Raw genomic sequence first — 114,737 nt, 5'->3', positions numbered from 1 at the left:
CCATAATTCTGTTCTCTTCCGCTTTGAATAAGATTAATATTTCTCGCCTTGGCGCTGACGATACCTGCGGTTACCGTATTGTTTAAGTCAAATGGGTTTCCTACTGCAAGCACCCATTCACCAATGTTTACCTGATCTGAGTCGCCAAACTCCACATAGGGTAGGTCAGCCGCTTTAATTTTTACCAATGCTAAATCTGTATCTTCATCGACTCCAATCAGCTCGGCTTCATATCTGCGATTATCGTCAAGTCGAACCTCTAATTCATCGGCACCTTCAACCACGTGGTAGTTGGTAGCTACATATCCATCTTTTGAAATGATAACTCCGGAACCTGTAGACTGACGGGTTCTTGTATCTCTTCCAAACCATCTGGATCTTTTGTAGCGAGCGGTATTTGTAATGTGCACAACGGCAGGTACGGCTGCACTTGAGGCCTTGATAAAATTAATGCCTTCAGGAACGATATAATCTTTGGAGGTTTTATCTATTTCACCAAAAGAGGTGGTTAGGGCAGATGGCTGTCCATAGCCATTAATCGGATTACCTCCAGATGAATCCAAAAGACTCATACCAATCAACACAATCAGGCCACCCAATAATGAAGAGGCCAATAAACCCAGGAAAAACTGTCTTTTTGAAATCATATGCTTGCAGTCTGATTTGACTAGTAAAACGGCTTAAGAAACCGCAAGTTTTAATTTATTCAAATTTCAGGAGTTATTAACCCGATTTAACAAAATTGAAATGAAAAAGGCCGCCAGAAATGGCGGCCCCTCATCAACCTCAACAACTCAAACCTACTTCACATTTATCTTACTCACTAACTTCTTGCTTTCGTCTTTTGGAATAGCCAGAGATAGTATTCCGTTTTCATAGCTGGCCTCAATTTTTTCGCTATTGATATTGTCTGGCAGCTGGAATGATTTTTTGAAAGACCCATACTCTGTTTGAATGGAGTAGAAGTTTTTCTCACTTCTTTCCTTTTCGAATTTTCTTTCACCACTGATGGTCAACAAACCGTCATTCAAGTCGATATTGAAATCCTTTTTGTTGAAGCCTGGAACGGCAATTTCAATTTCGAAGGCCTTATCTGTTTCAGCTATATCCGTTCTTGGGTTAAAGCTGTTAGCACCATTTTTCAATGAATCATTGAAAAAATTGTCGAAAAACCTGTCCATTGTGTTAGGGACAAACCAATCTGAATTTCTCTTAATCATGTTCATATCTTTTGTGTTTTTAGTTTTTTCAATCATTTGTCATCCCTATATGTGAAAATCATACCAGAGCATTTTCAATTCATTTTTGCGCCATTATGGCTTGATTTTTAAAGAAAGTTTAAAAAATGTAGACACAATGACAGTTTCCGCTTGAAAAACAGCTATATGAGATGCGATTTTGATTCTATATTTTAGGCAATCAATCATACCTGAATGTCTCTCGATAGAAAACACCTGCTCAAGGCCATGGGGCCTGGAATTCTCTTTGCCAGTACATGTATTGGAGTCTCACATTTGGTTCAGTCCACCAGGGCTGGGGCCGATTATGGTTTTCAGCTGATACTCTTTATCATTCTGGCGAATCTTTTTAAGTATCCGTTTTTTGAATTTGGAAGCAGGTATGCTGGAGCAACCAGGAAGAGTATTTTAGAAGGATACCAGAAAGAGGGGCGTTGGGTCCTTTGGGTATACTTTCTCTTGAGTCTGGCCTCTATGTTTACGGTAACTGCTGCAGTCACCTTTGTAACAGCCGGAATGCTCAATAATCTAATGGGCTGGGATTTTGATCCGACCTGGGTTTCCGCTTGTCTTTTGGCCATGTGTACACTGATATTGGCTCTTGGCAAGTATAGTTTGCTGGATGGGTTACTGAAGATTATTGGGTCTGTGCTTCTGATTTCTACGCTGGTGGCTTTTTTTGGTGTGCTAGGAAAAGGGCCTATAGAGCCGGTGGAAAACTTTATTCCGAAAGAGTTGATGGAGAGAGAGGGTATCATCTTTTTGATTGCTTTAATGGGCTGGATGCCAACGGCTGTTGATCTTTCTACCTGGAACAGCCTTTGGGCAGTTGAAAGAATGAAACAAACCGGGTACCAGCCCAGGCTGAAAGAGATACTCTTCGACTTCAACTTTGGCTACATTATTACGGCAATACTGGCGCTTTGCTTTTTGACACTAGGCACCTATGTTATGTATGGTTCTGGAGTTGAGCTATCCAGCAACAGTGCTGTCTTTTCAGATCAAGTGGTGAAACTTTACACCAGTGCCATTGGTAGCTGGGCCTATGTGATCATCGCGATAGCCGCTTTCTCTGCTATGTTCAGTACTACAATTACGGTGGTTGATGGGTTTGGTCGAGCTATGGGAGAAACCATCAGGCTACTGTTTTTTAAGACTACGGGTATTCGAACACTATACACTGCGATGATGGTTTTGGTAGCGGGTGTTTCATTCGTGTTCATTCTTTTGCTGTCTTCTAACCTGAAGGATTTGGTTGACCTGGCTACTACGCTTTCATTCGTTATTGCTCCAGTGTTTGCTTACATCAATTATAAGGTGATTATGTCTGACCAGATCAGTGAGGACTATAAGCCTAAACCATGGTTGAAGAATCTGGCTAAAGCAGGACTGATTTTTCTGACAGTGTTTGCCTTGATTTACATTGTGGTGTACTTCGATATAATTTCTATCTGATAGCGAGAAAATCTCCGAAAAGATTTTGGTTTATATTTTAGCAACTGCTAATATTGCACACCCATTCGGAAAACGATCCGGATGAAGATTAAAATTCCTCCTTAGCTCAGTTGGTTAGAGCATCTGACTGTTAATCAGAGGGTCCTTGGTTCGAGCCCAAGAGGAGGAGCAAAAGCTGACTGAAAAGTCAGCTTTTTTTGTTTGTTAGAAATTCTGATTAACAAAAAAGCCGGATCAATCCGGCTTTCTTCTTTAGGTATAATGAGGGTGAGGAATATTATTGTTATTTATCTCTTGATGGTCTCAGTGTTTTTGGATGAGTTTCTGGCATATAGCACCAGGGAATAAATAAGGTAGACCCAGGGGCTGCCATGAAGTATTATATCGAAATAATCCATTGGTCCCATACCTACGGCACCACCCCAAATCCACCTGATTTTACCCACAATATGAGGTTCGGGTACAAAAGGAGCCAGGCCTAGGGTGAGGCTCAGCATAATCGGAAATCGCAGGCTGGGTTTTTTATTTTTCATCCATTAATGATTAACTGCTTTGAGCTGATTCCAGGCATAGATACCACCTCTCAAATTGTATAGATGTTCAAAACCCATACTTGACATCATGGAGCAAACCGTTTTGCTTCTGTTGCCACTTCTGCAGTAAATCAGGTAGGTTTTACTTTTATCCAGTTTTTCAATTTTCTGTTTAAATGAAGGGTCGAATAGGTTGATTAATATGTTGCCAGGAATGGCTCCCTCCAACTGCTCTTGCGGGGATCTTACATCTAACACCACATGGTCTTCTTCCTTCATTAAGTTGGCAAATTCTGCAGCATCTATATTACTGTAATGCTTTGCGTCTGATTTAAACAATCCAAACATCTGTTTCTCCTTTATAATTACACATAGAAATAGAAAAGGATGAGGCTCAGCCTCATCCTTCATAGTTCACCAAAAACCAATCAGGCCAGGTCTTTCTTAGCCAGATAAAAATCAATTTTCTCAATAGAATCGTCTTCCAGACGAGCTTCCATTTCTTCCAATGTTTTTGGTGGGGGAACAATCACTTTATCTCCTTTTTTCCAGTCTAGCGGCATCGCCACTTTGTATTGATCGGAGGTTTGAAGAGCCTCAAGAGCTCTCAATATCTCATCCATGTTTCTTCCAACATTAAGTGGATAGTACATAATAAGTCGTACTTTCTTTTCAGGATCAATAAAGAATACGGCTCTTACTGCAGCTGTTTCGCTTTCATTAGGCTGTAGCATACCATATAGCTTCGAAACCTTCATATCAAGGTCTGCTATGATTGGAAAGTTGAAGTAAACCCCGGTGTTCTTTCTCACATTATCTACCCATCCCAGGTGCGCATGGATACTGTCGATACTCAAACCGATTAACTCTGTGTTGAGAGCATCGAACTCTCCTTTTCTTGTGGCAAAGCCACTCATCTCAGTAGTGCAAACAGGGGTGAAGTCAGCAGGGTGAGAAAACATCACTATCCACTTACCTTGAGCAAATTCTGAGAATTTGATTTTTCCTGTAGTTGTCAAAGCCTCAAAGTCTGGAGCTTGATCTCCAATTCTTGGCATTTGAGTCACGCCATTTTCTATTGCTGTTTCCATTGTCTTTGCTTTTAATTGCTACTGCAAGTAAGAGCCAATAATGTTGAGCTGTGGTAACAATTGTTACTTAAGGTTTTAGATGACGGCTACTGAAATACACTTCCGATTGATTCGTTATCTTCACGCATGCAAAAACGGTTTTTGTTGTTTGGTTTGATCTGGCTAATGACCGCCTGTGCTGGCGTAGATCAGATCTTTGCTCCTGTCGAAGAGGAGAAAGATCCAGATAAGCCGGATATTACGCTTGAAGACGAACAAGAGCCGGAAACCGATACCATTCCCGATGCTGAACTAAGAGTAAAAAGAAATGTCTTCTATGGTGAGAAGACCAAGAAGGCCTTTACCTCCTTTACCAATCGGAATACAGAAGACTATAAATTATTCTATGTTCTGCCTGAGCCAATTCAGGTTGACAGTTATGTTAGGCAGATATTCTACCATGACACAGAAAACAATGCTATAAGAGCCGTTGAAGGAAAGGGCCAGACATTGGATAGGGTACTTCACGGGCCTTATGAGCGGATTATCAATGATATAGTGGTAGAAAAGGGTGACTTCTATTATGGTACTAAACATAGTACCTGGCTCTATCAGCGTATGGACTCTACCCTTTATGAAAAAGAGCACTACAACAAGGGCTGGCTGGCCGACTCAAAGATTACCTATTATGACGAAGGTCAGAAAACCAGAATCAAGGAAGTGATTCCTTACAGATATGGTAAAAAGGAAGGTCCTTACTATCTCTTCTATCCCAGTGGAAATGTAGCTGTTGCTGGTCAATATATCTTTGATCAGAAAGTGGGTGTATGGACAGAATACCATGATATACCTGGAATTGTAGCCAGAAAAAGACAACTGCAATACCCTAAGAACTTCTATGATTGGGACTTTGAGCCATTTATAATGCGTGAGTGGGACCGAAACTCAAGCACTGTTTATGTTTCACCTAAGGCAGGTCAATAGAAAGCATCTTTGAGGTGCTCTATCTGAATAGTGGTCTGTTTTACTACTACTGCTACAATATCAAAACGAATATCTCCTTTCCACCCCGATTCCTCAACGTAATAGTTAGCCGCTCTAATGATAGCCTCCTGTTGATTCTTACCGACAAAGTCTTCGGGAAAACCAAAGCTGTTTGAGCTTCTGGTCTTTACCTCGACAAAAATGAGTAAGCCTTCTCCCTGTACAATCAGGTCGATCTCTGATTTTCCGTAGCGAAAGTTCCTTTGCAGTATCTTATAACCTTTTTGGCGAAGTTCAATCTCTGCCATGGCCTCTCCTCTTTTGCCAAACGTTTGCATGGATATCAATTGGGTTGAACTTAATTTAGGCAATAATTTGAAGTAACTTCAAAATCCATAATTGAATCCAACATGCTAAAAAATACGAATCCAACCGAGACCACTGCCTGGAAATTACTGACAGAACATGCTGAGAGCATTAAGAAAAAGCACATGAAGACGCTTTTTCAGGAAGATACTAGTCGATTTCAAAAGTTTTCCAGACGCTTCAACGACATTCATGTAGACTTCTCGAAGAATATTATTGAAGAAGAAACCTTGAGTCTGCTTATGCAACTTGCTGAAGAGTGTCAGGTGAAATCAGCAGCTGAAGCTATGTTCAGCGGAGCGTCCATCAACCAAACTGAGGGAAGAGCCGTTTTGCATGTGGCTCTGAGAAATCGAGGCAATCAGCCAATTTTGGTGGATGGAAAAGACGTTATGCCCGAGGTAAATGAGGCATTGGTTAAGATGAAGTCTTTTGCAGATAAAGTTACTTCAGGTCAATGGTTGGGATATTCCGGAAAGCCTGTCAAGAATATTGTCAATATTGGAATCGGAGGTTCAGACCTGGGTCCGGTCATGATAACAGAAGCTTTGAAGCCTTATGCTACTTTTGGCATTCGACCTTACTTTGTATCAAACGTTGATGGCACTCATATTTCTGAAATACTGAAAGAGGTAAATGCTGAGGAGACATTATTCATGATTGCTTCTAAAACATTTACTACTCAGGAAACCATGACCAATGCTCACACAGCTAAAGACTGGTTTTTGGAAAATGGTGGAAACGCTTCAGGTGTGGCCAAGCATTTCGTGGCTCTTTCCACCAATGCCGGAGCTGTTGCTGAATTTGGAATTGATACGGCTAACATGTTTGAGTTCTGGGACTGGGTTGGTGGAAGATACTCTCTGTGGTCCTCAATCGGGCTCTCTATAGCATGTACCATTGGTTACGACAACTTTGAAGAACTACTGACCGGAGCTTATGAAATGGATCAGCATTTTATAAATACACCTTTGGAAGATAACATTCCTGTTATTCTGGCTCTGATTGGTTTATGGTACGGTAACTTCTTTGGTAGTGAATCCGAAGCTATACTTCCTTATGATCAATACATGCATCGCTTTGCAGCCTATTTCCAACAAGGAAATATGGAGAGTAACGGTAAATATGTGGACCGCGGTGGTGAAAAAGTAAGCTATCAAACAGGCCCAATAGTTTGGGGAGAACCAGGGACTAACGGACAACACGCCTTTTATCAGCTGATCCATCAGGGTACTAAGCTCATTCCTTGTGATTTTCTGGCACCAGCTATCAGCCAAAATCCCATTGGAGATCATCACCCTAAGTTGTTATCCAACTTTTTTGCCCAGACAGAGGCCCTCATGAATGGTAAAACGCTTGAAGAAGTAACTGCCGAACTGAAGGCTCAGGGTAAGTCGGCCAATGAAATTGCTGAACTGGCCCCTTTTAAAGTTTTTGAGGGGAACAGGCCAACAAATAGCATCTTGTTCAGGAAACTTACTCCAAAAGTGTTGGGGAGCCTTGTAGCCATGTATGAGCATAAAATATTTGTACAGGGAGTAATCTGGAATATATTCAGTTTCGATCAATGGGGAGTTGAGCTTGGTAAAGTTCTGGCTAAAAAGATTCTTCCTGAACTGGACGGAGATAGTGAAGTAAGCAGCCATGATGCTTCTACCAATGGACTGATCAACACCTATAAAGAAATGAGAAAAGCATGACGAAGAAATACCTTTACCCACTGAAGTTCGATACAATCTTTAAAGAGAAAATCTGGGGAGGCACCAAGATCAAAGATATCCTGGGTAAAGACTTCTCGCCACTAAAGAATTGTGGTGAAACCTGGGAGATATCGGGAGTACCTGGCAATCTTTCGAAGGTTTCAGATGGAGTTTTAAAAGGAAGTACGCTGCCTGAACTCATTGAAGTGTTCAAAGGAGACCTGGTAGGTGATAAGGTTTATGAGCAGTATGGTACTGACTTTCCTTTGCTCGTCAAGTTCATTGATGCCGCTCAGGACCTGTCCATACAGGTTCATCCGGATGATAAATTGGCCAGAAAGCGACATAACTCTCTGGGTAAATCCGAAATGTGGTATGTCTTTCAGGCTGATCAGGGAGCAAAACTGATTTCTGGTTTCAACAGAGAAACGAATAGAGAAGAATACCTTCAATATCTTAATAGTGGAAAGCTTACCGAGCTACTGAATGAAGAAGAGGTTCATGATGGCGACTGTTTTTACCTTCCTGCAGGTAGAGTGCACACTATAGGGAAGGGACTTTTGTTAGCAGAAATACAACAATCGTCAGATGTGACCTATCGCATTTATGATTTCAACAGAGTAGATGATGAAGGGAATAAGCGAGAGTTACATACCGAACAAGCTTTAGACGCACTAGACTATCATGCCTATTCGGAGTACAAGACTAAGTATAAGAAGTGTCTGAATGAGGCCGTCCCACTGGTCAAATCTCAGTACTTTCAAACCAATCTTTTAGAGTATACCACAGGGATAATTCGTGAGCATTTTGACAAAGATTCCTTTGTTATTTACACCTGCTTCGATGGTTCTGCTGTTTTGGAAACAGAGGGACAAACAACAAAAATTCGTATGGGAGAAGCGGTTTTATTGCCACGAAAATTCAAAACTGTTCATATAAAAGCCAAATCTGGGTTCAAAATGTTGGAAACTTTCATGCCTTAGTCTATTTTTGGAACATGGCTGGTAAGAAGAATATGAAGAAATTCTCAGCCACGTTCCTTAATATGAAAGACGATAGCGTGGTTAAGAAAGAGTTTCTTGCGCGAAATCAAACTTCTGCCCAACGGAAAGCCAACAGACAAGTAACGAAGTATGTTCGTGTATTATCTGTTGAACTTATTGGAGACGGACAGAATGAGGCCTAATTTAGCGTGCATGTGGCCGATTGATGCAAGAGCATGAGTATTCTTCAGAATAAGAGAGTTGAGGTAATCGATCTAGGTGAGAAAGATTACCAACAAGTTTGGGATTATCAGGAATCGATCTTCAAGGAAACTGTTGATCGCAAGATCGCTAATAGAAAATTGGCGGACGATTCCACTATAATGTCTACTGACAATTATCTCATATTCTGTGAGCATCCTCATGTCTATACTCTAGGGAAAAGTGGTTCTATTGAAAACCTGCTTCTTGATGAGGCGGGGTTAGAGAGAAATCATGCCCAATTTTACAAAATCAATAGAGGCGGTGATATAACATATCATGGGCCCGGGCAAATTGTTGCCTATCCGATCCTGGATTTGGAGAACTTTTTCACTGATATCCATAAGTACCTTCGGTTACTGGAAGAAGCGGTTATTCTCACAATGGCCGACTATGGCATCAGTGCAGGACGCATTTCAGGGCTAACTGGTGTATGGGTAGATTTTGAAGAGGGAGCTAAAGATCCAAGGAAAATATGTGCAATGGGAGTCAAGTCCAGTAGATGGGTTACCATGCATGGACTTGCTTTAAATGTGAATACTGACCTGTCTTATTTCGGGCACATCGTGCCGTGCGGCATAGATGACAAGGCAGTGACTTCAATGGAAAAGGAGCTGGGACATGAGGTTGACTTCGAAGAAGTCAAGGCTAAGCTAACTCAGCACCTCGCTACAGTTTTTGAGATGGAACTGACCACATGAAATCCAGGAAACTTTCGGTACTTATCGCTCCCATACTCATCGTTCTTGTAGGGTATTTATTGTTGAATTCATCTGAAGAGAAACATCCCGTTTCTATCAATGCTATACATAAACACCGCGGAGTCTGTTGGGTAGCCTCACCATATCAAGTCGACTCTACCAGCATATTAGATTTAAAGGAGAAGAACATTAACTGGATATCTCAAACGCCTTTTGGGTGGCAAAGGGAGTTCAATTCACCCAAAATTGGTAATCAAATTGGGCGTGAAGATGGCTGGTGGGGAGAAAGTGATAAAGGTATTCGTCAAACGACACGAGTCGCCAGGCAATATGGAATTCATACCATTCTTAAACCACACATCTGGCTTAGAGATAGCCAGGGGAAATGGAGAGGAGAAATAAGAATGGAGAGTGAGGAAGATTGGAAAGCCTGGTTTCAGAGTTATGAGGAGTTTATCCTTCATTACGCTCAACTGGCGGAAGAAGAGTCGATCGAGATGCTTTGCATTGGTACAGAGCTGCACCGTACCTGCGTGGAACGTGAACAAGACTGGAGAAACTTAATCAGAAAAATCCGCGAAGTATATTCCGGGGGATTAACCTATGCAGCCAATTTTGCTGATGAATATGAAGAAGTAGCTTTCTGGGATGAGCTGGATTATATTGGAATACAAGGCTATTTTCCGGTTGTCGAAACAGAAGAGCCGACAATTCAGGAAGTAAAAGAAGGCTGGTCAAAACACCTCAAGACATTGGAGAAGTTTTCAGCCAGATACAAAAAGCCTATTCTTTTTACAGAGATCGGATACAAGAGCACCAGTGATGCTGGTATTGAGCCCTGGCAGTGGCCACAACGATTAGGCAGGGAAGAGCGTGCAGAAATTTACAGTGAGGAAACGCAGGCTGTGTTGTACAGAGGAATGTTCGAAAGTCTGGCTGACCAACCTTTTATTGCCGGATTTCACCTGTGGAAATGGTACCCGCCTGTTCCTGAGTCTGCTGAAATTCAGAGAAGGAGGAGAGATGATGGTGCCTACAATGTCGATTTTACCCCTCAGGGTAAAGCTGCCGAACAAGTAATGAAGGAGTGGTTCGGAAGGATGTCGCAGTAATTATTCAATCCTTAATTTTGCATCATGAGAAAAGATATTGATATGCCTGAAGTGACGGGCGTTAAAGTCTGCATTGGGAAAGTGATTAACAACCTGGGTGAAAGCGAATGGCATGTTTACCTGATTAACAAGAACCTGATCGAGTTGACTAATGTCATGATTGTCTCTAAAGGCTATGAAGATCAATCTGCAGACGCACGTAAGACATCTACTTTGAGGCATATGATTGAGAAGGTAGATGAACAATCTGTAGCTAAGGTGGAAAATATAACTCCAGAGGTGTTTGGCTTCTATAATGAGTTCTGGGTTAGCTACTACATTATGAATGAGTTGTTCGATAAGAAGTTTGTCATAGAACCCTTCAGTGAATTTGATCTGGAAGACATTCAAGAACTGGAAATAAAGGGTAAGTACGCTCGATAAAAAAGAAGAATTATTCATATCTTATCTTTTCTTATGAATAATGATTTTCTCAAAAACATACTTTTCCTGGATATTGAGACTGTCCCTGAGGCAAAGTCATTTCATGAGCTGCCTGAGAGAAAACAGGCATTATGGAAGAAAAAGGCATTGTTCTTTAGAGAAGCAGAAGATAAGACTCCCGAAGAGCTTTATGAACGGGCAGGTATTTACTCAGAGTTCGGTAAAATTGTTGTCATAGCCGTTGGTTACTTTTCTCAAATCGAGCCGGAACCTAAGTTGCGTATCACAGCTATTGCAAATCATGATGAGAAGCTGCTTCTTAAAGAGTTTGCTGACTTACTCAATAGCCATTTCGATAAAAAGGAAACCAGGTTTTGTGCGCATAATGGGAAAGAGTTCGATTTTCCGTATATCGGGCGAAGAATGCTGATTCAGGGTATTCCGTTACCAAAGACTTTACAGCTATCTGGAAAAAAACCCTGGGAAGTTCCTCACCTGGATACTTTGGAACTATGGAAATTTGGTGATTATAAGCACTATACTTCTCTCGATTTGTTAGCTTCAATATTTGAGATAGAAAGCAGTAAGGATGATATTGATGGGAGTCAGGTGAATGGAATTTACTATCAGATGAATGATCTTGACCGTATAGTGAAGTACTGTAAAAAAGATGTAGCTGTCTTAGTACAGGTGTTCCTTAAGATGAATCAGCTTTCAGTCCTTCGTCCCGAAAATATCACCATCGTTTAACTGGCTATTCAGTCAGAAATCCTTTTATTATATCTAATTTTAAATCACTCTATTAAATACTGTTCATGGGCAGAAAAAGAAAAGGTATTCCTCCACAAGACACATCAGTAACAAAAAAAGCAGCCAAGCAGATTGAGCCACTGGTGATGGAGTTTCTGAATAGAACTCCAGGCAGAGGATATCAGATCAAACAAATATTGAAAGGCCTGGGGGTAAGAGATGCACAGTCAAAAGGAATAGTATCCGAAGTGATTTACCGGATGGGAGATCGGGGAGTATTGAAAAAGCTTCGCAATGGCTCCTATTTGGTAGAGGCAGAACAGAAAACTATTATTGGAACTGTTGACTTCGTCAATTCCAGGTTTGCCTATGTGGTACCTGATGGTGCCGAGGAACAGGATGATATTTGGGTGGCCAGGGAAGATCTTTCAGGAGCCATGGATGACGACCGTGTAAAAGTGGTTCTGAAGTCTACCAAGCATGGTAAAAGTGTGGAGGGAAAAGTGGTAGAGGTACTTGATCGACATCGCGATGAGTTTGTCGGTCGTGTGGAAATGTCAACCCGCTATGCCTTTGTTGTTCCGGATTTCAAGAAAATGCATCACGACATTTATGTGAGGTATGAAGACCTGAATGGAGCGCAACACAATGATAAAGTCATTGTCAAAATTACTGATTGGCCGGAGCGTGACAAGAAACCCGAGGGGGTAGTACAGAGAGTGCTGGGTAAAGCAGGAGAGCATAATGCAGAAATACATTCTATCATTGCTGAATTCGGCCTGCCTCTTGAGTTTCCGGAGGTGGTGAATGATGAGGCAGAAGCTATTCCTGATAAGATAACTACAAAAGAAATTAATAAGCGTAAGGACTTCAGGGAAGTAACCACCTTTACGATTGATCCGGAAGATGCAAAGGATTTCGATGATGCTCTTTCGCTTAGAACCCTGAGTAATGGAAATTTTGAAGTAGGAATACATATAGCCGATGTGACCCATTATGTAGAGCCCAAGTCACAATTGGAAGAAGAGGCAGTAGATAGAGCCACATCTGTTTACCTGGTAGACAGAACTATTCCAATGTTACCAGAGCGTCTGTCCAATGGGTTATGCTCACTTCGTCCTCAGGAAGAAAAGCTGACTTTTAGTGCTGTCTTTGAGTTGGATCAGGAAGCGAATATTAAAAAGGAATGGTTCGGCAGAACCATCATATATTCAGATAGGAGATTCACTTATGAGGAAGCTCAGGAACGTATTGAAAATGCTGAGGGAGACTTCCATGAAGAAATTAATCAGCTCAATCAGTTAGCCGGCATACTTAGAAAGAAGAGATTCCAGCATGGAGCCGTTAACTTCGAAACAGTAGAGGTTAAGTTTAAGCTCGATGAAAAGGGAACGCCACTAGGGATTATTCCTAAGGAACGCAAAGCGGCTCATATGCTCATTGAAGAGTTTATGCTTTTGGCCAATAAGAAAGTAGCAGAGTTTGTCTACAACAAACACAAGGCTGCCAATCCACTTACCTTTGTATACAGGACTCACGATTCTCCGGACCCTGAAAAGCTGGACACTTTTGCCAAGTTTGCAAGCCGCTTTGGTCATAAAATGGATTTTGACAAAGGAGGTGTTTCTCGCACTCTCAATGGTCTCATGGATGAGATTACGGGCAAACCTGAGCAGAATGTATTAGAGCAATTGGCTATTAGAAGCATGGCAAAAGCTAAATACACAACCAGCGAAAAAGGACACTTCGGTTTAGCCTTTGCCCATTATACCCATTTCACCTCTCCTATCAGAAGATACCCTGATATGATGGTTCATCGGCTTTTGCAGCACTATCTGGATGGCGGTAAGTCGGCTGACCGTGAAGAATACGAAGAGCTATGTCTTCACTCCTCTGAAAGGGAGAAAAGAGCGGCCGATGCAGAAAGAGCCTCTATAAAATACAAGCAGGTTGAATACATGTCACTGGTAGAGAAAAAGGATTTCCCTGGTATTGTAAGTGGTGTAACCGAGTGGGGAGTATTTGTGGAGATTTCAGAGACCAAATGCGAAGGAATGGTTCGTATTTCCGATTTGAATGATGATTTTTACGAGTTCGATGAACAAAACTACCGCATCGTGGGTAGAAGAAACAAGCGAATGATCAGTCTCGGGGACAAAGTGACGGTGAGAGTAAAGGCAACCGACATCGACCGAAGAACGATCGACCTAATTTTTGTTGACAATGACGAATGATTTGAAGGCCCAGATTGGCCTGATCAATAATCGCCTGAGCGAACTTTCATACGGAGAAAATCCCAACGAATTATACGAGCCTATCAGGTACATAATGTCCCTGGGAGGAAAAAGACTGAGGCCGGTTTTGGTCCTTTTAGCTTATCGCTTGTTTAAGGACGACCCTGAATCAATTCTGGACCAGGCACTGGCAGTAGAAGTATTTCACAACTTCACACTAATGCATGATGATATCATGGATGAGGCCCCTCTAAGAAGAGGTAAACCCACGGTCCATGAGAAGTGGAATAGCAGCACGGCTATCCTATCAGGTGATGTTATGCTGGTAAAGGCTTATGACTTATTGCTAGATGCTCCAACTGATCTAAAGGCAATCATCACTGCCTTTAATGCATGTGCTGCTGGAGTTTGCGAAGGACAGCAGTTCGATATGAATTTCGAGACACTCAATACGGTTTCTGAAGCCGATTATATTCATATGATCAAACTGAAGACAGCAGTGCTGTTGGGTTTTAGTTTGAAATTAGGGGCAATGCTCGCTGGTGCAGATGAGCAGGCCTGTGAAAAGCTATATGACTTTGGAGTACACATTGGAATTGGCTTTCAGCTCAAAGATGATTTGCTCGATGTTTATGCCGACCAGGAGAAGTTTGGAAAGCAGGTAGGTGGCGATATTATTGCCAATAAAAAGACATTCCTTTTGTTGAAGGCTCTGGAGTTGTCTAATGATGAGCAAAAGAGTGAACTTGAGAACTGGATCTCAGCCACTGAATTCAACAGTGATGAAAAGGTGAGAGAGGTAACCAGGGTTTATGATGAAATGGGAATCAGACAGCTTACTCTTGATAAAATGAATGAGTATTTCAACAAGGGATTTGAGGCACTGAATGATATTCCTGTGGAAGAAGGTAAGAAACGACCGCTTATTTCCTTTGCCGAGTATTTAATAGACAGAGATAAATAATGGACATTACTTACGGACTAATGATAGTCATCGGCCTGGTGACTTATATAGCCTGGAAGCAACCTGAGCTCCACAGTAAGCTTATGTTAAATCCTTATCAGACCGTAAGAAGGAAAGAGTACTGGCGGCTGCTTACATCAGGGTTTGTTCACAATGGCCCTTTACATTTATTTCTCAACCTGTTTACACTATACTTTTTTGGAGCAGCAATTGAAAGAATCTTTAAGGTGTACTTCCATGAATCAGGAGTACTGCTCTATATCATACTTTTTGTTTCAGCCATTATAGTGGCAAATCTGCCTACGATGTTTAAGCACCGCAACAACCCCAATTATAACTCTTTAGGAGCTTCTGGGGGCGTTTCTGCATTGGTACTGGCCTTTATTCTATTCGACCCTCTGAGGGATCTTTGTCTCTATGCTATTCTCTGTTTACCCGGTTATATTTTGGGGGCTATCTTTATTGTCTACTCGATTGTAATGGGTAAAAGAGGAAGAGATAATATCAATCACGATGCCCACCTATGGGGAGCCCTTTATGGAGTGGCATTTGTGCTCTTTCTAAGGCCTTCTACTTTACAGACTTTCTTGGACGCTATATTATAACCAAGGGGTTACGTCAAGCTGGAGTGACTGGGTGTCTATTCTCAGAAAACAAAAAACCCTGACTTCTTACGAAATCAGGGTTTAGAATATCTATAGGCTTCAATTATGCTTCTCCGCCTTCTCCTTCGAAAGGAAGAACAGAAACATAAGATCTGTCTTTTCTGCCTTTTTTGAATTCAACAACACCGTCAGTCAGTGCGAATAAGGTGTGGTCTTTACCAATACCTACATTCTTACCCGGGTGATGCTGAGTACCTCTTTGTCTTACAATGATGTTTCCGGCAATCGCTGCCTGACCACCATAAATTTTAACGCCAAGTCGTTTACTTTCCGACTCTCTACCGTTTTTCGAACTACCAACTCCTTTTTTATGTGCCATGGTACTTTCTTATTTAGAGATTTTTTCGATCAATACTTTAGTGAACTGTTGACGGTGACCGTTCTTTACTTTGTAACCTTTTCTTCTTTTCTTCTTGAAGACAATTACTTTGTCACCTTTTACATGTCCGATAATTTTACCGGCTACCTTAGCACCCTTTACCATAGGGGCACCAACTTCAACTTTACCTTCGTTGTCGAGCAATAATACTTTCTCGAACTCTACGGAAGCGCCTTCTTCGCCCTCCATCAGTGGAGCGTAGACGAATTGGTCTTGCGTTACTTTGAACTGCTTTCCTGCTATATCTACAATTGCGTACATTATAAATGTATTTTTCAAAAATGGACTGCAAAGGTAACAGAATAATCGCTAATAACAAACCAAATCGCTGCGATAAATGCAAGCGATTTTCCAATATTAAATTTTCAATTTTTTTCACCTTTCCATACGCTGAAAATTGAAGGAAGTTTTCCTGTAATAAGTGGCTGTAAATGGTCTATGAAACAGCTAGTTATAAGAACACATGAAATCGTTTTCATGCATAAAAAGACTTCAGTTTTCACATTGATTTTTCAGACCCTTTTTGTAATATTTGTTTCAGGTTACGACCCCAATGAACAACCTATTAATCTGGCTAGGCTCCTACTCCGAAGAGTATCAAGGATTTAGCCAGAGACCCTGAAAAAATACATAGGAAATTGCTGTTTACACTTGTGTAAATGGCACTTGTTTTTTGAAAAGCTTTTGTTTTTCAACGTGACCTTTTTTTATCAACCCCAATAAAACAAGTAACATGAGCGAACGAACTACCGCAGTAGAGGAACCATTATTGAAGGAGAACAAAGACCGCTTTGTACTGTTTCCAATCAAACATGATGACATCTGGCAGTTCTATAAGAAAGCTGAGGCAAGCTTCTGGACTGCAGAGGAGATCGATCTTCATCAAGACTTATCAGACTGGAATAATAAACTGAATGACGAGGAGCGCTATTTCATTAAGCATGTACTGGCATTCTTCGCGGCTTCAGACGGTATCGTGAACGAAAACCTGGCAGAGAACTTCGTGAATGAAGTACAGTATACCGAAGCCAAGTTTTTCTACGGTTTCCAGATTATGATGGAAAACATTCACTCAGAAACTTATTCGTTATTAATTGATACTTATATAAAAGATCCTGTTGAAGCAGATCAGCTTTTCCATGCCATTGAAACATTCGATGCCATTAAGAAGAAAGCTGAGTGGGCTTTAAAGTGGATCGAATCACCTTCTTTTGCCGAAAGACTTATTGCCTTTGCAGCAGTTGAAGGAATCTTCTTCTCTGGCAGCTTCTGCTCTATTTTCTGGCTGAAGAAAAGAGGATTAATGCCAGGCCTCACCTTCTCTAATGAGTTGATCTCAAGAGATGAAGGATTGCACTGTGACTTTGCCTGTCATTTGCACAATAACCACCTGATTAACCAGGTGCCTGAAGAGAGAATCAAAGAGATCATTATAGATGCTTTAGATATAGAAAGAGAGTTTATTACCGAGTCACTCCCTGTTAGACTAATTGGTATGAATGCCGATCTTATGGCACAGTACCTGGAGTTTGTGGCCGACAGATTGTTGGTAGAGCTAGGTTGTAGCAAAGAATATAACTCAACTAATCCATTCGACTTTATGGAGATGATTTCCCTGCAAGGAAAGACAAACTTTTTCGAGAAGAGAGTGGGTGAATATCAGAAAGCCGGAGTCATGAAAGACAAAGACGATAAGAGCAATTCACGAACTCTGTCGTTCGATGATGACTTCTAATAATTGATTTTTAAAACAACCAAATACCCCCAAACCCCATATAAATATGTTAGTAGTAAAAAGAGATGGCAGACGAGAGTCTGTCAAATTCGACAAAATCACCGCGAGGATAGAGAAATTATCCTACGGCCTCGACCCCAACTTTGTTGAACCCATCGATGTAGCTAAAAAGGTTATTGAAGGCCTTTATGATGGAGTTAGCACTCAGGATCTAGATAACCTGGCTGCTGAAATTGCTGCAACGATGACGGTAAAACACCCTGACTATGCTAAACTGGCGGCCAGGATTGCCATTTCCAACCTGCACAAAACTACAAGTAAGTCTTTCACTAATACCATGAAGAGGCTTTACACCTATGTAGATCCAAAGACAGGTGAAAATGCTCCTTTGGTTTCAAAAGAAACCTATGGTATTATTAAGAAGAATGCGGCATTGCTTGACTCTACTATCATCTATGATAGAGACTTCAGCTATGACTACTTCGGGTTTAAGACATTAGAGCGTTCTTACCTCATGAAACTTGATGGTAAGATCGTTGAGCGTCCACAGCACATGCTTATGAGAGTTTCTGTGGGTATCCATGGTGAAGACATGGAGAAAGCTATTGAGACTTACCACTTGCTTTCTGAAAAGTGGTTTACTCATGCTACACCAACCCTGTTCAATGCAGGAACACCTAAGCCACAACTTTCATCTTGCTTCTTGTTGACCATGAAGGATGACAGTATCGATGGTATTTATGACACCCTGAAGCAGTGTGCTAAAATTTCACAGTCTGCAGGAGGTATTGGTTTATCTATCCACAATGTGAGAGCTAAAGGGTCTTACATTAAAGGAACCGGTGGAGTTTCTAATGGTATTGTACCTATGTTGAGAAACTTCGACATGACTGCCAGATATGTTGATCAGGGTGGAGGAAAGAGAAAAGGATCTTTCGCCATGTACCTTGAGCCGTGGCATGCCGATATCTTTGACTTTCTTGATCTGAAAAAGAACCATGGTAAGGAAGAGCTGAGAGCAAGAGATTTGTTCTATGCCCTATGGATTCCAGACTTGTTTATGAAGAGAGTAGAAGCTAACGAGGAGTGGACGCTGATGTGTCCTAATGAATGTCCTGGTTTGGCTGATGCCTATGGCGATGACTTCGAGAAGCTGTATGAAAAGTATGAAAAGGAAGGTAAAGGTCGTCAGACTGTAAAGGCACAAGACCTTTGGTTTGAAGTGCTGGAAGCTCAGATTGAGACAGGTACTCCTTACATGCTCTTCAAAGATGCTGCTAACAAAAAATCTAACCAGAAAAACCTGGGTACCATCAAGTCTTCAAACTTGTGTACTGAGATTATAGAATATACTGCTCCTGATGAAGTAGCTGTTTGTAACCTGGCTTCAATTGCTCTACCGAAATATGTAGATGAAGAGACCAAGACGTACGACTTCCAGAAGCTTTACGATGTCACTTACGTAGCGACTAAAAACCTGAACAAAGTAATTGATGTCAATTACTATCCGGTTGAAGAGGCCAAGAACTCTAACATGCGTCACAGACCAATTGGTTTGGGGGTTCAGGGTTTGGCCGATGCCTTCCTGATGATGGGCTTCCCATTCGAGTCAGAAGAGGCCAGAAAGCTGAACAGAGATATCTTCGAGACCATCTACTTTGCAGCCATGACTGCTTCGAAAGATGAGGCAATCGTTGATGGTCCTTATGAAACATTCAAAGGCTCTCCTGTTTCTAAAGGAATCTTCCAATTCGATATGTGGGGTGTAACTCCTGATTCAGGGCTTTGGGATTGGGATAGCCTGAAGAAGGAAGTGAAGAAACATGGTGTGAGAAACTCTTTGCTGGTTGCTCCAATGCCAACGGCTTCTACTTCTCAAATCTTGGGTAACAACGAGTGTTTTGAGCCATATACCTCAAACATCTATACCCGTAGAACGCTATCAGGTGAATTCGTTATTGTGAATAAGCATTTAATGAAAGATCTGATTGACCTGGGGCTTTGGAGCTCAGATATGAAGAACAAGCTTATTGCGGCTAAAGGCTCTGTTCAGGGTATCAAAGAGATTCCGGATAACATCAAGGAGCTTTATAAAACTGTTTGGGAAATTTCTCAGAAAGCAATTATCGATATGTCGGCCGACAGAGGAGCTTATATCTGTCAGTCGCAAAGTCTCAACATACATATTCAGGATCCGAACTTCGGTAAGATGACTTCTATGCATTTCTATGCCTGGAAGAAAGGATTGAAAACGGGTATGTATTATCTAAGATCCAGAGCAGCAGCTGATGCTATTCAGTTCACCGTAGACAAGGCCGCAGCTTCTGCGCCTACTGCAGCAGAGCTGGAGCAGAAGGCAGCCGATATGGCTTGCTCGCTAGATAACCCGGATGCCTGTGAAGCATGCGGTAGTTAGTATGTATGGGGTTGATTACTACTAACCTAGAACCCTGACGGAAACGTCAGGGTTTTTTTATTCCATACTAGTATGTCCTTTGAGAAATAGAAGTAATTCTTAATGAAGAGGAGCTGAATTCAATGTATATGAACTCATCTATTGGTACTTCCTCCGTACTATTAGCGATATCCTTTAGGTTTATAACCATAGTTGGCGGGAAGTCAGGGTTATCCAGATTCATATGCCTCTGATTGTAGCTTATGGGAAATGCAGGTTTGAAAACAGAGATTAAGTCGTTAACTCGAAATTTATAACTGCCATACTGGATGTAAAGTGTAGGGTCGTAAAACTCAAAGGAAACTAGTTTTTCCTCTTCAATAAAGAGTTTGCATCCTCTATACCACATAATCAGGACATCAATTTCGTCCATTTCATTGTAACCGTTCTGTTCCCTTGTAGGGCGGCCTAAAGTACTGATAATCTCTGATTTCGTTGCTCCGAAACTGATAACTCCATTCACTTTGAACTGGCTTTTTGATCCATATTCTTGTGAATAGGTCAGAGAGTTGATAATAATAAATAGGGTCGTTGCAAATAATATGGTTCTCATGTTCTACAAGGTTTTTTAGTTACCGAACCATCACTGTGAATGGTGCTTGAAATATAAAGTGCAGGGTTATTTCTGACATCATCTCTATTAAGCGGAACCCCTTTGACGATTACTCTCGCTTTCACATGTAAATGACCGTTGGTATTTTCGCTAGAGGCATTTCCAGTCAGACCAGTGGTACCCAATGTTGTTTGAGAGTTAACAGTGTCTCCCAAGCTTACAAAAGTGTTGTTTAAGTGATTATAGCTGATGTCTATAATTGTGCCATCGGATAGAGTAGACCTGACTACAATATAATTCCCATAACTGTTGCGCTGATAGGTATTTCTTTTGAATGTATTCTCAATGTAAATAACCTTACCTGGTAATATAGAATTAAACACCGTTCCTGGTGATGCCATTAAATCTACTCCATCATGAAACTGAGTTCCTTTTGATCTAGTATAGCCAAACGTACCACCTTTCTTGCCTGAGGCACCGGAAGAGGCAATCTCCATGTTAGGTAATGGATCTCCGGGGCATGGCTTGTTAGGATCAATTACTGCTACTTCTCCACTATTGTCACATGGATCACTATCACTGCTGGAATAGCTGACATCAAAACATTCGGTAATGAGAATAGACCTCGATGCGGTTACGCACCCCATACCGCAAGATTCATCATCGTCAAAATCTACCCAGTAAGAAATGCAATAGGTAAATGTAGTGTCATCAGTGTTCACTGTGGGTAAACCTTCTCCACCACCTCCGCTTGGGGAATCACCACTGATGCCTGTTTCTGTGTCACAGGGGTCTGAATCAATGCTCGATTTTAATTGGAAAGGGCTGGAAGAATAACCATCGGTATTTCCGGTATTAATAGTTAAATGTCGTTTTTTGACTGTTCCTTGGAAGCCTTTGATTGACTGTGAATTATCGTATTGAGCTCTGAATTCATCACTCATAATGTATGTCATCAGATAAGGTCTTTTCAAAAAACCTTCAGGTGTTTTGCCTACCACAAGGTTGTGAAATATGTAAGGGCCATTCTGTTCATCTTTTATGGCAATGGAGTAGTTTGTATTACCCAGGGTATCAATTAGCTCAACAATTTTCGACCAGTCAATCTCGAGGCTTAACAACTCATTTCCATCGTTTAACTCAAACCTGTTCTCTTTCATACCTTCATTCAAACCAAGGCTTTCTGCTAAAAGAGATTCAATTTCAGGCACCTGATTCAGGCCAATATCTCTTATTGATCTTTCTTTTTGAAATTCAGGAATTGGCTCTTGTCTATTACAAGATAGGTTCAGCAGAGTTAAGATAACGAAGGGAATAAAAATGCATAGTCTCTTCATTTTCAAAGTATAAAGAATATGGAAAAAATAAGTAATCATTATTCTTTAGTGATTTAAAAAATGAAATGTCACCCATATAAGACAATTATATTTTGATATAAATGAATTAATAAATAACTGAGTATAAAACTGAGATTGTTAAGAATGAATATCCATTATGGATAAACGGCTTGAATACAGGGCTGTAGATAGGGAGGAAGTTCTTAGAAGGACTCCTTTCAATAGACAATTAGCCTGCCTGACTTAATCAGTTCTTTTTCAATATTGAATATTCTATACAGGTACATTCCAGAGCTGAGACCATTGACCTCAAATGAATCTGCTTCCAACTTGATTTCCACCTGTTGTAAGACAGCTCCCTGATGATTGATGATCTGCATGTAGGCTGCATTCAGATTATCATTCAATATGTTCAGGTCTTCTCCATTCTGTATGGGGTTGGGGAAAACGGTTATATTGTCTTTTAAAATCACGGGGAGTTCTAATGTGTCTGTTAGTACAGTGGTTTCTCCATTGATGGCATCTAACAGATTGATTTTTGCCCTGTAACTGTAGTAACCAGATCTAGTATTTGAGTCAGTAGACTCAAGTAGGTTGGAGGTGGGGTTATCAAGTGATAAAATAGATTCAAACTGTTCAGCATTGAGCTTTTCAAAGCTGACAGAAGCAATGTTGTAAAGGCCTGAGAGATCCAGATTGAGCTTAACAATTTCCTCGTCTACCGAAGAGGTGAAGGTAGTGTAGAAACATCCTATCCCATCCGTAGTAAAATCATAAACCTGTGCCTGTAGTGTTTTTAGGTCTCCCAAACGACCCCGAATGCTAATCTTGTCGAAGAGAAACTCTTCGTTGGATCGGTTAAGAATAGCAAAGGTGTCACTTGTTACAAGAAAGGGTTCCAGATATCCGCTGTTTCCTGGTTTGGAAAGTTCATAAAATGCTCCTTCCAGGTTCAGGCTGTTCCAGCTGAGTAGAAATTCATCCTCACATAGATAGATTTTACTTACTTCAATTCTGGGACTAATGAGCAAATCATCCGAAGTATAGATGTCAGTTCCAAACCGGGCTCTTAACCTGAGTTTGCCAGAAAAGGATGGCCAGCTAATCTCGAACTGATTCTCCCCTTCGACAAAGCCCATTTCCTGCCAGGAACCATCTCCCAACTGCATTTCCAAGATGCCTGTGGTCTGATAACTGTTCAGAAACCTCAGCCTGGTACTTGTTTCGGCTTCTTGTGGATCATTAAAGCTGGGATATAGCCACTCAAATTGATGGTCAGACTGAACACTATAGGCTATGTGAAAGGCCTGGCTCGAAGTGAGCATGCTTTCACCGCTGACTTGTATGGTCAGTCTGTCTCCATTCAAGGGAAGAGTGACTAGCTCAATATTATTCAGTGTATCTATACCCCTTTGGGGAGTTTGGTCGAGTAAGTTTGTACGTGGTGATGGGTCTAGCGTCCATGGTAACCATTCCTGACCGTCATGGGCTACTTTGAGATTCAGGTTATTTTTCAATGACTTCAGGTCTCCCGCGGTGGCAGCAGGATCATTCCATACTAAGGCAATTCTAACCTTTCCACTATTAACAGGTAAGGTAATTTCCCGTGTGAATTGACCGGTGTTGTCGATCTGACCATGAATGATTTGTTCCCTTTCAATTAGTTCCAGGCTCTTTTTGGCATTGAGATTTCCAAAACCAGTGGAGTAGCTGACGACAGACTGACCAATAGAATCAGCTCCTGCAATCAGAATAGCCTTAAGAGCTGCTGAACTTACTTCTTCACCAAATTGATTAAAATAGGCTTCACGAAGCAAGATACTGGTGCCTGAAACCAAGGCTGCGGCCTCAGAAGTCCCTCCCTCGCCATAGGCCACAATTTCCGGCTTGATCCTACCATCAGATGTCGGGCCTTTTGAACTTCGTACATCCAGATTCAATTCCTGGTCTATTGCCCCTACAGTGAGTATGTTCTTTGCCATTTTGAAGCCACCTGTCAGGTTGGAGAAGGGTCCAAGTTGAGCATATCGGCCTGATTCAGGCGTGATAAAGCCTGAATTACCTGATGAGAAGACATGCAGAATTTGTGGTTGATCATTAACCTGCTCGTCATATGCTTCAGCCAGAAGGTCATAGATATTGGTGATTTCTAAACCATAGGAGTGATTCTGAACCTTCACTCCGGTTTGGTCGAAGAACGAACCGGCATCTGGTAGAATGCTGGTAAATGTACTGGAGGTGAGGGTAACTCCTGAAGCGGCTCCCAGGCTCAACTCAGAAGTATTACCTGCTCCAGCAGCGATACTGGCCATACTGGTAGCATGGGAATTGATGATTGGGTCGATAAGCTCAGATGGAAGGTACCTGGCGTATAGGTCAATGTCTAGTGTATCAAACAGCTGCTCTTTAATGGCGAGTGTTCTGCCTTCACCTTTGAGGTTTTGTCTGTAGGCATGTATCCAGCTGACTCCGTTAACCGACAGATCGTGAGAAAGTGTGTTGGCTTCTGTTTTGGCGGTTTGGGAGAAGGGTTGAGCAATATTAACAATTCCTTCTTGCAGAAGACCGGCAACCTCAGCTGCATCTGCTTCGATTTCCTCATAAACGAAGTGCTTGAGTTTCTTATCCCACCGCTTGATGATCCAATGAGTACCTGGCTGAGATTCATGAATAAAGGCTGAATCTTGTAGAAGCAAATGACTAGTAAATGGAATACGAGACTTGTTTGGCGAGTGATCTTGTAGTACCGCCAGCGTGGGAGAAAGCCAGTCAATAATCTCTGCCGAATGCTCAGCAAGAAAGTCTTCTCTTTGTTCTGGGCTGACCTGCCAAAGTTGGATGCAAGTGTTCTTAAACAGTAACCCATTCTGTATAGTGTTACCGCGAGTTTGAGCTACAGCCAAAGACTTTAAACACAATAGTAAAATGGGGATGACAATATATAGTAGTCTGCTTTTCAAATGGATTGGTGATGAAGCATATAATTATAGCTTGAATTAAATAAAATTTGAGTAGAAGCACATGTATTCAGAACCTTTCGTGTGACGAAAAGGATTAATGTGAATGTGAATGACAATTTTTGAAATAATACTATTTGATGATAGATAAATCTTACTTTTTGTTTTTGATATGAACGGTAAAATACGTTTTTTAGAAGGTCTTTCACTATGTGAATGGCAATAATTAAACAAATACTAAACTCTAATTATTAACTTTATGAAGAAAATGAAATCGCTAATCGCATGCCTCGTTTTGGCCGCTTTTGCGCTCTATGCCTGCGACAATGTCAATGATGAAACACCTGACTTTCAGGATGACGTTTCACAAGCCGTTTTAGACAAAATTCAGGCAGCAGGTTACAGCCCAAACGATGTGATTAAAGGTGAATGGAATGGCCAGTCTGGCTACATCGTGGAATATGATTTATTCTTTGCTGAAGATGAGATCGATGGCCTTCTCAAAAACCCTAAAGTTCCTGGTACGGAGCACTATCACACCACTAACCTGGTGACTAATCTTCCGAGAGTGATTAAAGTGGGTATTGACCCATCATTTAGTCAGTCAGCTATTGATGCTCTGAATCAGACTATTGCCATGTACAATGCAGAAAATCTGGCGCTTCAATTCCAGCTGACATCAGTTACTGTATCTGGTAAAGGTAAAAATCAGACTATCACTACAGATGCTGATATCTTTATCTCCGCATTTAGTGAAAGACCAAGAAGAGGCTTTATTACTTTGGGTAGAGCAGCAGGCTTCCCGACTGCCTCCGGTGATCCGGCTGATGGTTTCGGCTTAAACACTTACTGGATTGATAATTTTGGTCCAACTGTACAGGAATTGAAGGGTGTTATGGCTCATGAAATCGGTCACTGTATTGGTTTCCGTCATACGGATTATCAAACCAGAGAAAGCTGCGGATCTAATACCAACGAAGGAAGTGCCGGAGTAGGAGCAATCTATATCCCAGGAACTCCAACAGGTTCAGATGCCACTTCTTTGATGCAGGCATGTGGCCCGGCTGATGATTTTAATGCCAATGACGTAACAGCTCTGAATTATCTTTATAATTAAGAAGTATCAAACAACAAAACCTAAAAAGCCACCCCTTGGGGTGGCTTTTTTACTAGCAGCTATCACAATCCTCATCCTGTAACTCAAATTCAAGTGTAGAGTGTTCAATCCCCATCTCATGCAGTAAATGTTTGGCTCTCTTTTTTATAGAAGACTGTAGTTTCAGCTCATAAGATTTATCGAGAACCAGGTGGGCGGAGAAAACATGGTATTCTCCATCCATAGACCAGATGTGGCAATCATGGATTTCAACTACTTCTGGTATAGTTCTCAGCTTTTCATGTACCTTATCTACATTAATGTTTTGAGGGGTAGCCTGAAGGATAATTTGAAAGCTCTTTTTCAGGTTGTTGAACACATTGTAAATAATGAACAGTGCAATCAACACAGAAAGGAGTGGATCTATAAAGTACCAGTCGAAATACATGATGAGCAAACTACCGATCAGTACTGCTATCCAACCCAGTACATCTTCCAGTAAATGAAGGCTAATTACTTTCTCATTGATGGAACTCCCCTTTCTCAGTCTTAACACAGCTGCACCGTTAACAATGACTCCGAAAATGGCAATGTACAGCATGCCTTGTTCATCTACTTCACCTGGGTTAAGCACAGCAGGTACCGCTTCACTAATAATGATCACAGAGCCGATGAGCAGCACCACGGCATTGATAATGGCTCCTAACAGGGAAAACCTCTTATAACCGTAGGAGAAGTGGTTGTCTCGCTTTTTTTCCGATAGATTCTGGAAGTACCAGCTCAATCCAATGCTGAGACTGTCGCCAAGATCGTGTAAGGCATCAGATAAAATGGCCAAACTACCCGTAATTAATCCTCCTACCAGTTCAACAACTGTAAAGAAAAGGTTAAGAAAGAAAGCAATCTTTAGGTTTTTGGTACTTTGACCATGCCCGTGATGATGGTGATGATGATGGCCCATGCTCAAATGTATTAAGAAAAGCTACGCAACAGGGTTTCAGATAAACAGCTGTGCCAGAACGGCACAAAGAGCTCCGAAAAGCGAAATGCTAAATCGCTGCCAGTTCAATTTATGGCTAGGGTCTGTTTCAATGAAAATGGTAGTGGAAATTTGAAGGAAACTTCCGGCTACAATGGCAAAAAAGATGATCAGGTAATTTTCAGGTAGTAGTTCACTGTGACTTAGGAACTCACCGGTAAACAGTCCTAGTGGAGAAGCCAGTGCAAAAATGAGTAAGACCGAATAAGCTCGAACCTTATTGGAAAACTTATGCAGCAACAATGCCATAAGGGCTACTGCTGCGGGAATCTTATGCATGACTATGCCCAGTAAGATTTTAGGAGAACTACCATGGGCATAAACTGATTCAGGACTGTGATTCGAATGAATAGAATCCGTCATAATACTTCCTTCCAGAAACGAGTGTAAGCTCAATGCTAATAGTAGATAGGTCACAGAGTAATTACCATGGTGATGTACATGACCATGTTCAACCCCACTGGTGAAATTTTCAATGACCTTCTGAAGAAAGAAACCAATAAGGATATAAAGACCTATGGCAAAAGGGTTCTCATTAGAGAGGAATAAATCGGGGATCAGGTGAATCACAGTCACCGAGAAGAGATAAGCCCCTGCAAAGACCAGGAAAAGCTGCAGTTTTCTGGCAGAAAAACCTGAAGCCTTTAGCATGAAGAAACCGGGCAGTGCTGCGGCTAGAAATAATATGATTGCGTTGATGAACAATATTCAGTCCTGTTTTTGCAACAAGATTGCAAAGATGAGAATAAAATCGAAAACGGGACGAATTAGTTCAGTTATTCCTCACTTTCTGACTTGATTGTTTTGCCTTCCAGCCCGGAGGAAAGGTAGGTGGCCATATTGCCTGATTCGTCAGTGTAGATCAGGTAACATTCTAAGCTAGGATCAGCTTCAACCAAGGCAATGCTTTTTTCTTTACCCATCACCATACAGGCTGTTGCGTAAGCATCCGCTAACATACAGTTGGGAGCCAGTATTGTGGCACTCAGCAAGGTCTGCATTTTAGGGTATCCGGTTTTGGGATCAATAGTATGTACTACCTTTCTACCATCATCAAGGACTCTGAAGTTTCTGTAATTACCTGATGTAGCCATTCCCTGGTTTTCTAAATGCAAGGCATCGAAAAGACGACCAACGCGCTTTTCATCAGGCACTTCTATGCCGATGGTCCAGAATTCACCATCCAGATTTTTGCCATGGGCACGCACTTCGCCACCAATCTCTACCATAAAATTTTCCATACCCTGATCTTTTAGCCAATCGGCAACCACATCAATCGCTTGTCCTTTGGCAATAGCCGAGAAATTGAGCTTCAGGCCATCAATCGCTTTGGAAGCGTAATTCGTATCGAACTTGATTTTGTCGAAACCGATATAATCCATGAGAGAATCTACCTGGCTGCTATCAGGGGCAATGAGCTTACCATCCCCAAAACCCCAGGCATCAATTAACTGCCCCACGGTTGGGTCAAAAGCACCGTCAGTAGCCTCGTTGACCTCGCGACTGGCTGCGAGGACATCATAGAAATAGGGATAGTAAAACTTTACCTTACCATTTTTATTGAAGGTTGATATCTCCGAGTCGGGAATGTAAGTGGATAGGGATTGATTGAAGTCTTGAAGGAGCGAGTCTATCTGAGGCTTAAAATTACGCTGATCTTTGTCCAGATACTTAATGTTATAGGCTATGGTGCCCATGGTAGTACCCTGAACCAAAACTTCTTTGGGCTGATTTTGGCGATAGGTGTAAACCAAAAAAACTGCCAGCATCAACACAATTAAATATATCCTCGAGCGCTTATTCCTGTCCATTCCCTTATTTTTGGCAAAGATAATTGAATTGAGAGCCTGGGCCTTGAATTTTAATTTCTATTCTTGATTATGCCAGGGGTTGATTATCTTTTGAATGAATTACGATTGAATGAGGGAAGATTACCTGGATCCGAACGGTGATGATTTAAATTCATCTGAGAAAGATATTGAGAGAGCCTTACGGCCGCTCTCATTTGATGACTTTTCCGGTCAGGATAAGATTGTCGGTAACATCAAGATATTTGTCCAGGCAGCGAAGCAGAGGTCAGAGCCATTAGACCACGTGTTACTACATGGACCTCCGGGCCTTGGCAAGACTACCTTGTCTCACATTATTGCCAATGAACTAGGAGCCGATATCAAGTCTACCTCGGGCCCAGTTTTGGATAAACCCAGCGATCTGGCGGGTCTCCTCACGAACTTGGAAGATGGAGACGTTCTTTTCATTGATGAAATTCACCGATTGAATCCTATTGTGGAGGAATATCTGTATTCAGCTATGGAAGACTATAAGATCGACATTATGCTCGATTCAGGCCCCAATGCCAGAACTGTTCAGATTGGTCTCAATCCATTTACCTTAGTTGGAGCCACTACCCGTTCTGGCTTATTGACTTCACCACTCAGAGCACGTTTTGGTATCAATGCCAGGTTGGAATACTATGATTCGAAACTACTGACCAGAATTGTTGGTCGTTCTTCAGAGATATTGAATACTCCTATCGATGAAGATGCTGCCTATGAAATTGCCAGAAGAAGCCGAGGCACCCCACGTATTGCCAATAACCTGTTGAGGCGCACGAGGGACTTTGCCCAGATTAAGGGAACAGGAAGAATTACCAAAGACATTAGTGAGATGGCACTGAATGCACTCGATGTGGATTCACATGGATTAGATGATATGGATAACCGCATTCTGACCACCATTATTGAGAAGTTCAAAGGAGGGCCCGTTGGTATTTCTACTATTGCCACTGCGGTTGGAGAAGAGGCAGAGACCATTGAGGAGGTTTATGAGCCATTCCTGATTCAGGAAGGGTTTCTTAAAAGAACTTCAAGAGGCAGAGAGGCGACTCACCTGGCTTATGAGCACCTGAAGATTAAAAGGCCAGGTCAGACTGGTACTTTATTCGGATAAAAGTAGAGGCTGCTGTTTTGAAACTACCAATAGTCGCGCGTCATTCTGAATTTATTTCAGAATCTCGGAATTGGTTTCGAGAGACCCTGAAACAAGTTCAGGGTGACGTAAAGCTAAGTTTCAAAACAGCAGCCTCTTTTCAATCAAACTGCACTCAAGCAGATTACTGTATAGTCACAGTAAAACTTACTCGAACATCTTCTTCACCACCTGCATTAGTGGCATCACCAGATGAAACTCCGCTGGCTGATTTATTAGGCTCGTGAATCAATACTACCGCCATGGTACCTGAGCTGGCATCGCCTGTAGTTACATTGCCCGATAAACCGATTGGATTACCGTCACCATCAGTATCATTGTAGCTGTAAGTGAAGTTAAGTGCTGAAGCTACTTCAAAGAAAACCTGATGCTCTTTCGCCTCTTCAGAAACTTCTTCAGTAATATCTTCTGCCGGAGTTTCTGTCTCATTCAGGAATTCAACCGAAACACTGTAAGTATTATTGGCAGAAAGAGTTGGGTTGGTAATTTCTGGGGCATTTCCACCTGGGCCATCCAGATCTTTAAACGTAGCCACAATCACCTCATCAGTGGCACCTGTACTAGTGAATGTAACACGCACTGTAGTGATTAATTCTTCCTCATTAACTGGTTCGGGATCGTCATTATCGCAGGCAGAGATGCTCAGCACAACTGCCAATACCAGTAACCATTTTAGTTTTAGTATGTCCTTCATATCTGATAGTTTCAATTTAAATGCAACGTTATTGCAAATACAATAATGTTGCAAATATTAAATATGAATTCTTGGTTAATCTTTTACAGGCGGTCATAGTGTAGGTAGAAATCCGCACAATGGTTCTTCGAAAAGGGTAGAGTTCTCATCAATGGATACAGATAACATCTACAAATGTTGTAGAAATGGTTCAGTCTTGCTTTATTTGTTCTACAATAGTTGTAGAAATATGAATCAAAGCTTAGGGAATCTGGAAGAATCTGTTTTGCTCATTGTGGCTGTCTTGCCTGAAGAAGCTTATGGCTATACTGTCTCAGAGGCCTACTTCGAACATATGAAGAGCCGAATTTCAATTTCTGCCATACATACTGTACTCAAGCGATTGGAGAAAAAGAGACTCATCAAGTCTAAGATGGGTGGTGCTACAGCAGAGAGAGGTGGACGGAGAAAACGAATCTTCGAGGTTACTAAACTCGGGCTGTCGACCCTGCAGGAGCTGCAGGAGAACCGTCAGAAGCTGTGGCAAATGATGCCGAAACTCAATTTCTCTTATTGATGCCAAGCGAATTTTCTAAGGATCATCATCAACTTCCTGTATGGGCCAATCGCTTTTTAGAGTGGTATTGTGCCGATGAGCTGCTGGATGAAATTCAGGGAGATTTGCTGGAGGCATTTTATTACAGAAAACAATCTATTGGGTTGAAGAAGGCCAGATGGTGGTTCATCTGGGATGTGATCAAATTCTTCAGACCCTCATCATTTAGTAAAAGGTCATTTAACTCAAACTATATCGCCATGTATAAGAACTATCTACTGGTTAGTCTACGGAATTTTAGAAAGCAGAAAGGCTACAGTTTTATTAATCTCTCGGGTCTGATAGCCGGAATAACAGCATGTTTGCTGATTAGTCTGCATGTTATCAGAGAGCTTTCATATGACAACTTCCATCCGGAATCAGAAAATACCTATCGGGTGGTTATGGATATGTATGGCAATGGTCAGCTTAAGGTCAAGAGTGCACCGGTTTATCCTGCCGTTGCTCCCAATGTCTTGGAGGAATTCCCGGAAGTGAACATGGCCACCAGAATTCTGCCTTTTGGCACCGGAGTTTATAGTGTGAAAAAGGAGGACGGAGTGCCTATTCGATACAATGAGGAGAATGCAGTACTGGCGGACGAGAATTTTTTCCGCATGTTTGGATTCTCTCTGGTGGATGGTAATGCAGATGAGGTACTCGCTCAACCCAATCAGGTAGTGGTTTCTGAAAGTACTGCACAAAGATACTTTGGTAATGAAAACCCTATTGGTCAATCCATTTTCTGGAGAGGGACTACAGAACTCACGGTAACGGGTGTATTTCAGGATTTTCCTGAAAACTCTCATATGAAATTCGACCTGATCTCTTCGCTCAAAAGCTGGAGCGGTTTTGAAGAATGGCCCAACAACTGGGGATGGTATGACTTTTACACCTTCATTAAAGTGAATGAAGGAACCAGTCAGGCAGATTTGGATGCTAAGCTTGGGGTTTATCTCGATGAAAAGAAGGCTGAACCTTATGAGAAGTACAATATAAGAGAGGTGCTCTGGACTCAGAATATTCAGGATATTCACCTTTATTCCGAAGGTCTGGGATGGGATATGGGCAAAAATGGCGGTGCCGATCAGATTTACTTTCTTTCTGCCATTGCCATGTTGGTCTTAATAATTGCCTGGGTGAACTACGTGAACCTGGCCACAGCAAGGGCCATTAAGAGGGCTAAGGAAGTTGGCATCAGAAAAGTAGTGGGTGCGCTGAGGTCTAACTTACTTGCTCAGTTCATGGTAGAGTCTTTTCTCTACAACTTCCTTGCAGTACTGGTTTCAGTTGCCATAGTCGTAGCGGTAGTTCCTGGTATCAATAGCTCTATGGATTTGCAGCTTGATCTGAATTTACTGTACTCAACTGAAATCCTTCTGGGCCTGGGCGCTTTGATCTTACTAGGCTCTCTTTGTTCAGGACTTTATCCTGCCATTGTATTGACCTCTTTTCACCCTGTTCAGGTACTGAAGGGTAAGTTGTATAGCCGAAAGGGTGGTTTTGGCTTTAGACAGCTGCTGGTGATCTTTCAGTTTGCAGCTTCGGTTACACTTATTCTGGGCACATTTCTGGTACTGAAGCAGCTTAACTTTATGCGGAGTCAGGAGCTGGGCTTGAATATTGAGCAGACTTTGGTAATCAAAGCACCGAGTTCCAGCCAGGGGGAGGGTGATTTAAGTAACAGATTAAAGGTATTTAAAGATGAACTGTCATCAATTTCAGGTATCGAAGGGTTTACCCTTTCCAATAGTGTTCCCGGTATTGAGAATTTCTCTATCAGTGGTTTCCATTCCAGGCATTTCAGAAATGACCTGAGAGATCTTTACCGGGTCAGCGTAGATGAGTTTTTCTTTGACGAATTTGAAATTGATCTTTTAGCCGGAAGAACCTTCGACAGTAATATTAAAACAGATACGGCAGCCGTGCTGCTTAATATTAATGCTGTGCAACATATGGGTTTCGACTCTCCTGAAGATGCACTCGGTGAGAAAATAAACCCTGATTCTGAAAAGCCGCATCAGATCATCGGAATAGTTCAAAGCTACCATCAGGCTTCTTTGAAGGAAGAGCTGGACCCGATGATATTCTTCTACGAGCCTGATGGAGGTAGCTATTATTCCCTCAAGCTTGCCGGAGCAAACCTGAGTCAGACATTGACCTCTGTTGAGAATACCTGGGATGAAATTTATCCTGATAATCCTTTCGACTTCTTTTTTCTGGATGAGCGCTTCGATCAACAATATAAAAGCGATGAGCAATTCAATGCAGTTTTCATTGGCTTTGCAGGATTGGCCATTTTCGTGGCTTGCCTTGGCTTGTTTGGCCTGGTTTCCTTTACGGCAGAGCAGGCTAAAAAGGAGATTGGGATTAGAAAGGTGCTGGGTGCTTCTGTTCAGAAAGTAGTACTTCTATTGGCAAAGGATTATGCAAAACTTATTCTGATTGCGATAGTAATTGCTTTTCCTCTGGCTTATTGGTGGATGACTTCCTGGCTGAAAGATTTCGCGTATCAGACCAGCATTGGAGTAGGTATATTCATTCTCGGAGCCTTGATTATTGCCATTGTAGCCTTTATCACGGTTAGCTTTAAATCATTCAAAGCGGCTACTGGCAATCCGGTGAGTGCCCTAAGGGATGAATAGATGGGAATGGTTGTGTCATCCTAAGCTCGTCTTCTGACAAGCATTTTATAAAACGGAGACCCTGAGACAAGCTCAGGATGACAAAAAGTAATTCTCTATAATGTTATCTCTGCTAATCCTTAGCGATTTCGTCAAGGCGTTTATAGATGTCTGCCTTGGTCATCCATTTGCCTCTCACCATCACCCCCAGTTGACTTCGTGTGTTATTGATGTCTTCTAAGGGATTGTTCTGAAGCATAATGAGGTCAGCGGAAGCTCCGGGTTCAATAACTCCGTATTCTCCTTCCGCCCCAAAGAAGGCTGCCGGATTGATTGTGCCAGCCTGAATGGCTTCCAATGGTGTGAAACCACTACGAGTCATTGCCTCCAGTTCCCTTTGAATAGAGAATCCTGGTACATTGAATACCTGAGGGGCGTCTGATCCTAACAAGAACCGGGCACCTCCATCATGAAGTTTTTTGATGATTTCTCTTCTAAGCTCATTGAACTTTAAGGCCTGGTCGGGATCATAATTGGCTGCCTCAATCACCTGTTTTTTGGTTCTTACCCAGGTATTCAAAGTATTGGGTGGCATATATTTCATTTCCGGTTCCTGGGCTAATATTTCCGGATCTTCCGGCCCTACCCAGCGCTCCATCATGGCCTGTGTAGGTACGATCCATACATTATGATCTACGGTCATTTGCACCAACTCATCGATCAATGCTTCGTCAGCAATTTTAGTAAAGTTGATTCCAAAGAAGCCATTGGCATTGGGGTTAACCCTGATGGTTGAAGGTACAATCCCTTCCAGATAACCATCGACATGATCAATACTGGCATATTCTGCTTCAAGAGCTCTTCTGATACCAACATCAACACTGACATGACCGGCATAAGGCATGCCCACTTCCTGAGCTGTTTGAACAATCTGATTAAAGTTCTCCATAGTGAGGCCCGGGTGGAGTTTCATAAAATCATAGCCAGCTGCTTTTTGATTCCTGACCATTTGATCTGCCTGTTCTGTTGAGGTTACTGAGTTACCATTAAGACTCGGGCCTGAAGTATAGATTCTTGGACCCAGGATTTCACCAGATAGTACTTTGTCTTTCAGCTCGAGATGATAAGGCTGACCTAACATACCCCTGATGGTGGTAACGCCATTAGACAGATAAAGGAAGAGTGTCTCTTCCAGTAATTTCATGTTCTGATTGCCTGGAATATGGGCATGCATTTCTGCCAAGCCAGGCATCAGGTAACGGCCATTACCGATAATCGTATTCATGGTGCCATCCAGATTAGCTTCCTTAGAAGGGACAATCAGCGTGATTTTACCATCTTTTACAAAAACAGTCTGTTCTGGCTTGATTTCACCCGTTTTCACATCAATGACCTGAACATTATCGAAGGCATAGTCGGCTTCCGGTGCCTTTTGGCAGGAAAGGGGACTGAGTCCAACAATCAGTAGGATAAGGAGTAGCGATGACTTTTTCATCAAGGAAGTTAGTCATTCGGTTTAAATGCAGAGTTGCCGCTGGTCAATTTGGCAAAAGTGGACAGACAATATTATTGTTTGTAGCCAGGTTCTATTAAATCCCAGAGGTTTCCATACAAGTCCTTGAAAACAGCGACCTTTCCATATGCTTCTACTTGTGGCCTACGAACCACCTCAATTTTTTGATCTAGTAGGTTTTTAAAATCACGATCAAAGCTATCGGTGTGGAGAAATAGGAAAACTCTTCCTCCCGACTGATTACCTACTGCCATTTTCTGTTCTTCATTGGCGGCTTTTGCCAGAAGGAGACAGCATTCTGAGCCTTTAGGTCGAACCAAAACCCATCTTTTTTCATCGTTGAGTTGGGTATCTTCTATCAATTCAAAGTGAAGCTTTTCGGTATAAAATGCTATAGCTTCGTCATAGTCATGGACAACAATAGCTATATGAGCAAGTCGTTGATTCATAGGTTATTTTAATCCGATTTTAGCGGGGCTCAAAAATGGTTATATAATACTGACCTATTCCTTTTTTTGATCTCTTCATTTTCAGTCCTGATCTGAGCTCTTGGCGTTTATTAAGGTAAAACAGGGTGTCTTGAAACCCTGAGGAGGATATTGTTACCCAGTTTATTCTAGGAAAAAAGCCCATGGTTCTTGGTGGAAGTTCTGTTTGTGTATTTGGGTAAACCTTAAGCTCATATTGGTCAGGCGCAATACAATTGACAACTTCTATTTCACACCAATCTTCGAGATATCCTTTATGAGCCTGTACTCTTATTAAAAGCGTGTCTGCGCTTTTATTTTCCAAACTCAAGGAGCTAACTGGATCACAAGCATACAAGGCCGATGTAGCTATTGAGAGAAGAACTATTAGTCTAATACCCCGCAGCCTGTCCATCTTTTCTGGATTCTGAAGCACCATAGTAGACCTGATTGATGGCATCCCACATAATGGCTTGGTAGCCACCATAGCTTCCTACATTAAAGGAAATCTGGTGTCCCATTTTCACCAATTCACGAATCACTTCATAGCTAATACCTGTTTCTAATTGGAGAACTCCTCCATCCGTCATGGTTTCTCCGGTAGGTTGAGAGGAGCCATTATGCAGAATTCTAGGGGCATCACCTGCTTCCTGCAAGTTCATACCAAAGTCAATCAGGTTAATAACAATTTGAACGTGGCCCTGTGGTTGAGTGGCACCACCCATCAGTCCGAAGCTTACCCATGGCTTGTCGTCTTTGGTGATAAATGCCGGGATGATGGTATGGAAAGGTCTTTTGTGTGGTTCATAAACATTGGCGTGTCCTTCTTCCAGACTGAACAACTCACCTCTGTCTTGTAAGATGAAACCGAGCCCCGGAGGTGTCATACCTGAACCCATTCCTCTGTAATTACTTTGAATAAGCGATACCATATTGCCGTCTTTGTCGGCTACGGTCATGTAAATGGTATCACCATCTTTCAATTGGCCGGCCGGGTACGATTTTCCGGCTTTTTCAGGATCGATCAGGGTTTTTCGTTGTCTGGCATAGTCATCCGAAATTAACCAGTCTACGGGGGTCTGATAAAAGTCTAAATCGGCATAGAACTTCGCCCGGTCTTCAAAGGCTAGTTTTTTGGCTTCGGTAAATGTGTGGATGTATTCCCTGCTGCCGAAACCCATCGATTTGATATCATACTCTTCAAGAATCTGAAGCATTTGCAAGGCAGCAATCCCCTGTCCGTTAGGAGGGAGTTCCCAGACATCATATCCTCTATAGTTCACGGAAACCGGCTCGACCCATTCTGAAGTATGATCGGCCAGATCCTTTTCAGAAAGGAAGCCACCCATTTGCTTCATATAGGCTGCAATAGTTCCTGCGATTTCACCTTTATAAAAGGCATCTCTACCACCCTTGGCGATTTTGGTGAGGGTGTTAGCCAAGGCCGGGTTTTTAAATACTTCTCCCTTTCGGGGAGTTCTGCCATTGGGCATAAAGGTTTCTTTAAAGCCGGGAAACTTCTGTAGGTTTTTGGCACCAGCTTCCATCAGGTAAGCAATGAGTTCTGTAACGGGAAATCCTTCATTTGCATAGTCAATGGCAGGTTGAAGTATTTCAGTCATGTCCATAGAACCAAATCGCTCATGTAGCTCGAACCAGCCATCTACTGCTCCTGGAACCGATACGGGTAGTGGGCCGTAGGACGGTATTTTGTCGTATCCGTTTTTCTTGAAGTAGTCCAGGGTAAGATCATAGGGAGATCTTCCGGAGGCATTCAGTCCGTATAGCTTTTGGGTTTTGGCGTCCCAAACAATGGCGAATAGATCACCTCCTATGCCATTACCTGTCGGTTCAACCAATCCCAGAGTGGCATTGGCAGCAATGGCCGCATCAATGGCGTTTCCACCTTTCTTCAGAATATCAAGCGCTACCTGAGTGGCCAGAGGCTGGCTGGTAGCGGCCATTCCATGTTGTGCGATTACTTCACTTCTGGTAGCCCAGGGTTTTCCTGTAATTCTGTCTTGTGAATAGGCTAATGTGGAAACGAGTATCAGACTTAGGAATAGCGCTTTTTTCATTTTTCTTAATTTGATATTTCTGCCCCGCCAAAAATCACGAGGCCTTTAATAACCAGCCTTTTGTCAGAAGTAGCATTGGGATCATGAATGATACGTTTGTCAGACATTCCTCCAAAAATATTGGTCACCCTAAGGTCTACCTGCCAGTCTTTTGGCACCCTTATCTTGGAACCACCAAACATATAGAAGATTTCCACTTCGGCTGTGTTTTGTTCCATACCGGCCATGGTCAGGTCAATATTGGAACCACCAAAGACTGCTGTAAGAGAACCTCCTTTGAAGTTTTTTGTTGAGATAATGCGATCGCCACCACTGAACACGGCTACGTCCTCTATTCTGTTCGGGTCATGGGGTTCATAGTTTTCACCAGCTTCTGAAGCTTCAGGCTTCTTAACAGTTCTTCTGATCAACTGAACTCCTGCAAAAACGAATATAAGTGGCCAGAAGTCCCAGATGGAGGTGCGAATTCTAAACCAATCATCTACTACGAAGATCAGTCCGATGACCAGTAAAATCGCTCCGGCTCTTTTGTTCTGATCGCTCAGAATAAGATAGCCACCTATGAGAATGAGGATGTTTTCCCATTGAAAAATGTAATATCTGATTTGCCAGGGGATCAGGTCAAAGTTGGCCATCACCGCAATGGATCCAATAACGATAAATACAAGCCCTAACAGCTTGTTGGTGTTTTGTTTACTCATTCTTCTGATTCAGTGATTAAATGTAGAAAACAACTAGGGTACCTACAAAGTAGAAAGGATTAAAGGCAACAATGAATTATTTGAAAAAGCGGAATTCTTATTTACTTTTGCCAACCTTTCCTGCGCACGTGGTGGAATTGGTAGACACGCCATCTTGAGGGGGTGGTGCATTAAGTTGCGTGGAGGTTCGACTCCTCTCGTGCGCACAAAAGCCTGACTAAGTAGTCAGGCTTTTTTTATGGGCTGTTCAGGCTTGTTGTTCGCAACAACGGTTCGTCAATTTTAAAGCTCTATTGTACATTGAAGTTTTCTTTAACTGTCTGTCACGAATCAAAACAGGGGCTAATGGCTCTGGTTAATTTTTTTAAGTGGATTAACATTATTCGTAATACACTATTTTGGTTGCTTGCTCATGCTGATCAAACTCAACAAAAATGCCATCTGACGAAAATGGTGGTGGCTGATAATAGTAGGTTTCGGTAGCACCCTCTTGAGTAGTTTCTTCTGAAATGGAGTTTGGTGGACCCATAACTTTCAGAACTTCTTCCTTTGACATACCTAAAACCAAAGACTTCGAATTCTCAACATTGATTTGTCCTTGTTTAATGGTTGGGTTGAGAATGACAAAATAACCAGCAACCGTAATAAGGGCCAAGATTGGAATGACTTTATACTGAAATAGCTGTTTCATTTTTAGTTACATGTTTGACGCGCATTCCATTTATTCTTTGGTGCTTATGAGTCCTTAATGAAAAGTTGTCTAGTCATCGAATTCGAACTCACTCTTCTCTTCCACAGTTTTATCGTCACATTTAATAATGGAAGTGCTTGGAATATGCATTAATCAACAAGCCAGTCAGATTGAGGGTAGTATCTATTGCCTTTTATGGAAAAGAAGGTTTTGATCTCGCCTAGAAACAGAGCCTCATAGATTGTCCTGTCCTGGTCTAGTTCGTCAGTCCTGAGACCAGGGATTCTCTCAAATAGTACTTCGCAGGGAATTTGTCTGCTGTCTGGGAAGTGAGCCTTAATTGCCTTTCTCAAATCTTCATAATAAGGTTCAAAAAGTGCACTGGGAGAGGCATGTACCGTATATGGCATAAAGCCATTATATTTTCTTTTGTCATTTTCCGATGGCATGTTTTGTGCTCTATTAAGCTTCACCCCGTCAATCCCTAAAACCGTAAAGTATGGCCCCAGCCGACTGATGCTAAATCGAATGCTCAGAGCGCCTGCCAGGTAACCGAATTCGTTCAGCTCGATAAAAAGTTCGCCATTCCAGGAGGGTTGTTGTGCATTGGTTGTGTTGCTAACCTTAAGGTTTGGATAAGTTGCTCTCAGTTCATTCAATAAAGTCTTCCATTGAGTCCCGCAATCTGAGTAATCAAGGATGGTGTTCCTATATGAGCCTTTGTCTTCCAGCTTATCCAACTCAATAACAGCGTCTTTGAGGGGGCTCTTAAAATAGAATAGGTCCTTTAAGGCCAACACCATTTTAGAGTATTCTCTTGGGAGATAGATATTATTCATTAGGTATCATTTACAGTATGTCAACCAGGTTGATCGTACGCTTTTACATGATTTTGTACTAGGGACAATATGGACATAACCTTCACCAGAGGTACTTGCCAAGGCCGTAATGTTGGAATTAAAAATAGACAAAAATTGATTGGAGAAGGTTAATTTCCCGGGGTTTGATTCCTGCCTATTCAACCAAATTTCCACTTGAATTGTTGATAGCCTCCAGGCTTCTTTAAAAATTTCTGAAGCTTTATATTCATTGTTAACCAAGTTTGCCGAAGTACCAAAAGTTACACACCAGGCTCCCCAAAAGGCTTCAACAAACTCCCCTGTTTCAGTATGGACGGCAGGCACATGAACTCTTCTAACTTCACCCGTAAAGCTCGTTTCGGAATCGTCAGTTGGAATTTTGTCAAAAGCAATAATCTTATTGCAGATATTTGAAGAGAAAGGAGTGGGATCAATAATCGGAATCTCACCATCACCTAAATCACAATCATCTTCGCCAGCTACTTCAGTATGAGAAAGGTATGAATACTCATAGCAGTCCTTCTCCATGGTGTAGTAGTAATTGGTGCTCGAATATTCTCCGTCTACATAGGTGTCGTAATAGTTCTTGACCAGATAATAATCACAGCGTGTTACAGTAACCCAGCTACCTCCACCCCCTGTAGGTCCTCCTGTCGAAGGTCCACCACCCCCGCCACCAGAGGAGCCATCATCGAAACCTATATTCTCTTCGGGGCAATCCTTGTCAGGAGTGATGGACCTGACATGGTCTGGTAAACTGGCCTGGTACTCGGTACCACTATCAGGTCCCTTTACTGGTATAATGCTCATTTCACCATCAAACCCTTCCATAGAACCTGTTGCCAGATACTGCTGCAAGAATTCGTCTGTCATGGTATACCTGACAATAAATGGCTTGTAGGCATTGTTTTCGGAATCCAGTCGCATCACCAGGTTATAGAATTCCCCTGGTCTGGTTGCATTGGAATGAAGATAAAAAGTGTAGGTGGCTGTACCGGATGAGTCGATACTTTCCAGTATTTTTTCCCAATCAATGGTAAATTCCGGCTCTCCGGTTGCTGAAGCCATACTGAACCTTTCGGTACCATTGGCCAGACCAAGCCTGTCGAATAGTTTGGAAGTTACATGAGGAATGTCTTCTGGCTGGACAGCTCTTCTGCTATTTTCTAGCGCTACTTCGGAAGACTCGTACGGGTCAGCACATGAAAAAACGGCTGCCAGGATTGCGAAAATCAAAACTGATTTCAGTCTGGTGATTAGCATAACACAAAAGTTTAGTTGTGGTTAATGCTAGTATCAGAAAGTGCGTTTTGATTTTACAGAGTCAAATCTAAATTTTGATTTGATTTAATACAATTAATCATTGAATTTATTCATTTAACAAATTGCTCTTATCACTCTGAGCTCATTGATTTGGCCGACATTGGAAAAGGAGTAAGAGGTTTTTGCAGAGCCTCTTAGTTTAGATAAGCCTATTACTTAATTTCAGCCTCATGTTCGATCGCGATCAGCCCAAGCCGAAAAGGACTTACGACAGAAAAACTGCCAAGCTCAAGGCGGCAGACTATTGTGCCTACCAGGAAAGGTCTCAGCAACAGGTGCGCGATAAACTTTATGATTATGGCTTACATCAGGATGATGTAGAGGAGGTACTCACTGAACTGATCATGGAGGGTTTCATTAATGAAGAGCGTTTTGCCAAGGCTTTTATTGGAGGGAAATTCCGAATGAAGAAGTGGGGCAAACAAAAGATACTTCAAAGTCTGAGGCCACATCGGCTTTCGGAGTATTGTATTAGAAAGGGCATGGAAGAAATCGATCCGGATGATTATTGGAACGCCCTCAGAGAACACGCCCAAAGGAAATATGCCCGGCTCGAAGGAAATTCAGCCTATGTTATCAAGGGCAAACTGACTCAGCACTTATACAATAAGGGTTTTGAAGCGGATCTCATCAGAGATGTAGTTGATGAAATCGTTAAGGATTGATCCTGCAAGTTGCAACAATTCACCTTCTTCTTAAATTGTACAACAAATTCAACCTTATGAAAAAGCTTGCTTTTCTTCTGCTTCCCTTTGTTCTCTTTTCCTGTTCAGATCATTTCTCAACATCCCTGAAGTCGCCAAAGGGTGCCGTTCAGGTGAAGGTATTTGAGAACACTGATGGCCATTTGGCTTATAGCATGAATTTTAAAGGTCAACCGGTATTGCTGGAATCTACTTTGGGTATGGAGTTGCGGGATCATGGTTTTGTAGGCACTGATCTGAAATTAGTAGGTGTAGACAGTACCGGCAGTAAGAAAACCTGGAGGCCTCTTTGGGGAGAAGACGGGGTAATCATCGATGACTTCAGGTCCTATGTTTTCCATTTTCAGCGTCCCGCAGACCAGCTGTTGGTTGATGTACATTTTAAGCTCTATGAAGAAGGAATTGGTTTTCGATATGAGTTTCCTCAGCAGGAAGGCCTGAGCGAAGTGATTATAGATGACGAACGCAGTGAGTTTCAACTTACCGGAGACCATCAGACCTGGTGGATTCCTGCCGATTACGATAGCTATGAATACCTGTATCAGAGCCATAAGATCAGCGAAATAGACTCTTCATTGGTCGATGGCAGCCTGTTGGCGGCCACCACCATAATGGAAAAACATGCGGTCAATACACCGCTGACCATGAAGAGTGAGGATGGTTTGTATATCAGTATTCATGAGGCTAACCTAACCGATTATGCAGGAATGACCCTCCGAATTGAGGAGGATAAAAGAACTTTGACCAGCTCATTGGTACCCTCTAAACTGAATGGCTGGAAGGCTAAAGTACAGGCTCCTTTTCATACTCCCTGGAGAACCATTCAGGTAGGAGAGAAAGCCGGTGACCTGGTCGAATCCAAGCTGATCGTCAACCTGAATGAGCCGAATCAATTGGAGAACACTGACTGGATCAAGCCGGGCAAGTATATCGGGATCTGGTGGGAGATGCACCTGCAAACTTCGGCCTGGGACTATGCCAGTGGAAAGCATGGCGCCACTACTGCCAAGGCGAAAAAGTATATTGATTTTGCTGCCAGGAATGGTTTCGATGGGGTGTTGGTTGAAGGCTGGAATACAGGTTGGGAGCGCTGGATTGGTTTTCCAGATCGCGAAGGTGTTTTTGATTTCGTAACCCCTTATCCTGACTATGATATCCGTGAAGTAGTGGCTTATGGAAAGCAAAAAGGAGTGGAGATTATTATGCACCATGAAACTTCTGCCGCTCCGCGTACTTATGAGCAACAGTTAGATACAGCCTATGCCCTGATGAAAGACCTGGGGATTCATGCCGTGAAAACGGGTTATGTTGGCCCTATCATTCCTGAAGGTGAATATCACCATGGTCAATGGATGGTGAATCACTACAGAAAAGTATTGAAAAAGGCAGCTGAGTCTGAGGTGATGGTCTTTGCCCATGAGCCCATTAAGGCTACAGGAATCAGAAGAACTTACCCGAACATGATGGCCAGAGAAGGCCTGCGCGGATCAGAGTTTAACTCTCCCTGGGGCTATGGTAATCCACCGGAACACCTCACCATCGTACCCTTTACCCGTATGTTGGGTGGACCAATAGACTATACTCCGGGCATATTCAAACTCGATATGAATGAATATAAAGAAGGAGCTTATGTGCCTACCACACTGGCTTACCAGCTGGCAGAATATGTGGTAGTCTACAGCCCGGTTCAAATGGCATCTGACCTGATTGAGCATTATGAAGGTCAGGCAGCATTTCAGTTTATCAAAGATGTACCAACTGACTGGGATGGTTCAGTGGTGGTCGATGGAGAAATCGGAGAGTATATTGTAATGGCCCGGCTGGAAAAAGGAGGTCACGATTGGTATTTGGGAGGCCTTACCAATGAAAATGCTAGAGAGCTCACTATAGAACTTGACTTCTTACAGGCAGGAGTTACCTATGAAGCACAGATTTATCAGGACGCAGCGGATGCGGATTTCGAAACCAATCAGGCGGCTTATGAGATCACTCAAAAGACGGTAAAGTTGGGTGATGAACTGACTTTAAAAATGGCAAGAGGTGGAGGAGTAGCGATTCGCTTTAAGGCGCTTTAAAAAGCTCTCTTTCTTGTTCCTCCCAGACCTTTTTGCCAAAGGTAGACATAGCGGAAAGTCAGCATGATCATTAAAGGAATCATGGCGGTATTGTAGTTCTGTAATTGACCTATCCATACAAAAGTCATGGCGATCAGCAGAATAACAAGGAAGCGCACATAAACCATCAACCATTGCTTGGGCTCTTTCTTAATCATCAGGAAGGCTACAATCAGGTTAGGGGCAAATGCCCATAAGATATTCAGGTTGTTCACAGTGGTGGTATGATGGGTGGCTACCCAAAGAAGTAGTACAGCCAGGCCTACCAGCCCCGTGATCAGGAAAAGGACAAAGTCCAGCCAACGAGATCTTCTTTTCGATAAATAGTCCTTTACGGTAAGAATCATCACGATCAGGGCGATTACCGAAATCAATAAGGTAGGACTGAGAGTTTCCCGGTGAATTTCATAATACTCAGACTCAAACAGTTGATTGGTGGCTTTGATGGCCGGCACTTCTTGTCCGTTGCGACTGATGGTGGCATGTTCATAGGCAGAGAGCACATAGTCGGGCAAATACATGCGGTCTTCCACATCAGCTACTTTGTCGACCAGATTGCCCAAACCGATATCTATGCCCAGATCCATCCACGGATGGTTAAATGAGTTTTCGTCAACCAGGTCTCTGAGGGTGGCTTCTTCTTCCAGGTGTCCACCATGGAACTGAAGTCTGTCGCCCAGCACTGAGCGGGGAATATCGCGAAGCTTGGTGGCGCAGTTGTCAAAGAACTGATCGTAACGGTAGAATTTATTTTGGGGAAGAATATTGTTCTCCAGAAAATCGAATATACCCTGCTTTTCAGCCTGGTCTATATTCAATACCTGCTCGGTAATCCATCGGTTTTGACCACGATAGTTGTTGTAAAAACGGCTAAAGTCATAGGCGGCCACCATGTATTCGGCAGTACCTGCGGCAAAGCGGAGATAGAAATTCTTTTCTGTCGTATCAAAAATGCCGTAGTTATAGGCCTTGTCCATATTCAGGGCCGGATCTTTCACCCTAAGCGCACTGTGACCAAAGCAATCTACCAGACTTGGGCCGGGGCCAACGGTAATCAAGCTCACTTCTGCCTGATCAGAAAGTTGTGGAAATTGCGCTGAAAGACTAAGACAAGTAAAAAGGCTTAGCAACAGTAAGTTGAGCTTCATAGATTAAAACTATTTCTTTTCTCCATTAATGCATCAAATATACAACTCAATTTTGCTGAGTTTATTCCAGCCCCTAACTTGAAAGCATGAATGGTAATTGGCGAGACGGATTGAATTACGTTTCAGGGCTTAGTCCGCTAAGGCTTTGGAATATGGTGCAGCTGGTTTCCAGTTACTATGTATCGAAAGTTACCGGCAAGGCCCATCATTGGGGAATGCCCACCAGTATTGCGCTGGAGCCCACTACTTCCTGTAACCTGCGATGTCCCGAATGCCCCAGTGGTTTGCGGAACTTTACCCGACCCACGGGAATGCTGGAAGAGGAGGTTTATCAGCAGGTGATCGATGAATTGGCACCCAGGCTTACTTATCTCATCTTTTACTTTCAGGGTGAACCTTACCTGAATCCGCGCTTTCTCGATCAGGTGACTTATGCCAGCCAAAAGAAAATTTACACAGCCACTTCTACCAATGCCCACTATCTGAAAGATGATGTCGCCCGTAAAACGGTGGAGTCTGGTCTGGACAGACTAATCATCTCCATAGATGGTACCACTCAGGAGACTTACGAACAATACCGCATCGGAGGGAAGTTGGATAGGGTAATTGAAGGCACCAAAAACGTGGTGAAATGGAAGAGAGCGCTCAAATCCAGCACTCCGCATATCATCTTTCAATACCTGGTGGTGAAGCCAAATGAACACCAGTTAGAGGAGGTGAAGCAATTGGCTAAGGAGTTGGGTGTGGATGAGGTGGCTTTTAAAACAGCCCAGGTTTATGATTACGAAGATGGCTCCGAGCTAATCCCAAGCATAGAGAAGTATAGTCGCTATCGGCAATTGGCTAATGGTAAATGGGCCATTAAGAACAAGCTGGTGAATCATTGCTGGAAGATGTGGCATTCTTGCGTCATTACCTGGGATGGTAAAGTAGTGCCCTGCTGTTTTGACAAGGACGCTCACTATCAACTGGGAGAAATGAAAGATCAGTCTTTTCGAAAGGTATGGAGAAGCCAATCATACCAGCATTTCAGACAGCAATTGATACGTTCGAGGAGTGAGATTGAAATGTGTAAGAACTGTTCGGAAGGAACGAAGGTCTGGGCTTAGCCCTTAAGATGATCGGGCATTTTAAAACCCTTTTGACTGACAGAAGGAGAGCACTTTTCACAACCTGTAGCACAACTGTCTTTGGCTTTATACTGACGATAGAGCTTTCTACCCATAAAGAAAGAAGCTGCTAAAAAGAGTATGGTAATGATTAATTCCTGCATTGTCTAGTGAACTGCGTATGGGCTGACAAAGTTCGTGAAATGAGCTGAAAGTCAAAAGTTGTTCTTCAGATCACTCATTATTTCTTCCCCCAGTGTTTCTGAATGACCTTAAGCATTTGCGGCTGAGCAACGTTACCTGCTATAATTTCCCGGCCAAAGAGATAGTCGTTGCCTCCTTTGAAATCGGTAACTTTTCCACCCGCCTCCTGCACAATGAGGGCACCTGCTGCCACATCCCAGGCATTGAGATTATACTCAAAGAAACCTTCGAAACGACCACAGGCTGTATAGACAAGGTCTACAGCGGCACTGCCCATTCTTCTCAGGCCATGTGTATTTTGCATGAAGTCGTTGAGGATGGCGAGGTAACGGTTCATTTGCTCAAAATTGTAGTAGGGAAATCCGGTAGCCAATAATGATTTATCCAGCGTTTTCACGGAGGATACCTTAATGGGCATGTGATTCAGGTATGCACCTTCACCCTTGCTGGCATGAAAGCATTCATCACGATTTAGCTCATATACTACACCTAAAGCCAATTCTCCTCTTTTCATCAGTGCTACGGAAATGGCATAAACGGGCAGGCCATGCGTAAAATTGGTAGTGCCATCCAGCGGGTCGATGATCCAGTTATAGCTATCCGATTTTTTGCTCGAAGTTCCTTCTTCGGTAATGAATCCACTGCCTGGAAGAATTTCAGACAGTCCTTTAACCAGCAGTTTTTCAGCCTCTTTATCTACGTAGGAAACCAGGTCGTTTTTGCCCTTGTATTCGATTTTGGATTCATCGAATTTGAGTGACTCCTCGCGGATAAAGTCTCCGGTTTCTTTTACCAGAACAATGACGTCTTGTAGTAGTTTTTGCATGGCCAGGTGATTTGACACAAATATAGGTCATATTATGCGCCATGTCTAAGTTGAAACGACTTTAACAGACAGCAGCTTCTTCACTCATAATTGAGGCAATGGCTCCTTTCAGGGCTCTCTTCACTTCTTCCATTTCCGCTTTACCATGGTGTTTTTGGTTGACCTCTATTTCTATACCTGAATAATTCTGGGGTCTGAACTCACGTCTTAGGTAAGTAGTGAATCCGTCAGCGGTGCCCAGGTATGGATAGTTGTGTCTGGTAGTAAGCTGAGGGGCTAATGCGCTTAACTCATTGGCCATGGTGCCGGCTATTCGGGCTTCTGGTTCTCTTTTTTCATCATAGAGTACACCTATGTCGGCCTTCCGCACTTCTCCTTTAAGCACAGGTGTAAAGGTGTGAATGGAAATGTGAACTACCTGATCAGTTTTTCGGGCTCTGTCTTTAATCCACTCATAGACCTGTTGCCTGTAAGCAGTGTAGTATTTCTTGGTCATGAATTTTTTCACCACCGGATCCAATGACCTGCTGAACTCTGAATAGATTTCAGGGTTGAATTTAGACCTGTTACTGTCGACCAAAAGCCTGGTCACCATATTGACATAGAGGGTCAGTTTGAGTGAATCGGCCAGGTATTCGGCCAGAGGTCCTGCACCAATGTCGTAACCGCGATGGGTATCTAATATGGCCTCATTTCCCAGAAACAAATAGCGATAGTTGCCGGGTACATAGTTGCCGGCATGTTCGCAGGTGATTAAAAAGCTTCTTCCAGACATTCTCTTAACATTTGATTATTCTCCAGACAATCGCATAATTCCGAATAGACCAGTTTCAGGTTGTCATGATCCAGGTTGGCTTCCAGGGCATTCAGCACCCTGGTAGAAAGGCTCCCTTCATCGAAAAGGAGCTCTATTTCCTGCTGCCAGAACTTGAGGGCATGAGGGAATTTTCGGTCTATCTTTCTCTTGATATACTGCCAGATTTCAAGGGCAGTCATTTCATCTACAGCATTCAAACCGAAGGCATTGAGATAGGCTTCATGTTGAATCAGACTGTGTTCTCCATGCCTGATCACATGTTTGAAGATGGTGGCCAGCTCTTCGGTTTCAAATGCTTTTTGACTTTCGTGAGGAACCAGGTACTCATCGACTAAAAGCTTAAGCGCATGAATAATGAGTGAGGCAATGGCTAAATCGGCTTGTGGACATTCCTGAATGTCTAGAATACGGATTTCAATAGCGCCTCGATCGAAACGGGCAATAGCTCCTCGGGAGTTAAGCCAGATAGGTTCTAATATACCTTCTGGATCATGAGCCTGAATATCTTTCGCTATCCGGTCAAAGATTTCCTCCTGGTAGGCCTTTTCCGAAAAGACGGGTTCAGGGATTACCTGCCCCGTGAGCATGGGTACTGCCTTCTGATTCTTTCGATAGAAATCTAAACGCTTGTCCCAATAGCCTGTATCTTCCCCATCAAGGATAGCCGAGCTGGCTGAAAGAGCAGGCATAATAGGCAGGAGTAGCCTGATGGCAGCATGCAGTCGGGCGAACTCCTCATCACCATTGAAGGGGAGGTTGATGTGCATGCTTTGCAGGTTGCTCCAGCCATGACCTTTGCAGTTGAATATGCGGTCATAGGTAGCATATATCTCAGCATTGTCATGTGGCCAGCGAACGGTTTCGGTTTCAGGGTCCATCCAAGGGTGTGCGGCAGATGGCATCAGTTGAGCCTGAAAGTCGGAGAGTACCTGGTTCATCTGTTGAACTGCTTCGGCAAAATCGTTCGATAGTTGCTCTAAATCGGCCGTAGGCGTAGTACACTTGAGCTCCAGTACATGGAGGGCCAATTCGTTGGACCAGGTGATATTACCGAAACTGACTTCATTGGTAATTTCTCCTGCCAGTGATTTCAACACCTCATCGGCAATCGGTTTTACATTAAGCGTTTCGATATCAACTATCATGTATTCAAGCTCTATTCCGAAGGCCTGAAACAGGTTTAAGTGTGCTTTTTCGGTACTCATTGTTTTATTTTGACACGATCCATCAGCGTTTCCATAATGGTCTCGTAAAGTCTGTTCTTTAAAATTCTGTCTTCAATTCCGGCATCGAGGTTAGGGTTGTCGTTCACCTCAATGACATAGAATTTCTTGTTCACCTCTTTGATGTCTACACCATAGAGTCCGTTGCCAATGAGCTTGGTGGCTTTGATGGCAGTATTGATGAGTGCTTTGGACACTTCATGAACAGGGTAGGTTTCAGACTTGCCTTCCTGAGCCTTTCCACTTTTCTTCCATTCAATAATTTGCCAGTGATTTCGGGCCATGAAGTACTTACATACATATAGTGGTTGGCCATTGAATACGCCTACCCGCCAATCGAATGGGGTGGGCATAAACTCCTGAGCAATCAATAGTTCGGAGCTTTTGAAAAAGCCTTTCAGCAGTTCGTTCAGCTCTTCTTCATTCTGAACCTTCTTTACGCCTTTGGAAAAGGCACCATCAGGTTCTTTAAGAATGAATGGAAACCCGATTTTCTCAATAGCGCTGGAAGGGTTTTCCTTCGAGACAATGGCTGCTTTGGGCGTATTGATGCCGTGGCTTCTCATCAGCTCGTTGAGGTAAACCTTATTGGTGCAGCGCATAATGGAGACCGGATCATCAATCACCACCAGTCCTTCTGACTGTGCCTTCTTAGCCAGTCTGAAAGTATGGTTGTTTACATTGGTGGTCTCGCGGATAAAGAGGGCATCGAACTGAGTGATTTTGCCATAGTCGTTCTTGGTAATAATCTCTGTGTTAAACCCGACTTCTTCTGCTGCTTTGACAAACTTCTGCAGCGCCCTGCTGTTGCTGGGTGGGTTGGGGTCATCCGGGTTGACCAGAATAGCCAGGTCGAACCTCCTGCGCTGGTGGTTCTTCCTCACTACCTTTTTATTGCTCATAAACAGGCCGAGGTAATCGCTGAGCTTTTGTCGCTCTTCTCCTGTCAGGTCATAGATGTTCAATGGCCTCAGGTTTTCCAACACCCATTTGTCGCGTTTTACGAATACGGCTTTGAGTATGGGCGATTGAAACAGGTTGAATAGAAGCATTCCCAGACTTGAGTTGGTCAGCTCTTCGGTATATCCAAAATAGATTTTGAACTCATGTCTGGTTGAAGCACTGTTACCCAGACTTTTTTGAATGATGGTATCAAAGTCCTGCGCATCATCCTTGATCATGGATGGAAACCTGAAATCCTGAATAGTGGCAATTTCAGGTAGTACCTTATGACCTCGGGCTTCTGCCAATAGGGAGACATAATAGCCTACACTTTGGTATTGGTAAGACTTACAGAGGTTAATGACCTTAGTGTTCTTACCAAATTGGCCCGAAGCTTCCGACAGGTAGTCATGGGCAGAGATTACATCCACGTTGGGAATGTCCAGTTGCCACTTGTGTGGCTTTTCGATAACGATGAGTTTGTTCATTGTTTAGGTCTGATGATTAGCAGGTTGGCGTCATAAGTGACCATACCCAGCATAATAGAGTTAATCAGTCGGTGAATATCTACTTCGTAATGGTGGCCATTGGCCAGGGGATTATTCTTAAGCGGATCTGCAATAGAAACCCTGGTTTCATCCGATGAAATACCGTTGAGTACCACGAAGTGTCCTGTAGGCAGACCGCGCAGGTCGTCATATTCTATTTTGAAGTCGCCAGTTTCTCTCGGGCTCTGGTATAGATAGGTTGCACTCAGGCCGGTGAGTATGGGCTGATGCTGCATTAGAAATGACTTAAGCAAGGCAGGGGTCAGGTCTTCAAATTTGATCTGCCCTCCCAAACGCAGAAATTTCTGGTAGGCTGTTGAGGCGAACCTGATCTTTCGCTGAGGTTTATAATGGCACTGCAGTGCCAGCTTATTGTTCAGGTCTACTTCGGGCTCACTGAACCAGGAAGGGTCGAACAGTTGCAGGTTGTAAGTGTAAATAACGGCTTCGTATCCACGCTTAAGGGCATGGTTGCCCAGGTTGACTGCGAGGGTTCCTCCGGACTTCAATTGTTTGACCTGAGAGATGACCTCATTCAGTTGAATGTTGTCACCGAAATACTCGTAAACCGCCTGAAGGCTGGTAGGCCCGCAAGTAACATCATTGGGTTGCGGGAGCATATTAATATCTAAAACAGCCTTTTCAGAAAGCAGCATCTTCTTTATACATTAGTGACTCTTAGACGCGACAGCGGTACAAAGTCACATGAACACAGAAAAAAAAGTTAAGGGCAATCTCGACTCTCAATTGAGCGATGAAGAGCTGGTTCACTTTCTTCAGGAAGGTGGTCCACAACGTTATTTTTCTGTGCTGGCCGATCGTTACCATGACTATGTGCTAAAGAAGTGTAAGGGGTATGTAAAAGATGCTGACGAGGCAGCAGACCTGAGCCAGGAGGTATTCATTAAAGTGTTTATGCAGCTGAATACTTTCAGGTCTGAGGCCAAATTTAAGACCTGGCTTTATACCATCGTTTATCATACCTGTGTAGACTATTTGCGAAAGAAGAAGAGGAATACACATCAGGTTATTTCTGATAAGCTTTCATCTGAGCTGGAGGAGGTAATTGAAGCGGAGGAAGTAGATCAGGAATCTTTAATGCTTGCCCTGGAGCAGTTGCTGGAGCAAATCACACCTGAAGAAAAATTACTCTTATTGCTGAAGTATAAGGAAAAGCAGTCGCTCCAGACGATCGTCAATACATTGCATATTTCGGAAAGTGCCGCTAAAATGAGGTTGATGCGCGCAAAGGAGAAAATCAATAGGCTGTATGAGAAGCAGCTGAGATCGAATTAGATGCATATGACTATCTATTTAAGGGGAATAACCATTCTGTTGTTGCTTGGTATCGGAGAACCATTGCTGGCTCAGCTTGAGTCATTTAACAGGTATTTTATCTGGAATCCCGATTCCACAGCCATTTATGAATCTCCGGATTTGAATAGCAGTGAGGTAATCAGGCTGCCTTATGGCACCGAGGTGGTGCGACTTGATGTATTACCCGAGTCTGAGTTGACGATAATGATCGGAGAGCTGGATGGGACACCTGACAGGCCAGAAAGGCTGGGAGGTTATACCATACAGACATTTTGGGTTCAGGTGAAATATGGTGATTACAGAGGATATGCCTTGAATGCCGAAGTGATCAACTTTCCTCCTTCTAAGCTTAATGATTGGGCTTTCTTTCAGTTGGATCCTAAAGAGTTGGAAAGCTCTTTTGGTATGAAATCGAAGAGATACAAAACCACGAAAAGCATAAAGTGGAAAAATTGGGATGGCTATTATGAAGTGAAGGTTGATTCACTGGTTTTTGCCGATGGCAGCTATCATGTGACTGAGTATTTTGATGGTTGTTTTAACCGCACTTACTATTACTCGGGGAAGTCATTGGACCAGGTTTATTATCTCATGATCACCAATTACTATTCCAGAATCTTATTGCCTGATGGGTCTTCTTCAGCATCGTTTCCCCGACTTAAAGACATTGAACCGGGGAAGCTTTTGTTTCATCAAATAGAAGCCCATGAAGACCTCTTTCTTGACTTTTCGAAGGCAAAAATTACTTTTGGATCGATAGACTGTACCTAACCGGCACCTTGAATTACCACCACAAATTCACCCTTCACCCCATTGGTATCAAAGTGATGGATCAATTCGGAGAGGGTTCCTCTAACGGTTTCTTCAAACATTTTGGAAATTTCTCTTGAAACCGAAGCCTGACGGTCACCTAAAAATTCCTTCAGTTGCTCTAAAGATTTGATCAGCCGGTGTGGTGATTCATAGAGTATTATGGTGCGTTCTTCCTCTGCCAGTTTTTTCAACCGGGTTTGTCTTCCTTTTTTGTGGGGAAGGAATCCTTCGAACACAAACTTGTCTGATGGAAGTCCTGAATTGACCAGAGCAGGCACAAAAGCGGTAGCTCCTGGGAGACAGTTCACTTCCAGGTCCGCGGCCAAAGTTTCTCTCACCAAAAGAAATCCGGGATCTGAGATAGAAGGGGTGCCGGCATCTGAAATCAGTGCGAAGGTTTCTCCCGCCCGCATCCGCTCAACCAGTTTGGCTACTGCCTGATGCTCATTGAAGATATGATAGCTCTGCAATGGCTTACTGATCTGATGGTGCTTGAGTAATTTGCCCGAAGTTCGGGTGTCCTCAGCCAGAATTACATCAACTTCATTAAGCGTTTTAATAGCCCTGAGCGTGATGTCATCAAGGTTGCCAATGGGGGTGGGTACCAGATATAGATGAATTTTTTCGAGCATCAGGCCAGCTGGTCTATGATTTCAGCCAATTTACGATCTTTTTCGGTCACGGTATTCCCTGCATCATGGGTAGTAAGTTCGAAGCTTACCCGGTTCCATACATTCGACCAGTTGGGATGATGGTTCATCTTTTCTGCTTCAATGGCCACTTTGCACATAAAGCCGAAAGCTTCTGTAAAGTCTTTGAATTCAAAAGTTTTAGTCAGCTTGTTGTCTTCTTCTTTCCACATGGCTTGCTAGTTTATGGCTTTGATAATGTATTGATATTGCAGACTGTTTTCGTCTACTCTGATTTTGCTGTATCCTGCCTTTCTGAGAATGGATCGAATCTCACTCGAGTCCATTTTTCTGTCTTCCGGAGGGCCTACAGGAATTCCCCCTTTCTTGAAGTCTACCACTACCAGTTCCGCTCCTGATTTCATTCCTACTTTGAGTCTTTCGAAATAGGTTTCCTGCTGAGGAATGAAACTGAAGGTATTCACCACCAATACGGCATCGGCTTCATTGGGAAGCAGATTAGGTACATCGGGTGGGGTAAGGCGGGTTTCAATGTTGTCGGCCCAATTGCCTACTATTTCCTTTTGTTCATCGATATACTCCAGTGCATTGGGGTCAATATCCAAGGCGATTACTTTCTCCGCAAGGCGGGCCAGTTTGAAACTGAAGTAGCCTGAACCTGCACCAATATCGGCTACAGTCTTTTGACTCAGGTCTCCGAGTGATTGAAGGACAGTCTCGGGATTTTGCCAGTCTGTTCTTTCCTCCAGCTCATCATCAGGGAATACCGGTTCTATCCGCTCTGAAGCCCTCTCCTGCGGAGTTGTGGCAGAATCAGGCTTTGTGGTGGTTTCTTTTTGCTCCTTAGGCTGGTTACAGCCCAGAATCAAAAGTCCCGACAGAACAAACAGATGGAATTTCTTCATTAGAGTGCGATGATGCCTTCTATTTTATGGGCTTTTTTATAAATGTCAATGACAAAATCACTTGAGTGAGCCATCACCGTGGCTGTTACGCTGGTATATTTCCCTTTACTCGAGGGTTTGAAATTTACCTCATTGAGAGGAAAAAGGGCTTTAACTTCTTCCTTCTTTTCGTCAAGGACTATGAACTTGAACATATAAAGAGAAGGGAAGTCATGGGCTGCTTCCAGCTTACTCTTAAATTCATCTGTTTCGAATTGCTTACCCGCCATTGAATGTGGTCTTTGATTAAAAGTTAAACAAAAAAAGAGGCTCTTTCAAAAGCCTCTTTATTCCTTACAGGTTTGATATTTTTTAGAAGTACTTGTAACGCTCGTCAGTTACTTCAACTTTCTCTGTAATGGCAAGGCCAATGTTTTGCTGTAGTTTAGTGCTCTCTAACTGTAGGAGCTCATTTTCATAAGCAGTGTAGTCGCCTAATTCAGAAGCCTCTGATCTGGATTTTAGTTCAATCAATACCACACCATTGCCATCGATTACCTGAGGAGCTGTTTTATCTCCAGGGTTTTGCAAGGCATAAGCTGCACCAACCGCTTCAGGAGCCAGTCCGATAGTACCGATGCTCATATCTTCCAGTCTGATGTTTTGCTTGCTGAACAACTGAGCTTCTGCGCCATAGGCTGAAGCAATTGCACTGGCAGTACCAGAAAGGCTGCTTAGTTTAGACTTGATGAACTCGGCTTTCTTTTCATTCTTCAGAATAGTAGTTACTTCAGCTCTTACTTCATCAATTGACTGAACACCTTCTTCTGTTTCATTGGTGTAAACCGCTACTACATATTCACCATCCAGGTCGAAGTCGCTTACATCCCCGATAGAAGCATCACCATATAACCAGGTTACGATTTGTCTGGCTTCTGTCAATCTACCGATTGAGTTAGCGTTTTTGTCAATTTTAGAGCCCTGGAATACAGAGTAGCCATTGTTGGCAGCATAGTCTCTGAACTCCTGAGCATTGCTCACATTAGCAGCGAATTCAGCAGCCTGCAGGTAAACTTCGTTGCTGGTTTCGTATGAAGGAACCATTTCAACAATTACCTGAGCCAGTTTGAAACGTTGCTTAATAGGTGTTTGAGTTACATTGACGATGTAGATTTTATTATTCTTCTCAATCAGTCTTCTGATGACTCCTGTTCTCGAAGCACCGAAGATTTCGTCTTTGATGTCTGCCACCTTAGAGTCGGTGTCTTTGATCCAACCCAGGTCACCACCACTGGTGCTGAACTGTCCATCGCTATATTCTCTGGCCAGTTGCTCAAATGCTTCACCATTGTTGATTCTTCTCAGTACGCTTCTGGCTGTTTCTCTTACTGTTGATTGCTCAGAAGGAGTTTTTCCCTGAAGGAAGAACACGATCTGGCTTGCTCTGGCAAAGGCGTTCTCAGAAGGGACAATGTCAGAGATTTTGTGGATCGTATAAATTCCGTTCTGAAGCTCAGGTCCGATGATGTCACCTTTCTTCAGAGTAGTCAGGTTGTTAGCCACAGAGATGGGTAGTGCACTTGGATCGTAAGTAGTGAATCCAATGCCCTGCTCGGTCATGCTGATAGCATAGATTGAATCATTATTAGTTTCATCTTCGAAAGCCGCCTGAATTTCCGCCATCTGATCGCGGTACATGGCAGAATCCTGAGCAGAAGGTACTACAGGGAATGAAACGTATTCAACGTCTTTAGACTCTTCTACTTTGAAATCTTCTTCGTGTTCGGCAATATAGTTTCTGATATCACTATCGCTTACTTGTCCGATTTGATCATCAGCTACTGAACTGAATGGTACGTATACGTAATCAGTTTCTACGAAACCGAATTGTGATCTGTATTGTCTTTGGGCTTCAGCAAGGGTCACATATTGAGTCTTAAGCAACATGTTTTCGAACTTCTGCACTTGTCTGTTGCTCATTGCCTGCTGCTCAGCATTGGTAAAATATACCTGATATTCTGCCGGATACTGATCAAGAGTTGCCAGAAAGCCTTTGATTTGAGTAGGGTCGGTTGTGCCTATGCTCTGATTGAAGAAATTCTGCATTACAGGAGACAAGTTCTTGCCCTGAACCAGGTCAATTCTTTCATTGGTACTAATCTCAAGACCAAGTTGTCTCAACTTATTAGAGAAAGCAGTTTGGCTGATAAGCCCCTGCCATACTTGTTCTCTTGCAAATTGGGTTGCTTGCTGATTGCCGGTAGGATAGCCATAGCTACGCATGTAATTATCTACCATAGTGGCAAATTCTTCCTGCGTAATATCTTCGCCATCAATTTCTCCAACTATTCTGGCGCCACCGCCAAACAGGTTCTGATTAGTCGCCAGGTCGGTTAAAACAAAAGCTAAAATCGAAAATCCCACTACGACTACCAGGAGTCGTCCCATCTTCTCACGAAGCGTATTGATTATAGACATCGGTTAAAATTTAAATAGGCGCAAACATAAATGAATTATGCCCGAAAGTCAAAGGAAAAATGGCCTAAAACTGCCTTATAATCAGTCTTCTTCGTCTGAATGGTAGATAAACATAACGTTGTCTATTCTGGCGTCTTCCATCGAAACTATTTTGATTTCAAATGGGCCGTGTTTTACAACATCATGGACTTGCGGAATGCTTTCGGTAATGGATAGAATAAAACCACCCAGCGTGTCGTAGTCGCCCTCTGGTATATCCCAGTCGAACTTGTCATTGAGGTAGTCTATTTCGTGACGGGCACTGAGTATATACTTGTTGTCATCAATTCTTTGTTCTACCCAGTCTTCGTCTTCATCATGCTCATCCTGAATTTCTCCAAAGATCTCTTCGATCACATCTTCAAGACTCACAATGCCGGAGGTGCCTCCGAATTCGTCTACCACCAGAGCCAGGCTTTTTCGTTCCTGGATGAATTGAATCATCAGTTCATTGGCCAGCATGGTTTCCGGCACAATGATAATGGGTGTAAGCATACTCTCAATGTCCTTAGGCTTTTTGAAGAGATCGAGTACATGGCAGTAGCCAATAACATCGTCTATGCTGTCTCTATAAACCAGGATTTTAGTATGCCCGCTTTCTATGAATTCGTCTTTAAGGTCTTCGACCGTATCTTCAATATCTACCGCAGAAATCTCTGTACGGGGAATCATACACTCTCTGACCCTCACCGTTTTGAACTCTAATGCATTATTAAAAATCTTGGTATCCAGTTCCACCTTGGATTTCCTGATGTCATCACGGGTATTCTGCTTGATGTAGTTGCTCAGGTCCGTTAGACCAAAAACCTGGCGATCTTCTGAATACTGCTGCTTTAGTGCGTAGATGATAATGAACTTAGACATCTGCTCAATCAACCATACCACGGGGAACATGATAAAGAAGATAATGATCATTGGAATGGCCAACAGATTGAGCAGGTTATTAGGATTGAGCAGGAAAATACTTTTAGGGGTAAATTCAGCCGTAATGAGTACAATCAGAGTCGACAGAACAGTCTGTAATACTACCACAGTACTTTGTGAGTTGAAGCTTTCAGGCAGCTTGGCTGCTATAAGTGGTTCCAGTACACTGGCCATAAAAATACCGTAGATCACCAGGGCAATGGTATTACCAACAAGTGCTGTATTGATAAGCCTGGAAGGTTTTTGGGTAAAGAAGGCCAGGATGCGGCCTGTGAGTTTTCCCTGTTGATTCTGGAGCTCAATCTGGAGCTTGCTGGCACTTACAAAAGCGATCTCAGTACCTGAGAAAAATGCGGAGAGAACAAGGCAGACCAAAATCATGGTCAGTTGATAAGTATCCATTTAGCGCTTCTTTGGCTTTTTCTTTTGGGGCTGTTGTTTTTCTTCTTCCTTTCTTTTCGCCCTTCTATATCTAACTAAAAATAGTAAACCCAGCGATACCATAAAAATGAAGTAGGAGGCTGCTATGCCATAAGTCATGGTTTGGTGTACACCGATTATGAAGCACACCACACTCAAAGAAAAAAATATAGTATCGCCCAGATTCTTCAAAACTCTTCTTTTACGGTAAAGGTAGCATCTCTTGGGTTAGTAAACTCATAAGAGGAGAAATCTTGGGGAGCGGTCATACCTTCGGCCTGAATAATCTCCGCCTCAGTTTCTACGATTACGAATTTTTCAGTGTAAATCTGCTCTTTTTCAGGGTCCCAGAAGAGCTCTTCAGTTCTTAATGTTTGCTTTTGCTGGAGGTTGTTGACAAACACATCGCCATTGGCGCGATATAGGTTGCTGTCATTTTCTTTGTATCCACTTTGGGCAGTTAGTTCCGAGGTTTGCTGACCATTCTTATCATAAAAAACGATCTTGATACCATCAGGGAATTCGATATCGCCATTCTGATGCTGGAGCTGTTTGGCTCCGGTAATGACTACCCTTACTACAGTGGAATCAGTAAATAGGATTCTAACATCTTCCGACTCATATAAAGGCCCTTCATAAACTTCCATTTCTGAAAGTTTCTTCTGGTCTGAATAGCATGCGTTTAGTCCCAGAATGACTGCTAACAGGCCTAATAAGTGGAATTTCAATTTCTTCATGAATAAAAAACGGTCTTCTCTTTACGAAAAGACCGTTCTATTGTTCAAATCTTAATCTTATTGATCAGGTCTTCTTTGAAGCTTCACAGTTTTGTTGATCCAACATCCAACAGTCATGCTATCACCTTCTTTCTTATTTTCGGTGAAGATGTCTGAGATGGTTGGGAACTGAGCTTTGGCCTGAGACATTTTGAGCGTGTTGCCAGCTACTGCATAGTAGTCATAAGCAGCAATATATCTTGCTCTGTCATCAACCTGACTTTGTTTCTGATCACACTGAGTGCTGGCCATTACCATATCACCAATCAGTTCATACATGTCAGCCTTTAAAGTAGGATCTACTTCAGCAGCTTCTAATGCATACTTTCTGGCTTCAGTGTAGTTACCGTTGATTCTTTCAGTAGAAGCAATCTGCTTCAGGGCTTTACCTTTATCAGTATTGTCTTCGGTTAATTCAGCGGCTTTCAGGAAGTACTCTTTTGACTTTTCATACTCCTTCTCTGCTCCATACTTAACGCCTAGCAAGTAACCCACTCCATACTGAGGGCTATTGGCGAAATGCGTTTCAGCGGCTTTTACAAACCAGTCTGCATCAGTACAACCACCATCGAAGGCAAAGACAAATATCTTATTAGCCAGTTCAGCATCATTTGGATTCTGCTCGAATTCGGGAACCAACTTGTTTACAATAAAGTCACAATCGATGATACCCATATCACCAAGTTTTTCATCGATGAATTCCTTGATATCCTCATATCTTTTGGTGCTTTTGCTGGCTGCTCTTGCCTGAGCAATTTCATGGTCAATGTGCTGAGTACATTGCTCATAGATTTCAAGAATCCTCTCTTTTGAAATCTCTACATTGTCTCTTGCAAATGCCAATACTGCAAGCTGCATATAGTACCTACCCAATGGATAGAATGCATCAACTCCTTTTAATTCATAGGCTCTCTCGAATACATCAAGCAGCATTTGTGTTTTTTCGGCATCTCTAAAGTAGTATTTGAATGCATCAATGGCCTTTCTGTCAATTACTGCCTTCTCTTGCCCGTCAAAATTCTCGAACCTCATGTCATAAAGTTTCATTACCATTGAGGCGGCTTCATTTTGAACAGCTTCATCTTTGGAATTACTATAGGTCTCATCCCATACTTTAATCCCATTGATGTACAGTGAGGTGCTTAGCTTTGGATATTTCTCCAATAGTTTGGCCAAATGTGGTTTGGCACCTTCGAAATTACCCTGACGGTAATTATCATCAAAAAGCGTCCAAAGCGTTTGAGCTTCAGATCTTTTTTCCGGATCCTCTGGCCAGCTAAACTGAGCAGTGGCAGAAGAGTATAGTGCCACCATGGCCAGAATGATTAGAGCTTTTAGTCTCATAATATTCAGTAGTTTTAGTTAAATCTTTGCTTTGTGAACCAGGTTATATCTTGTAAAGAAAAACCAAGGTTCAATTTTAAATAATTCTCACGAACCAGACCAACCGTTGAAATATTTCCTCGTTGGCCAAGGGTAAATCCTGCTGTTACATGCGATAAACCCCAGAATGAGTTCAACGGCAATGATAACCCAAAATTTATACCAAAATCATTAACCGTCTCATTATTAACGAGAAACGGGGTTTGTTCATAATGGAGTCCAAATCTGAAGCTCGTTACATTAAATAACTTGGTTGGCTGTTCTATGTTTGGGACAAATTCTGCCCCAATGGCAATTCTTAATGATTCACCGTAATAGTTTTCTGCCAGGTTATCGCTATTGCGGTAAGTTTTCCAGTTCTGTAACTGAACATCTACACCCAATGCGAGAGCTCTGAATTTTTCGTAAGAAACACCGAAACCAATTCTTTCAGGTATGCGGATAGATTTATTAAGGTCTTTGTCATATACCAAAGTGTCGGAATTGATGACCGTGCCATTGATATCTTCGTTTTCAAAAGTAATAAGAGAACTCTGAGATAGGTTGAAAGAAGGATTGTAGTAAGCGCCAAAGTTAATTTGCTCACTTTCGTTTAGCTCAAGGGCATATCTGATTCCACCGCTAAGGGCAAACTCACCAAAGCTTCTTCTTTCATTTACTATGGTGGTGGCGAAAGGAGAGTTAAGACTTTCCAGAGTAAATTTCTCCTCATTATTAATGGAGCCGAAGTAATAAGTTCCTTTTAGACCAATGGAGAGGTTTCCTAAATTGTAAGCGGTAGACATGTTGACCTGGTCTATTCCACCACGTCCCGTTACGTCTACTAAAGTAGTACCCCCTTCAGGCCCTGTCCTATCCTGTGTAAATCCGTAGTTAACCGAAGAATAAGGAGTCAGGGAGATTCCAAAATTCCATTTGCCATAGATAAGTGGTGCACTTAACGAGAACTCCTTAAATCCACCCGTCATCGTTGAGTAAGTCTCGTTGCCGTTGGTAATACTTCTGTAGTCAAGGGCAGTTCCAAGCTGAAATACAGCTTCTCGGTTTGTTCCCAGAATAGCTGGGTTTAGATCGTTGAAGAAGTATCTTGAATTGTAACTGATACCAAAACCTCCCATAGCTGCATTCTGAGCAAAGCCAGACCAATTTGGACTACCAACTCCTAGAACAGAATAGCTAGATTGATCTACTTGTGCATTAATTGTTCCACCCAAGAGCAGAACTAATACAAGAAGTCTCAACTTAAAACCGAATCGCCTAAACACAGAAATTTCCAACATGCACTTTTTTGAGGGTTACAAAGATGTCAGTTTTTCGATTAGATTCAAATGTTTTCGCCAATCTGGAAGGTCTAATTGACAGGATGCCAGCTTTTTTAACAAAATTTGAGAATGGCAAACGTTTGCCTACGAACAACATTTTTGCAACTACTTAGCTTTCAATTCATTTAGAATACTCATGCTTAACAATGTTTCTGGTGAAAACCATTAGTCATTTAGATAAATTGGCAAAAATTAAGACTGTGGATATAAGGAATGAATACCATGTTTTGGGAGTAATGTCAGGCACTTCATTAGATGGTCTGGACTTAGCCATGGTGAAGTTCACAAGAGAGAGGATAGAGTCACCCTGGGCTTTTGAATTAAGTTCGGCCCGCACCATTGGTTATCCGGAGGAAGTGAGGCAAAAACTTGCAAATGCTATTCATTGGTCTGATCAGGACCGGGAAATACTGAGTCGGGACCTGGGTATATATATAGGAGAGCAGATTAACGATTTCCTGGAGGAAGTACGGGTGCCTGATTTTATTGCTTCTCATGGTCATACCATTCTGCATCAACCAGAAAAACAGTTGACATTGCAGATTGGAGATGGTGAGCAAATTTGGAAAGTAACAGGAATCCCGGTTATCAACAATTTCAGAGAGGCAGATGTATTGGCCGGAGGTCAGGGAGCTCCGTTGGTACCCATTGGTGACCGTGATTTGTTCTCGGACTATCACTATGCACTGAACCTGGGGGGTATCGCAAATATCTCATATGATGAGGGAGGAAAGAGAGTGGCTTTCGATATCTGTCCTTTTAATATGGCTTTGAACGATCTGGCCGAAGAACTGAAACTGCCTTATGATGATGGCGGGAAGCTGGCACAGGCTGGTGAGCTTGATCAGACATTGCTGGAGCAGCTGAATCAGATCAACTACCTGAATCAGAAAGCTCCGAAGTCATTGGGATTGGAAGATTATTTGGAGTATTGGCGACCCAAATTGAAAAAAAATAAAAAATCTACTGAAGATAAACTCCGAACCTTTGTGGAGCATGCTGCCGCTCAAATAGCAGAATGCATTAATAGTAAGGGGGATGTAAAAATTCTGGTAACCGGAGGTGGGGCATACAACCAGTTTTTTCTGGAAAGATTGACAAACTTTACCCAGGCTCAGGTGCTAGTGCCTGATAATCGGATAGTTGACTTCAAGGAAGCACTGGTTTTTGCTTACCTTGGCTTATTGAAGTTAGAGGGAAAGCCTAACTGTCTGGCTTCAGTAACCGGTGCTCCGCATGACATTAGTGGAGGAAATTTTCATGGTTTTGGAACCGATTATCAATAATTTCATTTCCTCTTAACATAGGATTTGAAACCTTGCCGTATCTTTCCAAACCATCTGATTGGTTTGAATATTAGTGCAACTCGCTTATTTTAGCAACTCACTCCGACCTTAATGAGAAAACCTATTATACTATTCTTGGTTTGTGCCATACTGGCAACGTTTGCTTCAACGAGCCAACTGAGAGCAGAGGTAGTATCATCGGGTGTTTCAACAACCATTTTACAGGAAAATCATGGAACAGACGCTGAACATGAAGATGCTCAGGGTCACGCAGAAGAAGGACATGAGGATGAGGAACACCATGAAAGTGCACCTCCGGGCTGGTTGGTGATACCTTTTGTACTGTTGTTGGGAATGATTGCCACAGGGCCATTATTCTATGAGCATTTCTGGCATAAGAACTACCCAATCATCGCTGTCGGACTGGCGGTAATTGTGGTGCTATTCTATCTTTTTGTGTTGGATAACACACATGCTCCTGTACATGCTCTGGCAGAGTATATTCAATTCATTGCCTTATTGTCTTCCTTATACATCGCTTCAGGTGGTATAATGATTAAAGTAGATAAAAGAGCTACACCAATGGCCAATGTTGGTCTTTTGGTTATTGGAGCTGTTATTGCCAACCTGATTGGTACTACCGGAGCGTCCATGTTATTGATCAGGCCATTCATCAGACTGAATCAGGGACGCATTAGACCTTACCATATTATCTTCTTCATCTTTATGGTGAGTAATGTAGGTGGGGCCCTCACTCCAATTGGTGATCCGCCACTGTTTCTGGGTTTCCTTAAAGGAGTACCGTTTATGTGGACAGTTGAGCACAATCTTCTTCCCTGGGTTTTTGCATTGATCATTTTGTCCGTAGTCTTCTACCTGTTGGACAGAAGAAATGTGGACCTTGAATTGGATGAGGACGTAGAGTTTTCTGGTAAGACCACCATTGTAGGTAGTAAGAATTTCTTCTGGCTGGCTATAGTTATTATTTCAGTATTTATTGACCCAAACGTGATTGAAGGGGTTCCTGCTATCGTCTATGACGGACAGAAGTTCTCTTTTATCAGGGAGATTATTATGTTCTCTGTTGGTTTCTTGTCATTCCGATTTGCCAATAAAACTGCGTTGAGTGGCAATGAATTTAATTTTGAGCCTATTCGTGAAGTGGCATTTATTTTCATTGGTATTTTCGGCACAATGATGCCGGCCCTGGCGTTGGTTTCAGAATTTGCTCAATCAGAAGCCGGAGTCGCACTGATCGGGCCGAATACTTTGTATTGGGGAACAGGGTTCCTTTCAGGGTTCCTCGATAATGCGCCTACCTATCTGAACTTCCTGGCAGCGGCCTTGGCCTCACAGGGAGGAGACATTAGTATGATTGCCGATGTTCAGGCTTATGCAGCTGGTGGGGTTTATCCCGATTCAGTTATTAATCTGAAAGCGATTGCAGTGGGTGCGGTATTCTTTGGAGCTATGACCTACATTGGAAATGGACCTAACTTTATGGTGAAATCAATTGCGGAGCAGACAGGTATACACATGCCATCTTTCTTCGGTTACATACTTCGCTATTCAGTGCCTATTCTGATTCCTACATTTATTCTGGTCTGGTTGATCTTCTTTGTATTCTGATTAGGAACAAATCTGCCTTGTATTAAGTATATTAGAGACAATGAGCAGTTTCTATTATGATCTTATTCTTAGCGGCCTCACGTATGTCTTGTTGACATACCTGTGTTTTACGCTGATGAAAAGAAGAAAGAGACCGAGCGATGATCATAATGATGGAGGTATTGAAACTGATTTCAACCCAACGCTGGATTTACCTCCAGGTGTAACATGGCCCGATGGTTCCGGAACACCCCAATCCAAACCTGAAAGAGAAGAGGAGCTGGTTTACTGATTACATTTCTTACAAATACCCGAGATGAGGTAATTGCTTTCTACTGCCTGATAGCCTTGCGGAAGCTTCACATCTGGTATATCTACTAACTCCAGACAAGTTGTTTCATCGCATTTCTGACACTTAAAATGGATATGGTTATGTCTGTGAGATTCTTCAGAGCAGTTATCGTGACAGAGGGCATATCTCGTAGCACCGGTATCATCGAGTACCTTATGTATCAGTCCTTTGTCAATAAAAGACTTTAGGGTTCTGTAAATGGTAACCCTGTCGTACTTACCATCAATTTCTGTTTCTATATCACCGTGACTGACAGCAACATTCTTGTCCAGAAAAACAGAAATAACATCACCCCGACTTTGGGTTAGCCTGAGCGAATGATCTTTCAATAACTGTTTTACTTCTGACTTCACACCTAAATATAAAAAGACATTGATATAAGCCCAATTATAAGTAAATGGTTCAAGACTTCCTTCTTTTGAAAAGCCTGCTCATTCTATTCAGGAATTGCTTTTCCCAGTTCAGGAAGAAGGCAAATTGGCCAAAGATGAATCCGTAGATAAGGATAAGGACCTGATACATGGGAAAAATCAATACTATGTAAAGGAGTATTCCCCAAATGCCTGTTACATGCTCGAATCCTACCAGGTCAAAAACAAAAGGTTTAATAAACAGTACAGTGGAACCTGTTAGTGCAAAAACAATGAGAACCATAACCGTTTGAAAAGCAGTCTTCAATCCCCACTTTTCCTGCATTCTTTCCAGAAACTTCATATTCGCTACCTCTTCCGGTTTGGGGGGCAAAGTTAAGAAAGCCATGCGCTTTACAATCAGTCATTTGTGTAAAAGCCTTAAAAAAACTATTCAGGCTCTAGAATGGGTATTTTTAATTCAATAAATTGTGCTTCAATCTGCACTAATCACCATGCAAGACCTAAGTAAGTTTCAACGAATGCTCGTGGCTCTGGATCTGAGCCAAATGGATGTTTATCTTCTTAAATATGCCTCGATGGTGGCAAAGATTTTCGACATCGATACAGTGTACTTTGTCCATGTCGCCACCTCTCTGGAATTACCTGGTGAGATTCAGGAAAAATATGGAGATGTATTTGGCCCTGTAGACGAAGCCCTGGAGCATGAAATCAATCAGGAAGTAGAAGAGCATTTTGAAATGCCTCCTAATTGCGAGGGTAAAGTGGTGGTATCAACTGGTAAAATCACGGAAGAGATACTTAAGCTCTCTAAAGTAAAGGTGGTAGACCTGGTGATTTTAGGAAGAAAAGCCGAACTGACAGGAACAGGACTCAACTCCAAAAAAATAGCAAAGTCCATTAGTTCGTCAGTGATTTTTGTTACGGAAAACCCGCCAGTTAAATGGGAGAAAATTTTGGTGTCGATTGATTACTCCGATCACTCCAAAATGGCTTTCGAAATAGCTGCGGCTATTCAGAAGCGAAGTGGGTCTATGCTCTACAGTAATCACGTTTATAAAGTGCCTACAGGGTACTATAAATCTGGGAAAACCTACGAAGAGTTTGCTGAGATCATGCTCGAAAATACCAAAAAGGAATGCGACAGGTTCTTCAAAAAGCTGGATACTGATGGTGTAGATTATGAGCATACCTATGCTCTTGATGATGACCCGCATCCGGCTGACAAAATCTACAGAACCGGCTCTGAAATAGGTGTAGACCTTATTATGATTGGTTCAAAGGGACGTTCAGGGCCCGCATCTGTACTCATAGGATCGGTAGCAGAAAAATTGGTGGAAGAAGGAAATGATATTCCTATTATGATTGTGAAGATGGGCAAAGAGAATATGAGCTTTCTCGATGCGCTATTCAGACTTTAATAGTTTTAATAGGTGATTACAGCCTGAATACTGTACTCCATATCTTCTTTCAGCTGCATATTTTCCTGACCTTCCACGTCAAATCCAATGATATGCTCGCCATTGGGATCAAAGTATAATTTAAGTGTTTTGAGACTGGTGAAGATCATGTTCTTCTCTCCAATTTGAATATTGATCTGACTCAGCAAGTCATCGGAATAAAGGCATTCGAAGGTTCTTACTGCTGTTTTTGAGCTTTTGGCGGTATATATGGTTTTACTCACACCGCTCAGTGGGCTTAATTGCTCTTCATAAAATGCACCTTTATAACCAGGCTTGTCAATATTGGCATCGAAGAACAGGCTTAATTGAGATTCCCAATCATCTTTAGTTTGCGGTTGGAAATTAGTGTTTTCCCTGATTCCGTTGGAAGTCAATGACTTTTCCAGCCCGGCATTTTGAGATAGTAAGTATTCTATTTCCTGGTTCAGTAGCTTCTCCAGGTTAAAGTAAGAATCAGTGGTAACATTGTCTTCAGGACGAACATTACAACCGACCAGTAAGGCAAGTATGATAATTATACTAAGGTTTCTCATAGAAGTAAATCGCCAGTCATATCTGAAGGGATTTCAACCCCCATCAGCTTAAGAATCGTTGGAGCCAGATCTCCCAGTTTTCCGTCTTTCATGTTCGGTTTTAACTCCTTATCAACCAATATACATGGGACAAGGTTCGTAGTATGGGCGGTATTTGGGGAACCATCAGGGTTAACCATTATGTCTGAGTTACCGTGGTCAGCAATCACAATAGCAGCATAGTCATTGGCTAGTGAAGCTTCGAGCACAGCACCTGCACAAGCATCTACTGTTTCGCAAGCCTTTACCGCAGCATCAAAGTCACCGGTGTGACCTACCATGTCGGCATTGGCAAAATTGAGGCAAATGAAATCTGCAGATTTAGCGTTAAGCTCTGGAATAATAGCTTCTTTGATATCATTGGCACTCATTTCAGGCTGTAGATCGTATGTGGCTACTTTAGGCGATGGACAGAGAATTCTCTTTTCACCTTCAAACTCAGTTTCTCTGCCACCACTAAAGAAGAAAGTCACATGAGGATACTTCTCTGTTTCGGCAATTCTAATCTGCCTTTTACCTGCTCTTTCTAAAACTTCTCCCAGTGTATTGTTGAGGTTGTCTTTATCGAAAATGACCTCTACACCCTTGAATGAATCATCATAGTTGGTCATTGTAACGTACTTCAATGACAGTTTCTTCATACCAAAATCAGGGAAGTCAGATTGTGTTAGGGCCTGGGTGATTTGTCTTCCGCGGTCTGTTCTAAAGTTGAAGCAAATGACCACGTCATCCTCTTCAATAGTAGCTACCGCTTTGCCGCCTTCGGCAGAAACAATAGGTTTAATGAACTCATCAGTAACCCCTGCTGAATAAGATGCTTCAATAGAATTAATTAAATCAGTTGATAATTCTCCGACACCATTCACCATAGCATCGTAAGCGAGTTTTACCCTTTCCCAGCGATTATCACGATCCATAGCATAGTATCTGCCAATGACTGAAGCTACTGTACCGGTGGTCTTTTGGGCATGATCCAGAAGATCTGTCATATAGGCCTTTCCACCCTTAGGGTCAGTATCCCGACCATCTGTGAAAGCATGGATAAAGACATTCTCCAGTTTTTCATTGGCACAAATACTCATCAGGCCTTTCAGGTGATTGATGTGTGAGTGCACCCCTCCATCTGACACCAGCCCGATCAGGTGAATTTTCTTGTTATTGGCCTTGGCGTAGGTAAGAGTAGATTTGAGCGTTTCATTTTCAGCCAGAGTGCCTTCTTCTACCGCTTTATTGATTTTGACCAGGTCCTGATAAACAACTCTACCAGCACCAATATTCATATGTCCTACTTCCGAGTTACCCATTTGGCCTTCTGGAAGACCAACTGCTAACCCTGAAGCTTCTAATTTACTATGGGTATATTTTTTGAAAAGGCCATCCATTACAGGAGTGTTGGCCTGGTCTATGGCGGAAACCGATTTGTCCTGTGCCAAACCCCAACCATCCAGAATCATCAATATTACGCGTTTCTCCATGTGGACAAATATAATTATTCACGGGGGTTTGTAAGAGAAGATTCATTCTATTAATTTGATCGAGCTAACGAACCAATCCGCGTAATAACTGGCATAATATTCGTTATACGCAAGCAAGTTCTAAGTCATGAAAACCTATCTGAGATACACACTGTTATCATTAGCACTGATCCTTTCACTCCCTTTGTCTGCTCAGGAAGAAGCAATCATTGGTAAGGTCGAAGAGGCACTTAAGGCCAGCAGCTCTAAAGAGCTGACGAAATATCTGCATAGTAAAGTGGAGATAAAACTCGATGGAGAGAGAAAGGAGTATAGTGTTAATCAGGCCGAAGTGATGTTGAAACAGTTCTTTCAACAATATCCTTCCAGTGGTTTCGAATTTGTTCATGATGGCAATAACTCCTCAGGTGGCATTATCTATGCCATCGGTACCTACTCCTCTTCTGCCGGAACGCATCGTGTGGTGATCAGAGCCAAAAAATTCAAAGAGGTCTACAAGATTTACAGACTGGAATTTACCAAAGAGCGATAGCCTCGTTTTGCCTACATTTGTGACATGAGACCACCTTATGTTACTGACCAGTTATTAGACGAGTTTATTCAGAGAGCCTTTGCTGAAGATATTGGTAGTGGAGATCATTCTACACTGGCTAGTATTCCTGAGCATGCAGAAAAGTCGGCATATCTGTTAATGAAGGAGTCCGGCATTATAGCGGGGATGGAATTGGCTCCTTTGATATTCCATAGGTTAGATCCTGATATGCAGATTGAAGCGCTGGCAAAGGATGGCGATAGGGTTGAAAAGGGGGATGTGATACTCAGGTTAAAGGGAAAGGTGAGAGCCATTCTTTCCGGGGAAAGATTATTGCTGAATTGCATGCAGCGTATGAGTGGGATTGCTACAAAAACAGCATACCTCAGTTCTTTGATTGCTGGAACCAATGCCAGTTTGCTGGATACCCGAAAAACCACCCCTAATTTGAGAATGCTCGAGAAGTGGGCTGTTTTAATAGGTGGGGGAGTTAACCATCGATATGGGTTATATGACATGATTATGTTAAAGGATAACCATGTTGATTTTGCCGGAGGTATTGCCCAGGCTGTTCACGCCACACAGGCTTATTTAAAGGAGAATAAGCTGGACCTGAAGATCGAAGTGGAAACAAGAAATCTGGATGAAGTGCAACAGGCGCTGGATGCCGGGGGAGTAGACAGGATCATGCTGGACAATATGAGTAATGCTGAAATGACCCAGGCAGTGGAGCTGATCGCTGGTCGCTCAGAGACTGAGGCCTCCGGTGGTATCACTGAAGAGACCATTCGTTCAGTTGCAGAAACAGGAGTAGACTATATTTCCGTTGGAGCCCTTACCCATTCTGTCAAAAGTTTGGACATTAGTTTAAAAGCAGATTAGCAATTGCCTAAATCAAAACGCAATTTTTTGGTTCTATTGGTTGAAGCCTTGGTTTTGATCATTATGTTTGTGTTCCTTTTTCGACACTGTGTTTAAAGGAGCATAGAAATGATAGTAAAGACTAAGAAATACGCTCTAGATAAGAAGGCCTATATGCGTGCCGGCCTTAAAAATGTTTTCATAGATCAATGGTGGGTTATCCTGATCGCTCTGGCCATATCGGCTATGACTTTTGTCATTCCATCGAACTGGTGGTGGATTGGTGCCCTGATCGCATTTACCTTATATATACTCTTCTGGGTGATTCAGTTTGCCGGAGTAACTCAATTGGAGCAAAGTAAGATGCTTTTCGAAAAGTTGTCTTACGAAATAGATAGCCGTCAAATTCTGATTAAGCTTAATTCTAAGCAGGGCATGCCCATGAAGTGGGAGCAGATTAAAAGAGCCTGGGCCGATAAGAAGCAATTTGTTCTGGTGGTGAACAAGGCTCAAATGATGCTTTTCCCCTATACCGTTTTTAAGTCGCAAAATGAGGTGAAGTTCATCGAGACCATTCTGAAAAGAAAAGGACTGATTAAGGAATAGAATTATTTCAAAGAAACTCAGGAGCACAGCCATTTGGTTGTGCTTTTTTGTTTTAAGGAATCAAGGTTTTTGCATCAGAGATATACTGATTTGCTTTGTAAACCAAGGTTAGCAAAAAGGGGCAACATAGGCTGATTATTGCTGTTTTATAAGCAGAAACAATTAGCCTAATTATGAATACTTTATTGAGAAAGCTACTCTCCCTTCTTTTGTTGTTTTTCTTCTTTGGATGCTCAGAAGATCCCAGAGATACAACCTCCGGTCATTTGAATGTTTCTGTAACGGATGCTCCTTTCAGGACAGATCTGGTGCAAAGCGCTACTGTGACTATCTATAAGGTTGAAGCCAGGAATAAAGGCAAAGAGGAAGGAAGTCCATTCATGACCCTTTTTGAAGGTGAGACAGAAATTAATTTGCTGGAGCTAACTAATGGAGTCACTTCCAGTCTTGTTGATGTGGAAGTACCTGTTGGTAATTATGATTTGGTAAGAATTTATATCAGCGAGGCATCTATAAAGCTGAAGAATGGAGAAACTTACGATGTGACAGTTCCAAGTGGCGATGCAAGCGGGCTTAAAATATTCATTAGTCCTGCCATTGAGGTAGCAGGAGGCCTCACAGCTGATTTACTGCTCGATTTCGATGTTAGTAGGTCGTTTGTACTGAAAGGACCTGCCGATAATCCTAATGGATTCAATTTTAGGCCAACAATTAAGGCGGCTAATTTATCGTCTGTTGGAAGTCTGAAGGGTACTGTTTCCGGCAATCAGGGAGCCCCTCTTAACGGGGCCGAAGTGGCTGTTTATGCAGCAGACACTTTGAATACCACCACATTCACTAATTCTGCCGGAGAGTATGCTGTCTTAGGACTTATACCCGGTGATTATGAGATTACCTATAGTTTTGGTGAGCTGACTCCGATTACAAAAGAAGGAGTTGAAATAGTGGTCGCTAATCAGACTACAGTAGATGTTCAATTCGAATAATATCCGTATTCCTATACAACCCTTGTAAATAAAGCCCCTCTTGAAGGGGTTTTATTTTTGGCCTTCAGTTATTTTTGATCTCGACTGTGATTTTGTGAATTCCCGCTACTATATCGAAGGCCTGATTGCGGTGGTTATATTTGGCATAACCCCGGTTTTTATCAAAGAGGTAACAGCCAATGCCTATACTATTGGCGTGGTGCGTCTGGCCATAGGCATTGTATTTCTATATCTGGTTGCCGGGCCCAGGAATATAGGAAAGCTAAGTGCCAGAGAGTGGAGAGCATTGCTTTGGATTGGCTTATTATTCGGAGCCCATTGGGTCACCTATTTTATAAGTGTTAAGCTGTCTACACCGTCTATGGCCATACTTAGTGTGTCATCATTTGGGCTCCATATGATCTATCTGAACTGGATTATCAAAGGAGTTAGGCCTAAGCTTACAGATTTAGTAGCAGTAGCCGTGGCAGTTGTTGGTATATTCCTGATCGTGCCTGATTTTGACCTGAACAACAATGTGACTTCAGGTATTTTAGTGGGGCTGGTGAGTGCCATGTTCTTTGCCTTTTTACCTTTTGTACAGCAAAGACATCAGAAGATAGATTCTATGACACGTGCCTTTGGTCAGTATACATTCGCCATGCTGGTTTTTCTTGCCTTTTCTACTGAGACTAACTGGGATCTCACCCAACTGGACTGGATTTATCTGGCCATACTGGGAGTAATTTGTACAGTGGTGGCTCATACACTCTGGCTGAGGGCTACAACCATGCTCCCTCCAACCAATACCAGCCTTATCTTTTACCTTGGTTCGCCCATTGCGATGTTCACCAGTTATTTATTTCTGGATGAAGAGATGAACACGGAGAAAGTTCTCGGGGCCGGATTGATCATTTCTGCCAATGTGTTTGGCGTGATATTGAGGAGGAGAAGAAGGCAAAAAGCCTAAAAAACACCCACTTGATCACAAGCGGGTGTCCATTTTATCTTCAAAAGACTTTTTTACAGTCCAAACATATGCTCGTTTAGCTTTTTCAAAGCCAGTTCCTTATTGGCACTATCGGTAAGGAGAGAGATGTTGTGTCTGCTTCCCCCATAGGAGATCATTCGGATAGGTGTTTCCTCCAGAGCATCGAATATTTTGGTTACTATACCTTTTTGTTCTGCCACAAAGTTGCCCACTATACAGATAATGGTTTGTGCTTTGTCTATTTCTACCTGTCCAAACTGGCTGAGCTCCTTGATGATCTTATCAAGATGCTCATCTTCATCGATAGTTACCGATACAGCTACCTCTGAAGTGGTAATCATGTCTATTGGTGTACGGTACTTCTCAAAGATTTCGAAAATCTTCCTCAGGAAACCATAGGCCAACAGCATTCTGGTCGACTTAACTTTAATGGCCGTAATGCCATCCTTAGCAGCAATGGCCTTAACATCGGCCGAAATGGTGCTTTTGCTAATTACCGTTCCCTTGGCTTCCGGCTGCATAGTGTTGAGAAGCTTCACTGGAATGCCGAATTTCTGAGCAGGCCATATAGAGGCTGGGTGGAGAATTTTCGCTCCAAAGTAAGCCAGCTCTGCAGCTTCATCGAAAGATAATTCTGCAATAGGGTAAGTCTTGTCAACTACTCTCGGATCATTGTTGTGCATCCCATCGATATCGGTCCAGATTTGAACATCTGAAGCCTTAATCGCGGCTCCGATAAGAGAGGCCGTATAATCACTTCCCCCTCTTTGCAGATTGTCAATTTCCCCTTTATGGTTTTTGCAGATATAACCCTGAGTAATGAACAAGCCCTGATTTCGGTTCTTTTCCAGAATAGCAGTTAGCTTTTCACTGATGAAGTCAAGATCTGGTTCATGGTCTTCATTGGTCTTCATGAATTCCAGAGCGGGTAATAACTTTACCGGAATCTCTCTTTCCTGAAGTAATAAGGTAAACAGCTTGGTAGACATTAATTCACCCTGAGCAAGTATGTCTCTGTTGAGTGCCTCATTGAAGGAGATTTTGAGAGTGATTTTCAGGAACTCAAAATGCTCATCTATGATTTCTTTTGCTTCTCCCTTTTTAGTCTCGGTCGAAAGAAGCTCTTCAATGAAGTTGTCGTAGTGAGCACGTAACTCATTGATTTTGTTAAGTGCCTCTTCCTTTTTATCCGCTGCCAGCGATTCGCCAATGCTTACCAGACTGTTGGTAGTACCTGATAGGGCGGATAGAACAACAATTTTAGACTGATCATCTCTGGTGATCAGATCGGCTACGGAGTGCATACGCTCTGGTCTGCCTACTGAAGTACCTCCGAATTTGTATACCTGCATTGCTGAAATTTAGAATCCTAACATTTTTATGGCTGTAATGGCTGCCTCATCACCTTTGTTACCATGCTTGCCTCCGGCTCTGTCTAATGCCTGCTTTTGGTTATTAGGAGTCAATACACCGAAAATTACGGGTTTGTTGTATTTCAGGCCTACATTGGTAATACCGTGAGCTACGGCATCACAGATAAAGTCGAAATGCTTGGTTTCTCCCTGAATGACACAACCGATACAAATAACCGCATCTATGTCTTCCTGCTCTGCCATCCATTGAGCACCGAGGGTAAGTTCGAAGCTGCCAGGTACATTCTTGCGGATGATGTTTTCTTTCTGAGCTCCATGTTGTACAAGTGTACTATAGGCACCGTGATAAAGTGCTTCGGTAACTTCTTCGTTCCATTCTGATACAATCACCGCGAATTTTCTGTCGCTGATTGATTTTACATTTTTACTGCTGTAGTCGCTGAGGTTTTTTTCGCTGCTAGCCATAGTCTGTAAATAAAAAAAGGTAAGACATTCGCCTTACCTTCCTTGTTAATGTTTTTATAAATTAACGTCCGGCAAGGACTTCTAATCGTGCTTTTTGTTTTCGGGCTTCAAGGGTCTCTGTAGCCTCTGAATAATCGTTAATGATCTTATCCAATACCTTAATGGCAGAGTTCAGATCAGAAGCTTTTTCATATGCCAAAGAGGCTTTCAGTAAATAACCGGGAGAGAAGTACTGATCGTCAACTTCGTTAGCTGCTTTTTCATAATTGTCGGCAGCATCAGTAAAGTTTCCAAGCTCCATGTAAGCATCTCCAATCAGACTGTATGCTCTGCCTTGTACTAAGATCTCATCGGTTGAGAAATCTTCCAGATAGTCGATAGCCTGATCGTATTGTCTTTGTTTGAGATAAGAAGCACCGGCATAGAAATGTGCCAGGTTAGCTACCTGAGTTCCGCTGTAGATATCCATGATATCAAGAAAACCAAGGTTTCTACCGTCACCCATCAATGCATATTCAAGACTATCATTTTCATAATAGTATTGTGCCTGAAAAATCTCGTTTTGGGCATCAATGTTCTTTTGGTCTTTTCTGTAATCAAGGAAAAACCAAACGCTGGCAATAATCACCACGACAACACCAATGATTGCTCCAAGGAAACCAATAGGACCTACTTCTTTCTTGATTTGGTCTACTGTATTTCCTTTGTTGGTCTTTTTACCTTCTTCTGAAGTATTCTCCGCCATCTCTCTCAAAAATTAGGTCGCAAATATAAAGAAATTGTTGTAAAACAAAGGGTTAAATACTATTCAGTGATAAAAGGATAGTCTTCCTGAACGTAAACATCTTTGTAAGCTTCTGATGGATCAGGGTATGGAGACTCTTCTGCGAATTTCACACATTCTTCCACTTCAGCTTTGATCTTTTTGTCAATTCCTTTCAGATCTTCTTCAGTTGCCCATTTGTTTTCGAGAATTTTTGACTTCACATACTCGATAGGGTCTCTGTCTTTATATTCGTTCAACTCGTCTTTACTTCTGTACTTAGCCGGGTCAGACATTGAGTGCCCTTTATAACGGTATGTTCTGAACTCAAGTAGAGTGGGTCCGTCACCTCTTCTGGCTCTGTCTGCAGCTTCTTCAACGGCCACATGTACATTTTCAGGGTTCATAGCATCTACAGGAGCAGATGGCATATCGTAAGATTCACCCAAAGTATAAAGCTCAGTTACATTTGAAGTTCTCTGTACCGAGGTACCCATAGCATAACCGTTGTTCTCAATGACAAAGATCACCGGAAGTTTCCAGGTCATGGCCATATTCAGGGCTTCGTGGAATGCACCTTGTCTAACAGCACCATCACCCATCATACAGATACACAGATTGTCGGTCTTGTTATACTTTTCAGCGAAAGCAATTCCTGCACCTAATGGCACCTGCCCTCCAACAATACCATGTCCACCGAAGAAACCTTTTTCACGATCGAACATGTGCATTGAACCACCTTTTCCTTTAGAGATTCCGGTAGCTTTAGCCATCAATTCAGCCATAACAGCTTTTGGATCTGATCCTAAAGCAAGTGGTTGGCCATGGTCTCTGTAAGCGGTAATCCACTTATCACCTTCTTTAAGAGCGGTAACCGAACCACTGGAACAAGCTTCCTGCCCTATATAAAGGTGACAGAAACCTCTGATTTTTTGTTGACCGTAAAGCTGTCCGGCCTTTTCTTCAAACCTTCTCTGTAAGAGCATGTTTTCGTACCAGAACATGTAGGTCTCTTTCGAAAACTTTGACTCTTTTTTTGCTTTAGCTTTTGCGTTTCCTTTTGCTGCTGCCATGAATTATACTTTAAAAGGTAAAAACCTTTAATTGTCAATAGTTTAAATGGGACTGCGAAAATAAGACAAAAACGTTCAACTTTGAAATTAACTTCCGCTTTACGGTAGAAAATGCATCTCGAATCCATAAGACTAGTTCAATACAAGAATTACACGAAAGCTCAGGTAGACTTTTCGCCCCAGATTAATTGTTTTTTGGGCGACAATGGAAGTGGTAAAACCAATCTTCTGGATGCAGTCTTTTATCTGTCATTCACCAAAAGTGCCGATCAGGCTCAGGATCTTCAATGTATCAAACACGATCATGACTTTTTTTCGATAAAAGGACAGTTCGCTCAGGATGGAAAGAAAAGAGTGGTATTATGTGCCAATCAGGTGGGCAAGAAAAAGCAGATTAAGCTGGATGATAAACCTTATAAGAAAGCCAGTGAGCATATAGGGCGTTTTCCGGCAGTACTGATTGCACCTAATGATACTGACGTGATCCGCGGAACCAGTGAAGACAGGCGTAAGTTCTTCGATGCCATTATATCGCAGGTAGATCAACGCTATTTAAATAACCTGATTGCCTATAACCATGCGCTGAAGCAGCGCAATAGCCTGCTCAAGCAATTTGCAGAGGATGATCGTTTTGATAAAGACTTGCTGGAACCCTTTACCAGAAAACTCATCGAATTGGGAATGCTTATTTATGAGGTGAGGAAAGACTTCATTGAGCAATTCAAACCAATGCTTTTGAAGCATTATGCTACTTTGAGTAGTAAGAAGGAGTTGGTTGAAATAGTTTATGAAAGTGACTTCCAGGGTAATATAGAATGGGCCTTTGCCGACTCACTTAAAAAGGATCTTATATTGAAGCGATCCAATAAAGGGACGCATAAGGATGAGTTTGTCTTTGTAATGGATGATCAACCTGTGAAGAAATTCGGGTCTCAGGGTCAGCAAAAATCCTATCTCATCGCCCTCAAGCTGGCTAATTTTGACTTTTTAAAGGAGCGATTGAAAGTTAAACCCATTCTGCTGCTGGACGATATTTTCGATAAGCTCGATGATCAGCGGATTGAGAAACTAATGGCTATGGTAGCGTCAGAAGCCTTTGGGCAAATCTTTGTCACTGATGCAAGGCCTGAAAGATCTATTTCGATTTTTAATAAGATCAAGCAGGAACATCGGTTTTTTAATGTGGTGAATGGAGAGGTACAACTAAGGGAATCTAAAACGTAAGCTGTTACGTAAAGGTAATTTGTAACCAAAAACTCAATTCCATGAAAATCAAAAACAAACTTGCCTTTGCTTTTTTAGCAATTATCCTTTTTGCTAGTCAATCATTTGCCCATGAAGGAGGCTATGACTGGATGAAGCAGCGACTTGAAGCCACGAAAGCCTATACCATCGCTGTATTAGAAGCCATGCCTGAGGGCGATTATACTTTCAAGCCTAATGACGAACAAAGAACCTTTGCCGCACAGGCGTATCATATTGTTTATAGCATAGATTATTTTCAGAGAGCGTTTAGCCAGGGGCCCAATGCTCAATGGGCACCAGGTGATGAGAACTCTAAGTCAAAGAAAGAGCTGATCGACTGGGCAAAAACCAAGTTTGATGAGATCAATGCATTTATATTGGAGCAGGAATCAAATGACCAATTGACTGCAGGTGTGATTTCATTTTTAGACCATAATGCACACCACAGAGGTCAAATCATCACTTACTTGAGACTGAAAGGAATTAACCCGCCTCAGTACAGATAGCAGATATTTATTTGTATTCCTTTTACAGGGCACTTCCAGAGCTTAATGACTTTTGAGGTGCCCTGTTTCTTTTTGATCTACCTACCTCACAGATGAAAATTCAAGACCAAATTTCATAATTGTAGAAATTGTTTCTATGTTTGTTCTACAAATACGAAATTTGAACAATGAAAGGAACTCAGTTAGGTGAATTTGAAGAGCTGGTCTTATTGATTGTCGGGGTGCTATATCCCGATGCTTATGGCTTGAACATTCGAGAAGAAATTATCAGCCAAACCAAACGAAAGGTGGCTATTGGGGCGGTACATTCTGCACTTAGTCGTCTGGAAGATAAGGGCTTTCTGAAATCAGATCTGGCAGAAGCTACTCATGAAAGAGGAGGTAGAAGAAAACGCCTGTTTACCATGACAGCAGAGGGAAAGCGTGCATTGGAGAAAAACCATGAAATGCGCAATGCTCTGTTCAACCAGATTCCCGATATCGCATTAAAACTGGCTAAAGTTGTCATCTCTTAAACCTACATATGAGCCGCCCCGCCTGGCGGCTATCATTCTTAGTTGGTTCTGCAAAGATCGTTTGCTGGAAGAAATTGAAGGCGATCTCTTTGAATACTATCAAATGGAAAGAGAGAATCGAAGCCGGTGGTTAGCCGATCTTCATTACTGGTTTCACCTGTTCAACTTTCTTCGTCCATTCGCACTCAAAAAATTCGGTCAAAACTCAAACAACGTAATCATGCTCAAAAGTCATTTTATCATTGCCAGAAGGGTAATTCTTAAGGATAAATTTTATTCCTTTCTCAATATTCTCGGTCTCACGCTGGGTATTTCAGCGTCACTCTTCATCTTCCTTTATGTTAGAGATGAATATTCATTCGATAAGTACAACAAAGATTACGATCAGATTTACCGGGTAATAACTGATTTTAAGGTAGGTGACAGAGAAATGCACTGGCCAATATCTCCGGCATTTCTGGCAGAACATCTGGAAAAAACAGTTCCTGAAGTCGAAAGTGCAGGTCGACTCATGGGCGGTAGATTCGACTCAGTAATTGATCTGGATGAGAAGCAGTTGCAAATTAAAAATGCAGGCTATGCTACTTCAGAGATTCTGTCAATGTTCACCATTCCATTTGTTGAAGGTAACCCTGAAGGGGCTTTGGATGACCCAAAAACCGCAGTAATTTCTGAGTCTATGGCGCAGCATCTGTTTCCCAACGAAGATGCACTCAACAAAACCGTAGCCTTCAATTCTGATCAGTTTATTATCAAGGGGATTTTCAAGGATATGCCTGAGAACGGGCATATTAAATACGATTTTATTATGTCGGCCATGTATCAGGATTCCAGGTTTGCAGAAAACTGGAGCTGGACAACCTTCAACTCCTATACATACATTAAACTCAGAGCAAACTCTTCTCAGGAATTTATCGAAGAGAAACTCAATGAGACGTTGGCATCTCTCATGACTCCGGCAATTCAGGAGACCTGGGAAATTGATGCATCAGATATTCAGGCTAATGGAAACCATGCGAGGTTTTACCTGCAACCGCTCGCTGATATTCATTTGAAATCTCACCTGGACAGGGAAATAATGCCTAATGGCAGCATGGCAACGGTAAAAACAGTCTCGATAATCGGGCTGATTATCATTCTTATTGCCAGCATCAACTTCATCAATTTAAGTACTGCCAGAGCCGCGGTGAGGGGTAAAGAGGTTGGAGTAAGAAAAGTGATCGGTTCGCAGCGCAGGCAACTGATTCATCAGTTTCTGTTTGAATCTACCATGTTTAGTGTTCTTTCATTTCTTCTGTCGGCCGGTATTGTCTTTCTGGCTTTGCCCTATTTCAACCAGCTGGTAGACAAAAATATTGTCAATCCTTTTGGAGGAACTATTCCGCTTTGGTTCATCATGATTATGGCTGCCGTTATTCTTGGTGTTCTGGCAGGTTTATACCCGGCTCTTCTCCTCTCATCATTCAAACCTATTAAAACCCTAAAGGGTCAAAACCAACTTAAATCCGGGAACAACTGGTTTCGTGGCAGCCTTGTGGTTCTTCAGTTTACCATTTCAACCATTCTCATCATTGCCACTTTAGTCGTCAATGACCAATTGAATTTTGTGACCAAAAAGACATTGGGCTATGACAAGGATAATGTGCTCACTATAGACGTAATGGATCTGAATAGATACCAACCAGGTAGCGAAGCACTTAGAAATGAGTTTCTCAGCCGAAGTAATGTTGAGTCTATCAGCCTCACCGGTTATACCCCCGTGAGCGACAGCAGATTGGAAATGTATCTGAAGAGAAAGGAGGCAGTTGGTATTGATGAAGCCATTACCAGTCAGGCCTGGCCGGTTCCGGAAGACTACATTTCTACCTGGGGAATGAGCATTGTTGAAGGATCAGACTTCAATGATAAAATATCATCCGACTCTGCCATCAGTGTTATCCTTAATGAAACCGCTGTAAGTCGTCTTCAATTAGCCGATCCTGTCAATAGCTATCTCACCATGACCTATGGTTCGAAGTCCTGGGACATACGCGTCATTGGTGTGGTCAAAGACTTTCACTTTGCATCTATGAAAGAAAATATAAAGCCACTCTTCTTATACAAAAGTAGTGATCCATGGACTCTGGCAGTCAGATTTAATGGTAGCCCGGCCCAAGCTATGGCCACTGCCGAGCAAATCTGGGCGGAGCACTCTGGAGGTCAGCCCTTTCTGGCTTCATTAGTCAGCGAAAAATATAGCCAGCTTTACAGTGGAGACAACCGCATGAAAGATCTGGTTAACGCCTTTTCCGGTCTGGCCATTGTAGTTGCCATCATTGGACTGTTTGGCCTTTCAACTTTTATGGCTGAGCAACGCAAAAAGGAAATGGGCATTCGGAAAGTGCTGGGAGCAAATGCCGGGCAGCTATTTCTGAACTTACTGAAAAACTTCACATTACTCATTCTTGTTTCCTGTGTGGTTGCTATTCCATTGGCCTATCTCATTACTGAAAACTGGTTGAATGAATTTGCTTATCGCATTAGTCTGAGTCCATTCTTCTTTATAGCGGCAACAGTTTTAATGCTTGCCTTGGCGTGGATAACGGTGAGCTACCAGTCATTTATGGTAGCTATCAGAAATCCGGTTAAAAACCTTCACAATGAATAGTTTGAAACAATTTAACCCTCCTCGTAGTGCCAGATTATTTCTGCGCTGGTTCTGTAAAGATCGTTTGCTGGAAGAAATTGAAGGTGATCTCTTTGAATACTATCAAATGGAAAGAGAGAATCGCAGCCGGTGGTTAGCCGATCTTCATTACTGGTTTCACCTGTTCAATTTTCTTCGTCCATTCGCACTCAAAAAAATCGGTCAAAACTCAAATACTATTATCATGTACAGAAGCTATTTCAAATTTGCCTGGCGCGGCATGATGCGTCATAAGCTACAGACAAGCTTTCACATTTTAGGATTGGTCTTAGCCTTTGCTGTTTGTGGGTTTATCTACCTCTATACCAGTTTTGAAACCTCATACGACTCGTTTCATGACGGTGCTGATGATATCTACCGCATTGCCTGGATGAATGAAAATCCTCAGACCAGAACGCCTCACCCTATGGCTCAGTCTCTGGCAAATGATTTTCCTGAAGTGGAAAAGGCCGTGAGCCTTTCCCCCATCTATGGTCCCGGACTAACCAAAACGGAAATTCTCCTTACTCATGACAAAAGCAATGTTTCTCATGAAGTATCAGACGGTTTTTTTGCTGACAGTACCTTTTTCGAGGTTTTTAGCTTCAAGACTATCGATGGAGATCCCAATAAGGCTTTAAGAAGTGAATGGGCCATTGTCTTATCAGAATCCACAGCTAAACGATTCTTTGGTGAAGAGGACCCCATTGGCCAAAGGCTTACTTTCAATGGAATGGTGGATATTTTGGAGGTAGCTGCAGTGGTAGAAGATGCCCCTCGAAACTCTCATTTTCATTTTAACTTCATCATATCTTATGTAACACTCAAGTCACTGCCCTTCAATGACCCGTGGCTGTCATGGGACGACTTCGGTCATTTCAATTATGTGAAACTAAGAGCCGGATCAAGCGCAACAGAATTTGAATCGAAAATTCCAGATTGGATTCCTAAATACCTCGATTGGTCTGAAGATTATATGGCCAGGTTAAGAGCCGGAGAAGTAAAGTTTGCTCTTCAACCTATTACGGATATCCATCTTCATTCCAATATCAGGTGGGAGCTTGAAACCAATGGTAGTTTTAGCTACCTGATGATCTATGGCATCAGTGCATTGTTTATCCTTCTGGTGTCAATAATTAACTTTGTCAACCTTAATACCGCCAGAGCTGCTCAGCGATTGAAAGAAGTGGGCGTAAGGAAAACACTTGGGGCCTTCCGTGTACAGATCTTTTCTCAGTTTATCGTCGAAGCATTGCTAACCACTTTTTTGGCGCTGATGCTATCTGTATTTGTCATGATCTGGTTAGAACACCCTTTCAACATTTTGGTAAATGGTCAGATTGAAGTGGCCAATTTAATGGATGTTGATGTTCTGCTGTTCATGGTGGCTATTGCCATATTCACCGCATTGGTATCGGCACTCTATCCATCGCTATACCTCAACTCTTTCGAAGCTGGTAAAATTCTCAGAGGTTTAAATCTGACTAAGCTTGGAGGTTCTGGTTTACGCAATGGCTTGCTGGGTGTACAATTGGTGGTAACCATTCTGATGATTAGCGGAAGTATGATGATCCGAAACCAGATACAGTTTTTGAAGAGTAAAGACTTAGGCTTCGATCAGGACAACCTTATGATTATTGATATTGGAGGGCAGCCATTCAGTAATAAGATTGAAGTATTGAAAAATGCACTGACCGCTATTCCGGGAATAAGTGATGCCTCTGCGGTTTCGAATGTACCCGGAGGACAGTTCAACCAACACCCGCTTTACATGGAGTCGAATCCACAGTTGACTGTCGATGCCTCGGAGATGTTCGTGGATGAAGATGTTGCTATAACACTGAATCTGGAGATGGCAGATGGCAGAATGCTGGACGATACCTTTGCAGCCGATTCCGCAGGAACCGCCTTTGTGTTGAACGAAACAGCCATAAGGGAATTGAACGTTACCGATCCAGTGGGTAAGCAACTGTTTTGGGTTAATAATGAAGAGTTGGTTAAAGGTACTATTGTAGGGGTGGTGAAGGACTTTCATTACAACTCACTTCACGTACCGATCAGACCAATTATTATGATGATGAATGATAACTCTTCTAACTATATGTTGGTAAAAGTTAACTCTTCGAACATAGCCGAGACAATGAAAGCTGTGGAAGCCAAATTTGTGGAAGTCGTGCCTGAGGTCGATTTTAAGTATCAATTCCTGGATAGTCAGATTGAAGAACTCTATCAGGAAGAAGCCAGAACTTTGAAGCTCACTTTGCTGCTGGCAGGAATCTCTATATTCCTGGCCTGTGGAGGTCTGTTAGGTATTGTGTCGATTGTCATCAAGCAACGCGTGAAAGAGATCAGTATCCGCAAGGTGCTGGGAGCATCTATAAGTCATATCCTTTGGTTAATGAATGTCAAGTATATGATCATTACGGTAATCGCTTTGATGTTAGCTGTTCCGCTGTCCATTTACTTTATTCAGACCTGGTTGGGTAACTTCACCTATCAGACCGCAATTAGTCCTTTTGTTTATAGCATCACAGCTATCGGTGTAGTTGGTCTTATCGCTATCACTATTAGTTTGATTTCCATGGGAACTATTCGGAGTAACCCGGCTGATTCATTAAGAAACGAATAATTGAAACCTGGCCTTGATTTGCTCAAGGCCAGGTTTTTAGTGATTAAAACTACATTTAGGAAATTTTATTTTCGTCCTATGCTTTAATAAACTACATTTAGGAATTAATTCAGGATTATGAAGAAGTATCAGCTCGGAGAATTCGAAGAATATGTATTGCTCATGGTCGGAGTACTATATGGAGAAGCCTATGGTGTATCTATTAAGGAGGAGATAGAGAAAAGGCTCAAGCGTAAAGTCTCCATTGGAGCTTTACAATCTGCTTTGAGAAGAATGGAGGAGAAAGGGTTCATCATTTCTGAGCTTGGAGAGACGACCAAGGCTCGTGGAGGGAAACGCAAGCGTTATTTTAAAATCACAGCACTGGGTAAAAAAGCGCTCGACTATAATATGGAAACCCGTATGAGCCTTTACAACGAGATACAAGACGTTGCTCTTCAATTTAAGCTATGCTGAAGCGGCTTGGTCAATATATTTTCAAATTTTATTGTCACCCCGATTTTCAGGAAGATATTCTAGGCGACCTGGAAGAATATTATGAATTCAACAGTGAGCAGAAGGGTAATCGCTATGCCAATCGCAAATTCTTGATTGATGTTTTGCTACTGTTCAGGTTATCCCTGCTAAGAGAGAATTGGTTTACTCGAAATACAACTTTTACAATTATGGTCAAAAACAACATTAAAGTGGCGTACCGCAGTATGATGCGTCACAAATTCTATTCTTTCCTCAACCTTTCAGGCCTGGCCATTAGTATGGCCGCCTGTATTTTCATAGCTATCTATGTCAAAGATGAGTTGAGTTATGACAAGCATTTTCAGGATTCGGAACGAATTTACCGAGTCGCGAACTACCTGAAATTTGCTGATAACGAATTCAACCTGCCAACGGCTCCCGACCCGATGGCCAAGACTTTAAAGGATGAATTTCCAGAAATTGAAGAAGCAGGCCGCTTCAGAGGCGATGCTTCAATGATTATTCAGGTAGGCGAAAACTTTTATCAGCAAGATCATATTACCTGGATGGATCAGGAATTGATGAACATCTTCAACTTCCCGGTAATTCAAGGGAATTCAGCTCATCTACTGGATGAACCAAATACGGTAGTTCTCACCGAGAGCACGGCTATCAAGTTCTTTGGCGATGTCGATGTACTCGGAAAAACAATCAGGGTAAATGATGAAACCGATCTCAAAGTGAGCGGGGTCATTGCAGACATTCCCTCTAATACTCACATTCAATTCAATATGTTCATAACCATGTTGAACCGTCCTGATGCTCGCCAGAACTTCTGGCTGAGTAACAACTTTGTGACCTACGTGAAGCTTCAGAGTCCTGACCAGGTCGCATCATTTGATGAGAAAATGCCTGATTTCCTGTTGAGTCATATGGGGAGCCAGGTTCAGCAATTCATGAATGCCGATATGAAGTCTGGCATTGAGGCAGGGCGTTTTGCCGTGAGATACTTCCTGCAACCTATTGAACAGATTCACCTCACTTCCAACCTCGATGCTGAATTTGGAGAAACCGGTACCATTCAGTACGTGTACATGTTTAGTGTAATCGGATTCTTTATTCTGTTAATTGCCTGTATCAACTTTACCAATATGGCAACTGCCCGTGCCTCGGTAAGAGCCAAAGAGGTTGGGGTTAGAAAAGTACTGGGTTCAGTCAGAAAACAACTGGTTAACCAGTTTCTGACAGAATCATTGTTGAGCGCTTTTCTTTCTTTGTTTCTGGCCATTGGCATCGTATTACTCATGCTGCCTGGTTTTAATCAACTCACTGAAAAGTCTTTGATGAATCCATTATTCGCCTCCAATGGCTTATGGCCATATCTTTTACTGGGAACTACAGTAGTAGGTTTGATGGCTGGAGTATATCCTGCTTTTGTACTCTCTTCTTATAAACCGGTTAAGGTGTTAAAAGGAGAAGTTTCGAAGGGAAGAAAATCACAGTGGATGAGAAATATCCTGGTGGTGATTCAGTTTGCAACTTCCATATTCCTGATTATTGGCACATTACTCGTCTACAATCAATTGAGTTATTTGCAAAACAAGGAACTCGGATTTAACAAAGATCAGGTCCTTGTAATTAATGAGACACAATTATTGGGAGATCAGATTGACGCATTCAAGACCGAATTAGAGAGAAACCCAATTATCAATTCGGTATCTATCAGTGGCTATATACCCGCCACAGATTCATTCAATGACTTTCCTATGATGAGAGAAGAGGCTACATCTCCTGATGAAGCAGTTTCAACCCAGAACTGGTATGTAGATAATGACTATGCTCAAACGTATGACCTGGATATAATTGAAGGCAGGTTCTTTAGTGATGAAATCGTCAGCGATTCCAATGCGGTGGTTATTAATCAAACCGCTGTGAGACGGTTTGGCTATACCGATGAAGAGGCTATTGGGAAAAGAATCAAAACCCTCAATGGAGTAGTAAATAATGAATCTGAGGTATTCAATATTATTGGCGTGGTGAAAGACTTTCATTTCAGAACAATGACTGATGTAATTCAGCCTCAGGTACTCTATTTAGGTAGGAGTAATGGATCAGTCAGTATTCAGTTCAATCCGGAAGCTACAGCTGAGGTGGTAAAGATTGTTGAGAATACGTGGATCGAAATGGCCAACGGAAGACCTTTTGAGTACTTTTTCTTAGATCAGTTATTTAAGAATCAGTTTGGTCGACAAGAGCGCACTAAAACCATCTTTAGTGTTTTTGCTATTCTGGCCATTGTTATTGCTTGTTTAGGTTTGTTCGCTTTGGCCGCATTTGTCACGGAGCAGCGTAAAAAGGAAATTGGTATCAGGAAAGTACTGGGAGCATCGACCTTTAAGTTACTGAGTCTATTGTTCAATAATTTCACCTGGCTTATTCTTGTTTCCGGTGCTTTAGCTGTGCCTTTTGCCTGGTGGTATATGGATAGTTGGCTGAGTGAATACCCATTCAGAATCAATCTGAGTCCGCTCATTTTTATACTTGGAGTTGGTACGGTATTGCTGATCTCATGGCTTACTGTGGGTTATCAATCACTACGAGCGGCAAGGAGAAACCCAATAGACAATTTAAGATACGAGTAGTAGAGCAACGGTATAAATAATGACATCCAAAGGCCAGTGTCTGTTTTCAGATACTGGCTTTTTCATATTTGAAATAGTAAGGCGAGTTTTCCTTACCTACCTCTTAAATCAATTTTATACAGGAAGGGTCCAAAGTCCTTCAGCATGATGCAGGCAATGTAAAGACGGGGAGGCAGGTTTGAGCAATCGATTTGCAGCAGCTGTTTATCTAGTTGTATTTCTTCGATATCCTTAACGTATTCACCGTTTTGATCAAGTAATCCAAACCATATTTTCTGATTAGTCGAAGCGTTCCCAAGTACCAGATTTACTTTTCCTGATGAGGAAGGTGTTAGCTCGCCTGCTAATTCTCCGGCAAAATTCTCTATGTCTATGGTGTCGGAATGTAGGATTGCCTTATCCGTTTCAAATGCAATGAAATATCTGAACAGTCCGAATATGGCGGAGTCATCTATATATTGTATCTGCCCCTTGTTGGATGTTTGAATCACCTCAAAGGCCTGACCATTTCTGGAGCGATAAATTGTAGCTTGCTTTTCCGGAATTTGGCTACTGGATTCCCACGATATGAGAACTCCCTGTTCAATAATCCTGGAGTCCAACTTAACCTCCTGAGCCTGGAGGTGGCAATTCCATGCCAAATAGACTACAATGAATACTAGGCAGGCAAATAATCTTTGAAAAACAATTGCAGAAGGTATCATTTCGGTAACTTTGAAAAAGTAACCTCTGGCAACACGGGGCCGCCAGAGGTTTTGTATCAGCCTCGAAAGGGTCTTACCTGATACTACCGTCATTCACACAATGACATTCTTCAACGCTGACTGGGGCTAGTAGTCAGCTTAACCAAAACACATCTGACTGAAACTAACAGATGATGTATCATCAACCGTCTGTTGATTCTTTTTAAATTTTTGTACCTGATCAGGATTGGAGAGCTGCTCGTATAGCATCGCACATAGCCGGTGTTTCAATACAACTCTCTTCTTTGTTTTAATTCTTTGATAAAATTTGTGTAGTGCCGATTTACTGACATGATTCAGCATAATGTTGTCTGGCCTGATATTGCGTAATATGCGGTTATCCAGATGTTGTTTGAGCCTTGGGCAGACACCCGAATTCAATACGGTGACATATCTGATTTTTCTCACGCTCAACTGCCTTGTATTTAAGAGTTGATGTGAATAGACATAGAGGGTTATCGTCTGATGGGTGAGATAATTTCTACAGTCGTACCAGAGGATAATATTAACAGGAATCTCTACAGACAGGGAGCCTTTAAAAATCCAGATAAAGGGTATAAATAACTTACCTGCTTTATAATTGAAAAGATCGTTATTGATCTTGAAATCAGAGAGTAAAGTACGGCTTTTAAGACTCATAGCTGTACCTCCTGACCTATAAGTGAATTGATTTCTATATGGGTAGTAAAATGGGGGGGCGCCTTATGAATAAGGTCTATCCCCCCCTCAGCTAGGATAGTATTTAATGAATATGACGATTCTATATTCCAATGGTTGGCTGGAAATCCTTTCTTAGAAGAATAATTTGAAATATAGCTTAACATAGTCCGCCTAGCTGATTTACAGCTCAAAAGTGCTGACGGATCAATATTTAAGTCTCACGTTTATCCGTGAAAAGTAGGTTTTGAGTCGTTTTTTTTACTCTTCTGTGGAGATAAGTATAGCTTTTCTGAGAAGTTCCATCTTTTTATTGTGCCTTGTTTCAATCTCGAATAGCTGATACATCTTTCTAAGGCTGGAACTGGTGCCCTCAAGACTTAGTGCTACTCTGTCTGCCAGATCCTTGTTCGAGATGAGAGGTTCTTCATACAGATAGTTCAATATACTCCAGTCAGTAGGGTTCAACTTCTTCTCAATGTATTGCTCGAGTTTTACCTTATCGAAATGGGCCTTAATGTCTTTGACTTTCTGTATTAAAGTTCGGGCAGTCTCTTTTTGCTTGAGCTCATCGATTTCACCCAACAACCTTTGTCTTTCTTTTGCGATCTTTTTTAGCTTGATCCAATACCACATAGAGCTTACTAACATGACCAGGGTAAAGGCAGAGATGAGAATCCTGATGTTTTGCTTATATCCAAAAGCCAAACCTTCAAACTGTTCATCAAACCGTAGCCTTTGTTCCTCCTGAATTTCCTCAAATCTTGCCAGCAAGACCTTGGTTCTGGCATCAGCGACATTGATACTGTCTTCGGTACTGATGAGTACATTGGCATAGAAGAGTTGTTTTTCAGGATTTTCAAAAGCTCGGTTAATCTCCATTAACTGCCTGGATATGTTAAGAATTTGCTGATGATTGCCACTGTCTTCTATTAATTCAAATAGATCTGTCGCAAGACTGTTGGCAAGTGGGAGGTTATTTTCATCTATCAGAATTTTAACCAGATCAATAGTTCCGTCTGCCAAAATTCGGTTGGTCCCCAGTTTTTTACCCCAGTCGACACTATTCTTGAGAAGGGCTTTACCCACTTCCATTTCATCAATGGCAATATGATTGTTACCCAGGTTATAGTAGATAAAGGGTTTGAGGTGATCATATTGAATCGCCTCTGAGAGAGAATCACTCATATTAAGGTAATGGAATGCAGAATCATATTGCTCACTTTGCCTGAAAGCAGAACCAAGGTTCAGGTAAATATTGGCTCTCAGGGACAATGGCATTTCATTGTCAATCAAAAAGGCTTCTTTCATCAAACTGATGGCTGAGTCAAAATCCTTCATGTCGGAATAGATATTACCCATGTTGGCTTTTATGGAGATTTGTGCCGTAGTTAGTCCCATTTCTTCCACGAGGTTGTAAGCTTGTTTATAGTAAAACAGAGCGTTTTCCCAATCGCTGTATCCCAGGTAAAGGTTGCCCAACTCATTATTGATGCTGGCTTGTTCCCTCAGGTCGCCAACTTCTTCCGCAGTTTTGAGGGCTTCGAGAAGAGAGAGCAGTGACTCCTCATTCTTACCCATTCTTTGATATATGGCCCCGGTGAGTCTTTGGGCTCTGGCCAATCGAAGCTTAAACCCCCCGTCTAAACTAGCCTGAGTTCCAAAGGCAGCATACTTTAAGGCACTGTCCATACTGCTGGTGTTCATCAGGGCAAAACCTATGTCATGGCTGAGGTCTATTTTGCTGGAGTCAGGAAGTTCTTCTTCATAAAATACTCTGGTCAGTGAGTCAAGCCCCGTTTGTGGAAAACAGTCGATAGCCTGAAAGAAGATAAAGGCGGGCAAAAAAAATACTGCCGCTCTTTTTTGTAAATCGCGTTTCATGTTGATCCTCTTGTAATACCCTGCATTGAGTGTATCCAATGCAATAAAAAATTGCCGGGCGTAATGCCTGGTGATTTATATTAATTCCTTCTAAAACCATGTATAGACACATGATTTCATCGGTGAAATTCAGAAAATGATGTTCAGTTGAATAGAGGTTAGGTTCCTTTTCAGAGTGAAATGGCTATCGAAATATAGGGATTTTTGATAAGATCTGGTATATCCAACAAAATTATAGGTGTCAGAAATAGTTATGTGTTTCTTGGAAAAATTAAATTAATCCAATTCTTCGACTGATGATATTGTTTATTCTTTCAAAAAGAACAACCGGCTTTAAGGTCCGCCATTCAATCACATCAAGATCACCACCGAAATTAATGTAGCTGTCTATTTCAAAGTTGTTCATTTCTTCTTTTACGAAGTCCCGAAAGCCAATGGCCGTAATCCAGCCATCCTCTACATCATCGAACCACTCTTCGTAATAACTGTCGTCCGATCCGTGGAAGTTGAGAATGTTCTCACCGATGAGTATATACTTGTTAATACCATATAGGTTGAAGTGATCGACTATATTCCGCTTGAAATGCATGATGTCATTATTGAGTGCATCATTCCACTCTCCTATAAATTCAATGATGATAAAACCCTGATCATAGTCGACATAGAGTATCTTGATAAACAGAGTCTCAGATCCCATAAAGTCCCAGGCAGGATCTATATAATAGCCGTATATCGTCTCGGAGTATAGCTCGTAGTTATACTCTTTGCCGGAATAGGGAGAGTTGGGGTCTTCAGCTACATTATAATATTTAAGCCAGGAATAATAGGGCTCAATCTGATGCATATGGTTTATGAATTCTTCACAAAGTCAATCACTTTTCTTACCGAGCCATGCTCTTTAAGTAATTGCTCTGCGGTTTGGTAGTCTATCTGGAGCATCTCCATGACCATTTTAGTTCCACGGTCAACCAGCTTATTATTCGAAAGCTGCATGTCTACCATGCGGTTACCCTCAACCCGGCCCAGTTGAATCATGATAGAGGTTGAAATCATATTCAGAACAAGTTTTTGGGCAGTTCCTGCTTTCATGCGCGTACTGCCGGTAACAAACTCGGGCCCCACAATGGGCTCCACAGGAAATTCGGCTTCCCAGGCCAGGGGAGAGTCAGGATTACAGGTGATGCAACCTGTCAGGATACCATGCTCTTTTGCTTTCTTAAGACCACCAATAACATAAGGTGTTTTTCCAGAGGCAGCAATACCAATCACCGTATCCTTGTGGTTGATCATATATTCTTTCAGGTCCTTCCAGGCTTGTTCTTCGTCATCTTCGGCAAACTCTACGGCCTTCCTGATGGCACCGTCTCCACCGGCAATCAATCCTACCACCATGCCATGTTCAACACCATAAGTTGGAGGGCATTCAGAAGCATCTACTACACCTAATCTTCCGCTGGTGCCTGCACCTATGTAGAAGAGTCTGCCACCTTTTTCCATTCTGGGTACTATTTCCTTTACCAAAGCTTCTATTTGAGGAATTACCTTTTCTACTGCCAGAGCAACTGTCTGATCTTCACGATTGATGTTAATCAGCAATTCTTTTACTGACATTTGCTCCAGGTGCTGATGGTTCGATTCTGACTCCGTAACGTTCATTTCTATTCTTTGTAAAAAGAGTTTAACTTCCATTCAAACATAATGGATATGGCACTGAAAACACGAAATATCATGCTAATAGTTCTTGTCTGTGTATCTTCCTTAAGCACAGTGCAGGCTCAGTCTCTGGAGCTGAAGCAGTACGATGAACTGAGCCTGGAATATGCCCGCAACTCCATGATGGAGCTTTATGAGTTCTTGTCAATTCCGAATAATGCCTTAATAGATGGTCATGTGGAGAACAACCTGGCATTTCTGCATAAGGCTTTCAGGAAGAGAAATTTTGAGACGAGAGAACTGCCGAGTAGTAGCCGTACAGCCTTTTTTGCAGAGAGAGTAGTGGATGAGGATTTGCCAACGGTTTTATTCTACATGCATTTCGATGGGCAGCCGGTAGATCCGGCCCAGTGGAATCAGGATGACCCTTACAAACCAGTTCTGATGGAGCCTATGGGTGATGGTAGTTTCGGTGAGGTGAGTGCGGTGCTGTTGAATGCTCCCAGGTTTGATGACGACTTACGCATATTTGCCCGCTCTGCCTCTGATGATAAAAGCCCGATCATTATGTTTTTGGCTGCTTTGGACGCTTTGAAGGCATCAAAGTCCAGGCCCGCATTTAATATGAAAATCATACTCGACCCCGAAGAAGAACAGGGGTCCCGAAGTATGCCGGAGGCTATAGAGAATTTTGGCGACCTGTTGCAGGCTGATCACATGGTTATCTTTGATGGGCCATTACATGATTCCAATCAACCAACGCTGGTCTTTGGGTGCAGAGGCATTGCTACTTTTGAGCTCACAGTTTATGGCCCGAGAACGCCTCAGCATAGTGGACACTTTGGAAACTATGCCCCCAATCCGGCTTTGCGATTGTCTCAATTATTGGCCGGAATGAAAGATGAAGGTGGAAGGGTGATTATTCCCGGGTTTTATGATGGCATAGAACTGACACCGGCCATCAGAGAAATACTGGCTGCGGTGCCGGATGATATTGACCAGATAAAAAGGAGAGTGGGAATAGCTGAGACTGACCTGGTTGGGGCCAACTATCAGGAAGCCATGCAATATCCAAGCCTCAATATACGGGGCATGCAGAGTGGCTGGGTGGGCAATGAGGCCCGTACCATTGTTCCCGATAAAGCAGTGGCCACCATTGATATCAGGCTCGTGCCTGAGACGGAGGGCGAGAGACTGCTTCGTCTGGTAAGAAAGTATATTCAGGACGATGGCTATTACATAATTGAAGGAAGAGAACCAACGGAAGAAGAAAGAATGACTCAGGGTAAGATCATCCGTTTTGATTATGACCGTTCAGCTATTTGGAAGGCCTTCAATACACCAATCGATTCTGAAACAGGACAATGGTTGTACAGCACTTTAAAGAATGTTCATCAGCAGGAAGTAGCCAGAATTCGTCTGGCGGGAGGCAGTGTTCCTATTGCTTTCTTTGTGAATGGGTTGAAAATTCCTGCTGTTTTGGTGCCGTTGGTTAATCCGGATAATAACCAGCATAGCCCCAATGAGAATATCCGCCTGGGACATTACCGAAATGGTATTAAAACAATACTGGGAGTGTTGACTTCCAGCATTGAGTAAAATATTGAATCTACTGATGAAACAATGTCAGGCCGGCTATTGGGTATTCTGAAATGTGCTTAACAAAAATGCCTTTGTCCTTAGCTACCTGGCGCAAGACATTGCTAAAGTAATAGGCTACCGATCCGGTAAAGTGTACCGGTAAACTATCATAGCCTTCATACTTCATCACATTTCGCGTAATGAAAGTATCGAAGCCATTGGCCACTAACTGATACATGTAGGGCTCATCGATATGCTGTCCTATGAATTTGGCAAAACTGGCAAGGAATCGGCCCGGCATTGGCTCCTGATAGATATGAGTGAGAAATTTATCTTTTGTTAAGCCGAATGTCTCCTTAAATATTTGACGCAAGTGTTCAGGCATATCCTTACGATAGTAGTCTGTCACTAACATCTTACCCAGGTAAGTCCCTCCCCCTTCATCGGCAATTGCCCACCCTAAGGATGGTACATTGTGCGTAATTTTCTGTCCATCGTATAGACAGGAGTTGGTCCCGGTGCCAATAATACAGGCAATACCCGGTTCCTCTCCACAAAGAGAACGGGCTGCTGCCAGCAGATCGTGGTTGACATCTATTTGAGCAGAGGGGTAATACTTGGCTAATAAGTCAGCAATTTTTTTTCTGTTGGTGCCTGAAGAACACCCGGTACCGTAATAGTAGATCTCATCAATCTTATCCGGAATCTGGGAATGAAGATCTTTAATAACAGTTAACATCTCCTGTTCAGATTGATAATAAGGGTTAATACCAGCTGTACGAGCCTGTTCTATTGAGCCGTCAGCCTGAATCAATCGCCAATCAGTCTTTGTAAATCCGCTATCTGCTATCAGTATTTTTGCCATCTTCTTCGGGAAAGCATCAAAAATAGTCATTCAATCGAAACCTGAAAGTCGCCTGACGCGTGTATTCATTAGGTTTATATAATAAACTACTTTACATTTGTTGAAAAATATAATCATGGAAGACAAAGAATTATCTCCTCAAGAAAGCCTGGACCTGATTCAGGCCATGATATCTAAAGCCAGGAAGCGATATTCTGACAATGGTTATTACTTTTTGCTTTGGGGCTGGATTACCGCAATTGCGAGTTTGTTCCATTTTTTTACAGCCACATACACTAGTTTTGAGTATCCGTTTGCAGCCTGGAGTCTGACATTAGTGGGAGCCGTTTTATCGGTGATCAAAAGCAACAAGCAGAAAAAGAGGGCTCAGGTGACTGATTATACCGACAAGTTGTACGGTTGGTTATGGCTCAGTCTTGGTCTGGCCATGTTCACCATTATCTTTAATGGTGATCGATTGGGATGGAATACCGTTCCGTTTATTTTACTGCTTGCGGGTGTGGGTACCAATGTTTCAGGAGCCATGATGGGGTTCAGGCCCTTGCAGTTTGGCGCTGTAGTCTTTTGGTTATTATCCTTTGCCGCTTTTAGGGTAGAAGAAAACTATCAAATGTTATTGATGGCAACTGGAGTAGCTTTCGGATATTTGCTGCCCGGTTACCTGTTGAAAAAGAATTATTCAAAAAATGCCCTTTGAAGCATTAGATCCACTTTTACATTCGCAGCTAAGATTGGCTGTTATGTCTCTTTTAATTAGTGTTGAGAGCGCTGACTTTGTATATATCAAAGAGCAAACCGGAGCAACAGCCGGCAATCTGAGTGTGCAGATAGACAAGCTTTCTACCGCTGGCTATATCTCTATAGAAAAGAAGTTCGAGGGAAAGAAACCAAAGACTACCTGCAAGATTACCAAAGAAGGGATCAATGCCTTTGAAAGCTATGTAAAGAACATTCAGCAATACCTTAAACCTTAAATTTTTTTGAAGCTATAGTTTATAATATAAACCAGTTTATAAATAGAAATAAAGAAGTATGAAACAGTTAAATAAGAGTAAGTCAATTCCATTGATATGGTTGATGGTTTTAGCCGCCTTGTTTGTAGGCCAGCAACTAAAGGCTCAGAATGCGCGCCTTTCTAAGAATGAAATGTCAAAGCTGTCCTCCTGGGTAGGAGAATGGGAGGGTGAAGGCTGGCAAATAGATCAGCAAACAAGAGAGAAAGTACCCTTCAAGGTGAAAGAACAGGTGACGTCTAAACTGGATGGTCTGGCTCTTTTGGTAGAAGGTAAAGGAACCAGTCCGGATGATGATCAGATTGGGCATCATGCCATGGCCATGGTCTATTTTAATGCTGATACCAAGGTTTATGACTTTCACTCTCTGGTAATACAAGGTCAATCCACCATGGCCCATGGCCGCTTTAACGAAGAAGGAGCATTCGAATGGGGCTTTGAAGTACCTCAGGGCCGTATTCGGTATGTGATTAAGATTGAAGGTGATACCTGGACAGAAAAAGGGGCCTTTAGTATGGACGGGAATACGTGGTACCCTACGATGGAGATGAAACTGACTAGGGTCAAATAGGTGGATATACAACAGCTCATAGACAACTCAAGGATGGTTCACAGTATAATGGGACTTTTCCATCTCGCTATGGCACTACTGGCCATGATTATAGGGCCAGTAGTACTTTGGTTTCCTAAAGGTACCAGGCTCCATAAACGCCTTGGCTATTTCTATGTCTTAAGTATGTTTTTGTTAAATGCATCTGCCTTTATGATTTATAGTCTACAGGGTAGGCCCTCCATCTTCCACCTTTTTGCCTTGATCAGTCTGATTACCTTATGGGCAGGTATATTTCCCGCCATGAAGAAGCAGAAAAAGAAGGGTTGGTATAAGAGGCACTATTACTTTATGAGTTGGTCTGTGGTTGGCCTGTATTGTGCCTTCTGGTCTGAAACAGGCACACGCCTTCTTGAGGGCCAACACTTTTGGTGGGTGGTCGCTTTAGCTTCCTGCCTTACCGCCTTTGTGGGAATGATTCTCATTAAAAGAAAAGCCCGCAGCCTATTCAGCTCTTAAACCAGTAATTACTTATGAGGGTAAATGAAAAAGGACGGGCTATAATTATAGTTTTCTGTGGTCAGTTGCTTTAACTCTGTTCCATCCCGATTCATGATATAGATATGGTGATTATCCCGTTTATTTCCACGCTCAAAAACAATTCTGGAATTATCAGGAGACCATCTTGGTCGAATGTCCATTAATGGGTGATTAGTAAGGCGATTGACAAGACCTATCTCAGTATTGAGCAGGTAAATCTCCATGTTTCCATCGGTATCGCCATAGTATAAGATGCTCTTGCCGTCAATTGATGGTTGCGGCATTAGCTTATTGTCGGGGCTATCGGTCAATATTTCTTTCTCTTTACCATCAGGCCTGATTCTGGCCAGTTGATAAACTCCATCGATACTTGCACTATAATATATGTATCCATCTTTAGACCAATAGGGCATTGCTTCTGCATCTGCCGTTTGGGTAATGTTTACCTGGTTCGAGCCGTCCTTATTCATCACATAAACCTCCTGATTTCCATCACGGGAGGAGATAAAGACAATTTGTTGACCATCGGGTGACCAGGCCGGACTATAGTCTGCACTGCTTTCATGTGTAAGCTGATGGGTCTGTTTTGTTTCCATATTCATGGTCCAGATTTTCCACCAACCCACCCGTTCAGAAGTAAATACCAGCATTTTGCCATCTGGTGAAACCATGGGGCTACTGTCTTTTCTCGGGTGATCGGCAATGACCTGAGTTTGTCCCTTTTCATCAATCAACACCAGGTCATCATTATTGCGAATTTGTCTTGTATAGATGATTTGAGCATTTGTCAGAGGCTGGATCAGTATTATGCTCACAATCGCCAGTGCACTTCTCAACACATTTGACATTATCTCAAAGAGTTTAATCGGCTCAGAAGTCCCTGGCCTACCAGTTGAGTCAATACATGCTGACCATTTTTTATGATTTCTATCCTGCTGTCCACATTTAGCTTTTGCAGCCTCTGGTGTCGGTCTTTCGAAGCATTCATCCAATAAGTATCTCTGTCTCCAACCACAAACATCACTTTTACATCTTTTAGCTTTGAAAGCCTGTCCTCACTTTTTGTTCCCGGGTTCCCGGCTACTCCCGTAATGGAATGAAAGTCCTCCGGCATATTCATAACCAAATCGAATGTACCGGCACTATTGGCACTAAAGCATACTGCATGAAACTTATTGCCTTCAATGTTAAAGCGGCTTCTCAAGTGATTAAAGAAAGCTTGCGTGAGTTTTACATCTCCTTTATAAATAGGGAAGTCGATGAGTATCCAGGAATTCGTGTCTTTCACTCCATTCCAATAAAAGGATTGCTGCTGGTCGCCTTCAAGGTCAGAAGGCCCTACCACAACAGGGTAGGTACTGTTTTGTTGAAAGTCACCCGGAAGCTGAATACCGTATTCTACTTTTTTCCCATTGTATTGAAATGATTCAATCTTTCTTTCAGAATCCTGTGCCCATAAAATGGTAGAGAAACAGAACAGAATAAATGCAAGTAAGTGCTTCATGTCTTTTCTTCGATTGTACGAAGCCCGGGAAGCCCATAGCTTTTGATTTGGGACAGATAGTTGCGGAAGTGACAGAAGTACTACTGACTGAAAGTAGCGACTATGTCTTCCTTATATGATCTTCCAGAAATAATTTCATGACCGTTCTTCATCACAAACCGATACTCATTGTTGCTCACGTAATGACATTTACCTATGTATCGCTTATTAAGAATAAATGAGCGATGCACTCTGATGAATTCTTCCGGATTGAGTTGAGATACCAGGTGACTCATGGTAATTCTGTAGAGGTAGGTTTTATCGAGTGTATTTAAGTTGACATAATTGCCATTGGCTTCAATAAATGTGACTTCGTCCAGATCAACCTCATACTCCCAGCCTCTTTCATTGATGATGATTCTGGAAAGGAAATCGTCATCAGAAGGTACTTGAAAGTCTTTCACCATTTTCATCAACTTTTTATTGAGTTCTGCCGATTTGTGTGCTTCAAAGCGTTGAAGCACTTTCTTTATAGATTCATTGAACCGGTCTTTATCAATGGGCTTAAGCAGGTAATCCATTGCGTGGATGTTGAAAGCTTCAATGGCGTATTTGTTGAAGGCCGTAGTGAATACTACATAAGGAACCTTCCCTTTTGCTAACTTCCGCACTACGCTGAAACCATCGAAGTCTGGCATTTGGATATCCAGAAAAATCAGATCGGGCTCTTTCAGTTGAATAAGTGCTACCGCTTCGGTTCCGTTTTTGGCCTCTCCGATGACACTTATATCCGGATGGTCTTCCAGTAGCTTATGGATCCGTTTTCTGGCCAGGAACTCATCGTCTATTATAATTGATCTTATCATCTGGTCTGAAATGGTAAGGTTAACTCTGAAATAAAACGTCCATTGTCGGAGCGATAAGTATAGCTATGATGTTCTCCGTATAGTTGTTTCAATCTGTTCGAAACATTCTCTATTCCGATACCATAGCCTTGCATTTGACCTCCATTGAGTGTGCCGATATCATTGATTACAGATATTCTCAAATGGGTTTCTCCACTGATATGTAAGAGTTCGGAGGAGATCAGCACTTCACCTCCATCAGGTCTTTTGGAAATCCCATGCTTAATGGCATTTTCAACGATAGGCTGTAGGAGCAATGCCGGAACTTCCGCATCCAGTGTTTCTTCCTGAATCTGATACCTGAGTACAAGCCTGTCCTGAAACCGGGTATGCTCAATTTCGAGGTAGGCCTTTATGTATTCCATTTCATGTTGAAAGGAGATCTGGTGTTTTTGATCATTCTCCAGAAGTTCTCTCATCAGAAACCCTAGCTGTGACAGCATTTTTTGGGCCTTTTGCGTATCAAAGTCGATCAATGAAGTAATGGAATTGAGCGTATTGAAAAGGAAGTGTGGGTTGATTTGCATTTTAAGAGCACTTAATCGGGCTGCATTCAGTTCTTTCTGTTGATTTGTATAGTAGGTATAATAGGAGATGGCCAGAATTAGTAACATAATGACCCAGTATTCCAGAAAACTGGAGAAGATACCTGCTCCCAGGGCCACTCTGTTTCCGGGGTCAAAGAACGCTCGAAATACACCATGTTTGAGATAGAATATCACGTCAAAAAGACGAATGGCGAGAACCCTGTGTGCAGTAGCAATCAAGACACTAAAAACAAGTAGTTTGGCCAGCAAGGCCAGAGGAAGTTTCTTGAAAGTAAAGTCTTGAGATTGCTTTAGAATGGGCTTCAGAAAGGGAACCCACAATAGGTAGTTGATGAAATTCTTGGTAGCTACTGTGAACCAACTGAACTCATAGGCATAGCCATTGATGAGGTGATCAGTGTATTGCCTCAAAATAAGAACTATACTCACTCCGCTGGCTAGTAGGATGGCATGTGAAGACTTGAATGTGACCCCGTTCATCATTTGGTATTCCGGCTCTATCGTAATTTACGGGATTATACTTAATCTCCTGGCTTTTATGGACCCGGTTGCTAACCTATTCAATTATGATTATGCGGAATCTGGGATTGTGACGAACAGGGTTTATTGTGATGCTTTTCTTGCTATTTTTCATGCTCAACTCAAACGTCAGAATCATGAGAATCGCAAAAATCTTTGTGTTGGCTTCCTTTATTATTTGCTGCACTAATGCATGTTCTTCTTCAGGCCAGAAGTCTGCTGGTAGCGCTGATGAAGAAGAACAAGGAGCAGAGACTGTTAAAGATATATCTGAGCTTTCCCTTCTGGATATAGATCAAATAATCTTCAGGGAAGATGATGGAACTAGAAAGGAATGGCACGGAGATTATTTGCCCAATACACTAAGCGACTTGATCGATATGAGCTCCTCGGGTCCCTGTGGCGAAGATGACTGCGGCAAAAAACTCACCATGACCAACAAGGGAGACAAAACCATGGGTGTGGTTACTAAACTGGCATTCAGTATAAAGGGAGAGGCAGGGCAAATGGCACGTGAATATCTCATCGGGCCAGGAGAAACATTAACCATTGGCTGCTCACATTTGTGTTATCATGGAGAATCAGTATTGTTCGAGCGCTCTATAGTAGGTTCCTGGTATGCAGAAGAATGATTGACTGGGGTGGTTATTTGTTTAACAGCTGATTGATTATCTCTTGTGTTGTTTTACTTGAAAGCCGCAAAGAATTACCCGATCTGAAAACTTTGGCCTCTTTATCCAAAAGGGTGTAAGAAGGAAACCCGGTAATTTCCAAAAGTTGTTCAAAAAAGGCCGCCTGCTCATCATCCAGAAAGTAATGTTGGCCTCCTAGTTTTCTTTCCTCAATTATTTTCTCCCAACTATTTCTTTTAGATCTGAGACATAGGTATACAAAAGCAATGTCATCTTCTTTGTAGCTTTCCATTATACCATTAGAGAATCGAAATTCAGCAATACAAGGAGGACACCAAGTGGCCCATGAGTCTATGAATATGATTTTCCCCTTATTCTTTTCAAGTATCTCAGACCAGATCTTTTTTCCGGAAGCTTCTCCTATTGCGTCAACTTGAGACAAATCTGATTTACTGACCGGAGTTGTTACCCTTTCATATCTTTCATGAATTGGTTCAAGCAGAAAGTCTTCTTTAATGATCGATTCAATGCTATTTATATTGTCTTTATAAAAACTTGAGTCGTAGCGTGCTAAAGTTGTATGTACAAATTCATTAGCGGTTAGCTGTTTAAGGAGACCCTTTTCAGGTGACCATGCAATTATGCTATTGAAAATCAGAGAGTCTGGGTTGGCTTTTGCGGTAGAATCAGAGACCTGCCAGGCCCTGCTCCAAATATACGTGTACAGAAAGCTGTTAATCAGCCACCGCGTATCAGAATAAATTAAGTCCTGTTTGGTAATCGGCTCATAATTAAGTACTGCTTCTTTATAATGGCTATCAACTTGCCATGAGTCATCTAATTCATTGAATCTTTTATGCAGTCTGGGATAATTTATAAGAGACATGAACATACTAACCTTAAGGCTGGATTTAATCCATTGCCTGACCTGAGGAGAGGTAGTCGGGTTTTTCTCCAGATAGTCTTCTATTGAATGTTGTCTGGAAACCTTTAAACTATCGTGAAAGCTGATGTATTCTAAGAGGTTTAAATCTTTAATCTGCTGATTGACAAAACCCGGATCTTCTTCTGTTTCGAAGGAATGCTTTAGGTACTGACTAAACTGTTGATTGACTTTAGCTCCGCTTCCATTGAACTTAACCGTTTCAAAGATTTTCAGTCTGTCGCTCAGCTTCCCATCAAACTCTACATAAAGACTATCCCCGGGGTTAATGAGAATCCTAAAATTAGTTCGGTAAGATATCATTACATCTTGCGCATAACGTCTTTCCAGCTTGACTTTGAAGTATCCCTCCGAATCAATTTTGGCTGGATAGCTCACCTGATTCGCTATACCATTATCATTGACAATTACGTTTACAATACTTTTATTCTCATGACTATCATAGTTGATCACTTTTCCCGTAATGGTCACTGTGCTACTCTTTTCTTCTTGTCTTGAAGCACAGGAGGTCAATAAATAAATGACCAGCATAATAAAGAATGAGTGTTTGGTAGGCATTGATCTCGGGATTGAAATGTTGGCAATTGATTCTGCTCTTCTTATGTATCGGTTGATATGAAAGAACCTGGAACCTGATGACATAAATGAATTTAAGCCTCCAATGACTTACCCAAAAACTGTTTGGGGTAAACAGCATGATAAGGGATGAAATGATCATTCCATTCCCTTATCTCATACTAACTGCTAAACAACTTAATGAATATTACCTGCAGGTATACTCATCTGATATTACCATGTGCTGTCTTTGAATTTTGAGCTATTAAAGATTTTCATGTCCAATTTTTTAGCTATGCTCATTTCATAGTATTCCTCTTTCATTACCATTTGATTGTTGCGGTAGAAAACAACTTCAGGGGCAATCCAGGCCTTGCCTAGTTTTTCATACTTATTGAACTCAGTTACTGATTCAGAACCATCAGGGTTGATCGATTTAGACTTAGTGAAGAGTAGTCTTTCTTTTTCTATCCAGGCCTGTTTCGATGATGGGTCTCCTATGATGTAATATTGATCGGTTTCAGTGAGGGAAGAAAAGTCATAGCCGGCCTCTTCGAGCCTGGCAATAGATTTTTCGGGAGAGTCGGCATATACTGTAAAGCCGAGTACCAGTATATCATGCACTCTTCTCATACTATTGGCCATGACACCATTCCGGAAAACCTGCATGCTGTCATTTTTGAAAATCATGCCATTCCCAGAGTCGAGCGACTCGAACTTAATAATTAAGGCTTCGGGTATTTTCATGGCCTCAAACCAGGTCTCTTCCCTTTGAAGCTCTTCATTGGAATAGAATGAGGTTTTTTGCACAAAGGTTAAGTTGGTGTACCATTGACCTTTATACTTGTTGTACATGGCTTCAATAACCTCCTTTGCAGAGGTGTTTTGTGCCAATACCTGCTGGATTGAACCAATGAGGAGTATGGCCAATAAGAATCTCTTCATCATAAGAATGAATGGTTATAGTTTAATGCTCTGAATTGTAGCTCACCTTTCTGCCGTCAAAGTACAGCTTGGTCAGTACCTTGCTGCTATCTGACTGATCGAATCTGACCCTAAAGCGAGCTTCTCTTGAGCTTTCCAGCTCAAAAAGTTGGTCTTTTATCCGTACCAGTGTATAACTGAATCCGCTGGCATCTGTATATACCAGATCCTGATGAACCATGCTAATTGCTATAGAGCCATAGTGGCCTGTGAAACTATTCAGGTTCTGGGCATTGTCAATATTCCATTCTTGCTTAATTCCAGACAATAACCACTCTTTCATAGGCTGACCGTGAATGGAACCCACCATCTGCATGTGAGCTTCATCTAGAGTATTTTTGGTTTTAACATCAGGTTGAACACCTGAATTTTCCAGACCATTTTCATCGAATGGATTGACTTGTCGGCCTTTGGATAACAACAGGTAATATTTACCCGAAGCTACTGGATAATATCCAGCCAGATTGACTAGGCCCATCGAGGACTGTCCATACACCTTTCCTAGTTTGAGGTTCTGGACAGCAAAAGCAAAAAGCTCTGATACCGAAGCCGTCTTTTCATCGATCAGGACCGACAAGGGTTTTCCAACCTGTTTTTCACCTTTTACCTTTTTGTGCGTTTCATAATCATATGTCTTGTCTTCTTTAGGCACATAGAACCGATCATAGACCATTGAACCTTCAATAAAGTAACCCAGAATTTCAGCAACGGTGGAGGGGTGTCCACCACGATTGCCTCTAATGTCTATGATTAAGCCATCGCTATCTTTTAAGAAGGCCATTGCAGAAGCAATGTCAGAGTAGACCTGTTCATCGGGATTGGGAAAATTGGTGATTTTTAAGTACCCGATATTTCCGTCAAGAAGTTTGATAGACTTAATAAATTTCTGTTTCCATGGAAGTGAAGGGCCGGCATTAGCCTCAATCAGCTGAATATGCCTGTCGTTGTGTATGGCATGCATGTCTATATTAATCTGAGCAAGAAGAGCCTCTTCTTCCATGAGTGCATACTCGCCTATGTTTGACCGGAGGGCCTCTGCAATTTCTTTCGCCTTATCTTCATTGACATAGTTCTGCTCAATGGTTTGGGCAATTTGTTGAACTACAAAGGCAATCTGTTCCGATTTGCTCTGTGCGAATGAGCTGAAAGCATTTAAAATGAGACAAAGTATAATGGTCTTTTTGAGCATAGCTTAATATGAAATAAGTTCAATTGAATTATTCTCCAGGTTCAGCTTATGGAGTTGAAACCCTTCGGCTCTGTTAGAAGAGAAAATAATAAAGTCAGATCCTGGGGAGAGCGATGGCATATAGTCAGTGAATTCCGAACGAGTCAGATTCCTCAATTGACGTCCATCAATAGATGCCATATAAATATCTGATGAACCCGTTGCCGCTGATTCAAAAACAATGTTCTTTTCATCTTTGGATATGCTGAGGTTTTTAACTCCACCGATTTTATACAGCTGTTTGAATGAGTTTCCTGTTTTTAGGTAAATGCCTTCTTTGCCTTCATCACTAACCGATATAATGGTGTAATTATCGCTTTTCGCTACCCAGTACTGCTGAAATTCAGTGACTATCTCTCGCTGATTACCCAGGTTGATGTCTGATGAGGTGTAAAATTTGAAGCCATCGGAGCGGGAAGCCCATAGTATGGAACTTCCTGATTCTCCGAGCCCAAATTGCATTCCTTCTTTTTGAGTTCTGACGATCTCCCTGGTCTGAAGATTAATTGAGGCTACATCCATGGTACCCATCCCTTCACCTTGTGAGAAATAAATTTGATCACCTTTGGCTGACCAGACAGGACCAATACTCCAGAGGTTCGATTTGGTGATCTGCTCCTTGTGACTACCGTCCAGGTTAATGATAAAGATTTGAGGTACATTATCTATGTAGCTGTAAAAAGCTATTCTCTTGCCATCTGGAGAAACTGACGGTGAGAAGTCTTTTTGGGCAACGGAATACATTGATATAACCATTGCTAAACCGGCTAAAACTGACCTCATTTGTTTGTTGCTTAGGCTGCAATACTACATCTGAGGCTTAAACTACATGCAAGTGATGTGATAAGTAGATAGAAAAGGGGTAAAGCGTTAGACCACTCCTATATTCGTTCAACCTGGATAAATTGCAACATTAACTACATCTGAAGGTTATATCTGTATGAGATTTTCAGCTCGATTTTTAACCATCTGCCTTTTAGGGCTAAGTACTTTTTTAATGATTTCTTGTGGCAGCGATGATGCTGATCCATCTGGAGGAGGAAACTCTAACCTGAACCTCGGTCCTGTCGGCTCTTCTGCCAATGATCTGTTATCCTCAACCAATTACCGCTTCTTGCAGGTAGAGATTCAATATGCCGAAGGGTTTGCACCACCTCAGGAAAGTATCAATTACCTGCAGAACTTTATGAACAGCAGGTTGAACAAACCGGCAGGTATTACGCTTAGTGTGTCACAAACCAGTGCCCCGGGACAAGCCTCTTATACCCTGGAGGAATTGAGAAACATAGAAGACGAATCAAGGACGACTTTTACTGAAGACGGCAAACTGGCCATCTATTTCTACTTTGCCGATGGCAATTATGATGAAAATGAAAATGTATTGGGTATTGCACATCGCAATACTTCTATGGTGCTTTTTCAAAAAAGAATTGAAGAGTTATCAGGAGGAGTCGGACAGGTTTCTACCGAGCTTTTAACCTCATCTGTTTTGGTACATGAGCTGGGCCATATCCTCGGCCTGGTTAATAATGGTTCAGAAATGCAGACACCGCATCAGGATGAGGCCAATGGAGCACATTGCGATAATGAAGAATGCCTGATGTATTTCTCCGTTGAAAGTGCTTCTGGAATTAGCGACCTGCTGGGAATGAGCAGCCCACCATCCCTCGATGCGAATTGCCTCTCGGATTTAGCGGCTAATGGTGGTAAATAGTTGATTGATTAATTTGAAAATTTGGTGATGAGCTGATTTGAAAATGTGAGTTTCTTTAAATCAACAATACCACAGTACCAAATACAAACGCAATCAAACTAAAGATAACTATCAAGGGTCTATGTCGAGCTGAACTATCAAAGATGTCCCTTCTCAGAAATCCATTGCCAATTACTAAAAAGGAATCCAAGATCAGTACATAGCCTAAAAGCTTGTAACTGAGTTCAGCGGTTAACATCGTTCCAAGAATAAAAGCTCCAATGCACAAGCCAACTGCTCTGGCTTTCACTCCGTGATTAAGACCGAATTCAAGCTCCATTAAACTGACTTTCCATATATACAGGTAAGTAGAGATCAAGATTATCCCACAGCCAAGAAGAGCCAGTATTTTTTGAATCAAAACACAAAGAGTTTATGGTTAATCAGAATCATCTACAAATTAGCCAATTGCCAGTTCTCCAATCTGCTTGAATCTTTTGAATACCTCTTCAGTATGCGGTGCATCTGGTAATTCATCAGTTAAATCCTGGCCGGCCCAGTGCTCATAATGCTTTCCGGTTTTCCAAAGTCTGGAATTAGTGACATCGTAGATTTTGCCTTCGTAGGCCACCCACACTTCTTCCCTGTCTTGCCCGTTCCTTAATGCCAGTTGTGCTTTGGTGTAGGTCTTAAGACTGCTCACGTGTGGTGTAGTAAGTGTGATCTCTCAGAATGGTGTACAGAAATTGTGTCGGGCGGAGTTCCGACTCTATTTCCAGTTTTTCTTTTACCTTTTCTGTCATGAGCATGACGGGTTTGGAGTTAGTATGATCAGCCTGCATTCTTAAAGCTTCTTTGATCAGGTTAATTTCCTGGTCAGTCAAAATCTTTACTTCAGGGAATACCGGCTCATAGTCTTCCTCCATTTTTTCTACAAGCTGTAAACGGCTCACTTTTTCCGTCTTTCTCAATTTCACTACAGTGGTACCGGCAGCCAAATCACCCAGGCGCTGACCGTTTTCAGTCAGGGCAATGCAAATAATGGCAATGGCTCCACTCAGCCAAACATCGATTGGCCTTAGAATCCAGCGTAGAATATATCCGCCAATGGTGGGGGAGCTGCCATCCAATCGCACAACTCTCAGTCCCATGGCTTGCTTGCCAATAGAGCGACCGTTGTTCAGGATTTCCATATACAGATCATAGAAGAATGCGGGAAAATAGAGCAGAATATTCATCCATACACTATCGAACCAGCCGACAATGTCCATTACATAATTAACCCCAATACTATATAGGGTAATGATAGCTGCGTCAATCAAAAAGGCCAATATCCTATTACCTACCCCGGCTTTGTCGTGTTCAATGGTTACATTCTGGGCGGTCTGGATACTGATTTGCATAGCGCGTAGACGATGACTTCGGATTCAATTTTATGGTTCTGTAATAATAGCAAGAAATTTTACTTACCACAGATGTAGAACTGATGTAAAACCACAATCTTTTTCGAATGGCTTTGTATATTGGATGCTCTACTTTAAAAATAAATCCATGCGTGAGTCTGCTTTTGTAAAGCGGAATGTGAAAAAGTGGGAGGAGTTTGAAAAGCTGCTTCTCAATCCAAATGCTGAGCCGGACAAGCTTTCTGAATTATTCATTCAGGTGACAGACGATTTAGCCTTTGCACGCACGCAATATCCGGAAAGCAGAACCTACATCTACCTGAATGATCTGGCCTCCAAAATTCATGGCAAGATCTACAAGAACAAAGCAGAAGACCGAAAGCGTTTTATCGAATTCTGGAAATTCGAAGTGCCTCTGATCATGTATCATGCACGATTTAAACTGCTTTATGCATTTATCATCTTCGCTATATCTATTGCCATAGGTGTGGTTTCTCAGCAGGCAGATCCTGACTTTGTGAGGACAATTCTGGGGGATGGCTATGTGAACATGACGCTTGAGAACATAGAAGAAGGAGATGTATTGGCTGTTTATGGCAGGGAGGATGAGATGGATTCCTTCTTCGGAATAACCTTCAATAATGTCCGTGTTTCCTTTTTTGCTTTTGCTGCCGGATTAATACTGTCTTTGGGAACGGGTTTCCTCTTATTCCAGAATGGGGTAATGGTTGGTTGTTTCTTTACTTTTCTATCCCAGCAGGGATTTATGGGAGAAGCTTTTAAAGTAGTAATGCTGCATGGTACCCTGGAGCTGTCGGCAATAGTGATAGCTGGAGCGGCCGGTTTTGTCATGGGAAATAGTATACTCTTTCCGGGTACCTATTCGCGAATGGCTTCGTTTAAAAAGGGTGCTATCCGGGGATTGAAAATCGTCATGGGTTTAATGCCTGTCTTTATCATGGCCGGGTTTATTGAAGGCTTTTTCACGAGATATACTTCTATGCCCTGGGTGATCAGCGGAACCATCATTTTAGGTTCAGCACTCTTTATTATCTACTACTATATTCTTTATCCAATTAAAATAGCCAATGAGCGCCAAAAGATTATTTGAATTAAGGAGAACAAGAAGCTTCGGCCAGAAACTGGAAGGCACTTTTGAGTTCATCAGACTTAATGTAAAACCACTGTTCAAGAGTCTGTTATTTTTCAGTGGACCATTTGCATTGGTAGGCACCTTTTTGGTCTCAAATATTTTCACCGCTTCCTTCGCTGCCGGGATCAATGCCAATGCGGGTGTAGACTCCAGCATGAATGAGGTCATGTCTATCGGTATGTCGGCACTCGGCTTTATGTTTATGATGGCCTTTGCCGGTGCTATGATCATTTCTACTATTTATGCCTGCGTTCGCTGTTATGAGCAAAATGGTAGTGCTGATTATACTACTCAGGATGTATGGGCGAGAGTCAAAAAAGTTTACTGGAGCATTTTCGGAACAACTTTTCTTTATGGAATCATCTTTTTCATTCTCTATCTGGTGATCATGATTCCGATGGCATTGTTGACGGTAATCCTTTCATTCCTGACTATTCCTTTGGTTTATATCTTCATTGGTTTTTACATGACAGTGATGTTCACAGCATTGCCCGTACAAATTTTTGAAGGAGTAGGTATAGGGACAGCACTCAATAAGTCATTCAGGTTATTGAAGGGACACTGGTGGTCTTCCCTCGGGCTGCTTATTCTACTTATGCTCATCTATAATGTGGTGATTATGGTCTTTGCCATACCATTCTATGTGAGCCTTTTTGCCAATTACTTTACCACTACCGGCACAGACCTGATGGAAGAAACACCAACCTATGTCATCTTGCTGAATTATCTTTTTGGAATCATCTTTCTGTTGGGTTCTTTCATCACCTATAGCGTTCCGCTGGTGGGTCTGACTATTCAATACTTCAGTCTTTCTGAGGAAAAGGATGCCACGGCATTGATGAGAAAGATTGATGCCTTTGGTACGGAGTCTACAGATAACGAAGAGGAGGAAGAGTACCATTAATCGCCTGCTGATCATATTAGTCATATTCATGATGGCCTGGCCCCTGAGTCCGGCCCTATCAGCTGTGCCTGTGCAGGAGCCTCAAACCTCTGAAGTACGTCAGCTCGATGAGGCCAAAATTAAGGAGCTTAAGGAGAGTGGAGATTTTGATTATGTAGAGTCTAAGAATGCTCCGCCATCTCTGATGCAACGCTTTCTGAACTTCCTCAACAGATTGATCAGTTCCTTATTTCAGGCTACCGGTAGTCCGGTAGGTAAACTGTTCATGTATGTCTTCCTCTTTGCCCTTTTGCTGATTGCCATTATCAACATATTCAAAATCAAAGTCAGAGATGTTTTCTATGGTACTTCTGATAAAGGCAAGTCAGATTTTGAGTTTCTGGAAGAAAATATTCACGACCTCGATTTCAATCAGCTATTGGAAGATGCCCTGAAAAAGCAAGACTATCGCCTGGCCGTCAGGCTGGAATATCTCAAAACACTGAGGGCCATGAATGAGGCTAACCTTATTGAGTGGCAACCTGGAAAGACCAACTATGAATACCTCTATGAGCTGAACCAGGAGACGCTGCGTACCCAATTCAAAGACCTTTGTTATTACTTCGATTATGGTTGGTATGGAGACTTTGTGATCGACAAGCCACTGTATGAGAAGGCGCATCTGATTGCTAAGAAACTGATTGAAAAGGTCACCAGAGAGGAGGTTGCGGCATGAAGGGCGAGAGAAAATACTATGCGATCATCATACTGGTGTTTTTGGTGCTTTTTCTCATTCAGCAGAGTCAGCGCCCGCCAACCAGTTATGACCATACCTTTTCGCATAAAGACAAGAACCCTTATGGTGGCTATGTTTTAAAGGAGCTACTTCCCGATTTTATGGGCGTAGACGAAATTGAGTCACTCAATCTCACACTTTATGAAATCCAGGAAGAGGAATTGTCTTCCAAAAACCTCATCATTTTCGCGGATCAGGTTTATTTGCCTCTTGAAGATACGGAGGTATTATTAGAGGCGGTCAATGAGGGGATGACTGCATTTATTTCGGCTGCTTATATGGGTGGACCACTGGCAGATACCCTCCGTTTCGAAATAGAAACTAACGATTTTCAGTATGTCCTCACGGCAGATCAGGATACTGTAAATGCCAAAATCGGTCGTGATAGTTACAGGTTTAAGCGAGATGCCATCAGATCGAACTTTACGGGCCTGGATAGCCTGGAACATGAAGTATTAGCAATCAATCAGGACGATGAGCCTGTCGCCATCAGTGTGCCTTATGGTGAGGGTAAAATTATTTTTTCCACAACTCCACTGGCTTTCACGAACAACTATCTCTTCTTCGAAGATAACGCACAGTTTGCTTCAACGCTTCTAAGTCAACTGCCTCAGAGAGAAACCATTTGGAGCGAATATTATCAATTGGGAAGGCTGGAATATCAGACTCCCATGAGAGTTATACTGACGACTTCGTCACTCAAGTTTGCCTATTTTGTTGCCATCATTTCGCTCTTTCTGTTTATGATTTTCGAAGCCAAGCGCAAGCAAAGGATCATCCCGATAATTGAGCCACTGAGAAATACCTCACTTGAGTTTGTTAAAACTATCGGTAACCTCTATTTGAAAAGTGGTAACCATAAAGACATTGCTGAGAAGAAAATACAGTATTTCATGGAATTCATCCGAACGAAGTACTATCTCAATTTCCAGCAAATGGATAAAGACTTCTTTGAGAAGCTCAGTGCAAAATCAGGAAAAGACATTGTCGAACTGAAGAAACTGTTCGACCTCATAGAAAAAGTGAGACAACAGCCAACGGTAACAGCCGAGCAACTGAAATATTTGAACACCCAACTCGAAAATATTTATGGAACAAATTGAAGATCAACCGGAATTTGAGTCAAGGTTAAACCTAAGTGAACTCGAGGCCAAGTTACAGGCCATGAGGCAGGAAATTGGAAAAGTGCTTGTTGGCCAGCAGGAGCTGGTAGATATGCTACTCGTCAGTATTTTGTCGAATGGTCATGTGCTATTGGAAGGGGTGCCCGGAGTGGCCAAGACATTGTCGGCCAAATTATTGGCAAAGGTCATAAAAGCGGATTTTTCAAGGATACAGTTCACTCCTGATCTCATGCCATCGGATGTTTTGGGAACTTCTGTTTTCAATCAGAAAAATGCAGACTTCGAATTCAAAGCAGGGCCGATATTCTCCAACATTGTGCTCATCGATGAGATCAACAGGGCGCCTGCCAAAACACAGGCAGCTTTGTTTGAAGTGATGGAGGAGAGGCAGGTTACTGTTGATGGGGAAACCCGAAAAATGACAGAGCCTTATTTTGTCATAGCTACTCAAAACCCAATCGAACAAGAAGGTACTTACCGTCTTCCTGAAGCTCAGCTGGACAGGTTCTTATTCAAGCTTAATGTCGATTATCCTTCGGTTGAGCAGGAAGTTGACATCCTGCTGAATCATCATGAACAAAGAGTGGCAGTAGACCTAAGCCAGATAGAGGCTGTTTTGAGTGCTGAAGATATTGCCAGCTTCAAAAGCCTGGTTGGGCAGGTACATGTGGAACCGGAAATTTTGAAATACATTGCTGAAATAGTGGCAGCCACCAGAAAGCATGTATCCCTGATACTCGGAGCATCGCCTAGGGCTTCGGTTTCTATTTTGGTTGCTTCAAAGGCATTTGCCGCCATGCATGGCCGCGATTTTATAACTCCTGAGGACATCAAATACATTGCTGTTCCTGTCATGAGACATAGAGTAATTCTGACTCCTGAAAGTGAAATGGAAGGCATTTCATCTGATGAAGTCATTAAGGAAATAGTAGACAAAGTGGAGGTTCCCAGATAGTGAAGATACTCCGGGCCATATATCTGAGTAACCGATTATTTGCTGCCATTGGTGTAGTGGTGGTATGCGCCTTGTTTGGCTACACCTTTGGTGTTTTCGAAAGCCTGGCCAGGGCACTCCTATACCTTTTAGTGAGCCTTGTGCTGATAGATATAATGCTATTGTTCAGGGTGAAAAAGGGGTTGTCCGCTACTCGTTTCACTCCTGAGAAGTTCTCCAATGGCGATCAGAACCCGATCAGGATTTTCATTCAGAATCATTACCAGTTCAAAACGCAATTGAAGGTAATTGATGAGGTGCCTGACCAGTTTCAGATGCGTGAAGCTAACTTTGACATCTCTATAGCGCCTGTAGAATCTAAGGCCATTAATTATGAACTCAGGCCTGTTAAACGTGGAGAATATCATTTCGGAAGAGTGAATATCTTCGCAAGAAGTCCGATTGGCTTTATTTCAAGAAGGTTTCAGTTTGCAGAACCGGTGATGATTCCGGTTTACCCTTCTTATATCCAGATGCGTAAGTACGAACTGCTGGCCATCTCCAATCAGCTTACTTTGCAGGGGGTAAAGAAGATCAGGAGGCTGGGACATAACCAGGAGTTTGAGCAGATTAAGGAATATGTTTCGGGTGATGACTTCAGAACCATTAACTGGAAAGCAACTGCCCGAAAAGGTCAACTGATGGTGAACAACTATCAGGATGAGCGCTCACAGCAAGTCTATTGCCTGATTGATAAGAGCAGAGTAATGCAGATGCCTTTTGAAGGTTTGAGCCTGCTCGATTATGCCATTAATGCCACATTGGCCCTGACCAATATTATCATCAAGAAGGATGATAAGGCGGGAATGATCACCTTTCAACATAAGGTAAGTACAGTAATTCCGGCCAGTAAGCGCAACAAGCAGATGCAGTTGATTCAGGAGTCGCTTTATAATCAGAAAACGGCTTATAAAGAAGCGGATTACTCCAGGCTGTTTGTGGCAGTCAAGCGAAAGCTGACACAGAGAAGTTTGCTGTTGCTTTTCACCAATTTTGAATCAATGGCAGCACTAGAACGGCAATTGCCATACTTCTCCAACCTGGCGAAGAACCATGTGTTGGTAGTTGTCTTCTTTGAAAATACCGAGCTGAAAGAGCTACTGGAAAGTAAACCGAAGTCTGTCAAGGATATCTATTATAAGACTATTGCAGAGAAGTATGCGCATGAGAAGAAACTGATTGTAAAGGAACTACGGAAGTATGGTATCTACTCAGTGCTGACGCCACCACAGAATCTTACGATCAATACCATCAATAAATACCTGGAACTGAAATCCAGAGGAGTGGTATGACAAGGTCATGTCTTATGATATCTTTAGGCTGATATTCCTAAAACCTACTAAAAAACAATACTTCTGAAAACTAAGCGCTTCTTATTTCTTGCAGTGGCACTCATCATATGCATTATGTTGTGGAATGCCTTTAGTCAGAGGGGTGTGGCTGACCTGAATACCAGGTTTAACGAAGTAGCGACATACAGAAATGAGAATAATACCGGACCAGTCAGGAGAGTTTCTGTGGTGACGGTTAGTGATTCTGTCTGGACGGATTTAGAGGCTTACGGCAATTTGCAGCCTTATACCAAGCTGGGAACTACGGAGGTTTTTTATTTTATGGAAGGAAGCGATTATCCTGCAAAGCTCAATAGTTCAGCTCCTTATTTCCCCGAATCCTATAACAGCGCAGTCATTGGAAAGTATGAGAAAAATGCTTCCGGCTTGGTGTCTTTGAAGAAATATCCCTTCCGTTAATCTTCTCTCAAAAAAAGTCTTAAGTTTTTTGGTCACTCTAAATCCTACTGACATAGGGCTGTCACCATTGTGGTTTTCCTTTGAGATGTAAAAACAAAC

116 protein-coding genes and 2 tRNA genes (1 of these 118 only partly in view) are annotated in these 114,737 nt (G+C 42.2%); 55 read left to right on the top strand and 63 right to left on the bottom strand.

The genetic code is table 11. The features are described 5' to 3' along the window. Positions 1–647, bottom strand: partial view of a S1C family serine protease gene (locus tag ACOOEY_RS09310; RefSeq protein ID WP_420388399.1) — the 5' portion only. Its footprint begins 790 nt before the window's first position; only the first 647 of its 1,437 coding nucleotides appear in the window; the start codon lies at positions 645–647; its stop codon lies beyond the left edge, outside the window. A gap of 153 nt (positions 648–800) precedes the next feature. Then, the gene (locus tag ACOOEY_RS09305; protein WP_420388398.1) at positions 801–1,220 is read right to left on the bottom strand and encodes an Hsp20/alpha crystallin family protein; all 420 of its coding nucleotides are present in this window, start codon (positions 1,218–1,220) and stop codon (positions 801–803) included. Positions 1,221–1,433: 213 nt separating this feature from the next. Between ACOOEY_RS09305 and ACOOEY_RS09300 the strand changes: the two genes are divergently transcribed. After that, positions 1,434–2,693 carry an NRAMP family divalent metal transporter gene (locus ACOOEY_RS09300; RefSeq protein ID WP_420388397.1) on the top strand — a complete coding sequence of 420 codons (1,260 nt, stop codon included), beginning with the start codon at positions 1,434–1,436 and terminating at the stop codon, positions 2,691–2,693. A gap of 95 nt (positions 2,694–2,788) precedes the next feature. Beyond that, positions 2,789–2,862, top strand: a tRNA-Asn gene (locus ACOOEY_RS09295). Positions 2,863–2,980: 118 nt separating this feature from the next. Here ACOOEY_RS09295 and ACOOEY_RS09290 read toward each other — a convergent pair. The 3 genes from ACOOEY_RS09290 to ACOOEY_RS09280 all read right to left on the bottom strand — a co-directional run bounded on the left by ACOOEY_RS09290 (position 2,981) and on the right by ACOOEY_RS09280 (position 4,317). Further along, on the bottom strand, positions 2,981–3,226 hold the full coding sequence (locus tag ACOOEY_RS09290) for a hypothetical protein (protein WP_420388396.1): 246 nt from the start codon (positions 3,224–3,226) through the stop codon (positions 2,981–2,983). Between the two features lie 3 nt (positions 3,227–3,229). Then, on the bottom strand, positions 3,230–3,574 hold the full coding sequence (locus tag ACOOEY_RS09285; RefSeq protein ID WP_420388395.1) for a rhodanese-like domain-containing protein: 345 nt from the start codon (positions 3,572–3,574) through the stop codon (positions 3,230–3,232). Positions 3,575–3,654: 80 nt separating this feature from the next. Next, positions 3,655–4,317 (bottom strand): peroxiredoxin, encoded by a 663-nt coding sequence (locus ACOOEY_RS09280; protein WP_420388394.1) that lies wholly within the window; start codon positions 4,315–4,317, stop codon positions 3,655–3,657. Between the two features lie 126 nt (positions 4,318–4,443). On the opposite strand from ACOOEY_RS09280, the gene ACOOEY_RS09275 reads away from it, so the two are divergent. Continuing rightward, positions 4,444–5,280 carry a toxin-antitoxin system YwqK family antitoxin gene (locus tag ACOOEY_RS09275; protein WP_420388393.1) on the top strand — a complete coding sequence of 279 codons (837 nt, stop codon included), beginning with the start codon at positions 4,444–4,446 and terminating at the stop codon, positions 5,278–5,280. Here the strand turns inward: ACOOEY_RS09275 and ACOOEY_RS09270 are convergent. Further along, the gene (locus tag ACOOEY_RS09270) at positions 5,274–5,618 is read right to left on the bottom strand and encodes a YraN family protein (protein ID WP_420388392.1); all 345 of its coding nucleotides are present in this window, start codon (positions 5,616–5,618) and stop codon (positions 5,274–5,276) included. The two genes, ACOOEY_RS09275 and ACOOEY_RS09270, sit on opposite strands and share 7 nt — an antisense overlap. A 72-nt stretch (positions 5,619–5,690) precedes the next feature. Between ACOOEY_RS09270 and pgi the strand changes: the two genes are divergently transcribed. From pgi to ACOOEY_RS09220, 10 genes are all read left to right on the top strand, one after another. Next, positions 5,691–7,346 carry a glucose-6-phosphate isomerase gene (gene pgi / locus ACOOEY_RS09265; RefSeq protein WP_420388391.1) on the top strand — a complete coding sequence of 552 codons (1,656 nt, stop codon included), beginning with the start codon at positions 5,691–5,693 and terminating at the stop codon, positions 7,344–7,346. Further along, positions 7,343–8,329, top strand: a complete 987-nt coding sequence (locus ACOOEY_RS09260) for a type I phosphomannose isomerase catalytic subunit (RefSeq protein ID WP_420388390.1) — start codon at positions 7,343–7,345, stop codon at positions 8,327–8,329. The genes pgi and ACOOEY_RS09260 overlap by 4 nt, the downstream gene beginning before the upstream one ends. A 14-nt stretch (positions 8,330–8,343) precedes the next feature. Then, the gene (locus tag ACOOEY_RS09255) at positions 8,344–8,532 is read left to right on the top strand and encodes a hypothetical protein (protein WP_420388389.1); all 189 of its coding nucleotides are present in this window, start codon (positions 8,344–8,346) and stop codon (positions 8,530–8,532) included. Between the two features lie 33 nt (positions 8,533–8,565). Then, entirely contained in the window at positions 8,566–9,291 is a 726-nt protein-coding gene (lipB, locus tag ACOOEY_RS09250; protein WP_420388388.1) for a lipoyl(octanoyl) transferase LipB, read from the top strand. Further along, positions 9,288–10,403 (top strand): glycoside hydrolase family 113, encoded by a 1,116-nt coding sequence (locus tag ACOOEY_RS09245; RefSeq protein WP_420388387.1) that lies wholly within the window; start codon positions 9,288–9,290, stop codon positions 10,401–10,403. Before lipB ends, ACOOEY_RS09245 begins: the two co-directional genes overlap by 4 nt. A 24-nt stretch (positions 10,404–10,427) precedes the next feature. Beyond that, positions 10,428–10,826, top strand: a complete 399-nt coding sequence (locus ACOOEY_RS09240) for a hypothetical protein (RefSeq protein WP_420388386.1) — start codon at positions 10,428–10,430, stop codon at positions 10,824–10,826. 33 nt (positions 10,827–10,859) lie between these two features. Continuing rightward, positions 10,860–11,576: a 3'-5' exonuclease gene (locus ACOOEY_RS09235; protein WP_420388385.1), complete on the top strand. Its 717-nt coding sequence runs from the start codon at positions 10,860–10,862 to the stop codon at positions 11,574–11,576. A gap of 65 nt (positions 11,577–11,641) precedes the next feature. Continuing rightward, positions 11,642–13,810 carry a ribonuclease R gene (gene rnr / locus ACOOEY_RS09230; RefSeq protein ID WP_420388384.1) on the top strand — a complete coding sequence of 723 codons (2,169 nt, stop codon included), beginning with the start codon at positions 11,642–11,644 and terminating at the stop codon, positions 13,808–13,810. Beyond that, entirely contained in the window at positions 13,800–14,774 is a 975-nt protein-coding gene (locus tag ACOOEY_RS09225) for a polyprenyl synthetase family protein (RefSeq protein WP_420388383.1), read from the top strand. Before rnr ends, ACOOEY_RS09225 begins: the two co-directional genes overlap by 11 nt. Then, entirely contained in the window at positions 14,774–15,379 is a 606-nt protein-coding gene (locus ACOOEY_RS09220) for a rhomboid family intramembrane serine protease (RefSeq protein ID WP_420388382.1), read from the top strand. Before ACOOEY_RS09225 ends, ACOOEY_RS09220 begins: the two co-directional genes overlap by 1 nt. Before the next feature lie 103 nt (positions 15,380–15,482). Here ACOOEY_RS09220 and rpmA read toward each other — a convergent pair whose 3' ends face one another. Further along, on the bottom strand, positions 15,483–15,758 hold the full coding sequence (gene rpmA, locus ACOOEY_RS09215; RefSeq protein WP_420388381.1) for a 50S ribosomal protein L27: 276 nt from the start codon (positions 15,756–15,758) through the stop codon (positions 15,483–15,485). 9 nt (positions 15,759–15,767) lie between these two features. Continuing rightward, complete coding sequence (gene rplU / locus ACOOEY_RS09210) at positions 15,768–16,079, bottom strand: 50S ribosomal protein L21 (RefSeq protein ID WP_420388380.1); 312 nt, start codon at positions 16,077–16,079, stop codon at positions 15,768–15,770. A gap of 472 nt (positions 16,080–16,551) precedes the next feature. Between rplU and ACOOEY_RS09205 the strand changes: the two genes are divergently transcribed. Next, positions 16,552–17,553, top strand: a complete 1,002-nt coding sequence (locus ACOOEY_RS09205; RefSeq protein ID WP_420388379.1) for a ribonucleotide-diphosphate reductase subunit beta — start codon at positions 16,552–16,554, stop codon at positions 17,551–17,553. A 46-nt stretch (positions 17,554–17,599) separates the two neighbouring features. Beyond that, positions 17,600–19,969, top strand: coding sequence for a ribonucleoside-diphosphate reductase subunit alpha (locus ACOOEY_RS09200; RefSeq protein ID WP_420388378.1), 2,370 nt, complete (start codon positions 17,600–17,602; stop codon positions 19,967–19,969). Positions 19,970–20,036: 67 nt separating this feature from the next. Here ACOOEY_RS09200 and ACOOEY_RS09195 read toward each other — a convergent pair whose 3' ends face one another. The 3 genes from ACOOEY_RS09195 to ACOOEY_RS09185 all read right to left on the bottom strand — a co-directional run bounded on the left by ACOOEY_RS09195 (position 20,037) and on the right by ACOOEY_RS09185 (position 24,801). Further along, positions 20,037–20,561 (bottom strand): hypothetical protein, encoded by a 525-nt coding sequence (locus ACOOEY_RS09195; protein WP_420388377.1) that lies wholly within the window; start codon positions 20,559–20,561, stop codon positions 20,037–20,039. Further along, positions 20,558–21,898 (bottom strand): M23 family metallopeptidase, encoded by a 1,341-nt coding sequence (locus ACOOEY_RS09190; protein ID WP_420388376.1) that lies wholly within the window; start codon positions 21,896–21,898, stop codon positions 20,558–20,560. Before ACOOEY_RS09190 ends, ACOOEY_RS09195 begins: the two co-directional genes overlap by 4 nt. 218 nt (positions 21,899–22,116) lie before the next feature. Further along, the gene (locus ACOOEY_RS09185) at positions 22,117–24,801 is read right to left on the bottom strand and encodes a S8 family serine peptidase (protein ID WP_420388375.1); all 2,685 of its coding nucleotides are present in this window, start codon (positions 24,799–24,801) and stop codon (positions 22,117–22,119) included. Positions 24,802–25,123: 322 nt separating this feature from the next. On the opposite strand from ACOOEY_RS09185, the gene ACOOEY_RS09180 reads away from it, so the two are divergent. Further along, a complete protein-coding gene (locus ACOOEY_RS09180) occupies positions 25,124–25,972 on the top strand; it encodes a M57 family metalloprotease (protein ID WP_420388374.1) in 849 nt (282 codons plus the stop codon). A 52-nt stretch (positions 25,973–26,024) separates the two neighbouring features. Here the strand turns inward: ACOOEY_RS09180 and ACOOEY_RS09175 are convergent, their stop codons facing one another. From ACOOEY_RS09175 to ACOOEY_RS09165, 3 genes are all read right to left on the bottom strand, one after another. Next, a complete protein-coding gene (locus ACOOEY_RS09175; protein WP_420388373.1) occupies positions 26,025–26,912 on the bottom strand; it encodes a cation diffusion facilitator family transporter in 888 nt (295 codons plus the stop codon). 36 nt (positions 26,913–26,948) lie between these two features. Continuing rightward, the gene (locus tag ACOOEY_RS09170; RefSeq protein ID WP_420388372.1) at positions 26,949–27,695 is read right to left on the bottom strand and encodes a ZIP family metal transporter; all 747 of its coding nucleotides are present in this window, start codon (positions 27,693–27,695) and stop codon (positions 26,949–26,951) included. Between the two features lie 71 nt (positions 27,696–27,766). After that, positions 27,767–28,801, bottom strand: coding sequence for an FAD:protein FMN transferase (locus ACOOEY_RS09165; RefSeq protein ID WP_420388371.1), 1,035 nt, complete (start codon positions 28,799–28,801; stop codon positions 27,767–27,769). Between the two features lie 109 nt (positions 28,802–28,910). On the opposite strand from ACOOEY_RS09165, the gene ruvB reads away from it, so the two are divergent. After that, positions 28,911–29,939 (top strand): Holliday junction branch migration DNA helicase RuvB, encoded by a 1,029-nt coding sequence (gene ruvB / locus ACOOEY_RS09160; protein ID WP_420388370.1) that lies wholly within the window; start codon positions 28,911–28,913, stop codon positions 29,937–29,939. Positions 29,940–30,102: 163 nt separating this feature from the next. Here the strand turns inward: ruvB and ACOOEY_RS09155 are convergent, their stop codons facing one another. Next, complete coding sequence (locus ACOOEY_RS09155) at positions 30,103–30,672, bottom strand: hypothetical protein (protein ID WP_420388369.1); 570 nt, start codon at positions 30,670–30,672, stop codon at positions 30,103–30,105. Positions 30,673–30,901: 229 nt separating this feature from the next. On the opposite strand from ACOOEY_RS09155, the gene ACOOEY_RS09150 reads away from it, so the two are divergent. Together ACOOEY_RS09150 and ACOOEY_RS09145 are read left to right on the top strand one after the other, a co-directional pair. Further along, positions 30,902–31,228, top strand: coding sequence for a PadR family transcriptional regulator (locus tag ACOOEY_RS09150; RefSeq protein ID WP_420388368.1), 327 nt, complete (start codon positions 30,902–30,904; stop codon positions 31,226–31,228). Beyond that, positions 31,228–33,891, top strand: coding sequence for an ABC transporter permease (locus ACOOEY_RS09145; protein WP_420388367.1), 2,664 nt, complete (start codon positions 31,228–31,230; stop codon positions 33,889–33,891). The genes ACOOEY_RS09150 and ACOOEY_RS09145 overlap by 1 nt, the downstream gene beginning before the upstream one ends. A 112-nt stretch (positions 33,892–34,003) precedes the next feature. Here the strand turns inward: ACOOEY_RS09145 and ACOOEY_RS09140 are convergent, their stop codons facing one another. The 5 genes from ACOOEY_RS09140 to ACOOEY_RS09120 all read right to left on the bottom strand — a co-directional run bounded on the left by ACOOEY_RS09140 (position 34,004) and on the right by ACOOEY_RS09120 (position 38,629). Continuing rightward, positions 34,004–35,365 carry an amidohydrolase family protein gene (locus ACOOEY_RS09140; RefSeq protein WP_420388366.1) on the bottom strand — a complete coding sequence of 454 codons (1,362 nt, stop codon included), beginning with the start codon at positions 35,363–35,365 and terminating at the stop codon, positions 34,004–34,006. Between the two features lie 71 nt (positions 35,366–35,436). Next, positions 35,437–35,832 carry a VOC family protein gene (locus ACOOEY_RS09135; RefSeq protein WP_420388365.1) on the bottom strand — a complete coding sequence of 132 codons (396 nt, stop codon included), beginning with the start codon at positions 35,830–35,832 and terminating at the stop codon, positions 35,437–35,439. 19 nt (positions 35,833–35,851) lie between these two features. Next, positions 35,852–36,265 (bottom strand): hypothetical protein, encoded by a 414-nt coding sequence (locus ACOOEY_RS09130; RefSeq protein WP_420388364.1) that lies wholly within the window; start codon positions 36,263–36,265, stop codon positions 35,852–35,854. Further along, a complete protein-coding gene (ggt, locus tag ACOOEY_RS09125; protein ID WP_420388363.1) occupies positions 36,243–37,928 on the bottom strand; it encodes a gamma-glutamyltransferase in 1,686 nt (561 codons plus the stop codon). The genes ACOOEY_RS09130 and ggt overlap by 23 nt, the downstream gene beginning before the upstream one ends. Positions 37,929–37,933: 5 nt before the next feature. Then, on the bottom strand, positions 37,934–38,629 hold the full coding sequence (locus ACOOEY_RS09120) for a LiaI-LiaF-like domain-containing protein (RefSeq protein WP_420388362.1): 696 nt from the start codon (positions 38,627–38,629) through the stop codon (positions 37,934–37,936). 122 nt (positions 38,630–38,751) lie between these two features. Between ACOOEY_RS09120 and ACOOEY_RS09115 the strand changes: the two genes are divergently transcribed. Then, positions 38,752–38,835: transfer RNA gene (locus tag ACOOEY_RS09115), tRNA-Leu, on the top strand. 173 nt (positions 38,836–39,008) lie between these two features. Here the strand turns inward: ACOOEY_RS09115 and ACOOEY_RS09110 are convergent. From ACOOEY_RS09110 to ACOOEY_RS09100, 3 genes are all read right to left on the bottom strand, one after another. After that, complete coding sequence (locus ACOOEY_RS09110) at positions 39,009–39,320, bottom strand: hypothetical protein (RefSeq protein WP_420388361.1); 312 nt, start codon at positions 39,318–39,320, stop codon at positions 39,009–39,011. Positions 39,321–39,469: 149 nt separating this feature from the next. Next, positions 39,470–40,159 carry a hypothetical protein gene (locus tag ACOOEY_RS09105; protein WP_420388360.1) on the bottom strand — a complete coding sequence of 230 codons (690 nt, stop codon included), beginning with the start codon at positions 40,157–40,159 and terminating at the stop codon, positions 39,470–39,472. 6 nt (positions 40,160–40,165) lie between these two features. After that, positions 40,166–41,443 (bottom strand): hypothetical protein, encoded by a 1,278-nt coding sequence (locus ACOOEY_RS09100; RefSeq protein WP_420388359.1) that lies wholly within the window; start codon positions 41,441–41,443, stop codon positions 40,166–40,168. Positions 41,444–41,673: 230 nt separating this feature from the next. Between ACOOEY_RS09100 and ACOOEY_RS09095 the strand changes: the two genes are divergently transcribed. Together ACOOEY_RS09095 and ACOOEY_RS09090 are read left to right on the top strand one after the other, a co-directional pair. Further along, positions 41,674–42,168 carry a regulatory protein RecX gene (locus tag ACOOEY_RS09095; RefSeq protein WP_420388358.1) on the top strand — a complete coding sequence of 165 codons (495 nt, stop codon included), beginning with the start codon at positions 41,674–41,676 and terminating at the stop codon, positions 42,166–42,168. 56 nt (positions 42,169–42,224) lie between these two features. Beyond that, the gene (locus ACOOEY_RS09090; protein ID WP_420388357.1) at positions 42,225–44,282 is read left to right on the top strand and encodes a glycoside hydrolase family 97 protein; all 2,058 of its coding nucleotides are present in this window, start codon (positions 42,225–42,227) and stop codon (positions 44,280–44,282) included. Here ACOOEY_RS09090 and ACOOEY_RS09085 read toward each other — a convergent pair. Next, positions 44,279–45,469, bottom strand: a complete 1,191-nt coding sequence (locus ACOOEY_RS09085; protein WP_420388356.1) for a DUF4105 domain-containing protein — start codon at positions 45,467–45,469, stop codon at positions 44,279–44,281. The genes ACOOEY_RS09090 and ACOOEY_RS09085 overlap by 4 nt on opposite strands. Positions 45,470–45,555: 86 nt before the next feature. On the opposite strand from ACOOEY_RS09085, the gene ACOOEY_RS09080 reads away from it, so the two are divergent. Further along, positions 45,556–46,578, top strand: a complete 1,023-nt coding sequence (locus tag ACOOEY_RS09080; protein ID WP_420388355.1) for an SPASM domain-containing protein — start codon at positions 45,556–45,558, stop codon at positions 46,576–46,578. Here ACOOEY_RS09080 and ACOOEY_RS09075 read toward each other — a convergent pair. From ACOOEY_RS09075 to ACOOEY_RS09050, 6 genes are all read right to left on the bottom strand, one after another. Next, a complete protein-coding gene (locus ACOOEY_RS09075; protein WP_420388354.1) occupies positions 46,575–46,742 on the bottom strand; it encodes a FeoB-associated Cys-rich membrane protein in 168 nt (55 codons plus the stop codon). The two genes, ACOOEY_RS09080 and ACOOEY_RS09075, sit on opposite strands and share 4 nt — an antisense overlap. Before the next feature lie 77 nt (positions 46,743–46,819). Beyond that, on the bottom strand, positions 46,820–47,614 hold the full coding sequence (locus tag ACOOEY_RS09070) for an inositol monophosphatase family protein (RefSeq protein ID WP_420388648.1): 795 nt from the start codon (positions 47,612–47,614) through the stop codon (positions 46,820–46,822). A 55-nt stretch (positions 47,615–47,669) separates the two neighbouring features. Further along, the gene (locus ACOOEY_RS09065; protein ID WP_420388353.1) at positions 47,670–48,383 is read right to left on the bottom strand and encodes an N-formylglutamate amidohydrolase; all 714 of its coding nucleotides are present in this window, start codon (positions 48,381–48,383) and stop codon (positions 47,670–47,672) included. Next, positions 48,362–49,630: a carboxylate-amine ligase gene (locus ACOOEY_RS09060; protein WP_420388352.1), complete on the bottom strand. Its 1,269-nt coding sequence runs from the start codon at positions 49,628–49,630 to the stop codon at positions 48,362–48,364. Before ACOOEY_RS09060 ends, ACOOEY_RS09065 begins: the two co-directional genes overlap by 22 nt. Beyond that, positions 49,627–51,078: a RimK family protein gene (locus ACOOEY_RS09055; RefSeq protein ID WP_420388351.1), complete on the bottom strand. Its 1,452-nt coding sequence runs from the start codon at positions 51,076–51,078 to the stop codon at positions 49,627–49,629. The genes ACOOEY_RS09060 and ACOOEY_RS09055 overlap by 4 nt, the downstream gene beginning before the upstream one ends. Beyond that, positions 51,075–51,794: a peptidase-C39 like family protein gene (locus ACOOEY_RS09050; protein WP_420388350.1), complete on the bottom strand. Its 720-nt coding sequence runs from the start codon at positions 51,792–51,794 to the stop codon at positions 51,075–51,077. The genes ACOOEY_RS09055 and ACOOEY_RS09050 overlap by 4 nt, the downstream gene beginning before the upstream one ends. A gap of 49 nt (positions 51,795–51,843) precedes the next feature. On the opposite strand from ACOOEY_RS09050, the gene ACOOEY_RS09045 reads away from it, so the two are divergent. Then, on the top strand, positions 51,844–52,434 hold the full coding sequence (locus ACOOEY_RS09045) for an RNA polymerase sigma factor (RefSeq protein ID WP_420388349.1): 591 nt from the start codon (positions 51,844–51,846) through the stop codon (positions 52,432–52,434). Between the two features lie 6 nt (positions 52,435–52,440). Continuing rightward, positions 52,441–53,226, top strand: a complete 786-nt coding sequence (locus tag ACOOEY_RS09040) for a hypothetical protein (protein ID WP_420388348.1) — start codon at positions 52,441–52,443, stop codon at positions 53,224–53,226. On the opposite strand, the gene rsmI is transcribed toward ACOOEY_RS09040, so the two are convergent. From rsmI to ACOOEY_RS08995, 9 genes are all read right to left on the bottom strand, one after another. Beyond that, positions 53,223–53,900 (bottom strand): 16S rRNA (cytidine(1402)-2'-O)-methyltransferase, encoded by a 678-nt coding sequence (gene rsmI / locus ACOOEY_RS09035; protein WP_420388347.1) that lies wholly within the window; start codon positions 53,898–53,900, stop codon positions 53,223–53,225. The two genes, ACOOEY_RS09040 and rsmI, sit on opposite strands and share 4 nt — an antisense overlap. Next, positions 53,900–54,130, bottom strand: a complete 231-nt coding sequence (locus ACOOEY_RS09030) for a 4a-hydroxytetrahydrobiopterin dehydratase (protein WP_420388346.1) — start codon at positions 54,128–54,130, stop codon at positions 53,900–53,902. The genes rsmI and ACOOEY_RS09030 overlap by 1 nt, the downstream gene beginning before the upstream one ends. 6 nt (positions 54,131–54,136) lie before the next feature. Next, positions 54,137–54,823 carry a class I SAM-dependent methyltransferase gene (locus ACOOEY_RS09025; protein ID WP_420388345.1) on the bottom strand — a complete coding sequence of 229 codons (687 nt, stop codon included), beginning with the start codon at positions 54,821–54,823 and terminating at the stop codon, positions 54,137–54,139. Next, the gene (locus tag ACOOEY_RS09020) at positions 54,823–55,092 is read right to left on the bottom strand and encodes a DUF493 domain-containing protein (protein WP_420388344.1); all 270 of its coding nucleotides are present in this window, start codon (positions 55,090–55,092) and stop codon (positions 54,823–54,825) included. Before ACOOEY_RS09020 ends, ACOOEY_RS09025 begins: the two co-directional genes overlap by 1 nt. Before the next feature lie 82 nt (positions 55,093–55,174). Further along, positions 55,175–57,280 carry a peptidylprolyl isomerase gene (locus tag ACOOEY_RS09015; protein ID WP_420388343.1) on the bottom strand — a complete coding sequence of 702 codons (2,106 nt, stop codon included), beginning with the start codon at positions 57,278–57,280 and terminating at the stop codon, positions 55,175–55,177. An 81-nt stretch (positions 57,281–57,361) separates the two neighbouring features. After that, a complete protein-coding gene (locus tag ACOOEY_RS09010; protein ID WP_420388342.1) occupies positions 57,362–58,645 on the bottom strand; it encodes a hemolysin family protein in 1,284 nt (427 codons plus the stop codon). Positions 58,646–58,851: 206 nt separating this feature from the next. Further along, positions 58,852–59,400: an LPS export ABC transporter periplasmic protein LptC gene (gene lptC / locus ACOOEY_RS09005; RefSeq protein ID WP_420388341.1), complete on the bottom strand. Its 549-nt coding sequence runs from the start codon at positions 59,398–59,400 to the stop codon at positions 58,852–58,854. A gap of 57 nt (positions 59,401–59,457) precedes the next feature. After that, complete coding sequence (locus ACOOEY_RS09000; protein ID WP_420388340.1) at positions 59,458–60,783, bottom strand: tetratricopeptide repeat protein; 1,326 nt, start codon at positions 60,781–60,783, stop codon at positions 59,458–59,460. A 14-nt stretch (positions 60,784–60,797) separates the two neighbouring features. Continuing rightward, the gene (locus ACOOEY_RS08995) at positions 60,798–62,102 is read right to left on the bottom strand and encodes a hypothetical protein (protein WP_420388339.1); all 1,305 of its coding nucleotides are present in this window, start codon (positions 62,100–62,102) and stop codon (positions 60,798–60,800) included. A 242-nt stretch (positions 62,103–62,344) separates the two neighbouring features. On the opposite strand from ACOOEY_RS08995, the gene ACOOEY_RS08990 reads away from it, so the two are divergent. From ACOOEY_RS08990 to ACOOEY_RS08980, 3 genes are all read left to right on the top strand, one after another. Next, entirely contained in the window at positions 62,345–63,430 is a 1,086-nt protein-coding gene (locus tag ACOOEY_RS08990; protein ID WP_420388338.1) for an anhydro-N-acetylmuramic acid kinase, read from the top strand. Positions 63,431–63,541: 111 nt separating this feature from the next. Next, positions 63,542–65,059 carry a sodium:proton antiporter gene (locus ACOOEY_RS08985; protein ID WP_420388337.1) on the top strand — a complete coding sequence of 506 codons (1,518 nt, stop codon included), beginning with the start codon at positions 63,542–63,544 and terminating at the stop codon, positions 65,057–65,059. Between the two features lie 40 nt (positions 65,060–65,099). Next, positions 65,100–65,330, top strand: a complete 231-nt coding sequence (locus ACOOEY_RS08980; protein WP_420388336.1) for a hypothetical protein — start codon at positions 65,100–65,102, stop codon at positions 65,328–65,330. Here the strand turns inward: ACOOEY_RS08980 and ACOOEY_RS08975 are convergent. Beyond that, a complete protein-coding gene (locus ACOOEY_RS08975; RefSeq protein ID WP_420388335.1) occupies positions 65,324–65,743 on the bottom strand; it encodes a Fur family transcriptional regulator in 420 nt (139 codons plus the stop codon). The two genes, ACOOEY_RS08980 and ACOOEY_RS08975, sit on opposite strands and share 7 nt — an antisense overlap. 49 nt (positions 65,744–65,792) lie before the next feature. Next, entirely contained in the window at positions 65,793–66,149 is a 357-nt protein-coding gene (locus ACOOEY_RS08970; RefSeq protein WP_420388334.1) for a DUF6787 family protein, read from the bottom strand. A 106-nt stretch (positions 66,150–66,255) separates the two neighbouring features. On the opposite strand from ACOOEY_RS08970, the gene ACOOEY_RS08965 reads away from it, so the two are divergent. Continuing rightward, positions 66,256–67,182 (top strand): universal stress protein, encoded by a 927-nt coding sequence (locus tag ACOOEY_RS08965; RefSeq protein ID WP_420388333.1) that lies wholly within the window; start codon positions 66,256–66,258, stop codon positions 67,180–67,182. 5 nt (positions 67,183–67,187) lie between these two features. On the opposite strand, the gene ACOOEY_RS08960 is transcribed toward ACOOEY_RS08965, so the two are convergent. Beyond that, positions 67,188–67,757 (bottom strand): hypothetical protein, encoded by a 570-nt coding sequence (locus tag ACOOEY_RS08960; protein ID WP_420388332.1) that lies wholly within the window; start codon positions 67,755–67,757, stop codon positions 67,188–67,190. Then, positions 67,754–69,271 (bottom strand): 2,3-bisphosphoglycerate-independent phosphoglycerate mutase, encoded by a 1,518-nt coding sequence (gene gpmI / locus ACOOEY_RS08955; protein ID WP_420388331.1) that lies wholly within the window; start codon positions 69,269–69,271, stop codon positions 67,754–67,756. The genes ACOOEY_RS08960 and gpmI overlap by 4 nt, the downstream gene beginning before the upstream one ends. A 127-nt stretch (positions 69,272–69,398) precedes the next feature. On the opposite strand from gpmI, the gene ACOOEY_RS08950 reads away from it, so the two are divergent. The 5 genes from ACOOEY_RS08950 to ACOOEY_RS08930 all read left to right on the top strand — a co-directional run bounded on the left by ACOOEY_RS08950 (position 69,399) and on the right by ACOOEY_RS08930 (position 73,205). Next, complete coding sequence (locus ACOOEY_RS08950; protein ID WP_420388330.1) at positions 69,399–69,803, top strand: DUF4783 domain-containing protein; 405 nt, start codon at positions 69,399–69,401, stop codon at positions 69,801–69,803. 24 nt (positions 69,804–69,827) lie between these two features. After that, complete coding sequence (gene nadC / locus ACOOEY_RS08945) at positions 69,828–70,685, top strand: carboxylating nicotinate-nucleotide diphosphorylase (RefSeq protein WP_420388329.1); 858 nt, start codon at positions 69,828–69,830, stop codon at positions 70,683–70,685. A gap of 108 nt (positions 70,686–70,793) precedes the next feature. Next, positions 70,794–71,270: a YcxB family protein gene (locus ACOOEY_RS08940; RefSeq protein ID WP_420388328.1), complete on the top strand. Its 477-nt coding sequence runs from the start codon at positions 70,794–70,796 to the stop codon at positions 71,268–71,270. A gap of 173 nt (positions 71,271–71,443) precedes the next feature. Further along, the gene (locus ACOOEY_RS08935) at positions 71,444–72,256 is read left to right on the top strand and encodes a DUF4382 domain-containing protein (RefSeq protein WP_420388327.1); all 813 of its coding nucleotides are present in this window, start codon (positions 71,444–71,446) and stop codon (positions 72,254–72,256) included. Between the two features lie 94 nt (positions 72,257–72,350). Further along, positions 72,351–73,205: a DMT family transporter gene (locus tag ACOOEY_RS08930; protein ID WP_420388326.1), complete on the top strand. Its 855-nt coding sequence runs from the start codon at positions 72,351–72,353 to the stop codon at positions 73,203–73,205. Positions 73,206–73,258: 53 nt separating this feature from the next. Here the strand turns inward: ACOOEY_RS08930 and ACOOEY_RS08925 are convergent, their stop codons facing one another. The 4 genes from ACOOEY_RS08925 to pdhA all read right to left on the bottom strand — a co-directional run bounded on the left by ACOOEY_RS08925 (position 73,259) and on the right by pdhA (position 76,900). Then, complete coding sequence (locus ACOOEY_RS08925; protein WP_420388325.1) at positions 73,259–74,578, bottom strand: aspartate kinase; 1,320 nt, start codon at positions 74,576–74,578, stop codon at positions 73,259–73,261. Between the two features lie 9 nt (positions 74,579–74,587). Then, positions 74,588–75,064 (bottom strand): 6,7-dimethyl-8-ribityllumazine synthase, encoded by a 477-nt coding sequence (ribH, locus tag ACOOEY_RS08920; protein WP_420388324.1) that lies wholly within the window; start codon positions 75,062–75,064, stop codon positions 74,588–74,590. Positions 75,065–75,125: 61 nt separating this feature from the next. After that, a complete protein-coding gene (locus ACOOEY_RS08915) occupies positions 75,126–75,809 on the bottom strand; it encodes a tetratricopeptide repeat protein (RefSeq protein WP_420388323.1) in 684 nt (227 codons plus the stop codon). 59 nt (positions 75,810–75,868) lie between these two features. After that, positions 75,869–76,900, bottom strand: coding sequence for a pyruvate dehydrogenase (acetyl-transferring) E1 component subunit alpha (gene pdhA, locus ACOOEY_RS08910; RefSeq protein WP_420388322.1), 1,032 nt, complete (start codon positions 76,898–76,900; stop codon positions 75,869–75,871). A 111-nt stretch (positions 76,901–77,011) separates the two neighbouring features. Here pdhA and recF point away from each other — a divergent pair, with 111 nt between their 5' ends. From recF to ACOOEY_RS08875, 7 genes are all read left to right on the top strand, one after another. Next, positions 77,012–78,124, top strand: coding sequence for a DNA replication/repair protein RecF (gene recF, locus ACOOEY_RS08905; protein WP_420388321.1), 1,113 nt, complete (start codon positions 77,012–77,014; stop codon positions 78,122–78,124). Positions 78,125–78,165: 41 nt separating this feature from the next. Further along, entirely contained in the window at positions 78,166–78,651 is a 486-nt protein-coding gene (locus ACOOEY_RS08900) for a DinB family protein (protein WP_420388320.1), read from the top strand. Between the two features lie 167 nt (positions 78,652–78,818). Continuing rightward, entirely contained in the window at positions 78,819–79,166 is a 348-nt protein-coding gene (locus ACOOEY_RS08895; RefSeq protein ID WP_420388319.1) for a PadR family transcriptional regulator, read from the top strand. Next, on the top strand, positions 79,153–81,813 hold the full coding sequence (locus ACOOEY_RS08890; protein WP_420388318.1) for an FtsX-like permease family protein: 2,661 nt from the start codon (positions 79,153–79,155) through the stop codon (positions 81,811–81,813). Before ACOOEY_RS08895 ends, ACOOEY_RS08890 begins: the two co-directional genes overlap by 14 nt. Continuing rightward, positions 81,806–84,460, top strand: a complete 2,655-nt coding sequence (locus ACOOEY_RS08885) for an ABC transporter permease (RefSeq protein WP_420388317.1) — start codon at positions 81,806–81,808, stop codon at positions 84,458–84,460. The genes ACOOEY_RS08890 and ACOOEY_RS08885 overlap by 8 nt, the downstream gene beginning before the upstream one ends. Before the next feature lie 117 nt (positions 84,461–84,577). Then, positions 84,578–84,916 carry a PadR family transcriptional regulator gene (locus tag ACOOEY_RS08880; protein WP_420388316.1) on the top strand — a complete coding sequence of 113 codons (339 nt, stop codon included), beginning with the start codon at positions 84,578–84,580 and terminating at the stop codon, positions 84,914–84,916. Beyond that, the gene (locus tag ACOOEY_RS08875) at positions 84,910–87,558 is read left to right on the top strand and encodes an ABC transporter permease (RefSeq protein ID WP_420388315.1); all 2,649 of its coding nucleotides are present in this window, start codon (positions 84,910–84,912) and stop codon (positions 87,556–87,558) included. The genes ACOOEY_RS08880 and ACOOEY_RS08875 overlap by 7 nt, the downstream gene beginning before the upstream one ends. A gap of 92 nt (positions 87,559–87,650) precedes the next feature. Here the strand turns inward: ACOOEY_RS08875 and ACOOEY_RS08870 are convergent, their stop codons facing one another. The 5 genes from ACOOEY_RS08870 to murQ form a co-directional block, all read right to left on the bottom strand. Continuing rightward, entirely contained in the window at positions 87,651–88,262 is a 612-nt protein-coding gene (locus ACOOEY_RS08870) for a hypothetical protein (RefSeq protein ID WP_420388314.1), read from the bottom strand. Between the two features lie 138 nt (positions 88,263–88,400). Beyond that, positions 88,401–88,940 (bottom strand): hypothetical protein, encoded by a 540-nt coding sequence (locus tag ACOOEY_RS08865; RefSeq protein ID WP_420388313.1) that lies wholly within the window; start codon positions 88,938–88,940, stop codon positions 88,401–88,403. Between the two features lie 279 nt (positions 88,941–89,219). Beyond that, the gene (locus ACOOEY_RS08860; RefSeq protein ID WP_420388312.1) at positions 89,220–90,842 is read right to left on the bottom strand and encodes a tetratricopeptide repeat protein; all 1,623 of its coding nucleotides are present in this window, start codon (positions 90,840–90,842) and stop codon (positions 89,220–89,222) included. A gap of 271 nt (positions 90,843–91,113) precedes the next feature. Next, complete coding sequence (locus ACOOEY_RS08855; protein WP_420388311.1) at positions 91,114–91,686, bottom strand: hypothetical protein; 573 nt, start codon at positions 91,684–91,686, stop codon at positions 91,114–91,116. A 5-nt stretch (positions 91,687–91,691) separates the two neighbouring features. Continuing rightward, on the bottom strand, positions 91,692–92,531 hold the full coding sequence (murQ, locus tag ACOOEY_RS08850; RefSeq protein ID WP_420388310.1) for an N-acetylmuramic acid 6-phosphate etherase: 840 nt from the start codon (positions 92,529–92,531) through the stop codon (positions 91,692–91,694). 15 nt (positions 92,532–92,546) lie between these two features. Between murQ and ACOOEY_RS08845 the strand changes: the two genes are divergently transcribed. Then, entirely contained in the window at positions 92,547–94,094 is a 1,548-nt protein-coding gene (locus tag ACOOEY_RS08845) for a M20/M25/M40 family metallo-hydrolase (protein WP_420388309.1), read from the top strand. A gap of 10 nt (positions 94,095–94,104) precedes the next feature. Here ACOOEY_RS08845 and ACOOEY_RS08840 read toward each other — a convergent pair whose 3' ends face one another. Continuing rightward, positions 94,105–94,941 carry an N-acetylglucosamine kinase gene (locus tag ACOOEY_RS08840; protein ID WP_420388308.1) on the bottom strand — a complete coding sequence of 279 codons (837 nt, stop codon included), beginning with the start codon at positions 94,939–94,941 and terminating at the stop codon, positions 94,105–94,107. A gap of 115 nt (positions 94,942–95,056) precedes the next feature. Here ACOOEY_RS08840 and ACOOEY_RS08835 point away from each other — a divergent pair, with 115 nt between their 5' ends. From ACOOEY_RS08835 to ACOOEY_RS08820, 4 genes are read left to right on the top strand one after another with little or no spacing between them, the layout of a single operon-like run. Beyond that, positions 95,057–95,638: a hypothetical protein gene (locus ACOOEY_RS08835; protein ID WP_420388307.1), complete on the top strand. Its 582-nt coding sequence runs from the start codon at positions 95,057–95,059 to the stop codon at positions 95,636–95,638. Beyond that, positions 95,628–95,915, top strand: coding sequence for a winged helix-turn-helix domain-containing protein (locus ACOOEY_RS08830; protein WP_420388306.1), 288 nt, complete (start codon positions 95,628–95,630; stop codon positions 95,913–95,915). Before ACOOEY_RS08835 ends, ACOOEY_RS08830 begins: the two co-directional genes overlap by 11 nt. 58 nt (positions 95,916–95,973) lie before the next feature. Beyond that, complete coding sequence (locus tag ACOOEY_RS08825; protein WP_420388305.1) at positions 95,974–96,525, top strand: hypothetical protein; 552 nt, start codon at positions 95,974–95,976, stop codon at positions 96,523–96,525. Positions 96,526–96,558: 33 nt separating this feature from the next. After that, the gene (locus tag ACOOEY_RS08820; protein WP_420388304.1) at positions 96,559–97,023 is read left to right on the top strand and encodes a DUF2306 domain-containing protein; all 465 of its coding nucleotides are present in this window, start codon (positions 96,559–96,561) and stop codon (positions 97,021–97,023) included. A gap of 8 nt (positions 97,024–97,031) precedes the next feature. On the opposite strand, the gene ACOOEY_RS08815 is transcribed toward ACOOEY_RS08820, so the two are convergent. The 4 genes from ACOOEY_RS08815 to ACOOEY_RS08800 all read right to left on the bottom strand — a co-directional run bounded on the left by ACOOEY_RS08815 (position 97,032) and on the right by ACOOEY_RS08800 (position 100,463). Beyond that, a complete protein-coding gene (locus ACOOEY_RS08815; RefSeq protein WP_420388303.1) occupies positions 97,032–97,892 on the bottom strand; it encodes a TolB family protein in 861 nt (286 codons plus the stop codon). Continuing rightward, positions 97,892–98,548 carry a hypothetical protein gene (locus ACOOEY_RS08810; RefSeq protein ID WP_420388302.1) on the bottom strand — a complete coding sequence of 219 codons (657 nt, stop codon included), beginning with the start codon at positions 98,546–98,548 and terminating at the stop codon, positions 97,892–97,894. Before ACOOEY_RS08810 ends, ACOOEY_RS08815 begins: the two co-directional genes overlap by 1 nt. 80 nt (positions 98,549–98,628) lie before the next feature. After that, a complete protein-coding gene (locus tag ACOOEY_RS08805; RefSeq protein WP_420388301.1) occupies positions 98,629–99,393 on the bottom strand; it encodes a LytR/AlgR family response regulator transcription factor in 765 nt (254 codons plus the stop codon). Next, complete coding sequence (locus ACOOEY_RS08800) at positions 99,390–100,463, bottom strand: sensor histidine kinase (protein WP_420388300.1); 1,074 nt, start codon at positions 100,461–100,463, stop codon at positions 99,390–99,392. The genes ACOOEY_RS08805 and ACOOEY_RS08800 overlap by 4 nt, the downstream gene beginning before the upstream one ends. A gap of 173 nt (positions 100,464–100,636) precedes the next feature. Between ACOOEY_RS08800 and ACOOEY_RS08795 the strand changes: the two genes are divergently transcribed. Further along, entirely contained in the window at positions 100,637–101,131 is a 495-nt protein-coding gene (locus tag ACOOEY_RS08795; RefSeq protein WP_420388299.1) for a hypothetical protein, read from the top strand. A gap of 13 nt (positions 101,132–101,144) precedes the next feature. Here ACOOEY_RS08795 and ACOOEY_RS08790 read toward each other — a convergent pair whose 3' ends face one another. From ACOOEY_RS08790 to ACOOEY_RS08775, 4 genes are all read right to left on the bottom strand, one after another. Then, positions 101,145–102,632: a TlpA family protein disulfide reductase gene (locus ACOOEY_RS08790; protein WP_420388298.1), complete on the bottom strand. Its 1,488-nt coding sequence runs from the start codon at positions 102,630–102,632 to the stop codon at positions 101,145–101,147. A 231-nt stretch (positions 102,633–102,863) separates the two neighbouring features. Further along, positions 102,864–103,577, bottom strand: coding sequence for a hypothetical protein (locus ACOOEY_RS08785; protein WP_420388297.1), 714 nt, complete (start codon positions 103,575–103,577; stop codon positions 102,864–102,866). A gap of 19 nt (positions 103,578–103,596) precedes the next feature. Next, a complete protein-coding gene (locus ACOOEY_RS08780; protein ID WP_420388296.1) occupies positions 103,597–104,802 on the bottom strand; it encodes a S41 family peptidase in 1,206 nt (401 codons plus the stop codon). 3 nt (positions 104,803–104,805) lie between these two features. Then, positions 104,806–105,624 (bottom strand): TolB family protein, encoded by an 819-nt coding sequence (locus ACOOEY_RS08775; RefSeq protein WP_420388295.1) that lies wholly within the window; start codon positions 105,622–105,624, stop codon positions 104,806–104,808. Between the two features lie 214 nt (positions 105,625–105,838). On the opposite strand from ACOOEY_RS08775, the gene ACOOEY_RS08770 reads away from it, so the two are divergent. Beyond that, positions 105,839–106,555 carry a peptidase gene (locus ACOOEY_RS08770; RefSeq protein WP_420388294.1) on the top strand — a complete coding sequence of 239 codons (717 nt, stop codon included), beginning with the start codon at positions 105,839–105,841 and terminating at the stop codon, positions 106,553–106,555. A 439-nt stretch (positions 106,556–106,994) separates the two neighbouring features. Here ACOOEY_RS08770 and ACOOEY_RS08765 read toward each other — a convergent pair whose 3' ends face one another. Together ACOOEY_RS08765 and ACOOEY_RS08760 are read right to left on the bottom strand one after the other, a co-directional pair. Then, positions 106,995–107,237 carry a cytochrome b5 domain-containing protein gene (locus ACOOEY_RS08765; protein WP_420388293.1) on the bottom strand — a complete coding sequence of 81 codons (243 nt, stop codon included), beginning with the start codon at positions 107,235–107,237 and terminating at the stop codon, positions 106,995–106,997. Further along, positions 107,224–107,937: an RDD family protein gene (locus tag ACOOEY_RS08760; RefSeq protein ID WP_420388292.1), complete on the bottom strand. Its 714-nt coding sequence runs from the start codon at positions 107,935–107,937 to the stop codon at positions 107,224–107,226. The genes ACOOEY_RS08765 and ACOOEY_RS08760 overlap by 14 nt, the downstream gene beginning before the upstream one ends. Before the next feature lie 148 nt (positions 107,938–108,085). Between ACOOEY_RS08760 and ACOOEY_RS08755 the strand changes: the two genes are divergently transcribed. The 7 genes from ACOOEY_RS08755 to ACOOEY_RS08725 all read left to right on the top strand — a co-directional run bounded on the left by ACOOEY_RS08755 (position 108,086) and on the right by ACOOEY_RS08725 (position 114,638). After that, positions 108,086–109,048, top strand: a complete 963-nt coding sequence (locus tag ACOOEY_RS08755) for a stage II sporulation protein M (RefSeq protein ID WP_420388291.1) — start codon at positions 108,086–108,088, stop codon at positions 109,046–109,048. Further along, a complete protein-coding gene (locus ACOOEY_RS08750) occupies positions 109,026–109,994 on the top strand; it encodes a hypothetical protein (protein WP_420388290.1) in 969 nt (322 codons plus the stop codon). Before ACOOEY_RS08755 ends, ACOOEY_RS08750 begins: the two co-directional genes overlap by 23 nt. A 28-nt stretch (positions 109,995–110,022) precedes the next feature. Continuing rightward, positions 110,023–110,709, top strand: coding sequence for a hypothetical protein (locus ACOOEY_RS08745; RefSeq protein WP_420388289.1), 687 nt, complete (start codon positions 110,023–110,025; stop codon positions 110,707–110,709). After that, entirely contained in the window at positions 110,706–111,872 is a 1,167-nt protein-coding gene (locus ACOOEY_RS08740; RefSeq protein ID WP_420388288.1) for a DUF4350 domain-containing protein, read from the top strand. Before ACOOEY_RS08745 ends, ACOOEY_RS08740 begins: the two co-directional genes overlap by 4 nt. After that, positions 111,859–112,848: an AAA family ATPase gene (locus tag ACOOEY_RS08735; RefSeq protein WP_420388287.1), complete on the top strand. Its 990-nt coding sequence runs from the start codon at positions 111,859–111,861 to the stop codon at positions 112,846–112,848. The genes ACOOEY_RS08740 and ACOOEY_RS08735 overlap by 14 nt, the downstream gene beginning before the upstream one ends. Continuing rightward, the gene (locus ACOOEY_RS08730) at positions 112,848–114,179 is read left to right on the top strand and encodes a DUF58 domain-containing protein (RefSeq protein ID WP_420388286.1); all 1,332 of its coding nucleotides are present in this window, start codon (positions 112,848–112,850) and stop codon (positions 114,177–114,179) included. The genes ACOOEY_RS08735 and ACOOEY_RS08730 overlap by 1 nt, the downstream gene beginning before the upstream one ends. A 93-nt stretch (positions 114,180–114,272) precedes the next feature. Then, positions 114,273–114,638, top strand: coding sequence for a hypothetical protein (locus ACOOEY_RS08725; protein ID WP_420388285.1), 366 nt, complete (start codon positions 114,273–114,275; stop codon positions 114,636–114,638). The last annotated feature ends 99 nt before the right edge of the window (positions 114,639–114,737 follow it).

Source organism: Roseivirga sp. (genome assembly GCF_965216855.1).
Lineage (GTDB): Bacteria > Bacteroidota > Bacteroidia > Cytophagales > Cyclobacteriaceae > Roseivirga.
The sequence above is the reverse complement of the archived record's forward strand: the minus strand, read 5'-3'. Positions and strand labels throughout refer to the sequence as shown.

Coding starts and splice junctions, on each gene's coding strand:
- ACOOEY_RS09305 (WP_420388398.1), bottom strand. CDS start 1,220: ATGATTAAGAGAAATTCAGATTGGTTTGTCCCTAACACAATGGACAGG.
- ACOOEY_RS09300 (WP_420388397.1), top strand. CDS start 1,434: ATGTCTCTCGATAGAAAACACCTGCTCAAGGCCATGGGGCCTGGAATT.
- ACOOEY_RS09290 (WP_420388396.1), bottom strand. CDS start 3,226: ATGAAAAATAAAAAACCCAGCCTGCGATTTCCGATTATGCTGAGCCTC.
- ACOOEY_RS09285 (WP_420388395.1), bottom strand. CDS start 3,574: ATGTTTGGATTGTTTAAATCAGACGCAAAGCATTACAGTAATATAGAT.
- ACOOEY_RS09280 (WP_420388394.1), bottom strand. CDS start 4,317: ATGGAAACAGCAATAGAAAATGGCGTGACTCAAATGCCAAGAATTGGA.
- ACOOEY_RS09275 (WP_420388393.1), top strand. CDS start 4,444: ATGCAAAAACGGTTTTTGTTGTTTGGTTTGATCTGGCTAATGACCGCC.
- ACOOEY_RS09270 (WP_420388392.1), bottom strand. CDS start 5,618: ATGCAAACGTTTGGCAAAAGAGGAGAGGCCATGGCAGAGATTGAACTT.
- pgi (WP_420388391.1), top strand. CDS start 5,691: ATGCTAAAAAATACGAATCCAACCGAGACCACTGCCTGGAAATTACTG.
- ACOOEY_RS09260 (WP_420388390.1), top strand. CDS start 7,343: ATGACGAAGAAATACCTTTACCCACTGAAGTTCGATACAATCTTTAAA.
- ACOOEY_RS09255 (WP_420388389.1), top strand. CDS start 8,344: ATGGCTGGTAAGAAGAATATGAAGAAATTCTCAGCCACGTTCCTTAAT.
- lipB (WP_420388388.1), top strand. CDS start 8,566: ATGAGTATTCTTCAGAATAAGAGAGTTGAGGTAATCGATCTAGGTGAG.
- ACOOEY_RS09245 (WP_420388387.1), top strand. CDS start 9,288: ATGAAATCCAGGAAACTTTCGGTACTTATCGCTCCCATACTCATCGTT.
- ACOOEY_RS09240 (WP_420388386.1), top strand. CDS start 10,428: ATGAGAAAAGATATTGATATGCCTGAAGTGACGGGCGTTAAAGTCTGC.
- ACOOEY_RS09235 (WP_420388385.1), top strand. CDS start 10,860: ATGAATAATGATTTTCTCAAAAACATACTTTTCCTGGATATTGAGACT.
- rnr (WP_420388384.1), top strand. CDS start 11,642: ATGGGCAGAAAAAGAAAAGGTATTCCTCCACAAGACACATCAGTAACA.
- ACOOEY_RS09225 (WP_420388383.1), top strand. CDS start 13,800: ATGACGAATGATTTGAAGGCCCAGATTGGCCTGATCAATAATCGCCTG.
- ACOOEY_RS09220 (WP_420388382.1), top strand. CDS start 14,774: ATGGACATTACTTACGGACTAATGATAGTCATCGGCCTGGTGACTTAT.
- rpmA (WP_420388381.1), bottom strand. CDS start 15,758: ATGGCACATAAAAAAGGAGTTGGTAGTTCGAAAAACGGTAGAGAGTCG.
- rplU (WP_420388380.1), bottom strand. CDS start 16,079: ATGTACGCAATTGTAGATATAGCAGGAAAGCAGTTCAAAGTAACGCAA.
- ACOOEY_RS09205 (WP_420388379.1), top strand. CDS start 16,552: ATGAGCGAACGAACTACCGCAGTAGAGGAACCATTATTGAAGGAGAAC.
- ACOOEY_RS09200 (WP_420388378.1), top strand. CDS start 17,600: ATGTTAGTAGTAAAAAGAGATGGCAGACGAGAGTCTGTCAAATTCGAC.
- ACOOEY_RS09195 (WP_420388377.1), bottom strand. CDS start 20,561: ATGAGAACCATATTATTTGCAACGACCCTATTTATTATTATCAACTCT.
- ACOOEY_RS09190 (WP_420388376.1), bottom strand. CDS start 21,898: ATGAAGAGACTATGCATTTTTATTCCCTTCGTTATCTTAACTCTGCTG.
- ACOOEY_RS09180 (WP_420388374.1), top strand. CDS start 25,124: ATGAAATCGCTAATCGCATGCCTCGTTTTGGCCGCTTTTGCGCTCTAT.
- ACOOEY_RS09175 (WP_420388373.1), bottom strand. CDS start 26,912: ATGGGCCATCATCATCACCATCATCACGGGCATGGTCAAAGTACCAAA.
- ACOOEY_RS09165 (WP_420388371.1), bottom strand. CDS start 28,801: ATGGACAGGAATAAGCGCTCGAGGATATATTTAATTGTGTTGATGCTG.
- ruvB (WP_420388370.1), top strand. CDS start 28,911: ATGAGGGAAGATTACCTGGATCCGAACGGTGATGATTTAAATTCATCT.
- ACOOEY_RS09155 (WP_420388369.1), bottom strand. CDS start 30,672: ATGAAGGACATACTAAAACTAAAATGGTTACTGGTATTGGCAGTTGTG.
- ACOOEY_RS09150 (WP_420388368.1), top strand. CDS start 30,902: ATGAATCAAAGCTTAGGGAATCTGGAAGAATCTGTTTTGCTCATTGTG.
- ACOOEY_RS09145 (WP_420388367.1), top strand. CDS start 31,228: ATGCCAAGCGAATTTTCTAAGGATCATCATCAACTTCCTGTATGGGCC.
- ACOOEY_RS09140 (WP_420388366.1), bottom strand. CDS start 35,365: ATGAAAAAGTCATCGCTACTCCTTATCCTACTGATTGTTGGACTCAGT.
- ACOOEY_RS09135 (WP_420388365.1), bottom strand. CDS start 35,832: ATGAATCAACGACTTGCTCATATAGCTATTGTTGTCCATGACTATGAC.
- ACOOEY_RS09130 (WP_420388364.1), bottom strand. CDS start 36,265: ATGGACAGGCTGCGGGGTATTAGACTAATAGTTCTTCTCTCAATAGCT.
- ggt (WP_420388363.1), bottom strand. CDS start 37,928: ATGAAAAAAGCGCTATTCCTAAGTCTGATACTCGTTTCCACATTAGCC.
- ACOOEY_RS09120 (WP_420388362.1), bottom strand. CDS start 38,629: ATGAGTAAACAAAACACCAACAAGCTGTTAGGGCTTGTATTTATCGTT.
- ACOOEY_RS09110 (WP_420388361.1), bottom strand. CDS start 39,320: ATGAAACAGCTATTTCAGTATAAAGTCATTCCAATCTTGGCCCTTATT.
- ACOOEY_RS09105 (WP_420388360.1), bottom strand. CDS start 40,159: ATGAATAATATCTATCTCCCAAGAGAATACTCTAAAATGGTGTTGGCC.
- ACOOEY_RS09100 (WP_420388359.1), bottom strand. CDS start 41,443: ATGCTAATCACCAGACTGAAATCAGTTTTGATTTTCGCAATCCTGGCA.
- ACOOEY_RS09095 (WP_420388358.1), top strand. CDS start 41,674: ATGTTCGATCGCGATCAGCCCAAGCCGAAAAGGACTTACGACAGAAAA.
- ACOOEY_RS09090 (WP_420388357.1), top strand. CDS start 42,225: ATGAAAAAGCTTGCTTTTCTTCTGCTTCCCTTTGTTCTCTTTTCCTGT.
- ACOOEY_RS09085 (WP_420388356.1), bottom strand. CDS start 45,469: ATGAAGCTCAACTTACTGTTGCTAAGCCTTTTTACTTGTCTTAGTCTT.
- ACOOEY_RS09080 (WP_420388355.1), top strand. CDS start 45,556: ATGAATGGTAATTGGCGAGACGGATTGAATTACGTTTCAGGGCTTAGT.
- ACOOEY_RS09075 (WP_420388354.1), bottom strand. CDS start 46,742: ATGCAGGAATTAATCATTACCATACTCTTTTTAGCAGCTTCTTTCTTT.
- ACOOEY_RS09065 (WP_420388353.1), bottom strand. CDS start 48,383: ATGTCTGGAAGAAGCTTTTTAATCACCTGCGAACATGCCGGCAACTAT.
- ACOOEY_RS09060 (WP_420388352.1), bottom strand. CDS start 49,630: ATGAGTACCGAAAAAGCACACTTAAACCTGTTTCAGGCCTTCGGAATA.
- ACOOEY_RS09055 (WP_420388351.1), bottom strand. CDS start 51,078: ATGAACAAACTCATCGTTATCGAAAAGCCACACAAGTGGCAACTGGAC.
- ACOOEY_RS09050 (WP_420388350.1), bottom strand. CDS start 51,794: ATGCTGCTTTCTGAAAAGGCTGTTTTAGATATTAATATGCTCCCGCAA.
- ACOOEY_RS09045 (WP_420388349.1), top strand. CDS start 51,844: ATGAACACAGAAAAAAAAGTTAAGGGCAATCTCGACTCTCAATTGAGC.
- ACOOEY_RS09040 (WP_420388348.1), top strand. CDS start 52,441: ATGACTATCTATTTAAGGGGAATAACCATTCTGTTGTTGCTTGGTATC.
- rsmI (WP_420388347.1), bottom strand. CDS start 53,900: ATGCTCGAAAAAATTCATCTATATCTGGTACCCACCCCCATTGGCAAC.
- ACOOEY_RS09030 (WP_420388346.1), bottom strand. CDS start 54,130: ATGTGGAAAGAAGAAGACAACAAGCTGACTAAAACTTTTGAATTCAAA.
- ACOOEY_RS09025 (WP_420388345.1), bottom strand. CDS start 54,823: ATGAAGAAATTCCATCTGTTTGTTCTGTCGGGACTTTTGATTCTGGGC.
- ACOOEY_RS09020 (WP_420388344.1), bottom strand. CDS start 55,092: ATGGCGGGTAAGCAATTCGAAACAGATGAATTTAAGAGTAAGCTGGAA.
- ACOOEY_RS09015 (WP_420388343.1), bottom strand. CDS start 57,280: ATGTCTATAATCAATACGCTTCGTGAGAAGATGGGACGACTCCTGGTA.
- ACOOEY_RS09010 (WP_420388342.1), bottom strand. CDS start 58,645: ATGGATACTTATCAACTGACCATGATTTTGGTCTGCCTTGTTCTCTCC.
- lptC (WP_420388341.1), bottom strand. CDS start 59,400: ATGAAGAAATTGAAATTCCACTTATTAGGCCTGTTAGCAGTCATTCTG.
- ACOOEY_RS09000 (WP_420388340.1), bottom strand. CDS start 60,783: ATGAGACTAAAAGCTCTAATCATTCTGGCCATGGTGGCACTATACTCT.
- ACOOEY_RS08995 (WP_420388339.1), bottom strand. CDS start 62,102: ATGTTGGAAATTTCTGTGTTTAGGCGATTCGGTTTTAAGTTGAGACTT.
- ACOOEY_RS08985 (WP_420388337.1), top strand. CDS start 63,542: ATGAGAAAACCTATTATACTATTCTTGGTTTGTGCCATACTGGCAACG.
- ACOOEY_RS08980 (WP_420388336.1), top strand. CDS start 65,100: ATGAGCAGTTTCTATTATGATCTTATTCTTAGCGGCCTCACGTATGTC.
- ACOOEY_RS08970 (WP_420388334.1), bottom strand. CDS start 66,149: ATGGCTTTCTTAACTTTGCCCCCCAAACCGGAAGAGGTAGCGAATATG.
- ACOOEY_RS08965 (WP_420388333.1), top strand. CDS start 66,256: ATGCAAGACCTAAGTAAGTTTCAACGAATGCTCGTGGCTCTGGATCTG.
- ACOOEY_RS08960 (WP_420388332.1), bottom strand. CDS start 67,757: ATGAGAAACCTTAGTATAATTATCATACTTGCCTTACTGGTCGGTTGT.
- gpmI (WP_420388331.1), bottom strand. CDS start 69,271: ATGGAGAAACGCGTAATATTGATGATTCTGGATGGTTGGGGTTTGGCA.
- ACOOEY_RS08950 (WP_420388330.1), top strand. CDS start 69,399: ATGAAAACCTATCTGAGATACACACTGTTATCATTAGCACTGATCCTT.
- nadC (WP_420388329.1), top strand. CDS start 69,828: ATGAGACCACCTTATGTTACTGACCAGTTATTAGACGAGTTTATTCAG.
- ACOOEY_RS08940 (WP_420388328.1), top strand. CDS start 70,794: ATGATAGTAAAGACTAAGAAATACGCTCTAGATAAGAAGGCCTATATG.
- ACOOEY_RS08935 (WP_420388327.1), top strand. CDS start 71,444: ATGAATACTTTATTGAGAAAGCTACTCTCCCTTCTTTTGTTGTTTTTC.
- ACOOEY_RS08925 (WP_420388325.1), bottom strand. CDS start 74,578: ATGCAGGTATACAAATTCGGAGGTACTTCAGTAGGCAGACCAGAGCGT.
- ribH (WP_420388324.1), bottom strand. CDS start 75,064: ATGGCTAGCAGCGAAAAAAACCTCAGCGACTACAGCAGTAAAAATGTA.
- ACOOEY_RS08915 (WP_420388323.1), bottom strand. CDS start 75,809: ATGGCGGAGAATACTTCAGAAGAAGGTAAAAAGACCAACAAAGGAAAT.
- pdhA (WP_420388322.1), bottom strand. CDS start 76,900: ATGGCAGCAGCAAAAGGAAACGCAAAAGCTAAAGCAAAAAAAGAGTCA.
- recF (WP_420388321.1), top strand. CDS start 77,012: ATGCATCTCGAATCCATAAGACTAGTTCAATACAAGAATTACACGAAA.
- ACOOEY_RS08900 (WP_420388320.1), top strand. CDS start 78,166: ATGAAAATCAAAAACAAACTTGCCTTTGCTTTTTTAGCAATTATCCTT.
- ACOOEY_RS08895 (WP_420388319.1), top strand. CDS start 78,819: ATGAAAGGAACTCAGTTAGGTGAATTTGAAGAGCTGGTCTTATTGATT.
- ACOOEY_RS08885 (WP_420388317.1), top strand. CDS start 81,806: ATGAATAGTTTGAAACAATTTAACCCTCCTCGTAGTGCCAGATTATTT.
- ACOOEY_RS08880 (WP_420388316.1), top strand. CDS start 84,578: ATGAAGAAGTATCAGCTCGGAGAATTCGAAGAATATGTATTGCTCATG.
- ACOOEY_RS08875 (WP_420388315.1), top strand. CDS start 84,910: ATGCTGAAGCGGCTTGGTCAATATATTTTCAAATTTTATTGTCACCCC.
- ACOOEY_RS08870 (WP_420388314.1), bottom strand. CDS start 88,262: ATGATACCTTCTGCAATTGTTTTTCAAAGATTATTTGCCTGCCTAGTA.
- ACOOEY_RS08865 (WP_420388313.1), bottom strand. CDS start 88,940: ATGAGTCTTAAAAGCCGTACTTTACTCTCTGATTTCAAGATCAATAAC.
- ACOOEY_RS08860 (WP_420388312.1), bottom strand. CDS start 90,842: ATGAAACGCGATTTACAAAAAAGAGCGGCAGTATTTTTTTTGCCCGCC.
- ACOOEY_RS08855 (WP_420388311.1), bottom strand. CDS start 91,686: ATGCATCAGATTGAGCCCTATTATTCCTGGCTTAAATATTATAATGTA.
- murQ (WP_420388310.1), bottom strand. CDS start 92,531: ATGGAAGTTAAACTCTTTTTACAAAGAATAGAAATGAACGTTACGGAG.
- ACOOEY_RS08845 (WP_420388309.1), top strand. CDS start 92,547: ATGGCACTGAAAACACGAAATATCATGCTAATAGTTCTTGTCTGTGTA.
- ACOOEY_RS08840 (WP_420388308.1), bottom strand. CDS start 94,941: ATGGCAAAAATACTGATAGCAGATAGCGGATTTACAAAGACTGATTGG.
- ACOOEY_RS08835 (WP_420388307.1), top strand. CDS start 95,057: ATGGAAGACAAAGAATTATCTCCTCAAGAAAGCCTGGACCTGATTCAG.
- ACOOEY_RS08830 (WP_420388306.1), top strand. CDS start 95,628: ATGCCCTTTGAAGCATTAGATCCACTTTTACATTCGCAGCTAAGATTG.
- ACOOEY_RS08825 (WP_420388305.1), top strand. CDS start 95,974: ATGAAACAGTTAAATAAGAGTAAGTCAATTCCATTGATATGGTTGATG.
- ACOOEY_RS08820 (WP_420388304.1), top strand. CDS start 96,559: ATGGTTCACAGTATAATGGGACTTTTCCATCTCGCTATGGCACTACTG.
- ACOOEY_RS08815 (WP_420388303.1), bottom strand. CDS start 97,892: ATGTCAAATGTGTTGAGAAGTGCACTGGCGATTGTGAGCATAATACTG.
- ACOOEY_RS08810 (WP_420388302.1), bottom strand. CDS start 98,548: ATGAAGCACTTACTTGCATTTATTCTGTTCTGTTTCTCTACCATTTTA.
- ACOOEY_RS08805 (WP_420388301.1), bottom strand. CDS start 99,393: ATGATAAGATCAATTATAATAGACGATGAGTTCCTGGCCAGAAAACGG.
- ACOOEY_RS08800 (WP_420388300.1), bottom strand. CDS start 100,463: ATGATGAACGGGGTCACATTCAAGTCTTCACATGCCATCCTACTAGCC.
- ACOOEY_RS08795 (WP_420388299.1), top strand. CDS start 100,637: ATGAGAATCGCAAAAATCTTTGTGTTGGCTTCCTTTATTATTTGCTGC.
- ACOOEY_RS08790 (WP_420388298.1), bottom strand. CDS start 102,632: ATGCCTACCAAACACTCATTCTTTATTATGCTGGTCATTTATTTATTG.
- ACOOEY_RS08785 (WP_420388297.1), bottom strand. CDS start 103,577: ATGATGAAGAGATTCTTATTGGCCATACTCCTCATTGGTTCAATCCAG.
- ACOOEY_RS08780 (WP_420388296.1), bottom strand. CDS start 104,802: ATGCTCAAAAAGACCATTATACTTTGTCTCATTTTAAATGCTTTCAGC.
- ACOOEY_RS08775 (WP_420388295.1), bottom strand. CDS start 105,624: ATGAGGTCAGTTTTAGCCGGTTTAGCAATGGTTATATCAATGTATTCC.
- ACOOEY_RS08770 (WP_420388294.1), top strand. CDS start 105,839: ATGATTTCTTGTGGCAGCGATGATGCTGATCCATCTGGAGGAGGAAAC.
- ACOOEY_RS08760 (WP_420388292.1), bottom strand. CDS start 107,937: ATGCAAATCAGTATCCAGACCGCCCAGAATGTAACCATTGAACACGAC.
- ACOOEY_RS08755 (WP_420388291.1), top strand. CDS start 108,086: ATGCGTGAGTCTGCTTTTGTAAAGCGGAATGTGAAAAAGTGGGAGGAG.
- ACOOEY_RS08750 (WP_420388290.1), top strand. CDS start 109,026: ATGAGCGCCAAAAGATTATTTGAATTAAGGAGAACAAGAAGCTTCGGC.
- ACOOEY_RS08745 (WP_420388289.1), top strand. CDS start 110,023: ATGATGGCCTGGCCCCTGAGTCCGGCCCTATCAGCTGTGCCTGTGCAG.
- ACOOEY_RS08740 (WP_420388288.1), top strand. CDS start 110,706: ATGAAGGGCGAGAGAAAATACTATGCGATCATCATACTGGTGTTTTTG.
- ACOOEY_RS08735 (WP_420388287.1), top strand. CDS start 111,859: ATGGAACAAATTGAAGATCAACCGGAATTTGAGTCAAGGTTAAACCTA.